Consider the following 107,416-nt stretch of genomic DNA (forward strand, 5'->3'; position numbering starts at 1 on the left):
GTTTGTAATTGCAAAGCTTTCGATATGTTTTATAAGTAAATTTGTAATTTCTTTCTTATCTTTATTTTTTTTATAAAGAAATTGATATCCATTTACAGGACTATAAGGACTCATTCCAATTAATTTAGGGTAATAATTTAAATTAAGATCTTGAGCCAATCTTGCAAATGATTGATCAAAAATGAATTCTCCATAGCTATGATTTTTTAAAAAAAGTGGAGCAATTCCTAATATTTCTTCATTTTTATAAGCAACAAAATATAGAGGCTGCCAACCAGTTTCTCTTGAAACACTTTTTGATATTTCAAGGTTTTTAAGCCAGGTCCATTCATAAAATGGATTATTGATTTCATTTGCTAATTCATTCCATCTCTCCTTGGAGATTTCCTTAATTGACAATCTGACTTCAACTTTATGTATTTTTTGGTTCATTTATTATTGAATCTATTTCAAATTTTTTTGTAATGAACGTGGATTTCATTATTCATTAAATTTTTAATTGATTTAATTTCCCATAGTCTTTTGAGATTAAAAATCTCATTTGTTTTTTCTGGAGGGATCCATGTATATCTACCTCCAATAATTCGTGGAATTATTGTAATTTTTATATCTGTTATTAGATCCTCTTTTATAAATGAATTTATAAGTTTTGCACCTCCTAAAAGAGCTAGATCATTTATCCCTTTTTTTTTGAGTGAAATTAAAGTTTTCCCCCATGAATCTTCGAAAAAGAGTTGTTTCTCGAAGTCATTATTTGAAGAATTATCAACTTTACTTGAGCTGATTAGCCATCTTCTAATTGGTTGACGAAAGTATTTCCAATTACTGTTAAATTTTTTGCTATTTGAAGCAACTATAGAAATTGGTTGACTTTTTGATATATTTACTTCGTCATTATCATTGATATTTTTAATTAGGTAAGTTGACTGATGAGCTATTAAAGTACCTAAACCAAAAATGGTAGCATCTACCGTTGATAAGTTTTGATTTAACATTTTCTTATCTTCTTCGCTTCCAAGATGCGTTTCTCCACCTCCAGGAAATGCAATTCTCCCATCAAGACTAGATGCTATAACAATTATTACTCTTGGGATGCTCAAGTTTGTGTTACTAAACTATTTTCAAATTTCAACTTCAATGAATTGGTTAACTTTTGGTCAACATAAATTTCTGCAGCATTATTTGGGCTCTCTTGGAGTCTTATTTTGTGTAATTGTGCTCCTAGTTTGTGTATTGGTTTTTTAAGAATATCAGAAATATATAAAGCTATATTTTCAGCAGTTGGAACACAATTATGGAAAAATTCGATGTCTTTATTTAAAAACGTATGATCTAGTTTTTCAACAACCAAATCATTAATTATCTCTTGGAGGGCAGATAAGTCGCAAACCATTCCTGTTCTTTTATCAATGTCTCCTTTTACAGTTATATCGACAAGATAGTTATGACCATGTCCATTAACTCTGGCACATTTCCCATAGATTTTTTTATTTTCATCAAAGGATATCTCTTCTTTTGCAAGTCTATGAGCGGCTGCAAAATGAGTTTGAACTGTTAAAAATGCTTCCATGTTTTTTCCAAAATAATCTGCCCATAAATTTGGGTTTTCATAAAGCCTTAGACTTGTAAGAGGTAAATCATCCTTTAGACGACTCCAAATGACCTTTACTATTGCTTCAGTTGTGGGAAGTATCCCCTCTTGATTATTAACATTAAATTCAGGCCAGACATCATTCAAAAAACGAAAATCTAATTGTCCAGTAACCTTATTTTTAATAGAGTGTTTTACATCAGAGAGATTAAGTACCATTCCATCAGAGTCTAGTTCTCCCCCCATTGAAACAATAAGTTCATAATTATGACCATGCCCTGGAGCAATACTGCACTTTCCAAAAAGAGATAAATTTTCTTCTGGACTTTTTTCAGGAAGCCAATAACGGTGACTAGAACTAAAGCAAGCACGTCGAGTTATGACGCATTCACGTCCTTTTCCATGTAATGGTTTGGATTGTGTAGAAGTCATACCTGTCTGCGATAATACTATCTTAAGGTTTTAAATACGCTTTTGTCTTTATGGAAAAATCCATTATCGAAAAAACAGTTCATACTATCAAGGGCAGAAGCATATTTTTAATAGGAATGATGGGTTCTGGTAAGTCACAAACTGGTTTGAAGCTGGCTGAATTATTGAATTATAAATACATTGATTTAGATTCATTAATAGAGAAGTTGGCAAAAAAATCTATCAATCAAATTTTTAATGATGAAGGAGAAGATAATTTCCGTGAATTAGAAGCAAACTGCCTCAAAGAAACTATCAAAATTCCTTCATTAGTAATCTCAACTGGGGGAGGAATAGTTACCAAATCGCAAAACTGGGGAATCTTAAGACAGGGAATTATTGCTTGGATAGATCTCGACAAAGATATAGCAATTGAAAGATTGAAAAATGAAATTGAAAATAGGCCACTACTTCAGGGAAAGAATCTAAATGATTTATATATGAGCATTTTTCAATCTAGAGAAAATTTGTATTCTCAAGCAGATTTAAGAATTCAGGTAAAAAGAGAAAATATTGAAGAAGTTGCTATGAAAATAATCAATGCAATTCATAAAGAAATAATTAGTTAATCTGGTTCAATTCTTACTGCAAACCATTTGATAACGTATCCTGATTTTATTTCTAATTCATAAGTGCTTTCCAATAATTCTTCAAAAAATTCCTGATCAGGATCTTCTATATTTTGATATATTGTTTGTGTTTCTGTCTTACTAAGCCAATTCTTCAACCATAAAATTGCTTCTTGCTTTGATACAATTTTTTCTTTTGAATCTGGCTCTAATAATACATAATGATCTGATGCTCTTATTAGTGGATTTGACATAATGAAAATTATTCTTGGATTAATTCTTTGCTTGACTTTTCAAGGAATTTTTTTAGAAAGTTCTTTTGCTCTAGTAGATTCTAACGTACGAGAGTTTTTGGAAAATCGTGTAAATCAATGGCCAGAATTATATTTACCAAAATTTAAATTATCTGATACTTCTAAGGATTTAATTTATCCCAAATGGTTCGAGGGGTATTGGCTTGTTACCTCTCAAGATATAATTAATGATTCAGAAGAGCCAGTTATTTATAAAGTAAATTTCTTTAAGAATGATTCAGATTTAATTGTTGGTGATCGTGCAAAAAATTCTGAATCTATTGGAAAAGCAATATTTGGGGATACCTTAATAAAGGTTGTAAATGATCCTACATCTATTAATAATCAAATTACTTATTTAAAAGATGATTTTTATATTGATTCAAGAATTCAAGGGAGAAATCAGATCCAAGATGATGATATTTTTTTCGCAGATGAGCTAGTTATACAAACAGCGCATAAGCCAGGTGCTTCAAGGATTAATCAGGTAGAGACAATTAGTAAATTTCAAAAATGTTCCGAAGAAATATTGGAAGTTAATAATACAATCAAACCATCAATTTGTGGAGTGCAATATGTTGCTTCTTATGGTTCAAAAGTTGGTGATCCCTCTATTCGTGCTATTAAAACAAATAAATATAAATTGACTTTTGAATTTATTGAGAGTTAGCACTAAAAAGATATTCTTCTAAGTTGTTCCTCCACATGAAAAGATTTTCTAGATAAGGGTTATTGATGTATTCTTGACTCCCCTCTCCTGAAAGAATTGGCCCTGCAGAATTTGGGAATTTAAGAAGGGATAATTGAGCTGCAATTGAAATATCTGCAATTGATAAACTATCTCCAACTAAATATTTTTTGTTGATCAAGGATTTTGATAAAGCTTCCAGTAATTTTTGCAGTTCTAAATTATCTTTAGAAGATAAAACTACATTGGAGATTTTACTAAGATTTTCAAAAGGTAATTTATCAACAATACTTTTAACTGAAGAAGGTATTTCATCTGGAAGTAATGCAGTTCTTAGCTGTGGATTTTCTATTGCAGATTTTATTAAAGCTTTTCTACAAGTTGTAGCCATTGTAGTATCTGCCCAGTCTTCAATTAGTTTGGATTGTGCGAATAATACTGGGTCCTCAGGAAAAAGTGGATTATTATCATTTTTTTTATCTATATATTCGCAAATTGTTGATGAGTCATGAATAATTTGATCATTAACATCGACTATTACAGGGACTTGTTTTTGACCTGATAATTTAAAGATTTCAAATTGACCTATTCCAGGCGTTACTTCTTCAACTCGATATTGTAGTTTTTTTGCATGGAGAGCCATTCTTGTTTTTAAACAAAAAGCACTGTGCCTAAATTGATATAATGTAATCATGCTGATTAATGTTTGTTAAAACTTAGCTAAAAAAGTAATCTATTTGTGGAGCTAATGGGCGAATTTTTCTCTAATGTTGCAAGATATCCCAAGTATTTAATATCTATTATTATTGGGGGACTTGTTGCATTACTTGAACCTTTATTCAAGAATCGATCAAATCCACTAACAATAATAGGTTTAATATCTTCTGTTTTAAGTGCTTTCATAACTGTTTATTTTGTCTTGCAGGCGATGACAAATCCATTAAATTCATAATCATAATGCCAAATAATTATCGTCTTGCAAAAGTTTCTTCTCTTTTAAAAAAAGAAATAACCCTTATCTTGCAAAATGATTTGGAAAGTGATCTTATTAGAGATCATTTCGTCAATATTTCCAAGATTGATTTATCAGGTGATTTGCAATACTGTAAGATTTATATCACTTCTACTGCTCAAGAGAAAGTAAAGAAAGAAATTGTGGAAAATTTGAATAGCGCTAAAAGCTCTATTAGGCATAATTTAGGAAAAAGAATAGAGATGAGACGAGTACCAGAGATAATTTTTAAAGACGATATAGTTATTGATAAAGGATTAGCAGTCTTGAAACTTCTTGATGAAATAAAAAATAGCAACGAAGAAAATAATAATGTTGAGGATAAGGATGCCAATAGTTGATTTACCTATTTATCAAAGAAATATAATTATCACTCGATCAAGAGAGGGGATAAAGGATATTAAAAAAATATTCACAAGCAAGGGTGCCAATATATTTGAATTCCCTGCAATAAGTATTGGGGATCCTGATGATTTAAATCCTCTTGACGAAGCATTAAATCAAATAAATGATTTTCATTGGATTATCTTTTCCAGTAGTAATGGGATCAAATTTGTAGATAAAAGACTTAGATATTTTAATAGTTCGTTAAAAGAGTGTTCTAAAACAACAAAAATTGCCGTAGTCGGAGAAAAAACTGCAATAACTCTTGATGATTTTGGGATCAAGGCTGATTTCATACCTCCAGAATTTGTTGCCGAAAGTTTAATTGATAATTTCCCAATATCTGGATATGGACTTAGAGTCTTTGTGCCAAGAGTCCAAACAGGTGGTAGGGATCTAATTTCAGATCAATTTAGAAAGGCTGGTTCGCGCGTATTTGAGGTTGCTGCATATGAAACTAGATGTCCTGATTCAATTCCTGCAGATACAATTGATCTTATTTCTAATAAAAAAGTGGATGCAATTATTTTCTCAAGCGGCAAAACCGTATTAAATTCTGCTTTTTTACTAGAAAAAGCACTTGGTAAGGAATGGGTCAAATATTTTGATCAAACTAAATTTTTAACTATTGGACCTCAAACAACAAAAATATGCAAAAAGATTTTTGGAAGAGTTGATGGTCAGGCACAAAAATATACTTTTGAAGGACTGCTAGATGTGGCAATTAATATTTTTAGTTAGAAAAATCATTTTTATAATTTTTTTCAACCAAATCTCTAAACCTATCAATATTGGCCTGTAATTCGTTTGTGACCATTTTACCTAAAATATTTTCTTCCATAAATCGAGCAATCATTTTAGGCAGCTCATATGTTATTGCTAAATTTACTGATGTAATTTGATCACTTTTGCTTTCGAAAACTACTGATCCTTCAGTTGGTAAACCCCCTATAGATTTCCATTTAAGTTTACTTTTTTCGATCCTTTCCGTTATTTGAGCTTTCCATTTAAACCTAAAACCATTTGCAGCTAAAGTCCATTCTGTTAAATCTGGTAATGTTGTAGTTTCTTCATCAACTGTTTTTACAGATTCTATCCAGCTCATCCAAAGTGACATTGAGTCTAAATCACTCCATGTATTCCAAACATTTTCAAGAGGCGCATTAACAACTGTTATTACGTCATGTTTTAGCCAAGTACCCATAAGTTAACTAACTGCAAGATTTTTTGCTAATTCGGCTTTCTTCTCTAAAATTGCGGCCGCAGCTAAATGACCACTCATTGTAGCTCCCTCCATAGAGTCTATATAATCTTGTTTAGTGTAACTACCAGCCATAAAGAAATTAGATATAGATGTTTTTTGATCGGGTCTAAAAGGTTCCATCCCTGGAGATTCTCTATAGAGGGATTGTGGAATTTGTACTACGTTACTCCAAAGCAATTTAAGGTTTTCTGAAGATGGGAATAGACGGCGGACTTCTTTATCTATTTCTTTGGTAATTCTTTCTGTAGATCTTCCCATCCATCTATCACCGGGAGTTAAAACACATTGGAGTAGTGATCCCATATCTTTTTTTCTATAGTCTGCTGGACTTGCTAGTGCTAAATCAGCAAAACAACTGAAAGAAGCATCAGCAGAATATAGAAGGTTATCGAGTCCAGTGGGCGAGTTTCCAGTATTATCTTTTTGTAATTCGGTAACCCAACCGTCGTATCTTAATTGGATTGTAGCTACTGCAACAGCTCTAAGTTTTTTTAAACCTGCAAATTCTTTAAATTGATACCATTCTTTTGGAATTATTTTTTTTATTCCAGGAACATCACAGGCAGCTAGAAATTTATCTGCAAACACTGTTTTAGGCCCTTCAGGAGAAGATATTTTTAACTGATTAACGGAATAAGAGGAAGATTCCTTTTCATAAATAATTTCTTCCACCTTATGGTTTAGATTGATCTTGGCCCCTTTGTTTGTGATGTAGTCGACAATAGGCTGTGTTAACCACTTATGAGGAGAACCTTTTAAAAGATTAAGTTTTGAGGCTTCTGTTTTTGAGGCAAACATCATGAAGATAGTTAGCATACATCTTGCTGAAATATCTTTGCAGTTGATAAAACCCAAAGCATATGCGATAGGATCCCACATTCTTTCTAAACTTTTTTCACTCCCACCATGATTTAAAAACCATTCTTTAAAACTAATCCTATCTAGATCTCTAATTATTTCCATTGCACCTTCATAGTCTATCAATCCTCTAACTATTGGGCTTGTTCCTAAAGCTAAGGCATTTCTGAACTTGTCTACCCAAGTAAGTTGTTCAGTTGTAAAAAATGCTTTGAGTCCATTAAATGGAGCACCTAAGGGGAATCTGAAATCTAAAGATTTCAAATTGCCACCATTATTTATGAACAGATGAGTATGATCTTTAGGGAGTAAATTATCCAAAGCACCCACTTTTTTCATTAATTTAAATAGATTTGCATAATTATAAAAAAATACATGTAATCCCATTTCTATGTGATTGCCATCCTTATCTTCCCAACTTCCTACTTTACCCCCCCAAAAAGACCTACTTTCATAAATTTCTACTTCGTGACCGTCATCAACTAAATTGACCGCAGCTGTAAGACCAGCTAATCCAGAACCAACTATTGCAATTTTCACTTTTTTCTTAAGATTATAACAAATCAAGTTTGGATATTGTTCGTTCTATGCAACCTATCGATTAAGTTTTACTATTATAAATAATAGGAAATCTTTGTTTATGGAAAATGTAGTATTTAAACAGGAAATTAAGAATTCTGATGATGGTAAAGGTATCTTAATAACTAATGATGCTATAGAGCAAATTGCAAATTTATTAAAAGGACAAATTGATAAGAAAGCTCTCAGGGTTGGGGTAAGATCAGGAGGCTGCAGTGGGATGAGTTATACAATGGACTTTATAGGAAGTAATGAAATTAATCCTGATGATAAAGTTTATGATTATTCATTGAATTCTGATCAAAGCTTTCAGGTAGTCTGCGATCCTAAAAGTCTTTTATATATATATGGAATGCAATTAGATTTTAGTAAGGAATTAATTGGCGGTGGGTTTAATTTTGTAAACCCTAATGCTTCTCAAACTTGCGGCTGTGGAAGCTCCTTTGCAGTTTAAAGAATAATGAATAACGAAATTAATCCCATCGAAGAGGATTTCAATGCAGCTCTATCAAGATATAAAGCTGGACAAGATTTAATTCCTATCGTTCAAGATTTTCAAAGTATTATCCAGCAAATACCAAATCATTTTGCTGCATGGACTTGTCTATCATGGCTTCAATTACTCTTGAAAAATAATGAGGAAGCTTTAGCAGCTGCCAGACAAGCTGTTCGATTAAACCAGCAAGATCCACAAGCAAGAATGAATTTGTCTTTAGCCCTTTTGGCTACCAATAATAAAGGGGTTAGGGATCATATTGAGTTAATAAAAAAAATGTCTATGATGATGCCAGATGTTAAAAGTGAGTTAAAAGAATCTGTTGAAGACGGATTTATTAGATATCCAGATTGGCCTGAATTAACCAAAGTCAAAAAATGGTTGGATTTTTAAATTGTCCAGAATTTTATTATTAAGTAATGGGCATGGAGAAGATCTATCTGGGAGCTTGATAGCTAAGGAATTGGCAAATAGTGGTTATTCTGTAGAGGCTTTGCCAATTGTTGGTAAAGGAATTCATTACGAGAAAGAAAAAATTAAGATTATTGGAAAAACTAAAGAATTTACTACTGGAGGTATTGGCTATAATTCTTTTAAGGGAAGATTAAAAGAGATATTTGGAGGAGAAATAATTTATGTCCTAAAAAGATTATATTTAACTTATAAAATAAGAAAAAAATATAATTATTTTTTTGTAGTTGGTGATATTGTGCCAGTATTTTTTGCATGGGTATGTAAAAAAGAATTTTTTACATATCTAGTTGCTTATTCAAGTCATTATGAAGGGAAGTTAAAATTACCATGGCCCTCTAAATTTTTTTTGAATTCAAAAAAGGCAAAAAAAATATATACAAGAGATTTTCTTACGGCTAATGATTTAACTTCCCAATTAAAAAAGACAGTATCTTTTTTTGGTAATCCATTTATGGATAAGTATTTTTTTAGAGGTAAAGAATTAAAGAAATCTGACTTTAGTATTGGACTATTTCCAGGTAGTAGATTTCCCGAGATTTTAAATAATTTTGTTTTGATTTTAGAAGTTTTAGAGGCTCTTTCAGATTTAAGTTATTTTCAAAAAATTGAATTTAATTTTGCAATAGTTAATGCTCTATCTTCATCCAAAATAATGGAGATCTTTGAAAATAGAAAATGGTTATACCTAGAGAAAATAAATGAGAAGAATCTCTTGAAATTTCAATATAAATCTTTAACGGTGAATTTATATTGGAATACTTTTGACGAAATATTATTGAAAAGTAGATTATGTATCAGCATGGCAGGCACAGCAGCAGAGCAGGCGATTGGATTAGGTAAACCTGTTATTCAGATTGAAGGGAAAGGCCCACAATTTACAAAATCTTTTGCAGAAGCGCAAAGACGTTTGCTTGGAAAATATGTTTTTTGTGCAACTAATTATAAAAATAAGAATGATCAAATAAATCAAACAATAAGATTGATTATACAAGTAATATACCTAATTAAGCTAAATAAGAAGTTTTTGATTTCATGTCATGAAAATGCAAAAAAAAGACTAGGTGAAAACAAAGCTTGTATTAAGATGGTTGATGATATGAATTTTGTTATTAAATATGACTAACGAAGATAATCAAAATAACTTAAAACAAATAATCGATAATTTATTGTTAATAAATTTATTTATAGTAATTTTTTTTGCAATATTTTTTGGTTTTGCCATAATTATGCAATTAAATGGAATATTCATTTTTATTAATTTTATTCAGATAGTTTGGAATCCTCTTATAGTTCCACTAATAACAATTCTAATTATTGGTGCTTTAGTAAATGGTTTTAATTCTTGGTGGAGGCGGAAATTGCTTTCTCAAGAAGAGGATATTTAAAATTAAAATTTCTGAGTTTTTTGCTTATTACCTTTTGTCCTTCTAATACAACTTTTGATCCATCTCCTAACAAAATTTTTAGAACTGCTCCTGGTACTGGTAGTAAATTAGGTCTATTAAGGCATTTACCTAAAGTCTTAGAAAAATCCTTCATTAATACTGGGTTTGGTGCAACAGCGTTAAATACGCCTGAATACTTTTTATCAACTAATGATTTAGTTATTAAGGCACATAAATCCCTTCGATGAATCCAACTCATCCATTGCATACCATCTCCAATTGGCCCACCTAATCCAATTTTAAATACAGGAAGCATTTTTCCTAAGGCACCTCCATCTGCTTCCAGAACAATTCCAATTCTAAAAATAACTAACCTTGAGAAAAATGGTTTTTCAGCAGCAACTGCTTCCCATCGTTTGCAAAGATTAGCTAAAAAGTCTTTCCCTCCAATACTATTTTCAGTGAATTCATCCGACAAACTTGTCCCGTAATAACCAATTGCTGATCCATTTATAATAACTTTTGGATTGATTTTGAAATTTTTAAGTGTCTCCATCATAAATTGCGTGGTATTAATTCTACTATTTTCAATTTCCTGTTTTTGTGAATAAGTCCATTTCTTTTCGGCTATGGGCTCTCCCATTAAGTTAATAATTCCATCTGTCTCTCTTAAAATACTTAGAAGATTTTCATTATTCCAGTTTTGTTTTTTTGATAAATCTATTTGAACAAATTTAAATTTATTGAAATCTAAATCAAGCTTTAATTTATTTATAGGTTTTCTACTTACAATGTATATCTCGTGATTTTCATTAAGTAATGTTGGGACTAATTCTTTACCAACAAATCCAGTACAGCCAAGTAGTAAAAGACGCATATTTTATAGATGTTTACCATTTAAGGCTATTAAATTTTTTAGAGGTTTGTAATTATTATTCCATAATCAGTTTTTTTAAATATTTTTCAAACAAGATTTTGTATAATAAATTTCAAATAACTGCATAGATTTATTATGACAGATTCTATTCCACAGAAACCTCTCAAGAAGGGAAGCTTAGTTTTTGTCGATAGAGTAAATTATATCAAAAGTATTGAGTCCCTTGCCAGTGATGATGATTTACCTAATTATATTTTTGAAGGTCCTGGGGAGATTCTTGCCGTCAAAGAAGAATATGCTCAAGTTCGATGGCGAAGACCTGTGCCAGATGTTTGGTTGAAATTAGATCAACTTAAAGAATATATTCAATGAAATTTTATTTTTAAAAATTTTTATTTTTTTTCTCTATTACCATCTTTGATTGAATTCTTTTTGCTTCTTTAATCATTTCTTTACCATCAAATAAGTAATCATCTACGTATCCTTGTGTATATCTATCAAACTCTAATAGTGCATCTTTAACTTGTGAAAAACAATGATAAAGATCTAAACCTAAAGCTGAAATAGATTTTGGTACTAACTTTTTATTATAAATTTTTTCAACTTTTTCTATTTTCTTTTGGGAAAGGCGGATATAAATGCAAAAATTTTCCATTAATTGGTCATCATAAGTATCCGCAGATAGTGCTTTTATTTCATTATTCAAAGGTTTAATTATTTGGCTAATTAATCTATTTATCGGCAGGTAAATCTCTTTTATCCATGTTTCAACTTCTTTGTCTTTAATTGATGAATTATATTTTTTTGAATTAAATTTCTCTTCCCAATTTTCCTTTAATGAGTCAAATGAGCCCTTGGAAGGAAACATTTTTCTATCATATTCAGCTTTTTTTATAGGGTCATTTAGATTCTCCCAGGCATTTTGTATTGCAAAAAATCGTTCTTTGTCTCCGCCTGCATCAGGATGATGCTTCTTAACTAAAGAACGATATGAAGATTTAATTTCACTTTTGGTTGCATTTTTTTCAAGACCTAATTCTTCATAAAAGTTTTTTCCCATTTTTTCAAGATGTACTAAAGATAACCATCTTGTCGAGCTTGAACTGAAGTATTAGATTCAAACATTGCGGTTGATAAATATCTTTCACCAAAACTTGGAAGAATCACTATCAATCTTTTATTTATTAGGTCTTTCCTTTCTCCGATTTTTATTGTTGCAGCTAATGCTGCACCGCTGCTTATGCCCGATAACAGACCTTCTAATCGAGCTAATAAACGTCCATAATAAAACGCTTCATCATCATCTATTTGTATAATTTCGTCTATTAATTTAGTATTCAGAACTTTCGGTACGAAACCAGCTCCTATCCCTTGAATAGAATGAGATCCTGCTTGTTCTCCAGAAATAACAGCACTTTTTTTGGGCTCAACGGCATAAATTTTGCAACTTGGATTCACTTTTTTTAAAAAACGTGCGCAACCTGTTATTGTTCCTCCTGTCCCTACTCCTATAACGAGTCCATCTAAATTATTGTTAGATTGAGCCCATATTTCTGGCCCAGTTGTTCTTTCGTGAATATCAGGATTAGCGAAGTTTTCAAATTGATTAAATTGATAGCTATTAGTGATGCTTGAAGACAACTCATTAGCTAAATTTAAAGCTCCTGTCATTCCTTCATTCCCTGGAGTTAGCTGTAATTCTGCACCATAAGCTCTCAACATTGCCCTTCTCTCAATACTCATCGTGTCTGGCATAGTTAATATCAATTTGTAGCCTTTAGCTGCAGCAACCATTGCTAATGCAATTCCAGTATTACCACTCGTCGCTTCAATTAATGTTGTTTTATCTGGTGTAATCAATCCTTCTTCTTCAGCTTTACATAACATTGAATAAGCAATGCGATCTTTAACAGACGCTGATGGATTAAAACTTTCAAGCTTGGCTATTATTTCTGGATAACTATTAAAGTACTTTCTGATTCGATTTAATTTCACTAATGGGGTATCGCCAACCAGAGAAGTAATATCATTTGCTATTTCCATGAAATCATTATTTAAATTGCAAAATTAAATCTCCTTCTTACATAATAAATGTATTGAAAGATCTTTTATATAATTTTCGCAAAAGAATTTAATCTAAAATAACTTTCTTAGTAAGAATATTGATTATTATAAAAGGGAGTTTTGATAATTATTATGTATTCGCTTGAACTAAGTCTTAGATATTCACCTTTTCCGATTTCAATTCAGAAGAAAGAATTAGAGGATGTTAAAAGAATTTATGATGACATAAAAAATTCGATGAATGAAACTGTAGAAACTTCAAATTTGATTGAATTAAGGTGTGACAAAGTTCAAGATAAATTAATTGCTGTCAGAGCTCAAGAAATTATTGCTGTTCAGATATATGAAAAATCATCAGTAGCAGGAGGCGCTAAAAGACCAGGATTTTCTCTCAACATAGACTAATAAAAGTAATGAGATATTCTTTTGACAATGAAATACCTCATATACATTTTAAAGATGTCTCTTTTTCATATCCTGAAAAAAAAGAAAATTTAATTTTTAAATGTAATTTCTCAATTAAAAAACCTGGATTTTGGATGGTTGTTGGTAAAAATGGCAGTGGAAAAAGTACTCTTTTAAAATTAATAAATGGAATAATTAAACCTCAAAATGGAATCGTTAAATGTAAAGCAAATGTTGGTATGGTATTTCAAAATCCTGATCATCAAATATTGATGCCAAATTGCAGGAGCGAACTTCTTCTTAATATTAATCAAAATTTAAGTGATAATGAAATTACTAAAAAAATTGACTATGTGCTCGATCAGGTGGGATTAATTGGTTTTGAAAAGAGACCAGTACACACTTTAAGTGGTGGACAAAAACAACGCTTAACTATTGCATGCGCTCTTATTAGTAATAAAAATTTTATTCTTTTGGATGAGCCTACATCTTTACTTGATCAAAGCAGCCAATTAAAAGTTATAAGAACTCTGAAAAATCTTACAAATGATCATAAAAAACCTTTATCTGCTTTATGGATTACTCACCGTTATGAAGAATTAACTTATGCTGATGCAGTAGCAGAGTTGAAAAATGGTTTTTTATCTAGCTGGCAAGAACCATCAAAATTTCAATATAATTAATTCTTTTACTTGTCATATGGCACTTTAAAGAGCTAAATTCATTTTATATTCCTCGGTAGCTCAGCGGTAGAGCGATCGACTGTTAATCGATTGGTCGCAGGTTCGAATCCCGCCCGGGGAGTTCAATTTTAAGATTTAACTTTCAGGAGACTTCAATAGAAGTCTTTTTTTATTGATTGGAGGTTTGATGGTGGGGAAATGGTGGGGAAATATATCAAAATCGCAAAATTCTTATCTCATATTCAGTCATACACCTTCAGGAAACATCACCCCGACTACCGCCCGGGGAGTTTACTTTCTTAATTTAACTTTTTAAAGACTCATTTAAGAGTCTTTTTTTATGAATCAATTTTGATGAAAACTTGAATCAAAAAAACTATCTAAAAAAATCTAAAGTTTATTATAAGTAAATATAAGAGTAGTTTAATCTAATATTATATTTAGAACAGTAGTGAGAGCATTTACAAACTATAATAAAATACTGTATATATATTAATTTAATAGCTAAATATCAGTAGTTTTAACTACAGTTTATAGAACACAATGTCTATTCTTATTAATAAAAGATCTCAGTAATAAAAACTTTAGTTCTTTGTTTGATTTATCAGGTCCAATGGTCAATTGATGTTTTTTTGAATATGTTTTGAATCACTCTTTTCATGAAGTTCTAGTCATTCCACATATCCTTTTTCTCTTTATCTAAATTATTCCTTTCAAGTAATTCTAACCTTTGTTTTTGCGGATCTATTTCAGTGTCAATTAAGTTTTTATCGTCACTATATTTTGTTTGTATTTCTAAAATAATTATTTCAAATTGCTCTCCAAAAAATTCTGACATTTCTCTCCATGCTTCCATTTCTTCTTCTTTATCGATAGTATCGTTTATCTGATGAGAAATAATTTCTAGTACATATTGTTTAAGTTCTTCATGACTCATCGATTCAACTTTTTTTTGAATATAAAATTCTTTAAGATTTTCTAGTTGTTTTTTTGATAAATCAGAATAGATAAATGACTTCTTTTTCATAAATACTGAGATTTTTTTTAATATAGACAACATTCCCAACTTAAACACTCAGAAAAAATATAAAACTAAAAAATATCAATTTAGACCTCATTGAGAACTGAGATTTATCATTGAATTACATTTTTAGACCATTTAACTGGACACTTTGGATTTAGATATTCCTTAAATTTGGATCACTATTTATGCCGAATATTCTTCTAATTATTAAGAAATAGTTAACAAAATCGAAAGAAATTGTAAAATTTAAACTCTTTTAAAATTTGAAATTTCTCTCTAATACCATGCCATTATTGATTTGGTTGATAAATTTAATTGATAAAATTGTTTACATTAATTCAGCAATCTTTCTAAATTCTTGAGAGAATTGTATTACAAAAAATTAATTTTAATTTAATAGTCTATAAAATATGAAAATTTCAATCCTTTTAATTGAAGATGATCTTGATATGCGTGATTTGGTAGCTAGGCATCTAGAACATTCTGGATTCGATGTTCAAAGAGCTGAAGATGGCATTAAAGGGCAAGCATTAGCTCTTCAATACACACCAGATTTAATACTTTTAGATTTAATGTTGCCAAGTGTTGATGGGTTAACTTTATGTCAGCGCCTTAGAAGGGATGAAAGAACATCAAATATTCCAATTTTGATGATAACAGCATTGGGTGGCCTTAAAGATAAAGTTACCGGTTTTAATTCTGGAGCTGATGACTACATTACTAAACCATTTGATTTAGAAGAATTACATGTACGAATAAAAGCATTATTAAGGAGAACCAATAGAGCACAATTGAATTCTAGTAACCAGCAAGAAATTTTAAATTATGGACCTCTCACTCTTGTTCCAGAAAGATTTGAAGCTATCTGGTTTGAATCTCCTGTTAGATTAACGCATCTTGAATTTGAATTACTTCATTGCCTTTTACAGAGGCATGGTCAAACTGTATCACCAGCATTAATTCTCAAAGAAGTTTGGGGATATGAACCTGACGATGATATTGAGACAATAAGAGTACATATTAGACACTTACGTACTAAGCTAGAACCTGATCCACGTAAGCCTACATATATAAAAACTGTATATGGAGCGGGATATTGTCTTGAGTTACCTATTGGTGCTCAAGTTGAAACTGCCAAGCAAGAGTTTATTCAAGCAAGAAATCCTGATTTAATAAATGCTGCGATAGATTAAATTTCACATATCCTCCATTGAAATTTTTAAAAAAGTAATTTCCCATGCCAACCTGGGTTGAATATTTTTTCTTAAGTGGAATTTTAAATTTTCAAGTTTTTTTACTACATCAACATTGTTTGTCTTTCTCCACCAAATAATTTGAATTAAATTGGCTAAACTAATCTGTTGATAAATCTCTAATTGTTCAGATATTAATTTAGATACTTTTAAAATTTCAAGACTATTTTTTAATGGAGAATCTAATTTACTTATAATTTCATCTGATAATTCATTCCAAATTTCAATATTCTTTAATAGGTGCCTTGGCGATCCATTTGCAGAGTTTATCAAGTCTTGAAGTTTAAAATTTTTATTAATATTGAATTTAGAAGGATCTAAATAATCTTTTAAGATAGAATTTATTTGTTTACCAGAAAAGGATCGAAACCTGACTATTTGACATCGTGAAATTACTGTATCTAAAAGAAGATTTAATTTTGATGTTAATAAAATAAAAATGCCATTACTAGGTTCTTCTAAGGTTTTTAATAGGCAATTTGAGGCTGCTTCGTTTAAAAGATGTGCATCAATAATTAAAATAACTTTTTTTTCTGAGTTTATTGATTTTTGACCAAGAAAAAATTTTATATTACGTATTTGAGAAATCTTAATAACCTCAGATCCACTTTTTGTTCTTTGTTCAAGATCCGAACTTTTTAATCTTTTAGCTTCCAAAAGAGCACTGGGTTCGATAATTAGAAAATCAGGATGGTTATTGTTGTTAATTCTCTCTTCAATATTCCTGCTCGGGGAAGATTGTTTGAAAATCTCTTTTATAAATTGAAAAGCAGTTTGTTTTTTTCCTACGCCTTCTGGACCATAAAATATATAACCATTAGCAAATGATTTGTTTTTAATTATGCTTTTAAGCCATTTATTGTGTTCTTCATTAAATAAAAAATTATGTTTTTTAACCTCAATCATTTTTTATTAGAAAAATTCTTTAATAAAGTCTCTTTAATTTGATTAGAAATGGTTTTAATATTTTGTGAAGCAGATATTACTGTCCAGTTTTTTTCTTTAGCAATTACTTTGAAGCCTTCATTTACTTTTTCCAAAAATCTAATACCTTCTGATTCCATTCTATCTGGGATTTGATTTTTCCTTCGCAAGATACTTTCTTCCGGAGAAATTTCTAAGAAGAAAGTTATGTCAGGATATTTTCCTTGACACACAATAGATTCAATATTTTTAATTATTTCTATATTTATGTTTCTACCATAACCTTGATAAGCCAAAGTGGAGTCGGAAAATCTATCACTAATTACCCAATCATTATTATTTAAAGCAGGTGAAATAATTTTTGAAACGTGCTCAGCTCTATCAGCTGAATAAAGCAATAATTCGGCAAGTGATGATGGCATATTATTTTCATTGTTATCAAGAATCAGTCCTCTTATTTTTTCCCCTAACAGGCTGCCTCCTGGCTCTCTGGTTGTGATTAATTTAGAATCTTTCTTTATTAGACCACTATTTGGAAGCCATTTAGATAGTTCATCTATTTGGGTAGTCTTGCCACATCCATCAATACCTTCAATAACAATAAATTTTCCTTTCATTTAATCCAAAGATAAAGCATTAATTACAACTGTAATAGAGCTAGTTGCCATTAATAATGCTGCGATTGAGGGCGTAAGAAGAATGCCGTACTTGGGGAATAAAATGCCGGCGGCTATCGGTATTGCTATTAAGTTGTAACCAAAAGCCCATATTAGATTCTGCTTTATTTTTCTTATAGTTTTTTTTGCAAGATTTAATGAATAGGGTAATCCATTGAGTTGATCTCCCATCAATACTACATCTGCATTTGCCTTCGCTATTTGAGTTCCTGATCCCACTGCAATTCCTAAGTCTGAGGCTGCTAAGGCTGGTACATCATTAATTCCATCGCCAATCATCGCTACTTTATGATTGATTTTTAAATTTTCTATAATCTTAAGTTTCATGTGAGGCAGAAGATCCCATTTTACTTCCTTTTCTTTACAACCAATTGTTTTTGCTAAAGCTAAAACTGTTTGTTTTCTATCTCCACTTAAAATATTAATTTTAAATTTGTTTTCTCTCAAATTTTGAACTGTTTTAATTGAATCCTCCCTGAGTAAATCCCCTAACAAAATAAAGCCAAATAACTTATTTTTCATACTCACTCCAATAATTGTATTCGTTTGTGTCTCTTCATTTTCAATGACCTTTTTAGCATTACTATCAATAATTATTCCTTTGCTCTGCAGCCATTCAACATTTCCAATATTGATAAGTCCATCAATCGAATCAAGTTCTCCAGAAATCCCTCGACCTGATTCGGTGAAAATTTTTTTAATTGGAAATAAAATTAAGTTTTGTTTTTGGGCCTCTTGAATTAAGGCGTTAGCAATTGGATGTCTGCTTTCCTTTTCTAAACTGGCAGCTAATCTTAATAAGAATTTATGATCATTATTATTTTTATAGTCAACAATAAAAGGCTTTCCTTTTGTTAAGGTACCTGTCTTATCAAAAATAATATGATTAATTTTTGAAGCCATCTCTATTTTGTCACCTCCTTTAAATAAAACCCCTTTTTTTGCTGCTTTACCTGATGCAACAGTGATTACTGTTGGTGTAGCTAAACCTAGTGCACAAGGACAAGCTATTACTAAAACAGCAATTGACAATTGAATTGCTAAGCTCAGGAAATTTTCAGCATTACTACCAAGCGAACTATGAAGCGTGTGGCTTGAGTCTGTTATGAATTGATGATGATTATGATTTAATAAATCAGGCCAAATTTGTTTTGCCCCCTTCCACCAAAAAAAGAAACTTAAAGTCGCAAATATTAGTACAAAGTAAGTAAATTTGCCTGCAATATTATCAGCAATTCTTTGAATAGGAGGCTTATTAGCGTTTACAGACTCAATAAGACTTACTAGTTTTGCAAGAGAAGAATCTCCTCCGACCTTTTGCACTTTTAGTCTAAGAGTTGAATTTAGATTTAAAGATCCACTGGATAAATTGTCGCCTTCTTTTACTTCTATAGGTTTCGATTCTCCAGTAATATGTGAGACATCAACATATGAATTGCCTTGAGTAACAATGCAGTCAGCAGGTACTCTGTCACCTGCTAAAACTTGAATCTCTTGATAAGGTTTTAAAGTGTTTACTCTTATAGACTTTATTTGATTATCTTCTGTGTAGATATTTGCCATTTCAGGTTGAAGCTCTAATAACTCTCCAATGGATGAACCAGTTTGATATCTAGCTCTTTCTTCTAAGAAACGCCCAATCAGAATAAATCCTAATAGCATAACTGGTTCATTAAAAAAACAAGGAAAACCAGTAGCAGGGAATATTAAGGATAGAAGACTTGTTATGTAGGCGCTAGTTACTCCAAGAGCTACTAAAGAATCCATATCCGGGCGGTTCTTTATAAATGATTTAAATCCATTAATAATTATTTCTCTTCCAGGCAATAGTAAAGCTACTGTTGCTAATAAGGCGTGAAAAAATATATTACCTAATATTGGAAAATTTATATATCTTCCTTCTGCAAGATGACCTAAACCTGAAAATAGTAAAAGTAAAAGAGCAAAAGTTAATTTCTGCCATTGATTATTCCATTTCTTTTTTTTTTCTAATTCTGCTTTATTTATTTTTTTTGAGAAATCATTTATGTAAATCTTTGATGGGAAACCATTTGCTTTAAGATTTTCGAGAACTTTTTCTATTTCTATATGTTTCTGGCTACTTTCAAAATATGCACTTTCAGTAAGTAAGTTAACAGAAACATTTTCAATACCATCAGAATTATTCAATATTTTTTCAACAGTACTAACACAACCACCACATTTCATTCCTTTAATGCTTAACTGAATGCTCTCCAAATTTTTCACGATAGAAGCAAATTAATGGTTGATTTCATTTTTAACTATAATAATAAATGTTATAGACTATTTAAATAGTTATTTTTTAAATTATTATATTACTTCTATTAGATTTAAAGCAGTGCCGAGTAATCAAAACAGAGACAATTTTATTGATAAAGCTTTTACTGTAATTGCCGAATCTATAGTAAAAATAATGCCTATTGCAGACAAGGAAAAAAAAGCTTATATCTATTATAGAGATGGCCTTGCTGCCCAAAATAATGGCGATTATTCGGAAGCATTAGAATATTATAAAGAGAGTTTATTGCTTGAAGAAAATAAAATTGATAGGGGTGAGACTCTAAAAAATATGGCAATAATATATATGAGTAACGGTGATGAGGATTTGTCAATTGAAACTTATCAAAAAGCATTAGTAGAAAATCCTAAACAACCATCATGTCTAAAAAATATAGGTTTAATTTATGAGAAAAGAGGAAGATTTGCGGAACAGAATGGTGATTTAGATCAGAGAGATATTTGGTTTGATAAAGCTGCTGAAGTCTGGTCTAAAGCAGTGAGATTATATCCTGGTGGGTATCTTGATATTGAGAATTGGCTGAAAAACTCAGGAAGAAGTTCAATTGATATGTACCTCTAATATTTTTATTTTGATAAAGAATAATCAACTGCTTCTTTAATATTAGAAATCTCTTTGATATTGATTAAATTTTTAAAATTATTATTTAGATCCTCCTCTAATTTTGGCACCACGATATTTTTGATACCTAATCTTGCAGCCTCTTCTATCTTTGGTCTAAGGTTATTAGATTGTCTAACTTGACCGCTTAAGCCCAATTCTCCAATAAATGAGCTACTTGCCAAAGGAGGAATATTTTTCAAACTTGATAAAATTGATATTGCTACTCCCAAGTCAGATGACGGATCATTTATCTCGAAACCACCCCCAGTAGCTACATAACAATCAAATTCAGATAATTTAATGCCTACATGTTTTTCAATAACAGCTAAAATTTGATGTAATCTGTTAATGCTAATTCCAGTTGTAGTACGTCTTGGATTACTGTAAAAAGTTTTATTTACTAGTGCTTGGATGTCAACAGCGAATGGTCGAGTACCTTCATTAGTTATCGTAGTTGTTACACCTGCAATATTTTCTTTATTTGTAAAAATTGAACTTGGGTTTTTTATCTCTCGTAAGCCTTCTTCAAGCATTTCAAAAATTCCAATTTCAAAGGTGGATCCAAATCGATTTTTTATACTTCTTAGTAATCTATATGAAGAAATATTATCTCCTTCAAAGTTTATTACTACATCAACTAAATGCTCCAGAGTTTTTGGACCAGCTAAAGCCCCATCTTTTGTCACATGACCAATTATTAGAAGTGCAATATTATTTTCTTTGGCAAGATTTTGTAATTCAGATGAACATGCTCTAACTTGTGAAACTGATCCTGGCGAACTTTCCATCTCATGATTATGGATAGCTTGAATACTATCAATAATTGCAAAACTTGGACTTACTCTTTTGATCTCATCAATAATTAGGGATAAATTGGTTTCTGCAAAAATTTGTAAATCAATACTGTTTTGATTTAATCTTTCCCATCTGATTTTTACTTGTTCTAAAGATTCTTCTGCAGTAACGTATAAAACTTTCTCATTGAGAGATATTTTTCCTGCTGATTGAAGAACTATTGTACTTTTCCCTATACCTGGCTCTCCTCCTAGTAAAACAACAGATCCAGGGACTATCCCACCTCCAAGAACTCGATCAAATTCCCTAAAACCACTCGTCAATCTTGATATTTTTTTAGATGAAATTTCATTAAACGATACAGCTTTCTTACTATTTTTTATATCTTGATATTTAGATCTTTTGCTTTTAATTTCTTCAACAATTGAATTCCATGAGTTGCAATTAAGGCATTTCCCAAAGTATTGAGAAGTTTCAGTTCCGCAATTTTGACAAATAAAAGTCGACAATTTGCTAGACATTTAGTTTTTGAATAAAGTAATGGAACTAGAATGTTTGGGATTTTGCCCCTCTACAAGTTAGATTAGGTTAATAATAAATTCTCTTACTGATTAGCTAATAGAAACAAATGGCTCTATCTAGTCAAACTAAAGAAACAATTCTTGTCGCAGATGACGAGGCAAGTATTAGAAGAATTCTGGAGACGCGTCTCTCCATGATTGGCTACAAAGTTGTAACTGCTAGTGATGGTAAAGAAGCACTAAAGTTATTTAAAGATTTTGAGCCTGATTTAGTAGTACTTGACGTCATGATGCCAAAGTTAGATGGTTATGGAGTGTGTCAAGAATTAAGGAAAGATTCTGATGTCCCAATTGTTATGCTAACTGCACTAGGAGATGTTGCAGATAGGATAACAGGTTTAGAATTAGGGGCTGATGATTATGTGGTAAAACCATTTAGTCCTAAGGAATTAGAAGCTAGAATTAGATGCGTTCTAAGAAGAATTGACAAAGAACAAATACCTGGAATGCCTAATTCAGGATTAATTTTGGTTACTGATATAAAAATTGATACAAATCGAAGACAGGTTTTTAAAAGCGATGAGAGAATCAGATTGACTGGGATGGAATTTAGTCTCCTAGAGCTTTTGGTAAGTAGGTCAGGAGAACCATTTAGTAGGGGAGAGATTTTAAAAGAGGTTTGGGGATATACGCCTGAGAGACATGTAGATACAAGAGTAGTCGATGTTCATATATCAAGACTAAGATCAAAACTGGAGGCTGATCCGGCAAACCCTGAATTGATATTAACAGCAAGAGGCACAGGATATCTTTTCCAAAGGATTGTCGATATTGCTCCTTTTGATGGTAAATAAATGAGGAAAGAAAATGTACATAAAATTAATAAATCCAGAGCTATCAGAAGATTAGTTATTTGGTATAAAAGAAATTCGGCTGTAACGTCAATAGTTGATACTGCTGCTAATTCTGCAGTAACGGCTAGCAATGTCGCTGGTAACGTAGTTTCCGGTGCTGGATCTGTCGTAAGCACAGCTAGTAATGTTGCTAGTAATGTTGCAGGTAATGTTGCAGGTAATGTGGTTTCAAGCGCTGAATCTGTTGTGAATACTGCTAGCAGTGTAGTCTCAAATGCTAGTTCATTGGCTAAAAATACATTACAGCCATTAGTTTTTGACCCATTAAAAAGATTACAAAATAGCGATAATATTTTAGATAAGGTGGAGGATGCGAAATCTAATAGAATTTGGATCGCAGTTGATGGCATGGGTGGAGATTATGCTCCTGGGCCAATTCTCCAGGGTTGCCTTGAAGCGATAAGCAGATTTCCAATAAATATAAAGTTTGTTGGCAAAATTGAAACAGTTAAAAATGAGGCAGAAAAAATTGGTTTACTAGAATTACTTGAAAAAGAAATAGACAATAATCGTCTTGAATTAATTGATAGTGGAGATCCTATAGGAATGAATGAAGAAGCTACTGCAGTCAGAAAAAAGAAAAACGCAAGTATAAATGTTGCAATGGATTTAGTAAGGAATAATAAAGCACAAGCTGTTTACTCAGCTGGCAATTCAGGAGCGATGATGGCTTCTGCGATATTTAGAATTGGTAGATTGAAAGGGATTGATAGACCCGCTATAGGCGCATTATTTCCTACAAGGGATCAAACTCGCCCTGTATTAGTTTTAGATGTTGGAGCAAATACTGATTGTAAACCATCTTATCTTCATCAGTTTGCTCTTCTAGGTAATATTTATGCAAAAGATGTCTTGCAAGTAAAAAAACCAAGAATTGGCCTTTTAAATATCGGAGAAGAAGAATGCAAAGGTAATGATTTATCTCTAAAAACATTTGAATTACTGTCTACTGAAAAAAGTTTTGATTTTGCAGGTAATTGTGAAGGTCGAGATGTATTATCAGGTAGTTTTGATGTAGTAGTCTGTGATGGGTTTACCGGTAATATATTATTAAAATTTCTTGAGTCTGTGGGAGGCGTTTTATTAGATATTTTGAGAGCTGAGCTTCCAAGAGGGAGGCGGGGAAAAGTTGGTTCAGCTTTTTTAAAAAGTAATCTAATCAGAATAAAGAAAAGGTTAGATCATGCTGAACATGGTGGTGCCTTATTACTTGGGGTAAACGGTATTTGCGTGATCGGCCATGGAAGTAGTAAGTCTTTATCAGTCGTTAGTGCTCTGCGCTTAGCTCACTCGGCGGTGAATCATAACGTAATGGAAAATTTAAATCAACTTCAAAAGCTTCAAGTTTTAAATTCTTAAAACATATTTCGTCAAATTTATGTTTGACTTATATAAGTAACTAAAAAACTCTTTTGGAAGGAATAAAGTTTAATCAGATTGGTATCTCATTTAAAGGAAGTGGAAGTTATGTACCTGATCAAATACTAACCAATCAAACAATTAGTCAAAAGGTAGATACGAGTGATGAATGGATCAAATCTAGAACTGGTATTTCTGAGAGAAGGATTTCTAGCTTAGGAGATAATGTCACTCAGATGGGTTATGAGGCGGCAATAACTGCGATTGAAATGGCTAATTGGGATATTAAAACTATTGATTTGATTGTCTTAGCTACTTCTACTCCGCATGATTTATTTGGTTCAGCACCATCTATTCAAGCTAAATTGGGGGCCAGTAATGCTGTAGCTTTCGATTTAACGGCGGCATGCAGTGGTTTTTTATTCGCCTTAATAACAGCCTCACAATTTTTAAAAGGGGGAAGTTTTAAAAGGGCTATTGTTATAGGGGCAGATCAATTATCAAGCTTTGTTGATTGGAATGATAGAAGAAGTTGTATTCTTTTTGGAGATGGTGCGGGTGCATTGGCAATTGAAGCCACAAATGAATTTGATAATTTTCTTGGTTTTGATATGAGAACTGATGGGGAGAGGGGTTCTTTTCTTAATCTTCCATCAAAAAATAATAAGGATTCAATAATTGATACCATTGATTTTTTAAGTGGCGGTTTTTCTCCTATTCAAATGAATGGTCAGGAAGTTTATAAATTTGCAGTTAGAGAAGTTCCGATAATTCTTGAAAAGTTGTTTAGAAAAATCAATTTTAGTTCTGATGAAGTTGATTGGCTTGTATTGCATCAAGCTAATCAAAGAATATTGGATTCTGTAGGGGAAAGGTTAAAAATTCCTAGAGAAAAAGTTCTAAGCAATTTAGAAAAATATGGCAATACCTCAGCAGCAACAATTCCACTAATGATGGATGAGGCTATTAAAAATAATATAATAAAACAAAATGATATTATTGCCACAAGTGGTTTTGGCGCTGGGCTAAGTTGGGGTGCAGCCCTCATTAAATGGGGTTAAAACAAAATAGGAACACTATGACAGTTGCATGGGTATTCCCTGGACAGGGATCGCAAAAAATTGGAATGGCAAAACAAATTGAAAATTTGCCCAACACAAAGGAGAGGTTTAGTTATGCTTCTAAGATATTTGAGAGAAATTTATATGAAATTTGTGAATTTAATTCTGAACCAACTAATCCTCTGAGTGATTTGAATGACACAAGAAATACACAAATTTGTCTTTTTTTAGTTGAATCGATTTTATTAGATGCCTTAAAGGCAAATGGTTTCAAACCAACTTATGTAGCTGGGCATAGTCTAGGAGAAATTTCGGCACTATACTGTGCGGATGTTTTTTCATTCGAAGATTGTGTATCACTAATAAAAGTAAGGTCTCAATTAATGGTAAATGCTGGGAAAGGATCTATGGCAGCTGTAATTGGTTTTGATAGAAATCAACTTGATTTATTAGTAAAAAAAATTGATGATATTGTAATTGCTAATGATAATAGCTCCTCCCAAGTTGTCTTATCAGGATCTAATGAAGCGTTAGATAATTTATCTAGAGAAATCTCTTGTAAAAGATTCCTGAAATTGAATGTTTCTGGTGCATTTCATTCGCCATTCATGGATGAGCCTTCAGCAAAATTTGCTGAGTATTTAAAACAGATTAAATTTAAAAATCCTTCTTTCCCAGTCATAAGTAATTATGAACCTTCACTTTGCAGCGATCCAAATGAGCTTAAGATGAGATTGGAAAATCAAATGTGTAATGGAGTGAGGTGGCGAGAAACTATGGATTTAATGGCAAAAGATAGTGATCTTCATATTGTTGAAATTGGCCCTTCAAATGTACTTAGCGGTTTAGGAAAAAGACATCTGAAGGAGGTGAAAATTTCTCAAGTTTCATCTTCTGATCAAATAAATTATTAATTCGTATGAAAAATGATATTTTTCAAAAATTAATTTATCAATTAGTTAGCAAACTTTTTGTATTACCTATTTATAAATGTGTATTTCAAGGTCATTTAATAGGTAGAGAAAATATTCCGCAAAAAGATTCTTTTATAATGGTTTCTAATCATGGTTCTTTACTTGATCCTCCATTGTTAGGTCATGCTCTTGGACGCAATATATCCTTTATGGCTAAGGCAGAGCTTTTTAAAATACCTTTTCTTGGCTTCGTCATTAAGGCTTGTGGAGCGTATCCTGTAAAGAGGGGAATTGCTGATAAAAATACCATTAAAACAGCATGTAAAAAATTATCAAATAACAATTCTATTGGAATTTTTATTGATGGCACTCGTCAAACAAATGGGCGTGTTAATAAGCCAAAACAAGGTGCCGCATTATTAGCCTTTAAAAATCAAAAATTATTATTGCCTGTTGCAATAGTTAATTCACATAGACTCATAAGATTTAAATTTTGTATTCCTTTCTTCTCAAAAATAGTTATTAAAGTGGGAAAACCTATTCAACCTCCACAAAGCTCATCAAGAGATCATTTAAATTCTGTAACCATGAACCTTCAAGCTAATATTAATAATTTGATTGGATAAATACTTAGTTAATTGGGGAAATAGGGTAAAGTGGCAAAACTTGTTGCCATGAATTTATATTTGCATTTAAGAAATTGTTATTGGATAAATTTAATAATTCTGTTAAATCTTCATCATCCTCATAATTAGCCTCAAAAAAAAGTTCTTTACTATTCAATTCTTTAATAACTTTTGGTAAAACTATTTCTCGAATGACTAGATCCCCATTCTTTTGTTTGTTCTGATAAATTTCATATTTACCTGCAATGAATCCCTTTCGTTTTAATTGTTTATAAATCCAGAATGATTGTTTGTTTATAAAAATATTATTTTTTGAGGCTATTCTTTTTGCCATTATTTCAAATGCACTAAAACTGTTTAAGGGACAATTTATTTGTTGTGCAATAGTTCTTGCTAAAACTACAATAAGTCTTGAAGCATTAAAATTTGCTGGCCCTATGCTGACAGATATCTTGTTTACTTTTTTTAAATTATCTTTAGAAATAAATTTGTTCAAATCAATAATCAAGTTGTTACATAAGTCATTATCGAATTTTTTGATAAATAATTCATCTGATTCTAAATGATTATTTTTTCTATATCCAAAGCCAAAAGAATTGTCTGTGCTATGTATCACTAATTGAGGGTAGTTTAGTCTTTGTTTGATATTATGTTTCATCTATTACCTTTAAACAGGTAATTCTAAACCTGGATTACATTTAGACCATTTACCAAATTCATTAGTAAAACTTTCACAAGATTGAACATCCCAATCAGTTTTATAACCACCATTCTTATCTTTAACTATACTGACATGAATAAAAGGTTTTTTTGCTTTAAAATCAGGTACATCACAAATATTATCAACTCCATGATTTTTCTCGACATCATGATAAGTGATACATCTGTCAACCCATTTACAGTTGATGCAAATGCACATAATTAATAAATCAGATGAAAAGTAATAACATACTCACTGATCATACACTAATAATTGATGAATTAGAAAGAAGTATAAAATTTTATAATTGGAATTCTATCTTATCTTTTTTACCTAAAGGATCATATTTAGTTGGTGGTTACATTAGGGATATTATTTTGGGCAGATTAACTAAAGAGATAGATGTCGATATTGTGGTGCCTTTAAATGCTATTGAAATTGGAAAAAAGATTTCAGAAAATATTGAATCTAAATTTATTATTTTAGATAAGAAAAGAGAAGTAGTAAGAATTATTCTTAATCATATTTCAATTGATATTGCTAGCCAGATTTCCTCCACGATTGAAGGAGATTTGAGTAGTAGGGACTTTTCAATTAATTCAATTGCTTTTTTATTTGATAAGAAGTGTTTGTTTGATCCATTTAATGGCTTAAAAGATTTAGAATATTCATTGCTAAGAACTTATTCAGAAATAAATCTACTAAATGATCCATTAAGAATATTAAGATGTTTGCGATTTGTTGCAGAATTGAATTTTGACATTGATTTGAAATTAGTTACTTTCATAAGAAAAAATAAAAAGAAATTATCTCTTGTTGCCAAAGAGAGGATTAATTATGAAGTGCAAAAAATCGTTAATGGGAAAAATGCCCTTGAGGCTGTAATTTTGGTGAAAAAATTTAATATATTTGGATCTGATGATTTTTATAAAAATTCTTTTTTTTTGGATTTACAGAAAATTAATTATTCAGAACTTAACCAGCATGAAAAGGAAAAATTTCTACCATTTTTTTTTATTAGCCAAATTTTAGATGAGTTATCTCTAGAAAAATTTAAATTTAGTAGAGCTGAAATTTCAAAAATTAAGTTATTGCGAAAATGGCACTTTTTGTTGGAGAAAAAAAATATTGATCAATTAAATGAATTTGATAGATTCCTATTGCATCAAGAATTAGAGATGTTTCTTCCAACTTTTATTTTTAATTTACCTCAGAATATACGATTAGATTGGCTAAATAGATGGCGTGACAAGGATGATAAATTATTTCATCCCTCAAATTTACTTAATGGTGATGTAATCAAAAAGAATTTAAGAATAGAGGATGGGCCTATCTTAGGAGAGCTTTTAAAGTATCTTTCAAAGGAGCTTGCATTTAAAAGGTTGAATAATTTTGATGAAGCTATTTATAAAGCAAAGCAATGGATTGAACAAAATGCGCCAAAATGTGATTAAATACACATAGCTTAGTTTTGTTTAGAAGTTCAGACTTCAAAATCATTTTTAAAATTTATGAGCATTCGCATTTACATTGGCAACTTACCACAAGGATTTAACCAAAAAGAATTTGATACGATTTTAAAATCAGTTTCTGATTCGATTAGATTTAAAGCAGTTTTAGATAAGGAAACTAAGGAATGCAGGGGCTTTGGTTTCGCGACAACAAATAATGAGGAGAATGCTAATCTAGTAATTCAAAAATTAAACGGTTTTGAATTTAATGGTTCCAAATTAAGAGTAGAGTTATCAGAAAAGAAAGATTCTGGTTCAAATAAAAGAAATAGTGGACACTTAAATAAGAATAAGAAGAGGAAAAATTTTAAGAAAATTGTACATAGTGATGCTCCTAATCTTGAAGCACCTGATCCAAGATGGGCTGGAGAACTATCAAAATTAAAAGATCTGTTGGCTAATCAGAAAACTCCTGCTTAATTATTTAATTCGAGAAATTAAAAAAGATATAGGAATCTCAAAAGCTTTTACTGAATTTTTTACAAAAGCTCTATTATTAAAAACATCATAGTCTAATCTTTCAATAGAATCTAATATTCCTCTATAGAGTCTCAGAGATGTCCAAACAGGCCATCTTGCGTCTGACGATAGCCACTTAATTCCATCTTCAGACTTTTGAAACCAATCTCGAGCCCTAGTTAATTCAAAGTTCATAAGCTCCTTCCACTGATTGTTGATTTCGCCTTTTAAAAGTTCTTCTTCAGAATAATTAAATTTTTCAATATCTTCTTGTGGGAGATAAATTCTACCCCTTTGCCTATCTTCACCTACATCTCTCAATATATTCGTTAATTGATTGGCTATGCCCAAAGCTATAGCTGATTCTGAGGGGTCAGGCTTCGAACTCCATGGTGCCGTTGTATAAGCGCTATCAATTCCCATGACATTCTGCGTCATTAAACCAACAGTCCCTGCGACTCTATAACAATAGAGTTTTAATTCTTCAAAATCTTTGTATCTAAATTTATTAAGATCCATTCTCTGACCATCTATCATATCTAGATAAGGTTGAATATTTTGTGGATATTTTTCGATGGTATCTAATAGAACTGCATCTAATTCAGATTTAATATTGCCATTAAATACATTCTTTGTATTTTCTTCCCATGCATCTAAATTATCTGAAAGTTCATCTCGCGATTTAGATGAAGCTTCAACGCTATCCATTATTTCATCTGTTCTTCTACACCATACATAAATAGCCCATATAGCTTTCCTTTTTTTTAGTGGTAGTAGAAGAGTACCCAAGTAAAAGGTTTTAGCCCATTTTTGAGTTTCTTTACGGCATATTTCATATGCTTGATCTAGTTGAGAAATTGAATTTTTCAAAAAGTTTTAGCTGAATTTTTAAATTAATTTAAATGTTTTCAAGAAACATTTTGAGAGGTTTTGGAATACTCTTTATTGATTGATTCCGCGCACAATTTACCACTTAAAACAGCTCCTTCCATAGATGCTAAATATTTTTGCATTGTATAGTCACCAGCTAAGAAGAAATTCTTTATGGGGGATTTTTGGCTAGGTCTCAACTCTTGGCATCCAGGAACTGCCTTGTAAACAGATCTTGGGGTTTTGACTACTTTATATTTTCTTAATTTTGTCTGATTATCACCCATGAAATGAGTTGGGAATAATTTTTTGAGTTCTTCCATAGTTGCATCTACGATGTCTTGATCACTCCTATTTATCCAATCTTTTGCTGGTGCGAAAACTAATTCGAGCATTGATCTATTGGGATCTTCATATTCTTTGCATGTAATACTCATATCTGCATAAACACTTAGAAGAGGTGATCTGCTAAATAGTAAATGGTCAATATTTGTTAATTTTTTGTCAAACCATAAGTGAATATTAATAACTGGTACACCATTTAAACCATCTAATTTAGAAAAAGCGTCTAGACCTTTCCATTGTTTAGGTATTATTAATTTAAAGAGATCTACAGGCATTGCACTAACATACGCGTCGGCAGTTAGCTCTTTATTTTCGTTTTCATTTAAAGAGGCAATAGTAAAACTTTTAACAGTGCTGTCTTCATTAAGGTTGATTTGCCTTAATGGACTATTCATGTGAACTTCTCCACCACGAGAAGTTATATAATCAACCATTGGTTGGCAAAGTCTTTCGGGAGGAGCTCCGTCAAGGAATGCCATTTTTGAACCATTTTTTTCTTGTAAAAATCTGTTTAATGCTGTTAACAAAACTGTAGATGATATTTCATCAGGCCCAATGAAATTTAAAGCTTTACTCATGGCTATAAAAACTTCGTCATTAACTCTTTCTGGAATATTGTGTTCTTTGAGCCAATCTGTCCATGATTTAGAATCACATTTATCTAAGTACTTTTGACCTCGCAACATTGCAGGCACTAAACCTAATCCAAAAAGAATCTTTTCATTCCATGAAAGCATATCGTTATTACTAAGTATGGCTGAAACTCCATTTATCGGAGCTGGTATATCTGGAAAGTCAAATCTACTGTAAGTTCCTGGCTCGGATGGCTGATTAAAAATCATTGAATGACTTTTCCATTGGAGTCTGTCTTCAATATCTAATTCCTTAAAAAGTTGCAACATATTAGGGTAAGCTCCAAAAAATATATGCAAGCCAGTTTCATACCAGTCTCCATCTTCATCTTTCCATGCTGCAACTTTCCCCCCTAAAACATCTCTAGCTTCGAGTAAAATTGGAACGTGACCATTATCAACTAGATATTTAGCACAAGATAAACCAGCTAAACCTGCACCAGCAATTACAACACGCATTATTAAATCAAGAAATAAATTAACACTTACTAATAAGCTACATTAAAGTTATAACATTATAGATTTTTTCGTTGATTATTTCGTAAAATTATGGAAAAAATGCTTTTAAAATCAACTACTCGACATGTAAGAATTTTTACTGCTGAAGTTGTTGATAAAGAATTACAGTTTCATCCCAAGAAACTTACTCTTGATTTAGATCCCGATAACGAGTTTATCTGGAACGAAGATTCTATGAACAAAATCAATGAGAAATTTAATGCATTATTAAAAGAGAGAGCAGGAAAGAATTTAGATGATTATGAACTTCGGAAAATAGGATCAGAAATCGAATGTTTAATTAAATTTTTGCTTCAAAATGGGCAATTAAGTTATAACCCTGATTGTAGAGTATTGAACTATTCAATGGGTTTACCAAAGACAAATGAAGTACTGTGAATAGATCACCATCAAGTAGAAGGCCGAGGAGAGGCTCAAATAGAAATTACTACTCTTCAAATCCAAGAGATATTGATCCTTATGGACAAAGAAATAGTAGATTACCTGCTTCTTCGTCTGAACAAAAGATTAACTTTAGTACAGGAACCATAGCTGTTCTTGCGGGAGTATTAATTCTAGGAGTTGGTATTGGGAGTGCAATTACCAGTACAACTGATGGAGGACAGGGAAATATAGCTAGTCAACAACAATTAGATATGGCTGTTCCAGATCCTGAATTTTGCAGGCAATGGGGTGCAAGCGCATTTGTCATTGATGTTGAAATGTATACGACTTTGAATCCATCAACGAGCTTCGTAACGCAACCAGCGCTCCAGCCAGGTTGTGTAATTCGAAGAGAGAATTGGACGGTTTTACAAAAACAAGGAGCGATCAGTAATGAAGATGTCAGAGAATGTAAGCAAAGAATGAATACTTTTGCTTATATTGGATCCATACGAGATAAACCAATTGTTAAGTGTGTTTATCAAACTGATGTTAATGAAAATAAATTTATAATTAAGGGAGATGGACAAGCCGAAGATGGAGGAGTGGGAATTAATAAAGAAGCAATTCAGTTCTAATTAAATTAATATTTGCCTTAATGGACTTTCTAAACTAGCAAATTGAGGCAGAATATTTTTCTTAAATACTTCTGATGCTCTTGAAGTATACCTTGATGGATTAGTAATTAACTTTAGTTCTCTTTTGACCTCTAAGTCAGCAACAAATGCTTTGTGGATTGATCCAGCCGCTAATTCTCTTTCAATTGAAACTACAGGTAAAAATGAAGCTCCTAGTCCTGATTGAACTGCATTCTTGATTGCTTCAAGAGAGTTAAGTTCCATCTCAATTTTTAATCTTTGAACGTCAAGTCCAGAATCTTGAAGAAGTTTGTCAACAACTTTTCTTGTCGTAGATTGAGAATCTAATGTTACGAAATTTAATTTGTATAAGTCTTCTTTTAAAAGCTCTTTTTTGTTAGAGAGTACATGTTTAGACGGTATAACTAAAGCTAATTCATCTGTGGCATATGGAATTACTTGCAGCAAATTGTCTAAATCGCCAGGTAATTGTCCTCCAATAATGGCTAGGTCAATTTGTCCATTTGCAACACTCCAGCCAGTTCTTCTAGTACTATGAACTTGAAGCTGAACAGATACATCAGGATATTTTTGTCTGAAAAGTCCTATCATTCTTGGCATCAAATAAGTTCCTGTTGTTTGACTGGCTCCAATGACAAGAGTCCCACCTTTTAAACTATTTAAATCTTCGATAGCTTTACAAGCTTCGTCGCATTGATTCAAAATTCGATCGCAATATTCCAGTAGAAGTCTTCCTGCTTCAGTTAGCAGAGCTTTTCTACCACCTCTATCGAAAATTGTAATTTCAAGTTGTTTTTCTAGATTTTGTATTTGTAAACTCACGGCAGGTTGAGTTACGTACAATAGATCAGCAGCTTTTTTAAAACTTCCTTGAGCTGCTATAGCTTTTAATATTCTTAATTGATCGAGAGTAAATGGCAATTCGGGCATCTATTGTGCCAACAATTATTTATAATTCTAATACTTAAAAGTATTCTTGTTAAGAACTAAATTATTTGACTAATCTCAATTTATGGATACTCATAAAACTTCTCTGGTAATCTTATTTTTAATTTTGATTTTTGCAGTTATTCATAGTGGAGGAGCTGCTTTAAGAATTCAAGCAGAATCTATTATTGGACCAAGATTATGGCGGTTATGTTTTGTTTCTTTAAGTTTGCCATCGGCAATTATTTTGATTAGTTATTTTTTGGCGCACAGATATGACGGAATAAGATTATGGAATCTCCAGGGTAATCATTTTGTTTTTTTAATAGTTTGGGTTTTAACTGCAATAAGTTTTTTATTTTTATATCCCGCCACTTACAATTTGTTGGAAATTCCATCAGTTTTAAAACCTACAGTGCGAATTTACGGAACCGGGATAATGCGAATTACAAGACATCCACAAGCATTTGGTCAGATAATTTGGTGTTTTGCGCATACTTTATGGATTGGTACATCATTCACATTAATAACGTCTGTTGGGTTAATTTTGCACCATCTTTTTGCTATTTGGCATGGGGATAAAAGATTAGCCAAAAGATTTGGAGAGGAATTTGAAAAGTTTAAAAAAAATACTTCCATTATCCCCTTTATGGCAATTCTTGAAGGAAGGCAAGAATTTATAATTAAAGAATTTTTTAGGTTATCTCAACTTGGCATATTGGTTGCAATAGGTTTACTTTGGTGGTCCCACCGGTATATAAATATTGCTGTTAAAACATTTAATTCATCATTTTTGTCGGAATTTTTCAATTGACAGTTTAAAATCTAAATATAAGTTTTTATAAAGATGCCTCAAGCTTCAGAAATTGCCTGGATAATTCCTGTTTTCCCACTTATTGGAGCAGTGCTTTCTGGTTTAGGACTAATAAGTATTAACAAGAAAATTAACAATTCTAGAGAAATAGTTTCTATAGGTCTTATCTCTTTCGTTGGTATTTCTGCAGTGATTAGTTATAAATCTCTGATTGAACAAATTAATGGTTATCATTCTGTAGAGAAATTATTTGTATGGGCTAGTGCTGGGGATTTCACAATCCCAATGGGATTTGTTCTTGATCCTCTGGGTAGTGTAATGCTTGCTTTAGTAACCACCATAACTTTGCTGGTAATGATTTACTCTCATGGTTATATGGCGCATGACAAGGGTTATGTCAGATTTTTTACATATTTAGCCTTATTTAGTAGTTCAATGATGGGATTAATAATTAGTCCAAATTTGTTGGAAATTTACGTTTTTTGGGAATTAGTTGGAATGTGTTCTTACTTATTGGTTGGTTTTTGGTACGACAGAGATGGTGCTGCCCACGCTGCTCAAAAAGCATTTGTTGTTAATAGAGTGGGAGACTTTGGCTTATTACTAGGAATTCTTGGTCTATTTTGGGCAACCAATAGTTTTGATTTTAATGAGATAGCTTCTGGTATTTCTCAATCAGTATCTGACAATTCAATACCTATTTGGGCTGCTTTACTCCTTTGTTTTTTAGTTTTTTTAGGGCCAATGGCAAAATCTGCGCAGTTTCCTCTTCATGTATGGTTACCTGATGCGATGGAGGGTCCGACACCGATTTCAGCACTTATCCATGCAGCCACAATGGTTGCAGCAGGCATTTTTCTAGTAGCTAGACTCCAACCTCTTTATTCAATATTCCCCTCCATCCAGTTTATTATTGCTTTAGTTGGGACCATTACTTGTTTTTTAGGCGCCTCTATAGCCTTAACCCAAATGGATTTAAAAAAGGGGTTAGCATACAGTACTGTTTCTCAGCTTGGTTATATGATGCTTGCAATGGGTTGTGGAGCTCCAATAGCAGGAATTTTCCATTTGGTTACTCATGCTTGCTTTAAGGCAATGCTATTTTTAGGATCTGGTTCTGTAATACATGCTATGGAAGAAGTAGTAGGTCATCAGCCTGTGTTGGCTCAAGATATGAGATTGATGGGTGGTTTAAGGAAGAAAATGCCATATACATCTGCAACATTTTTAATAGGTTGTGTAGCAATTAGTGGTATTCCTCCATTGGCAGGTTTTTGGAGTAAAGACGAAATACTCGGAAATGCATTTATATCATTTCCAGCTTTTTGGTTTATAGGACTTTTAACAGCTGGTATGACTGCTTTTTACATGTTTAGGCTTTATTTCTTGACATTTGAAGGTGATTTCAGAGGGGAGAATAAAGAATTACAAAAAGAGCTTTTAATCTCTTCCAAAGTCAATCTAGATGAAGAAATTGAAGAAGATCATGAAGAACATGGCTATATTCATGAGTCTCCTTGGTCAATGACATTTCCCTTGGTATTTTTAGCTGTACCCTCTGTAGTTATTGGCTTTATGGGACTCCCATGGGATAGTAAATTTGCAAATTTACTGGATCCTGAAGAAGCAGAGATTTCTGCAAAAGCTTTCGAATTAAAAGAATTTTTACCTTTAGGGATAGCCTCTGTTCTTATTGCATCAGCTGGAATAATTATTGCTTATCAAGCATATTTTCTGAAGAAAATTAATTTGTCAATTTTATTTGCAGAAAAGTTTCCTACTATTAATCGATTTTTTTCAAATAAATGGTACCTAGATGATATTAATGAAAAACTTTTTGTTAAAGGTAGTAGAAGACTAGCTAAAGAAGTGTTGGAAGTTGATTCTAAGGTTGTTGATGGCGTGGTCAATCTTACTGGACTTGTAACTTTAGGAAGTGGAGAAGGTTTGAAATACTTTGAGACTGGTAGAGCTCAATTTTACGCTCTTATTGTTTTTGGAGGAGTAATTTTATTAGTTGCTATATTTGGCTTTCAATCTCCTTAAGTAACTTAATTACAATTGTGTGTCTTCACTGTCCATTGGGGTGAAAAAATACAGATAATTTCTAGACTTTGTTTGAGATAAATTTCTTATTAAATTGAGCACTTATTTTTTTACACATTTTGCGACACAAATGTTAGGAACTTTGGGAGCTGGAATGTCTAGTTTCCCTTGGCTATCTGCTGCAATTTTGTTCCCAATTGGTAGTGCGTTTGTGATACCTTTTTTCCCAGATAAAGGAGATGGCAAAGAGGTTAGATGGTTTGCTTTATCTATTGCATTAATAACTTTTTTAATAACTGTAGGTTCATATATAAATGGCTTTGATATTAATAATGAAAATGTTCAACTTAAAGAAAATATTAGTTGGCTCCCTAATTTAGGACTTACTTGGTCTGTTGGTGCTGACGGTATTTCGATGCCTTTAATATTATTAACTAGTTTTATAACTGCCTTAGCAGTTTTAGCTGCATGGCCAGTTAAGTATAAACCAAAGTTATTTTTCTTTTTAATATTGGTGATGGATGGGGGGCAAATCGCTGTATTTGCAGTTCAAGATATGCTTTTATTCTTTTTAACTTGGGAACTTGAATTAATTCCCGTATATTTATTATTGGCTATATGGGGTGGCAAAAATAGACAATATGCAGCCACGAAATTTATTATTTATACAGCAGGCAGTTCAATATTTATCCTCCTAGCAGCTTTGGCAATGGGCTTCTACGGTACAGAAATTCCTAACTTTGAGTTTTCTTACTTGGCTGCTCAAGATTTTAGTCAAAAATTCCAAATACTCTGTTATGTGGGTCTCTTAATTGCATTTGGAGTGAAACTGCCAATAGTACCTCTTCATACTTGGCTCCCAGACGCTCATGGAGAGGCTACAGCTCCTGTTCATATGCTTCTAGCTGGAATTTTATTGAAGATGGGAGGATATGCTCTTTTAAGATTTAATGCACAATTATTACCCGTTGCTCATGCTCAATTTGCTCCATTATTAATAGTTCTTGGAGTAGTAAATATAATTTATGCTGCATTAACTTCTTTTGCACAAAGAAATCTTAAAAGAAAAATTGCATATAGTTCTATAAGTCATATGGGTTTCGTTCTTATTGGAATAGGTAGTTTTAGTAGCCTCGGAACAAGCGGAGCAATGCTACAAATGGTTAGTCATGGATTAATTGGGGCTAGTTTATTTTTTCTTGTTGGAGCTACTTATGACAGAACAAAGACTCTTAAGCTTGATGAAATGAGTGGTGTAGGACAAAAAATGAGAATCATGTTTGCTCTTTGGACTGCTTGCTCTCTCGCTTCACTCGCTTTGCCAGGCATGAGTGGATTTGTGTCTGAATTAATGGTATTTACAGGATTTGTTACTGATGAAGTCTATACACTCCCGTTTCGGATAGTTATGGCCTCTTTAGCTGCTATAGGTGTAATACTTACTCCTATTTATCTACTCTCAATGTTAAGAGAAATTTTCTTTGGTAAAGAGAATCCGAAATTAACCGAAGAACGAAAACTTATCGATGCAGAGCCTAGAGAAGTTTATATTATTGCTTGTTTACTTTTGCCTATAATTGGAATAGGTTTATACCCAAGATTAGTTACTGAAACTTATCTTGCGTCTATTAATAATTTAGTTGATAGAGATTTAACGGCAGTGAAAAGTACTATGAAAAAAAATATTGTCTCAGGAATTCAGAAAAATAAGATTTTACAGGCTCCAAGAATATAGTTTCTTAAATTAATGCAATATTATTTGGCGTTAAATAAATAAGAAGATATCTTATGAGTAGTTATTAGCTAATTTAAAATATCTTATCTAAATTCTATTGATAGGCAACAATTAGGGCCTAGATTGTTGATTAAATTTCTTCAAGATGCCGCTGGGAAAGGTGATCTTGATCCATGGGATATTGATGTAATAAGTGTAATTGATAGTTTCTTAGAACAATATTCCAATAATTTCAAAAAAACTCCAAATGGTCAGAATTCATATCAAAAGGATTTATCTGAGACAAGCGAGGCATTTTATGCCGCTTCTGTACTAGTTAATCTAAAGGCTCAAGTTTTAGAATCTGATGTTTTCACAGAAAATTCGTCAGATTGTGAAGATGATTTTGATGTGGATGATCAAGATTGGATTGATCAAGAATTTGATATTCCAAAATACCCTGAAAAATATCTCAGGAGAAGATCAATAGCACAACCAATTCTTAAACGTACAACAACATTGGGAGAACTTGTAAGTCAATTAGAGTCTATTGCTGAAGTTATAGAAACCCAAGATCTTCTGCTAATGAAGAGAAAAAGAAATAAAAAATATTCTGATAGGGCCTTGATTTCTCAAGTGAAATCTTTAGCACATCGCGAGAAACTTCCAGAAACCACTAAAGAATTAGGGAAATTTATTGATGGGTGGGAAAAAGCATTACAGTGGACAGACTTTGAATATTTAGTTGAAATATGGAAAACAGTTGTAAAAAATGATTTAGATAAAGATCGTCTTGGAGTCTTTTGGGCGTTATTATTTTTATCATCTGAAAACAAAATTGAAATTAAACAAATTAATTCATTATATGGCCCAATTCAAATTAAAAGAATAATTCCTGATGGAGGCTTAGCTCAATTGCCTATAGAAAATCTTGAGGTAAAAAATACTTATCCCTCTGCTGTTTAGTAGCTTAATAGTAATAACGTATAATCTTTTAAAAGAGGTTTTGAATTCATGAAGGCAATGATACTTGCGGCAGGAAAAGGCACACGTGTTCAGCCTATAACTCATATCATCCCAAAACCAATGATACCCATTTTACAAAAACCTGTAATGGAGTTTCTTTTAGAACTCCTAAAAGAGCATGGCTTTAAAGAAATAATGGTTAATGTCTCTCATCTAGCTGAAGAAATTGAAAATTACTTTAGGGATGGTCAAAGATTCGGGGTGGAGATTGCATATAGTTTTGAAGGTAGAATTGAAGACGGGGAATTAATAGGAGATGCTTTAGGTTCAGCAGGAGGATTAAAAAAAATTCAAGATTTTCAAAAATTCTTTGATGAAACTTTTGTTGTGCTATGTGGTGATGCTTTAGTGGACTTAGATTTGACTGAAGCAGTTAAGAAACATAAGGAAAAGGGAGCAATTGCAAGTTTAATAACTAAACAAGTAACTAGAGATCAAGTTTCAAGTTATGGCGTAGTAGTCTCGGATGAAAATGGTCGAATAAAGGCGTTTCAAGAAAAGCCATCTGTCGATAAAGCTTTAGGCGACTCTATTAATACAGGTATTTATCTTTTTGAACCTGAAATTTTTAATTACATACCATCAGGTGAAAAGTTTGATATTGGTGCTGATCTATTCCCTAAACTTGTTGAAATGAATTTACCATTTTATGCACTACCAATGGATTTTGAATGGGTAGATATTGGAAAAGTTCCTGATTATTGGAGTGCTATTCGTAATGTATTACAAGGAAAGGTAAGACAAGTAGAGATACCTGGAAAAGAAATTAAACCTGGAGTTTTCACCGGATTAAATGTTGCTGCTAATTGGGACAAAGTTGATATTACTGGACCAGTATATATAGGTGGAATGACAAGAATAGAAGATGGTGCCACAATTATTGGACCTGCAATGATTGGCCCAAGTTGTTGTATTTGCGAAGGTGCAACAATTGATAATTCAATTATTTTTGATTATTCCAAAATAGGAAATGGTGTTCGACTAGTCGATAAATTAGTATTTGGCCGTTATTGTGTAGGCAAAAATGGAGATCACTTCGATTTGCAAGATGCATCTTTGGATTGGTTGATAACAGATTCTAGAAGATCTGATATGACTGAGCCATCTCCACAGCAGAAGGCAATGGCAGAATTGTTAGGTAATGATTTGATTAATATTCCAGATTAAGATCAGCCTTTTCAAGAATCTCAGGGATTAAATGTTCTGCCTTAACTGCCATTAAATGAATACCATTTGCAATATTTATAAAATCGTGAGCTTGTTCAGCTGCAATTTGGATCCCTTCTTGTAAAGGCTCTTTAGCATCTTTAAGACGATTTAAAATATTTGCAGGGATGTTTGCTCCTGGGACGTATTTGTTGATAAAGAGTGCATTTTTATAAGACTTTAATAGGAATACGCCTGCAATTACAGGTAGTTCGAGAGGGTTACTAATTTCGTTACAGAATTCGATCAAAAATTTTTTTTCCATAACCATTTGAGTTTGTATGAATCTAGCTCCAGCCTCTTTTTTCTTCCTCATTCTATTTTGTAAACTTCTTTGATTCTTACAACTTGGATCTGCTGCGGCTCCTGAAAATATAAATGTTTTTTTATCTGCAAGTTCTCCAAAAGTAGGATCAATTCCTTTATTGAAGTCCTGAATTTGTTGAAGCAATCTAACTGACTCTAACTCGTGAACAGCTTTGGCATCATTTTGATCCCCTGCTTTTACTGAATCACCAGTAATGCATAAGATGTTTTTAATTCCTAGAGCATTTGCCCCGAGAATGTCTGATTGTAAAGCAATTTTATTACGATCTCTGCAAGATATTTGCATTATTGGTTCTATCCCATTTTCCAGTAATAGTTTGGACATTGCCAAGCTACACATTCTCATTATCGCCCTGCTCCCGTCAGTAATGTTAACAGCATGTACCTTATCTTTCAAAAGTTGTGCTATCTTAAGAGATCTTATGGGGCTTGCACCTCTGGGCGGCATTAACTCTGCCGTTATTACTTTGGATTTTTTTTCTAAAGTCTGCTGAAGTTTTGATTTCAATTGCTTTTGTTTCCTACTTGGTTAACAAGTGTATTGAGATTGCTAAACTTAATTAATATATAAAAGGAACTGTTTAAATGCAAATGGTTGAAGAAGATGTGAACAACATTGATATTTCTGGTCTCTCAGCACGAGAGATGGAAATTATTGATCTTGTGGCTGATGGGCTCACAAATCAAGAAATTGCTGTAAAGCTTACTATTAGTAAAAGAACTGTTGATAATCATGTAAGTAATATGTTTACAAAAACAGGTTCTAAAAATAGAGTAGCACTTTTAAATTGGGCAATGGATAATGGAAAGATTTGTAGAGATGGATTTAATTGTTGTTCCCTACCAGACTCTGATTAATATTAGTCCCATTTACTTTTTTTGTATCGTTAGCTAAATCCATTAAACAATAATTTGTAGAACTTAATTCGAAAAGTTCAGCATAGGCTATGCAAGCATCTTTGTCTGAATCAACAAATCTTAATATTCCTTCCTTGTCGTAAAGACCATACATTTGAGAAAAAATATATTAGTAAAATATAAAGAAAATATAAAGGAAATGTGGCTGCTTTGACTAGTTATTTTTTTGAGTTGTTAAATAGAGTGATCCTTCCATTTTGAAAAAGGTTTGTTAGCAAGACTGAAATTGGAGTAATGTTTCAGCCCAGTAATTTCTTTGGATATGAAAGATGGAAGACTGAAATCTTCCTCTTCATTGGAAAGTTCAATTTCGGCAATTTCAAGTGGATAATTGTTTTCTTTAAAGCAATCTATAATCCAAGATTTGTTTTCAACTGTTAAAAAGAATCTTTCTTTTTTTATTGTATTTGAAAGATTTGACATTATTGTTTCACCATCTTTTCGTGGAATGGAGTATTCAAATTCAAAGTTGGTAAAGCTTTTAATATGTTTTTTGAGTGCAATTTTAAAGTCTTTGCCTGTAGACCTTATCCTAATAATCCAATCATCTAAACTTTTTGATAAGTATCCTTGTTCAATATAAATTTTATTTGTGATAAATTCTTTCCAGTTATCATTTTTTATAAGAAACCTTCTTTCTATTTCTAAGGCCATTTAATTTTTTGGATTTTTTAGAGATAAATCTCCTTTCCACTCTAGTTTTTTTATTAAAGTATTGTAATAGTTAGTGCTTTTTTTAAACTTTATTATTTTGCAGGGTGATTTTCCTTTTTTGATCTCACAATAATAATCTTCCTTAATTGTCATACATTTTGAACCGTCTCTCCATAATTTAATTTCACCTTTACTTTTTTTTACTGGTTTAATGATTACCTTACTGTTATTAGGTATAACTATTGGTCTACTAGCTAAACTCATTGGGCATATAGGATTTATTATCATTGCATCTATACTCGGATGTACTATTGGACCGCCTGCAGCCATTGAGTATGCTGTTGAACCAGTAGATGTAGATATAATCAATCCATCACCTTTATATGCATTCACCTTCTCGTTATCAATTTCAATTTGTATTTGGTTGGTAGGAGAAATATCCTCTTCAACGGATTTAAAATAAAAATCATTTAAGGCTTCGTAGCTTTCTATAATTTTTTTCTTAGGACTTGTCCCACTAATACAAACATTGCAATTTAATCTATTGCGTAAGTCAATTATATATTCTTCGTTTTCAAGGATTTCAATAAAAGATTTGTCAAATAAAAAATCTTTTTCTTGAGTAAGAAAACCTAAATTACCACCAATATTAATGCTCAATAAAGGGATATCATAATCCGCTAATGCATTAGCACATTTTAGGAAGGTTCCATCACCGCCAAGAATGATTCCAATATCTGGTTTTAATTTTGAATTACAAAGATATTTTTCAACTTCATGTTTGTGAAAATCACTTTCAATTATTTTTGATGTTATATTTTTAACTTTGAGGACTTCTTCGCAGAATTTAGATGCCTCTAGAGCGATAGAACTATCTGAACGATATACAATAAGCACTAATGAAAGTTTCATTTAATGCGTTTACCATTTTAATAAATTAAAACTTTCCATATCTACAGTCACCCTATTTCTGTAAAGAGATAACAATATAGCTAATCCAACGGCTGCTTCTGCGGCAGCAACAGTAATAACAAAAATTGTAAAAACTTGTCCTTGAATTAAATTATTATCAATATAAGAAGAAAAAGCCATCAAGTTTATATTTACCGCATTGAGCATTAATTCAATGCTCATAAGAACCCTAACAGCATTCCTACTATTTAATAATCCCCAAATACCAATACAAAATAGTACTGAAGATACTATCAAAAAAGCTTGAATAGGAATTGATTCTAAATTCATCATAAGAAAGTTGAAGAGTTAATTTTTATTAGTGAGTAATGGTTCTGATGATTTTTCAATTAACTCTTGATTAACAGGTAATCCAGTTGAAATATCTTTGTTCATTACATCTCTTCTAGCTAAAACAATAGCCCCAATCATCGCCATTAAAAGTAAAACTGAAGCTAATTCAAATGGGAGTAAATAATCACTAAATAGATGCTCTCCAATCCTAATAGTTGATTCTTCTCCTATAGAGTTTTGGGGGCTTGCTAGCTTCCATACGTTTGTCAAGTCAACTCTTATTAAAAGGCTAAGTAGGATTAAACATATAGATGTTGATAAGATTCTTCTGGATTTAATGTCATTGATGGGCTTTAAATCTTCTTTTTTATTGACTAACATTATTGCAAAAATTATTAATACATTTACTGCACCCACATAAACTAAAACTTGAGCTGCAGCAACAAAACTTGCATTTAAAAGTAGATATAATCCTGCCACACTCATGAATACTCCGCCAAGAAGAAATGCTGAATATACAATACTTTCTAGCAATACAACACCAATTGCTCCAATAAGAATAACTAAAGATAAAACTGTAAAACAAATAATTTGAGTTGTTATTGCAATGGACATAAATTAATAGAAATTAATTGTTTGGATTAGAAATTTTATCTTTATTTTCATTGGTTGTTGGTTTCATCCAATCATAGACTTCTTCAGGTAATTTACCAACTCTGATATCTGAAGCAGGGATTTCATGGGGATCCATTACTCCTTTAGGTAGATAAGCAAGTTCTCTTAGTGGTTTTACTGAAGGATCTGTTGTTACGTTTGTAGGGAGTCTCCCAAGTGCAATATTATCGAAATTTAGATTGTGTCTGTCGAAAGAAGCTAATTCATATTCTTCGGTCATTGATAGACAATTAGTTGGACAAAATTCAACGCAATTTCCGCAAAATATACATACTCCAAAATCTATTGAATAATTTCTAAGTTCCTTTTTTTTGGTTTCTTTATTCATTACCCAGTCAACTACTGGTAGATTTATTGGACATACTCTCACACAAACTTCACAAGCTATACATTTATCGAATTCATAATGTATTCTTCCTCGATATCTTTCAGAGGGTATTAGTTTTTCATATGGATATTGCACAGTAACAGGTCTTCTTCGAAGATGATCAAAAGTTACTGATAAGCCATTGTATAAATATTTGCCAGCACTAAAAGCCTCTTTAATATAGCTATTTACTTGTTGAAGGAAATTTTTCATTTTCGAAGAATTTACTTAGTTAATTCATTTTAGTGGATTAATTTTAAATTTAAGTATATTTACTTGAATTTAGCCACCAAAGAATTGCGGAAAAGCAAGTTTTAATCCTGCAGTTAATAAAAGATTAGCAAGAGAAATTGGAAGAAGAAACTTCCATCCTAGATCTAAAAGTTGATCTATTCTTACTCTAGGGGTTGTCCAACGCAATAATATTGCAACAAATACTAAGAGATATGCTTTCAAAACAGTCATTACAATTCCTATTGATGCAGTGAAAACTTGTATAAAGGGCGCATTAATCGGCAAATTAAGTACCTTAGCTATTAATTCAACTGGAATAGGAAAACCCCATCCTCCCAAATAAAGTATTGATACTAATAATGCTGAAAGAATTAAATTTATGTAGCTACCAAGGTAGAACAATGCGAATTTCATTCCCGCATATTCTGTTTGATATCCTGCAACTAATTCTTCTTCAGCTTCAGGTAAGTCAAATGGAAGTCGTTCACATTCTGCAAGAGCACAAATCCAAAAGATTATAAAGCCAACAGGTTGTCTCCAAATATTCCAACTGAGTATTCCAGCACCACTTTGTTGGTTAACAATGTCAATAGTACTTAGAGAATTTGTCATTAGCACAACAGCCAGTACAGATAAAGCTAAAGGTATTTCGTAACTTATAGATTGCGCAGCTGCTCTTAATCCGCCTAATAATGAATATTTATTATTTGATGCATATCCGCTCATAAGAAGTCCAATCGGCTGGATACTGCTTAAAGCAATCCATAGGAAAATTCCAATACCAACATTACTAATAAGAAGGTTTTGTCCAAAAGGAACAATCAGCCATGAAAGAATCACTGGGACTAGAACTAATATGGGTCCTGCAGTGAAGAGAATTCCATCTGCTTTAGCAGGAATAATATCCTCTTTGACTAGTAACTTAAGACCATCTGCAATTGGTTGGAGTATACCTAGAGCTCCTGCATATTCAGGACCTATTCTTTGTTGAGCAGCAGCGGATATCTTTCTTTCAAGCCAAACAGTTACTAAAACTCCAACAACTGCTGCGACTAAAACCAAAAGCATTGGTAGAGGTAGCCATATTACATGAGCAATCTCACTAGAAATGCCAAAACCTTTTAGGAATTCATTAAAACTATATTCAAGATCTATTCCGTATTCCAAATTTTTGATGTTATTTACTTAATACATTAACTCGTCACAAACAATATGTGTGTTTTTTATGAAAAGCTGCAAATATTATTCTCTATTTTCTAAGCTAATCCAATCCCTTGGAGCTGACCCAGTATAGATTTGCGATGGTCTAAAAATTCTATTTGCTCCAAGTTGCTCTCTCCAATGAGCTAGCCAACCAGCAACTCTGGATATAGCAAAAATTGGAGTAAATAAATCACGAGGAATACCAAGTTTCCTATAAACAAGACCAGAATAAAAGTCTACATTAGGAAAAATACCCTTTGGGCCAAGTCTTGGTATTGCTTCTACCTCTAATGATTTAGCAACGTCATACATTTCATCAGCTCCAAATCTAATAAAAAGCTCTTCTGCCAGTTTTTGAAGAATTATTGCTCTTGGATCTTTGACTTTATATTCCCTATGACCAAAGCCCATTATCTTACTTTTATTTTTTATTGCATTTTCTAAAAAAGAAGCTGCTTTGTCTGGAGTTTTGATTTCTTCCAACATCGCAATTACATCCTCATTCGCCCCTCCATGCAGCGGACCAGCCAAGGTTCCTACTGCAGAGGCGATTACAGCATATGGGTCTGTAAGAGTGCTTGCCGTCACTCTAGCGCTAAATGTACTGGCGTTTAAACTATGTTCGGCATGTAGAATTAAACACCTATCAAAAACTTTTGCAGCTATTGGATCTTGTTCTTTTTCAGTCAGCATGTAAAGAAAATTTGAGGAATATGTTAAATCATCTCGAGGTTGAATAGGGTCCTGTCCTTTTCTAATAAGTTGAAACGCAGCAATCATTGTGGGTATTTTTGCTATCAGTCTTATCACTGCGTTGTATATGTAATTAGGATCATCTATTGCTCTTCGTGAATAGAAAAGTCCCAAAGAAGCCGCACTTGATTGAAGAGCGTCCATAGGATGACCTGTCGCAGGGAAACATTTCATCATATCTCTTACTCTAAAACTTAACCTGCGATGCATTTGAACTTCTTGTTCAAAATCTCTAAGTTGTATAGCTGTAGGCAATTCACCCCAAATCAATAGATAAGCAGTTTCTAAAAAACTGCTTTTTTTGGATAGTTCCTCAATGGAGTAGCCTCTATATAATAATTTGCCTTTATTGCCGTCAATATCACAGATGGATGAATTTGTAACTGGGACACCCTCTAATCCTGGTTTTAAAATTAGTTTGTTGCTATCCAATTTATTTATTCAATATTAAATTACTTATAGATTAAAGATAGTCAAATAATTTTTAATTAACCACAAGTTTATTAACTTCACAAAAATTTAAATTGATTGTGATTGAAGCTTTTTGAATAACTTGATTAAAGTATTTTTAATATTGTTTTTGTATAAAGAATTGGATTTTTTTCAGGAATAGATTGTCTTATGATTTCTAGTGATTCTTCATTTGATATTTTTAAAATATTTCTAATGAGAAAATTAAGATCTTGCAAATCATAAAAATATTCAATTTTATTGGAATTTCTATCATTAACATCAACTTTTGCATAAAGAAAAGCAGATTTATCTTGATTACCTTTTAGGTTAAAAAATTTTTTTGAGATTGTTTCTAGTTTTTTACCATTAATTAAGTAATTACTTATGATTTGTAAACCTCCGGATTCTATTGAATAGATATTTTCATAAGTTACTTGTTTTATTACTTCGTCTTTTTCTTCCAGAATATCTTTGGAATATATCGAGTAAATATCTTTATTTTGTTTCAAAGTATATTTGTTGAAATCTTTTAGTTTTTTCAAAGCTCTGAAATCAAATTGATCTTCAGTATTTTTTTCAAATGTAATAAGCCAATCTTTATTGGAATTGAGAATTAAAATGTTTTGATTTGAATTTTGATTAAACTCATCAAGAAAACTGAGTTCAAAATCATTTAATAAAGGTTTTAGATAATTGTCTATATTTTTTATATCACTAAAAATTGCAACTTCAGGATTATCTTCATTAATATTCTCTTGATTAAATAGCTTATCGTAAGCAAGAATATCAAGATTTTTTTTATTGTTTAGTAAATATGATTTTAAAGTTAAATGTTTATTTTTTAAGTCAAATGTTGTAGCTATAATATCCTCATTATTTTCAGTAAAAATTTCTTTATTAAAAAATATACTTTCCAAAAATTTATTTGTAAATAATATATTTTTTTCGTTTTTTAGTCCATGCAGTTCTCCCTCATATTGAAATTTGTTTTCTTTAAAATCATTACTAGAGTTAATACTATTTTTGATTAATTTTTTATCTGATGAAGCAATTATGTAATTATCTTCTGTCCGATATATAAATTTAAGGAAATTTAATTTATTTTCTCTAAAAATAGGTATTATTTCATAAGTCTGATCAATTTTATTGGAAAGATGTAATATATCATCTAGGTTTTTTTCTGGTTTAATTTTAAATACGATTAAAATATCATCTTTCAGCTTTTGATCATTCTCAAAAGTTGAGATTATAAGTTCATTATTATAGATATCTTCTAATTTATTGTTGCCTAGATCTATACCTAAGTAATCTAAAATAGAATCTTTTATTAAAACAAAGTTATCTTGATTTTTTGGATTTTTATCTTTTTCATTATTATTAATAATATTAAAACTATCTAAATTTGAAATAAATAATAATTTGTTGTTTTCAGGTATGTATTTTAAGATATTTAGCTGCTCAATATTTGTACTTTGCTCCTTATTTTTATTAGCAGAAACTTTTTTAAAACCAAAAAAAAGTAATATAGATAATAATATTATTATTGCTACTACTCTAAGTTTCATTATCAATGTTTATTTTTATTTTTAACAATAAATTTCCTACTGCAACTTAATTTATTAAATTGTAAATAACACATAATTTATCCTATCAATTGGGAAATTATCCAAAATCTATAAATGCCTCTAATCTTAATGATTGGTTTAATTCTGAAAAAGAAGATCCAGTCTTGATTGATGTAAGAGAACATTCAGAGCTTGAAATAGCTCGTTTCTCAAAAGAATTTTTACATATACCAATTAGTAAAGTTACATCTGAATACGTTGAAGAAATATTTGCTGATTTATTAGACAGAGAAATTGTTGTTACCTGTCATGCAGGAATAAGAAGTTATAACTTTTGTCAATGGTGCTTAGATAATAATATTGTGAGCGAAATATGGAATTTGGAGGAGGGTATTGATGGATGGAGTAGATATATTGACCAATCAATTCCAAGGTATTGATTAAATATCTAATGAAGATGCAACAGTGTTAACATCTTTGTCGCCTCTCCCAGAGCAATTGATAACTATATGAGTATCTTTTTCAAGAGTAGGGCATAATTTATCTAACCAAGCAAAGGCATGGGAAGTTTCGAGTGCAGGTATAATTCCTTCTAGTTCACTAACAAGTCTCAAAGCATCTAAAGCTTCTTGATCTGTAACTGATCCATATTCTGCTCTACCTATATCTTTTAAATGGCTATGTTCAGGCCCTACCCCAGGGTAATCTAGGCCTGCACTTATGGAGTGGGCTTCTTGTACCTGACCATTATCATCTTGTAAAAGAAGACTCATTGAGCCATGCAAAATTCCTACTGAACCTTTCGTGATAGTGGCAGCATGCTTGTCAGTATCAACTCCGCTTCCTGCAGCTTCAACTCCAATTAGTCTTACTGACCTTTCTTTAAGGAAAGGATGGAAAAGGCCCATTGCATTTGATCCTCCACCTACACATGCAAGTAAAATATCGGGTAAAGATCCAAACGATTCCAGGCATTGCTTTTTGGCTTCTTCTCCAATAACTGCATGAAAATCTCTCACAATCTTTGGGAAAGGGTGAGGACCAGCAACAGATCCTAAAATGTAGTGTGTGGTTTCTACATTAGAAACCCAATCTCTAATAGCTTCACTAGTAGCATCCTTAAGTGTTGCAGTTCCAGAATTTACAACTTTAACTTCAGCCCCTAGCAATTTCATTCTAAAAACGTTGAGGGATTGTCTTTTTATGTCCTCAGCACCCATATAGATAATGCATTTCAAGCCAAATCTCGCACAAACAGTAGCTGTAGCAACTCCATGCTGACCTGCTCCAGTTTCTGCAATTATCCTTTGTTTACCCATTCTTATTGCTAATAAAGCTTGTCCAAGGGCATTATTGATTTTGTGAGCACCAGTATGATTTAAATCTTCTCTTTTAAGCCATATCCTTGCAGTGGCTTGTTTGGTTTTATAATGTTCAGTAAGTCTTTTAGCTTCATAAAGTGGAGTTTCTCTTCCCACATAAGTCTTAAGTAGATGATTTAATTCTTTTACGAAAAGTTTATCTTTCCATGCATTTGCAGCAGCAGTTTCAAGCTCAAAAAGAGCAGGCATTAGTGTTTCAGGAACATATTGACCACCATATTTCCCAAATCTTCCCTCTTTGGAGGGTTGATTCAAATCCTCATTTTGATAATCTTGATCTTGGCGAGAAAATGTACTTACCACTTTTAAATAGAAAAAGTATTAACTTACTATAGATTACATTTAAATTAATGGGAAAAAAGAATTGGATCGAATTTGATAATCAAGAAAATAAATCTGAAGAAAAAGCTAAAATAGAAAAATTTAATAAAGGATTAAAAATAAATATTTCTAAACAAAAAAAAGGTAAAAAGGGTAAGACGATCACCTTAATTAAAAATTTAGGAACTGAGGATGAAATCTTACTAAAAGAATTGCTTAAAAAAATTAAAGTTTTTTGTGGTACTGGAGGAACATTAATTGATAGTAATATCCAGTTACAGGGTGATATGGTATCGAAATCAATTGAGTTTCTTCGTAAAGAGGGATTTCAAAATTTATGAAGTAAGCGTTAGGATAAGTTTTTAATTTTGATGATTTAAAAAATGAAAGAACAAGATCAAACAAATTCAACGAATATAAAGTGGCACAATTTAACTATTGATAGAGATAAATTAGAAAAAATGAGAGGTCATAAAGGAATGGTTATTTGGTTTACAGGGTTATCAGGCTCTGGTAAGAGTACTTTGGCAAACGCTTTAAATGAAGTTTTACACTTAGATGGTTTTTCAACTTACGTGTTGGATGGAGATAATATAAGACACGGTTTATGCAAAGATCTTGGGTTTTCCGATGAAGATAGAGAAGAAAATATAAGAAGAATTGGAGAAGTTGCGAATTTATTTATGAATGCTGGGATAATAACTATTACAGCATTCGTTTCACCATTTATTAGTGATAGAGATAAAGTGAGAAAAATTATTGGATCTAAGGATTTTATTGAAGTTTATTGTGCTGCTGATATCAAAGTTTGCGAAAATAGGGATACTAAAGGTCTTTATAAGAAAGCTCGTTTGGGAGAAATTAAGGATTTTACTGGGATTTCTAGTCCATATGAAGCTCCTCATAATCCAGAAATTGTTGTTGATACAGGTTCGTTAGATTTAAATGATTCAGTTGAAAAAGTTATTAACTATCTAAAAAAAGAAAACTTTCTTAAAAAGGGCTAATAGAAAAATATTAGTTCATTTATTTTGAAGATAATTGTCAGCTCCAATAGTGGATAACTTACTATTTTTAGTTCGTACCTGTGTATGAAGATTTTTTCTGAATTCTTTTAAATTTTCCTTTATGGATTTATCAAATAAACTGATCATCTCTATTGCCAATAGTCCGGCATTTTGACCTCCATTAATTGCAACTGTTGCTACTGGTATCCCAGCGGGCATTTGAACAATTGATAAAAGAGAGTCAATCCCCTTAAGTGTCTTACTCTCTACTGGTACTCCAATTACAGGAATGCAAGTTATGGATGCCAACATTCCTGGAAGATGAGCAGCACCACCAGCACCGGCAATTATTACTTTTATATTTTCTGATTCTGCATTTTTTGCATATTCCATCATTTCAATAGGTGTTCGATGGGCAGAAAGTATACAAACTTCAGTTTTTATTCCAAATTCTCTTAAAATATCAATAGCAGGCTTCAATGTTTTTAGATCTGAATCACTTCCCATTACGACAGCGATTTTATATATATCTTTAGAATTAAATTCTGACAAAATAACAAATCAATTCTTTCCTATAATGGCGTGCAATTAATTTAGCGCCAGTTAGTTAATATAAAAAGAATAAATTTTCATGAATATTATGTCGTCAAATAAGATTATCGAGAAAAGTGAAGTTAGGGAGTATTTTAATGGCACTGGCTTTGATAGATGGAACAAAATTTATAGCAAATCTGATGAAATTAATGCAGTTCAGAAAAATATTAGAAAAGGACATCAAAAGACTGTAGATGATGTAGTTTCATACATCAAAAATTATCCTGAACTAACAAAAAAAAGTTATTGTGATGCAGGATGTGGTGTAGGAAGTCTATCAATACCCTTACTTAGACTTGGTATAAAAGAATTACAGGTAAGCGATATTTCTTCTGAAATGATTAAAGAAACAAAACAACGCATAAAAGATTTAGGTTTGAACCAAGGTAAAATCAAATATGAAGTCTGTGATCTAGAAAAATTAAAAGGATTATTTGATGTTGTAGTTTGTTTGGATGTATTTATTCATTATCCTCAACCGGTCGCAGAAGAAATGGTCCAACATCTATGTGATTTAAGTAAAGAAAAACTAATCGTTAGCTTTGCTCCGTATACTCCATTTCTTGCTGTTCTAAAAAATATAGGTAAATTATTTCCTGGGCCAAGTAAAACTACAAGAGCTTATACATTAAAAGAAAAGGGTATTATTAATGCCGCTAAACAAAGAGGATTTAGCGTAGTCAAAACGAAATTAAATCAAGCTCCTTTTTATTTTTCAAAACTAATTGAATTCGAAAAAATTAACTAGTTCATTTAACTAAATGATTTTCAAGTGCATAACGAACTAATTCGGTTCGGCTAGATGTACCTGTCTTGATAAAAAGTCTACTTACATATTTTTCAACATTTCTAATAGATGTTTCAAGCTGTCTTGCAATTTCCTTGTTCATCAGCCCCTCTGCTACTAGTTGAAGTACACTCGCTTCTCTTGGAGTAAAACTAGGAAGATTTATTTTATTTTCTGAATTAGTCGGATTTTGGTCTGTGAGCATAGATTTTATTTCAGTAATTTGCTTCGCCATTTTGCTTACGTCTATATCTGCGAATCGTGCTGCTTCTTTTAGTAAACGTTCTTGTCTGTTGATTACATTTTTAACTCTCGCAGCTAATTCATCGGGGTCGAAAGGTTTTGAAATATAATCATCAACGCCTGCAAGATAACCTTCTGTTCTGTCTAGGGTCATTCCTTTTGCAGTTAGAAAAATAACTGGAGTTCCTCCTAATTTTTCATCTTCTCTAATTTTTTCTAATAAAGCATAACCGTTAGCTCGGGGCATCATAATATCACTAATGATCAAATCGGGAAAAATTGTTTGAGCTTTTTCCCAACCATCCTCTCCATCAACTGCAATAAATATTTCAAAGCCTTCATCTTCTAGAAATGTTTTAACAGCTGTTCTTAAACCAGGCTCATCATCAACTAATAAAATTCTTGATTTTCTTACTGGTTCATTATTTATTTGATTAATTTCATTCATTTTTTAAATTCTTGAATTTGATTTTCTAGTAATAATGAGAATTTTATATACTAAATACAATGCTATCAACTCCCATACTACTAGACTATCAATCTTCAACTCCTTGCTCTAAAGATGTTGTTGATTCTATGAAACCTTTTTGGAGTGAGATATTTTCTAATCCTTCAAGTAAATCTAATTTGGCGGGTATCAAAGCAAGCGCTATATTGGAAGCCTCAAGAGAAAAAATAGAACAAAATTTATTTCTTAAAAATAAAAAGGTTATTTTTACCAGTGGGGCAACAGAATCTAATAACCTAGCTTTATTAGGTTTTGCAAGAAATTTCCACAAAAAAACAGGCAATTATGGACATATTATTACCTTGAAAACGGAGCATAAAGCTGTACTTGAACCCCTAAACCAACTAAAAAAAGAGGGATTTATGGTTACAGAAATTACTCCGGAAAGAGATGGCATAATTTCAGAAGAACAGTTCAAAAAGAATATTAGAAAAGATACATTTATGGTTAGTGTCATGATGGCAAATAACGAAATAGGAGTTATTCAGCCCATAGAAAATATTGCAAAGATATGTAAATCAAAAGGAATAACTTTTCACTCTGATTTTGCGCAATGTTTAGGTTATGTCGAATTAGACAATCTTCTATCAGATGTAAATATGATAACGATGAGTTCTCATAAAATTTATGGTCCCAAAGGGATAGGACTTCTTTTGATTGATCAAGAAATTACTCTTGAGCCTTTAATTGTTGGAGGAGGGCAGGAATATGGTCTTAGATCTGGTACCTTACCTCTTCCTTTAGTAGTAGGCTTTGCTAAAGCAATAGAGATGGCAGTTTTTAATCAAAAAAATAATGCTGAGAAATTACTTTTGTATAGAAATAACCTTTTAGAGGGTTTGTTAGAAAATAATTCAGGTTTATTAATTAATGGCTCCATAAAAAATAGGTTACCTCATAATTTAAATTTGACTGTATTGGATTTAAACGGAGCAAAGTTTCATAAACTTATAAAATCTAAAATAATTTGTTCTAGTGGATCGACATGCAGTAATGGTGAACCATCTCATGTTTTACTCGCCTTAGGTAGATCTTTTAAAGAAGCAGAATCTTCAATAAGGTTAAGTATAGGATTAAGCACTAATTCAAATGATATAAAACAAGCAATTCATATTCTTACAAATTCGATCAAATCATTACGTTAGCAATTAATGGCGCTTTACTTTAATTGAGCAATTCTTAATTTTCCACTTCTAGCTCTTTTATTGACTTCGACTTCTTGTTCGGAAGGAGTTATTGGCTTTTTTGTCAGGTTTCTTAGTCTTTGATCATTCTTAAAAGCATTTTTAACTAATCTATCCTCCAAGGAATGAAAACTAATAATAGAAATAATTCCACCTGGAAGTAGCCAACCAGGGACAACTTGCAAAAATTTTTCTAATACTTCAATTTCTTTATTAACGGCAATTCTTAGTGCTTGGAATGTTCTAGTTGCTGGGTGTATTTTTTTATATCTTTGTTTTGGTGGGAAGCATCCTGCAATAGAATAAGCCAAATCTTTTGTACCAGAATATTTCCCGTTTACCTTTAAATCCATTTTTATTTTTCTAGCAATCTTTCGTGATAATCTCTCATCTCCATATTTATAAATTAGATTAGCTAGATCTTTTTCATTTAAAGTCTCAATTAATTTTTCTGCATTAACCTCAAGCAAAGGATTCATGCGCATATCAAGGGGACCATCTTTTTGAAAACTAAATCCTCTGTTTGGGGTATCAATTTGGTTACTATTTACTCCAAGATCTGCAATCACAAAAGAAACTTTTGCATTTGGTTCAAAATCCGCAAAATTTGCAGCCCTTATATCAATCCTATTTTTAAATTCATCAAGTTTTTTTGATGCTGATTTTCTTGCGAATGGATCTTGATCAAGTCCAATTATATTTAAATCCGAATATTTTCTCAATAAATGATAAGAGTGCCCGCCTCCGCCTAAAGTTGCGTCTATTCCTTTAAGTTGGGTTGTATTTATTAATGGGTAATGCTCTAATGATGCCATAATCTCATCTGTCATAACTGATTTATGATTGAAAAAAGATGAATCAGATAGGTCAGTTTGCATAACTTTCGACTAAGATTTATTTAGAAGTTAAATTTCGAATGGCTCAGCTAGAGACAAGAACCGAACCAATGGTGGTTAATTTTGGCCCTCACCATCCATCAATGCATGGGGTTTTAAGGTTAGTTGTAACTCTTGATGGTGAGAATGTCATTGATTGTGAGCCGGTAATTGGATATTTGCATAGAGGAATGGAAAAGATAGCTGAAAATAGAACAAATGTTATGTATGTCCCTTATGTAAGCAGAATGGATTATGCAGCAGGAATGTTTTATGAAGCTATTGTAGTAAATGCTCCTGAAAGATTAGCTAATATTCCAGTTCCTAAAAGAGCTAGTTACATCAGAGTTCTTATGTTGGAACTTAATCGTATTGCTAATCATCTTTTATGGCTTGGTCCCTTTTTAGCAGACGTAGGAGCTCAAACTCCATTTTTCTATATCTTTCGAGAAAGAGAAATGATTTATGATCTATGGGAAGCTGCCACTGGACAAAGGCTAATAAATAATAATTTCTTTAGGATAGGTGGTGTCGCATGTGATCTTCCATACGGATGGTTAGAAAAATGTATGGACTTTTGCGATTGGTTCGGTCCTAAAATAGATGAATACGAAAAATTAATCACAAATAATCCGATTTTTAGAAAAAGAATTGAAGGTCTTGGAACAATACAAAGAGATCAGGCAATTAATTGGTCTTTATCTGGGCCAATGCTTAGAGCATCTGGTGTTTCCTGGGATTTAAGGAAAGTGGATAGTTATGAATGTTATGACGATTTTGATTGGCAGATCGCTTCAGAAAAAGAAGGAGATTGTTATGCGAGATATCGAGTAAGAGTTGAAGAGATGAGACAATCACTGAGCATTATTCGCCAAGCCTGCAAAATGATTCCAGGAGGTCCAACAGAAAATTTAGAAGCTCAAAGAATGGCGACTGAAGATAAGAAGAGTGAAATATTTGGTATTGACTATCAATATGTAGCTAAGAAGGTTGCTCCAACTTTTAAAATTCCTAATGGAGAATTGTATACAAGATTAGAGTCCGGAAAAGGAGAAATAGGTGTATTTATTCAAGGTAATAATGAAGTTACCCCATGGAGATTTAAAATCAGAGCAGCTGATTTAAACAATCTGCAAATATTGCCTCATATTCTTAAAGGTGCCAAAATCGCTGATATTATGGCAATCCTTGGTTCAATAGATGTCATTATGGGCTCCGTTGATAGATAAGTTCTTTAAATGAAACCCTCTGATTGGTTAATACTGCAGAAAAAAGTACGATTTGGTGACTGTGATTCTGCAGGTGTAATTCATTTTCATAACTTATTAAAATGGTCACACGAAGCTTGGGAAGAAAGTATTGAAATTTATGGGATTCCTTATCAAGATATTTTTCCAGATTTTTCTTTACGTAAAAATCAGATTATTTTTCCCATAGTAAATTGCGAAGCGAACTTCCGTGCTCCTATTAAAATTGGAGATTTCTTAAAAGTAAAAATTTCCCCTCATAAAATTAATACTCATTTGTTCCAAGTAAATAGCCTTTTTATAAAAAATGGAAATAAAGTAGCAGAAGGAAAAATAATACATTGTTCTTTAGATGTTGATTCAAGAAATAAAATAGAACTTCCCGATCATCTAGAAAGATGGATAGAGGCTTCAAATGTAAGTACAAATTTAAAAGAGTGCTAATTATTATTTATTATTTTTGAAATTTATAATTTATTTCTTCTGTACTTGTATTTTTGTTTTTAATAATCCATTTCTCGGGTTTTTCATGTTTAGGCCAACTTTGAGAAAAGTTTTTTAATAAATTTAATGAATTTTCAATATTTTTATGATTTGTAAGTTTTTTAAATTCAATAATTATTTTAATTTTATTTCCCCATAATTTGTCGGGCACTTTTGAAATATTGAATTTATTAATTGGGATATTTTCTTTCATAATGAAATTATTTAATCGAGATTCAATTACTTCTGGAAAAACGAGTTCTCCGCCTGAATTAAAAGCGTTATCAATTCTTCCGATAAACTTTAAATATAAAGAATTATTGATTTGATTGATTTCACCTAAATCACCTGTTTGCAACCAACCATTTTTATTTTTGAAATCTTCAGTTTTTGAAGAGTCTATTATTTCGATTCCAATTCTAGCTGATTTTATCTCGATTAATCCTCGTTCGTTAATTCTTATTTTTGTATCAGGTAGTATTTCTCCAACGTTTTCATAACCCATTAAGAATTCTTTTGGTTTTAAACTCGTAACCATTGCTGCTGTTTCAGTTGAGCCGTAACAAGGTGCTAATTTTATTTGTTCTTGTATACATTTTTCTGCAGTTTCGCGGGTAATTGAAGCTCCACCTACCCAAATTAAATCAAAAATTTTTAGCCAATTAATACCCTCTTTTTCAGCTAAAAGTCTTATTAATTGGGTAGGTACTAATGAAGTAATCAAGTGTTTTTTGTTTTTTTTAGATTTAATTGTAAAAAGTAAAAGTTCTCGAGTTTTTTTTATTAAATTTGGAGCAATATTAATACAATCACATCCCCAAGTTTGGCTTCTAAAAATTGGCATTAAGCCACTTATATGGTTGAGGGGTAAAGTGTTAAAAATTATACAGTTGTGTAATTCAAATCCTTGATCTTTTAGCCATTGTCCTGAAGTAGCGGCAGATAATTTCAGATTATTTAAATTGTGAATACATTTTCTAGGTTTACCACTGCTACCACTGCTGTTTAAGATAATCGCTGGTCCATTTTTATGTATCGAATCAAGTACCTCTTCGTTTTTATGAAATTTGTTTTTTATATAAATTATTTTGTTTTCTCTAATTTTCTGAATAATTTTCTCCATAGATTGAATTTCATTATTTTCAACTTCAATAATATGAATTTTACTTTTCATAGTTGATCCCATATCTTTTTTGCTTCATCTGAAAATAGGAAAGAGTTAGGGAACTTTTTCATTGCTAAACCAGGAACTTTTGGTGTTGGTCCTTGTAACTGTAGCGATGATAAATGATAAAGCCATCTCCTTCCTATTCCAGTTTCAAATGAAGTACTTATAGATATTAAAGCTTTTTTATTTTCTAAGTCTCTTAAAAGCTTATCTGGATTCTTTTCTTGAGAAGGTCTTCGAATTTGCCAACCCTTCCACTCATCAATCAAAGTTGGAAATTTTAAAAGTGATTCGTCTAAAGCTATTGGAATTTTTTTGTTGAGTTCTTTAAGTCCATCAATATCATCAACAGAAAGAGGTTGTTCCAACCAATCTATATTTTTGTTATCTTTCAAAATATCAGCCCATCTGTTAGCCATTTTCCTTCCCCAAGAACCATTAGCATCTATCCTCAACTTAATATTATTATCTATTTGGCTTAAAATTTCTGCTAAAATTGCTTCTTCCTCATTATTATTTTTTAAAGCTACTTTCCATTTTATGGTTATTGATTTGCCAATATTAGATTGACTTTTTTTAATTTTATTTAAATCTGATATTACATTATTAGTATCTAAAAGTATGGCTGTTTTATCAATTTCATCAAAAAAATAGTTTTCTTTAAAAATTATTTTCCCATTTATTTCTGCTAAAGCTGAATTTATTGCAGACTGAATGCATGGGTGAAAAATATTTATTTGTTCAGATAAATTTAGTACTTCTAAATTATCAGGAATCATATTTAATTGTTCTTCACATTTTTTTAAGTCTTCTTTTAGTAGAGGTGAAACCTCTCCAAATCCAATTTTTTTATCTTTATTTTTTAATTTAATTATCCAACCCGATTTTGTAAGGTAAGTGGTTTTAGAATTTTCTACTTTTGTGGAAAACTTAAAGCAATAAGATTTTTTTTTAAATATTAAGTTCATTTATTAATCAAGTAATTAAAAATTAATCCTGTGATTAAGCCAACTCCATTAAGAGTTTGAAATTTTATTGCGATGAATTTGCAATTTTTTATTGCTGCAGGTTTGTTATATGAAGAGTGTAATAAATTTATTAGTCTTATTGCTTGAGGAAAACTAATCAAATAAAGGATACAAAAAACTGGAATAAATCCATTAACTATAGTGAAAAGTTGAAAAATATATATTGTGAAAATTATCCAAGGCACAAATTGAGAACCTTTTTTAGCTCCTAAGCGAACTAAAGGTGAATTTTTACCATGCTTTTTATCTTCAATAATTTGATGAAAATGAGAACAAAATAATACTAGAGTTGTTGCTAAGGAAGGCCCTGAACCAAGTAATAAAGAAACTTTCCAAGGAATATCTTCGAAATAAATATTAGACGGATTTAACGCAATTAAGATTGCAGAGTAAGCAAAAGGTCCAAATGCAAGCCAGCATAATGGTTCTCCTAAACCTTGATAGCCAAATCTAAAAGGAGGTCCCTGATATAAATATCCTAAGAAGCAGCAAGCTGCTACCAAAATCAAAATATTTATGCTTGTTGATGCTGAAATAATTGAAATTATTAATAAACCAAGAACTAAAGATGTATATGCAATAAATGAAATTATTTTTTTATTTTTTATAAGATTTACAATAGAATGGAATTTAAATTCATCGATTCCTGTTTCTGCGTCGAATAAATCATTAGTTAGATTTTCCCAAAGTAATATCAATATTGCAGCTAACGTAAATGCGATTAAATTATATATTTTTAATTTTTCATATAGATTTAGTAAATAAGCCCCTGTAATAAATACCGGAAGTATTGCAACAGAATAAAGAGGCCATTTTATTGCTTGTTTCCATAATTTTTTTTTATTTTCATCCATTTTTAATTAACACATAAAATTCCATGATTATTAAATGTAGTTTATAAATTGAGTTACATTTTTTACTTTATTGCATGATTTTTAGTTATTTTCAATAAGTAATGAAAAATGATTTAAACTTTACAGATTTTTTAAAAGATGTATTTTCTACTTTCGATAAGAAAGTGGAAAATTCTGGATTAGTAAGTATTTGTGTTGAGATTCCTTGTATTGATTTATTTCACTTATATGAATTGTTTATAAATAAATATCAGTTTTCTTCATTTTGGGAAGAATCTGATGGCATTTCATATATTGCTCTCGAGAAATGTAAATATGTTACTTTGGATGGTCCAAAAAGATTTGAGGTAGCAAAAGACTTTAATTCTGAGAATTTTAAAAGTTTAATTAACTTAACAAATCAATCACATATTTCCTCACTTTCAAAAATAATTTATTTATTTTCTTTTTCTGAAAATTTGAATAATAAGTATTTATCTTTAGATGTTCCTAGTTTGGAAGCTATCTTACCAAAAATATTAATTATTAAAAGCGATAATAATTGCTGGTTAAGAATCAATGGTCATGTTGAAGGTAAGTCATCATTAAGAACATTAATTGAAGAAATATGGGCAATTAGAAATCAGGTTATTAATTCTGACTCAGAATTAGAAAAATTATCTAGCTTAAAAAATAGTTTTGATTTTCTTATTATTGATGATTTCTTAAACTCCTTAGAAACTTCTAAAATCAATTTGAAACAGGTAATAAATAGAGGGATTCAATTAGTAGAGAAAGGTATCCTAGATAAGATAGTTTTAGCTAACAGGGTTAAAATAAAACTTAAAAATAAATTAGATTTATTAGGAATTTTAAAAAGATTAAAAAATAATCAACCAAATACATGCAGATACGTTTGGAAAAGGAATAGTAAGGATATTTTGTTTGGAGCATCTCCAGAAAAATTATTTTCTTTTACTAAACCTAATTTAATTTTGGAGGCTCTTGCTGGAACCATCTCAACTGATTCAAATTTTGATAAACTCCTTAGAAGTTCTAAAGACTTAAAGGAACATAATTATGTAATAAAGTATTTAATAAAATGTTTAGAAGTTTCAAAAATAACAAACTATAAAAAAAGTGATATCAAGGTTAATTCCTTTGGAGATATTTCTCATTTGCAAACACACATTTTCTCTACAGTTGAAAACATATGTCCTTTTGAATTGCTTAAAAATTTGCATCCATCTCCGGCTGTTTGTGGATACCCAAAAAATGAAGCGTTGGATTGGATCAACACTCTTGAGTCTTTTCCTAGAGGAAATTATGCTTCTCCAATGGGTTGGGTTGATGCATCAGGAAATGCTTCATTTCTTGTGGCAATAAGAGGCGCTAGATATATTGAAGAAAATATTGAATTTACTGCCGGTTCAGGTATTGTTTCAGGCTCTGTTTTAGAGAAAGAAATAGATGAGATTAAATTAAAATTTGAATCTATAGTAAAACAAATATTTTCCGCTAAAAATCCTAGATAATTTCCACTAATTTTGCAATAACTTCCTCTGAAACATTCTTGTTAGATAAATTTTCTATTTCTCTTAAACCTGTTGGACTGGTTACATTAATCTCGCTAAGCATTCCATTTATTACATCAATACCCACAAAAAACAAACCTTCATCTTTGAAGTGATGAGATAACTCTGAGCATATACTTTTTTCTTTTTCTGTTAATTTTGTTGGTTCAGCCTTCCCTCCCATCGCTAAATTACTCCTAAAATCACCTCCTTGAGGAATCCTATTTATAGCTCCAATTGCTTCACCATTTACGATAATTATTCTTTTATCACCCTCTATGACTTCAGGAATAAATTTTTGCATCATTACGGGTAATTCTTCTTGAGAAGTTATTAATTCAAGGATTGATTTAATCCCTGGGGAATTTTTATTTATCCTGATAACACCTTGACCACCTTTCCCTCCAAGAGGTTTTATGACTACTTCATTATTTATATTTGCAAAATTAATAAGATCTTTTACCTTACTCGCAACTATTGTTGGTGCCATTAAGTGGCTGTATCTCAATGCACCTAACTTTTCATTCCATGCCCTTAATGATGAAGGTTTATTAATTACTTTTACTCCTTTTCTTTCGGCAACTTCTAAGAGATGTGTCGCATATAAATATGCTTCATTTACAGGAGGATCTTTTCTCATCCAAATGCAATTAAATTCGGCGAGAGGTATGCAATCATTAGCTTTAAAAGAAATCCATGGATTTACTTCAATTTTTACAGAAGATGCCCATACTTCATCACCTCTAGCTTCAAGATCTTGAGGAGTACAACTCCAGATTTCAATATTTTTTTTTGATGATGCTTGCATTAAAGCCGCAGATGAATCTTTTAAGGGATTTATATTTTTTATTGGATCTATTACGAATAGAAATTTCATAAGATCTAGTTTAATAATGAGTCTAGTTTATTTTCATTTTCTAGTATGTAGAGATCATCGCAGCCTCCGATACCCTCATTATCTATAAATATTTGAGGTAATGTTCTTCTACCATCAGCTCTTTCAGTCATCAATGCTCTGGCATTTTCATCGCCATCTATTTTATATTCTGTAAAATTTATATTTTTTTTCTTGAGTAGAGATTTTGCTCGAATACAGAATGGGCAATATTGCCAAGTATAAATTTCAACTTTGGACATTTTTATAAAATAATACTTAGTTTATACTATTAAACAAAACTGCTTGTTAGATTATAAATAATGATTTAATTCTATTTTGATAGATATTACAGAGTTTAAAAAAGATCTTTCGGAACTAACAAAGCGCCTGGGTAAAGCTCAGGATTGTCTTTGACGTTCCAAGCTTAAAAGCGAAAAGGAGAGAGTTAGAGCAAATTTCTTCTCAGCCCGAATTTTGGGAGAATCAAGAAGAAGCGAAAAAACAAATGTTAATCCTTGATGATGTCAAAGTTCAACTAGAATTGTTAGATGAATGGAGATCGTTTATTTCTGATGCTAATGCCTCTCTTGAGCTTTATTCTTTAGAACCGGAAGAGGAAATGATTTTGGAATCCCAGCAGGGCTTAAAGAAGTTAAGAGAGAATTTAGATAAATGGGAATTTGAAAGATTGTTATGTGGGGAATACGATGAGGAAGGAGCAGTAGTTTCTATTAACGCTGGTGCGGGTGGAACAGATGCACAGGATTGGGTAGAGATATTATTGAGAATGTATTCAAGATGGGCCGATAATAATCAAATGAGCCTTGTAATCAATGAATTATCTCAAGGAGAAGAAGCAGGTATTAAAAGTGTAACGTTCGAAATTGATGGAAAATATGCATACGGCTATCTGCAACATGAAAAAGGAACTCATAGATTAGTAAGAATTTCTCCTTTCAATGCTAATGGAAAAAGACAAACCAGCTTTGCTGGGGTAGAGGTTATGCCAAAATTAGATGATAATATTTCACTTGATATACCTGAAAAAGATTTAGAAATTACAACGAGTAGATCCGGTGGAGCTGGAGGACAAAATGTTAATAAAGTAGAAACAGCAGTAAGAATTGTTCATTTGCCTTCAGGGATTTCAGTAAGATGTACCCAAGAAAGATCTCAATTACAAAATAAAGAAAAAGCTATGTTACTTCTTAAGTCTAAACTACTAGTGATTGCTAAAGAACAACGAGCTGCTGAAGTCGCTGATATTAAAGGTGATATTGTGGAAGCTGCATGGGGCAATCAAATAAGAAATTATGTTTTCCATCCCTATCAAATGGTAAAAGATCTTAGGACTATGCAGGAGACTAACGACTTAGATAGTGTGTTAGATGGTGGACTTGAACCGTTTATTCATGAATTATTACGCATGAATATTTCTTCTAACGAATCTATTGAATAACTAATGGAAAATAAAAACGAAAATTTAGAAAAAAAAGTTGCTCCTGCAAGCTTTATAAAGCTTGCTATGAGAAATATGGTCAGGAAGGGTTCAAAAAGTATTTCTCATTTTTCAATAACTTTTCTAGTCTTAATTGGGATATTAATACTTGTGGCCACAATAGGTAAGCCCAATGTTCCTGTATAAGAATGTATGAAAGAAAAAATTATTTCTGAAATAAATTTAGATTTGGTTTTCCAATGTAATGATTTTTCTCAACTTTCAAATAAGTTAAAAGATATTAAAAGTAAGTTTATTTTGGAATCTATTTTTTGGGAGAAAGTTTTTTTATCTTGGATAAATACAATATTAAAAAAAGATGATTATGAATTGCCAAAATTTATTTTTGAAAAAAAATCTTTTTCATTAGGCTTTCAGATAATATCTAATCAAGAAATGGCTTCTATGAATAAGAAGTGGATGCAAAAAAATGGTCCAACTGATGTCCTATCTTTCCCAATCATTTCTGATGAATCTTTCAATAATTTAGATCACATAGAGTTGGGAGATATCTTTATATCATTAGAGATGGCACTTGAGCAATCTTATGAATATAAACATTCAATCTATAGAGAGATGCTCTGGTTGGCTAGTCATGGATTTTTACATCTTTTGGGATGGGAACATAATAATGCTCTAGATTTAGAAAATATGTTAAATTTTCAGGAATATTTAATTACTCGATTAGATTAAAAATCTATGGAAAAAAAAATAAAGTCTTTAGAAAATAGAAAAGAATCATACAAAACGTCTAGGAATGTATTAATAAGTTTTAAGTATGCTTTCAGTGGAATTAGTTACGTAATAAAAACTTCAAGAAATTTTAAAATTCAATTAATTTTTGCAATTACAAGTTTAATGATTGGTTTTTTACTGCAAATTAGTCTAAGCAATTATGTAATTTTGATTGCCACCATTATGTCTGTTTTAATATTAGAAATATTAAACACATCTATTGAATCGATAGTTGATTTATTAGTGAAAAAAGAATTTAGTAGTTTAGCTAAAATTTCAAAAGATACTTCTGCAGGAGCTGTATTATTAGCTTCCATTAATTCTGTTATTATTGCTGTATATATCTTTGTTCCTAAAATAAAGTTGTTATTTTAAATCCATATAAATATGTTTCTTGTTATTGATAATTACGATAGTTTTACTTATAACCTTGTCCAATATTTAGGAGAACTTTCAGATGAGCATGAAATAACTAAAGAATTATTAGTGAAAAGAAATGATGAAATTACTTTAGAAGAAATTATCAAACTCAATCCTAGCGGCATCCTATTATCTCCAGGTCCTGGTAATCCAGATCAATCTGGAATTTGTCTGCCAATACTAAAAAAATTATCTAAAAATATTCCGACATTGGGAGTTTGTTTAGGTCATCAAGCTTTGGCCCAAGCTTTTGGAGGTAAGGTTGTAGTTGGGAGAGAACTTATGCATGGAAAGACATCCAAAATATTTCATAATCAAAAAGGATTGTTTAAAGATATCGAGACTCCATTTGTGGCGACTAGATACCATAGTCTTATAGTTGATTCAAGTTCTTTGCCATCTTGTTTCGAGATAACTGCCACTTTAGAAGACTCAACTATTATGGCTATCTCGCACAAAGAATATAAACATTTACATGGGGTACAGTTTCATCCTGAAAGTGTATTGACACAATTTGGTCATAAAGTAATTAGTAATTTTCTAAAAATGGCTGAACAAAAGTAAAATACAAAAAAGTTAATATTATGATTTCTCAAATTAAAAACATTTTCTTCTTTATATTATTTAGCTCTTTTTTACCTACCTCATTATTGGCAAGGAATTTAGTAATAAAAAGTTTGGGACATAGTAGTTTTTTAATTAATAGTGAAGAAAAATCTATTCTTATAAATCCCTTTAAATCAATAGGTTGTGCAAGTAATTTAAAGGAGCCAAAAGAAGTCAACGTAGATTTTATTTTGGCTAGTTCTAGGCTTCCAGATGAAGGATATAACCATAATGATCAATTAATGTTTGTTGAGCCTGGAATCTATCAATTTGAGGATATTTTATTAAATGGAATTTCTGTACCACATGACAGAGTAGATGGAAGAAGATTTGGTATGGCAACTGTTTGGACTTGGGAGCAGAATGATCTTAAAATTGTTCATATGGGAGGAGCTGCTGGTGATATTGATATTAATAGTCAAATTATTTTGTCTCGCCCAGATATCTTATTTATTTCAATTGGCGGAGGAAAAAAATCTTACGATGGGGAAGAAGCATCAAGAATAGTTAAGATCTTAAAACCTAATGTAGTTATTCCTGTTCACTTTGAACGTGACAAACAAATTAATAAAGAATGTGATTTCTCCAATGCTGATTTATTTATAGAAAATATGAAAGATTTTAAAGTAAAATATGTTGGAAAAGATTATCAAATAAAACCTAAAAGAATCGATCAAAATACAATTTATATTTTCAGTAATTAATGTATTAAATCTAACACCTTGTAATTGTTCCAGAAAAAAATCATTTGTTCTCTAGTTCCAATACTAACCCTTATTGACTGACCGATATCTTTTTTGTTTTCCATACTTCTAATAAGAACACCTTTTTCTCGCATCTGTTGTATTAAGATTTTAGGATCTTTTTTTGGCCAAATTAAGAAATAATTACCTCCACTAAAGTGGGTCCTGATTTTTGTTGATTTAAATTTATTTAAAATCCATTCCTTCGCTTTTTTTACTTCTAAAACATAATTATCAATATATGATTTGTCTTTAAGTGCTGCTAATGCTGCTGTTATAGCAAAGCTATTTACATCATATGGTCCTGTAACTTTATTAATGTACTGAATTAAACTTTTATTGCCAAAAGTAAAACCTATTCTTAAACCAGCTAAACCAGCAGTTTTTGAAAGAGATTGGATTATTAGTATATTTTTATTCTTTTCAAAATTTATCGATTCAAGAAGACTATCTCCACTAAATTTTTCATATAGTTCATCTACAATTATTAGTGAATCGTGATTGATATTAGCTAAATTAATTATTTCTTGAGAGCTTAAAACCGTTCCTGTTGGATTATTTGGATTGCAAATAAATATTAACTTTGGATTATGACTTATTATTTTTTCCCTAAATTCTTTGATAGGGAATATAAAGTTTTCTCCAACGTAAGAACAACTTATTTTCTTCATTCCTCTCATTTCTGCACAAGGAGAATAGTAACCAAAAGTTGGATTTGTGGTTAGAAATATTTGATCTTTTTCTCCAAAGCAATTGAAAATTGCATTTATTGCTGCATCTGCTCCATTGAAAATCCCTATTTCATCATTACCAAATTTTCTTGAATCAAGATATTGATCACATAAAAATTTTTTTAAAAAATTATATTCTGGATAAATTGAAATCTCATCTAATTTTATCGCTTGTAATGCCTCTATAACCTTAGGACTTGGACCTAAAGTATTTTCATTAAAGTCTAAGCGGAGTAAATTTCTTCTATTTTCTAAAGGTGCAGAGTAAGACTGCATTTTTATTATTTCTTCTCTTGGTTTTGGGAAAAGATTATTTAATGGATCAAAATCATTCATTACATTCTTTCTAAAGTTTCAATTCCTAAAAGCTCTAAGCTTAATTTTAGTGTTTTTGCAGTTAGGTCACATAAATTAAGTCTAGAAATTTTTATATTTTTTTCTTCTTTTAGGATTGGAACTTGATCATAGAATCTATTAAAAGTCTGACATAGCTCGAATAGATAATTGCATAGTCTATTTGGCATTAAGTCTTTTTCAATAGAGATTATGACTTCATCGAACTTAAGTAATTTTCTGATAAGTTTCCACTCAGATTTATGTTCATAATTTATGTATTGAAAATCTTTAGAGTCATAAACAAAATCATTTTTTCTTTTAATTCCTGAAATTCTTACAAGTGTATATAACAAATAAGGAGCAGTATTTCCATTAAGGGAAAGCATTTTATCAAAACTAAATTGATAATTAGTTATCCTATTTTGACTTAAATCTGCATACTTAACAGCTCCTAATCCAATAATTCTTGAAGTATTTGTAATAAATTCTTCGGTCTCGTAACGATCTTCATCTTCTAATCTTTTTAATAAATCTTCTTTTGCTCTTCTAACCGCTTCTTTTAATAAATCTTTTAGACGTATTGTTTCACCTTCTCTTGTTTTTAGTTTTTTGCCATCAATTCCTTGAACTAACCCAAAAGGGACGTGGTCTACTTGACACTTATCTGGGATCCATTTTGCTTTTTTTGCAACTTGAAAAACTCCAGCAAAATGATTCGCTTGTCCATGATCAGTTACATAAATAATTCTTGAAGCTTCATCCCCATTAGGAGCTTTGTTGAATCGGTATCTTATAGCAGCAAGATCTGTGGTGGCATAATTAAAACCGCCATCTTTTTTTTGAATAATTAGCGGTAAAGGTTTGCCTTCTTTATTAGTCATCCCATCTAAAAATACACATTTTGCTCCTTGATCTTCTATGAGTATTTTTTTAAAATTCAAATCATCAATAACTGACTTTAAGAATGGGTTATAGAAAGATTCACCTCTTTCTTTAATTTTTATTTTTAAATTTTTATAGATTTCATCAAATTCCTTTCTCGATTGATCACATAACAATTTCCAGGCTTGAATCGATTTAGTATCTCCACTTTGTAACTTTACTACTTCCTCCCTAGATCTTTTTTGGAATTCAGATTCATTATCAAACCTTTTTTTTGATGCTTTATAAAATTCAACTAAATCACTTATCTTGATCTTACCTATTTCTTCTAGATCATTTGAATATAAATCTTTGAGCTGAGTAATAAGCATTCCAAATTGTGTTCCCCAATCACCAACATGATTGAGTCTTAATACTTCATAACCTCTTAACTCGAAAATTCTGGATATTGAGTCACCTATTATTGTTGATCTTAAATGCCCAACATGCATTTCTTTAGCAATATTAGGACTAGAAAAATCTACAATAACTTTATTATAGAAACCATTATCTAAATCTTTTTTAATTAGAGGTACTCCAGACCTTTGGCATTGAATATTTGATTTGATTTCATTTATTAGAACTTCATCTTTTAATTTTATATTTATAAATCCAGGTCCTGCTATTTCTAGACTCTTGCATAATTTTGATATGCTTTTATTTTTATTTAAAAGATTAACAAAATCATCAGAGATATCTCTTGGTTTCTTTTTATATATTTTAGATAAACTTAGACAAATATTACATTGATAATCACCAAACTCTTCTTTTGATGCTTGTGTAATTAAATTTTTTCTAAGATTTTCGAATTCTCCTTTTTTATCATTTTTTTCAAGACTATCTAAAAGAGATTGTTCAAAGTTTTTTGTTAGTTCTTTAAAAATGATTAGCATTAATTATTCAATTATTTATCTATATAGTTAATTAATATAACGCATACTTAAATCAATCCAATTACTTTTGGTAATTGAAGAACTTGTTGAAATCAAATCAATACCTTTTATTAGATATTTACTAATTTCTTTAGGGTTGATTCCAGAAACTTCTATTATCAAATTTTTATTGACTTCTTTTTTTAAGCTATTCATTGATAAATCTCTTAATTCTTGAACGTTTTTTTGGATTATTTCAGGGCTAAGTTCATCTAATAAGACACTATCTGCTCCTGCTAATACTGCTTCTTTTGCCTGTTTGATATTCTCAGCTTCAATTATGATATGAGTTGTAAAAGGTGAATTTAGTCGAATTTTTTTTACTGCATTATGCAGATTATCTGTCCATGCGATGTGATTCTCTTTTATCATAGCTGCATCGTATAATCCCATTCTATGATTCACTCCACCTCCGCATTGGAATGCATATTTTTCAAATATTCTTAAGCCAGGAGTCGTTTTTCTAGTATCTGCTAATTTTATATTTGTGCCTTCTAACTTATTTACAAGATTATTTGTATATGTTGATATTCCAGATAAATGCATCGCTATATTTAAGCTGATCCTTTCACTAGCTAGCAAACTTTTTGAAGGTCCATATATTTCCAGGATTTTTTGATCTTTAAAAAATTTATCTCCATCAGAAATATTAAATTTTGAACTGATATTTGAATCAATTTTTTTAAAAATTTTTTTTATAATTTCAACACCACAAAATATACCATCTTCTTTTGCAATCCAATATGCATTACCATTCTCTTCTGTAATAGAAGGACTTGTTAGATCTCCCCTTCCTATATCTTCATCGATCCAATTATCAATGATCTTACTTATTATTCGAGTATTTAAATCCACTAAACTAAAAAATAATTAATTAATAAAAATTCAACTGAAGTTAGAGAATCAACTATATATCACTATGTAATTTAACTCAAATTTATTTACCAATACAAAACTTAGAAAAAATATTATCTAGAAGTTCCTCTGTTAATGCTTGGCCAGTTATTTTAGATAAGTTTTGAATTCCATCTCTCAGTTCTATTGATAACAAATCAAATGGCAATTTATTTTTAATTATTTCATCAGTATCATTTAAATTAGATAGGCAAGCAGATAAATTCATTAAATGTCTTTCGTTTAAAAATATATTGATATTTTCTACTTGTTTTAATCCGCATTTTTTTATGATTGTGTCGATTAATAATTTTTCACCATCATTATTTTTAATGCTCATAAGAATTGTGTTTTTTAACTCATTTGAATTAATACTTTTAGAATTAATTAAATCTTTTTTATTGCCTAAAATAGTAATTAATTTATCTTTGGGGATTTCTTTTATTATTTTTTTATCTTCTTCATTAAATCCTTCTTCAAGACTATAAATATAAATTATAAAATCTGACTCTTTAATTTTCCCAAAACTTTTTTTTATTCCAATACTTTCAATTTGTTCATGAGTTTCTCTTATGCCAGCAGTATCAATTATTTTCATTGGAATGTCATTAATAGTTAAATTAACTTCAATAACATCTCTAGTTGTTCCAGGAATATTAGTTACGATTGCCTTCTCTTTTTTTGCAAGCAAATTTAGTAAAGAGCTTTTACCAACATTTGTTTTACCAATAAGCGCAATAGATATTCCATTGTGAATATATGAATTTCTTTTTGCATTTTCTATTAGTAATTCTATTTTTTCTTTTACTTTTTTAATGTTATTTAGATATTTGGTGTAATCAAAATCTGTGAAGTCTTCTTCAAAATCAACTCTCGCTTCTATCTCGCAAAGTTCATTTATAAGGTGATTTTTAATATCATCAATTTTTTTCTTTATTTCTCCTTGAACCCCGCTAAAAGCTAACTCTGCAGATTTGATATTGCTTGCGTTAATTAATTGATTAATTGACTCGGCTTGAGTAAGGTCTATTTTTCCATTGAGAAAAGCTCTTTGACTGAATTCTCCTGGATTTGCAAGTCTAACTCTAGAATTACTAGATAATAATATCTTTAGAACTTTATTTACTAAGATGATTCCTCCATGGCAATGTATTTCGACAACATCCTCTCCCGTGAAGCTATTTGGTGATTTCATTACTAAAATTAAAACCTCATCTATAAATTTAGTTTGTGTATTTTCCTGAATAAAACCGTGAAAAACTCTATGGGATTCCCATGCATATTTAGATTTAGTTTGAACAATCTTTTTACAAGAATTTATTGAGTCTTTCCCTGATACTCTTATTATCGCAACGCCTCCTTTCCCTATACTGATAGCTGAAGCAATTGCGGCTATCGTATCTTCTGTAGTAACTATCGAATCCATCTCTCGCTTTGTTATAGATAATTAAGTAAGATTATCAAGAATTTAATTTTGAATTTTTCTTTCTGAATGAGATCTAAAAGAGATATTACCTATAAGAAAATTCTATCATTATTTAGGAATCAGAATGGGAGTCCTTTCTTTAATGCTAAAGGTTTAGCTATAGGTGTATTTAGTGGCTGCTTTCCTTTCTTTGGGTTTCAGACTTTAATAGGGGTATTTTTTGCGAAAATAGCTAAGGGGAATATTGTCCTAGCTGCAATTGGTACCTGGATAAGTAACCCCTTTACTTATGTTCCACTTTATTATTTTAACTATAAAGTTGGATCGCTTTTTTTTAATTCTTCTTCCAATAACATTATTGAAAAAAGTTTGGTTATTGATGACTTATGGAAACAAGGTAGAATTGTTTCACTAAAATTAATCTTGGGTTCATCTTGTGTTGGTTTACTATTGGCTTTGATTTGCGGAAGTATTGTTTTCTTTATCTACAAGGTAAAAATTAAAAAATAAATATTTCTGATTTTTAAAATTAACTTTGTCCAACTCTGGCAATATCTAAAACATCTGCCATGGATTTAATTTGATCAATTGTTTTGTGAAGTTGATTATAACTTTCTAGACCTACGCAGAGATTGATAATAGCTGGTTTGCCATAAGCAGTTTTAACATTGGCATCGCTAACGTTTATACCTTTATCAGATAACCGCATAAGAATATCTTTAAGAACTCCCACTCTATCAATTACTTCTATTCGGAGCTGAATTGGAAACTTATTATCGCCAGTTTTATTATCTTGATTCCATCCAACAGGTAATCTTCTTTCTATTGGAATTGGCATGACATTTTCACAATCTGCCTTATGAATGGTTATCCCATGGTTACCAAGCGATACGGTCCCGATTATATCCTCGCCCGGAAGTGGAGTACAGCATTTACCTATTCTGTAATCAAGACCTTCTATTCCTGAAATTGGTGATTTAGCCGCCGAATGAGATTTATTAGTAGATAAATTACTATTACTTTTAAGAGATTGCGCTATCTCAGAATCAGAATCAGTTTTTATATCTTCTGTCTGTAATTTTATTTCTTCTCGTAGTCTGTTTAATACTTGATGTAAAGTTAAACCCCCAAAACCAAGCGATGCCAAAAGATCTTCCGTACTTTTTAAATTGCATCGATTAGCAACTTTTTTCATAGCATCACTAGAAAGCAATGTATCAAAACCGTTTCGACCTACTTCTTTTTCGAGTAATTCTCTGCCTCTTTTAATCGTTTCATCCCGATGGCTTTTCTTATACCACTGCCGAATTCTATTTTTAGCAGTTGGCGTAACTACAAAGTTCAGCCAATCCAAGCTTGGAGTGGCATTATTATTTGTCAAAATTTCTATGAAGTCCCCATTTTGTAGTGATGTAGATAATGGAGAAAGCTTTTCATTAATTCTTATTCCATTACAGTGATTTCCAACTTCAGAATGAATTCTGTAGGCAAAATCTATTGCGGTAGATCCTTTTCTTAAACCAACAACATCTCCTTTAGGAGTGATTACAAATACTTCTTCATCAAATAAATCTTCTTTAATTGAAGCTAAATAATCATTATGGTCACCTTCATTACCTTCTTGTTGCCATTCAACTAGTTGTCTTAGCCAATTAAATCTTTCGGCATTGCTTTTAGCAGGAGAACCACCCTCTTTATATTGCCAATGCGCGGCAATACCATATTCTGCAATTTGATGCATGGAAGTAGTTCTAATTTGAACTTCAATAGGTCGATGTCTTCCAATAACTGAAGTATGTAGGGACTGATATCCGTTGGGCTTTGGTAATCCTATATAGTCTTTAAATCTGCCTGGAATTGGTTTAAAAGTATCATGTACAACCGCTAAAGCTCTATAACAACTATCTGAATTATCAACGATAATTCTTAGAGCAGCAACATCATAAATTTCGTGAAACTGTTTTTGCTGTCTTTCCATTTTGCTCCAGATGCCATAAAGATGCTTTGGTCTTCCAGTTATTTCAAAGTTCTTTAAACCCGCTGAGACTAAGTTTTCTTTCATAAGATTCAAGGTTACTTTTAATCTTTTTTCTCTATCACTCCTTTTAACAGAGATTTGATCTTTTAAATCTTGATATTGTTTAGGCTCAAGAAATTTAAACGCTAAATCTTCTAATTCCCATTTAAATCTATTTATTCCTAATCGATTAGCTAAAGGTGCATAAATCTCTCTTGTTTCTCTCGCTATTCTTTGTTTCCTCTCATCATTGAGCCATTCAATTGTTCTCATGTTATGAAGTCGATCTGCAAGTTTTACTAGAACTACTCTGATATCGCTAGCCATAGCCAAAAACATTTTTCTAAGATTTTCAGCTTGTGCTTCAGTCCTGTTATTAAAGTGAATCCCTCCTAATTTTGTTACACCCTCCACAAGTATTTTTACTTCCAATCCGAAATTTGCTTCTATTTCAGATAAATCAATGCCTGTATCTTCAACAACATCATGTAAAAGTCCTGCAGCAATGACAGATGAACTTGCACCTATTTCTTTTAAAAGATTTGCAACAGCAACTGGGTGGATAATATATGGCTCGCCACTCGCGCGGAGTTGTCCATCATGAGCGTTATAAGCAAGTTTAAAAGCCTTTACGATAAGGTTTTGATTATCATCATTGTCTTTATTTGATTTTTCATAATTATTGATGTCTCTAAGAAGCCAATCGGGAATTTTTATCTCATAATTCAAAGATTCACTTTCATATTTTTTATTTTCAGGCAAAATAGTTTTGGAAACTTCAATTTCGTTTTTTTCTTTTGAATTTGCAGCTGCCTCAGACATTTTATATTGCTTTAGATGTATTTTATTTAGGACTAGAAAAATTTGCTATAAAATCATGAAAATAAAAAAAGAAAAAATTCTTACAGTTAAAAATCTTACTGTTAAATATGGTTTAAAACAGCCGCCTATTATCAATAATTTTAATCTTGAAATAGATAGAGGAGAGCATTTGGCAATTATAGGTCCCTCTGGATGTGGAAAGACTACTTTCGCAAAAACATTAGTAAATATGTTGCCTGAAACGGCAACTTCTAAAGGTTATTTATCGATTGCTAGTGTAGATCCTAGAAAAATAAATAATAGACAGGCGCAATTATTTAGAAGAAGAAATTTTGGATTTATCTATCAAGATTCCATTAAAAAACTTAATCCACTAATGAAAGTTAGGGATCACTTATATGAATTATTTAAAACTCATGATCAAAATAAATCATCTTTTTTGATTGATAAATTAGTAATGGAAGTTTTTCGAAAAGTAGGGATTGAAGAAAGTAGATTGGATTCTTTTCCTCATCAATTTAGCGGTGGTATGAGACAGCGAGTTTCTATAGCAATGGCTCTTGCTTTAAAACCAAAATTATTAATAGCCGATGAACCTACAACAAGCCTAGATACCAAAACAAGTTTTGAAATTATGAACGAAATACTTTACTTATGCAATAAATTTGACACTACTTTAATTTTAATTAGTCATGATATTAATCTTGCGGCAAAGTGGTGTAAAAAAGTTGCAATCCTTGAAAAAGGTTCAATTGTTGAAAAAGGAAATATATTAGATATTTTTCAATCGCCAAAGTCAGATATCGGAATAAAATTAGTAAATGCTTCGAAAATAGTTTTAGAACCAAAAATTAAAAATAATATTCGAAATGAGGTTCTTTTAGAGGTTAATAACTTAAGACATTGGTATAAATTAAATTCTACAATTTTTCAGCATAAATGGAATAAGGCTTTAAATGAAGTCAGTTTCAAATTATATAAAAATGAGACTCTTGGAATAGTTGGTTCTTCAGGAAGTGGTAAAAGTACCTTATGTAGGGCTTTAATTGGACTTCTGAAAGTAAGAGGTGGGGAAATAAAAATTTATAATAAAGATTATGAATCGACAAAAAATAAATCTTATAAAAAGCATAAAAATATGCAAATTATATTTCAAGATCCTTTTTCAAGTTTGAATCCAAAAATGACAATTAAAAATATTGTGGAAGATATTTTTTTTATTCAGAAAATTTCAGATAAAAGAAAAATAGAAAAGGAAATAAAATTAATTTTTAGAAATTTAAATCTTCCCTTAAATAATGATTTTTTTAATTCTTACCCTAGTCAATTATCTGGTGGTCAATTGCAAAGAATTTCATTAGCTAGAGCGTTATTATTGAAACCAAAAATTTTGATTTGTGATGAAAGTGTAAATATGCTAGATGCTGCAGTAAAAATAGAGATTCTTGAATTACTGAGAGTTTTGCAAGAAAAAATGAATTTAACGATTATTTTTATTACTCATGATTTAGGTATTGCAAAAAGATTTTGTGATAGGTTGCTAGTAATGAATCAAGGAAGGATAGTTGATGAAGGAGAAAGTTCTACAATATTTACTAAAACTAAAAACACGTATACAAAATCTCTTATCAATTCTTCTTTAAATCTTATTTAACTTTAAGAACGTTTAGTAATTTCCTAAAATCTAATGGCAATTCAGCTTCAAAAATCATTTCTTTACCATTCATTGGATGTATAAGACCAAGCTTAATAGCGTGTAACGCTTGGCCCTCCAATTTACATGGAAGTTTTTTACATCTTCCATACAATGGATCACCGACAATTGGATGATTAATGTGGGCGCAATGAACTCTTATTTGATGCGTTCGCCCCGTATCTAATTTGAAACTCATTAATGAGTAATTGCCCAATCTTTCTTTTAACTTCCAATAGGTACATGCATACCTTCCTGAAGTTTCTTCAACTACTGTATATTTCAATCTATTTAATCTATCTCTGCCAATGTTCCCTACTATTTGACCTTCTTCAGAATTAGGCGCTCCATGAATTACTGCAATATACTCTCGGGAAGCTATCTTTTCTTTTATTTGTTTTTGGAGATTTACTAGTGCCTCTTGGCTTTTTGCTACGACCATACATCCAGAGGTATCTTTATCTAATCTGTGTACAATACCTGGTCGTAGTTTCCCATTAATTCCAGGTAGATCATTACAGTGAAAAAGTAATCCATTAACTAAAGTTCCTGATTTGTGTCCCGGTGCTGGATGAACAATTAATCCTGATTGCTTATTGATTACTATGATGTGCTCGTCTTCAAAAAGGATTTTTAAATCCATTTTTTCAGGTTTTAAGTATATAAGAGGTTCGGGAGGTGGCATCCAGATTTGAACATTGTCGCCATTTTTTAGTGGGGTTTTGGCTTTCGCAGTCTTGTAGTTTACAAGTACTAAACCTGAATTTATAAAATTTTGAATTCTTGCTCTACTTTGTTCTGGCCTTTTACTTACCAACCATCGGTCTAGTCTCATAGGAAGAGGTAGCTCATAAATAATTTCTATAAGTTCACCTTCTCCAATTCCGAAAGAATCTTTATTATTTAATTCCATTTTGGGACTTCTAAAGCAATTTTACCAAGCATTTGATTTCGATAATCTTCCAATAATTTATGAGACATCCTTCTTTTATCGCCTGAGGTATGTTTTGAAGCTGCTTCATTGATCCAATTAGATGGACTTTCAAAGCCTTTTGTAATATCAACTCCGTATCTATTAGATATTTTTTTTACTGAGATGTTTGCATCCTTATCTTTGTTGAGAGTGGATATAATTTTGATAAATTCAATTGCGACACTTTCAATTTCATAAGCAGCTTCTCCAATATCGTCACAGAGTGCAAGATTAAGTGCTGATTTTTGATCTTCTAAATTAGGAGGTATAACACCAGGAGCATCTAGCAGATCTATCCCAATATCTAATTTTATCCATCTTAAATTGCGAGTCACTCCGGCTTTCCTAGCACTATCGACAACTCTTTTTTTTGCAATTCTATTTATTAATGCTGACTTGCCTACGTTTGGAAAACCAAGAGTAAGGGCTCTAATTGGCCTAATTCGCATTCCTCTAGAAAGTCTTCTATCGTCAATTGATGACCTGGATTCTATGGCGGATTTGCAAATTTCTTTAATACCTATACCTCTTTTAGCATCACACCAATGCGGATATTGATCTTTAGAATTAAACCATTTATTCCAATTATTGATGCTATTAGGAGAGATCATGTCTGATCTATTAATAACAAGAATATGTTTTTTATTATTGATCCATTTATTTAAATGTGGATGCCCTGTTGACAAAGGAATTCTTGCATCTCTAACTTCTATAACTAAATCTACTTTATTGATAACATCAGATAATTTCTTTTCTGCTTTCGCTATATGGCCTGGATACCATTGAATTTTGGCTATGTCCACTTAAATAAATCAAATAAAATTTTTGTATTCCTTTTAATTTGTATTAGTTTCAAAAGTATTTACTTCTAAATTTTAGTATAAATTTTATAACTAAGAAATTTTTATAATAGTTAATTCTTAAAATTTATTAAGGCATAGGTAACAGTTACTACTTTTTAACCCAATAAGCTCAAATTAACGTTAGGGTCTTAAGATTAAAAATTAAGTTGTTTAATGTCAAAATTATCTCTTTCCAGTCTTGATAAGACAAATTTAGAAGGAAAAAAAGTTCTAGTCAGAGTAGATTTTAATGTTCCATTAAATGAAGGTGGTCAGATAACTGACGATACGCGTATTAGAGCAGCGATTCCAACTATTGAATATCTTATCAATAACTCTGCAAAAGTTATCCTAGCTGCCCATTTTGGAAGACCAAAGGGTCAGGTAAATGAAAAAATGAGATTAACTCCAGTAGCAGCGAGATTAAGTGAATTGTTGGGAAAAAACGTTGCTCTTACTAACAGTTGTATAGGTGATAAATCAATTGCAGAATCAAATAGCTTAAATAATGGAGATGTTCTTTTACTTGAAAATGTTCGTTTTTTTGGTGAAGAGGAAAAGAATGACTTGGATTTTGCTAAAAACTTAGCATCACATGCAGATATGTTTGTAAATGATGCTTTTGGTGCTGCTCATAGAGCTCATGCTTCTACTCAGGGAGTTACTAATTATTTAAGTCCATCAGTAGCTGGATTCCTTTTAGAAAAAGAATTGAAATACTTACAAGGGGCAATAGATGCTCCAAAACGTCCATTGGCAGCAATAGTTGGAGGATCAAAGGTTAGTAGCAAAATAGGAGTGCTTGATTCTTTATTAGATAAGTGTGACAAAATTATGATTGGTGGAGGTATGATTTTTACTTTTTATAAAGCTAGAGGTTTAGATGTTGGAAAGAGCCTTGTAGAGGAAGATAAACTTGAGCTTGCCAAAGATTTAGAAGCAAAAGCAAAAGCAAAAGGAGTCGAGTTACTTTTACCAACTGATGTTGTTTTAGCTAATAAATTTTCTCCTGACGCTGAAAGTAAAATATCTCAAATTGATTCAATTAGTGGGGATTGGATGGGTCTCGATATTGGTCCAGATTCTATTAAAGTTTTTCAGAATGCTCTTGCAGAATGTAAGACAATAATTTGGAATGGCCCAATGGGTGTTTTTGAATTTGATAAATTTGCAGAAGGTACAAACGCAATAGCTACTACCCTTGCGGACTTAAGTGCTTTTTCTGAAGTTTGTACAATAATTGGTGGTGGAGATTCAGTTGCAGCAGTAGAGAAAGCAGGATTAGCTGAGAAAATGTCTCATATATCTACTGGAGGAGGTGCTAGTTTGGAACTTTTAGAAGGTAAAACTTTACCTGGTGTAGCTGCTTTAAACGACGTTTAGGCTATATCTCAGCAACAATATCTATACTCTTTGTGAAAGTTATCATTCCTTTTGGGTGAGCTATAATCCCTGACCATATTTGTATTCCTGGTTTTGAAGGAGCTCGTGTTATTTTAAAAATTCCTCCAGCCGCTAATGGCTCCAATAATATTTCTTGTTCAAAAAATGAATTTACTTGATGAGGTTTTATAGCTCCAGCAATAATCACTTCTTCAAGAGGCTTATTTATAATAATATCGATATCATATGTTGAACCAGTAAGTACTCTATCAGGAATTTTAAAACTAATATCTATCTTCTCATCATCATTTCTTATTGTTGTGAATAAATTTTTGATAATCCCTTCATCTATTTTTCCATTTACTATTGAAAATAAATAATCAAAATTGGATTCGAGGATATGTATTTCTCCATTAACTATTTTTTCCCCAGAAACTTTTATTTTCAAAATATCTTTATTTGGAATATTAGATTTAAATCTTTTGATCTTCCATTTGCTATCAGGGAAATCATTAATAATCTTTGAAAATTGTTTTGCTATGTTTTGGCTTTCATCATTTCTAAAATTATTTCTAATAAATTCTAAATCTCTAGCATTTAAAGAGTTTTCTAGATTTCTTATAAAATCAACTTTTAAAGTTTGCGTTATTGCTGAATAGGGAATAATGAGATAAATAAGTAAGTAGAGAGGAACTCCTATATTTTTGAATAAGTTTAAATTAAACATATTTATCATTTTTTATTTTCATTCTACTAATTAAATTTTTTATGTCTAAAAAAAATAATTTATTAATTGCAGCTAGTGGAACAGGAGGTCATATTTTTCCAGCTTTAGCAGTTTCTAAAGAGGTAGAAGATGAATGGAATATTCATTGGTTGGGGATTAATCAAAGACATGATGGGAATTTTATTCCTAAAAAATATAATTTGAGAACTTTGAATATAAAGACACCAAGAAAAAATATTTTTTTATTTTATCAATATATAGAAATTTTAATGTCAACTTTCCAAATAATTAGGATTTTAAAAGAAAAAAAAATTAACTTAGTATTTACGACTGGAGGTTATATTTCAGCACCTACTATTGTTGCTTCAAAACTTCTCCGGATACCTGTAATTATTCATGAATCAAATTTAATTCCAGGAATGGTCACGAAATATTTTGGTTTTTTATGTAACTATGTTTTCTTAGGATTTAAGAAAACAAATTCTTATTTAAAAAATTGTAAAACTATTTTCACTGGTACCCCTTTAAGAGAGCAATTCTATCAATCTAATCTTTTGCCAGAATGGGTTCCAAAAGGAAAAGGACCTCTTTTGATTGTTATGGGAGGTAGTCAAGGAGCAAAAGCTATAAATCAAATTCTTTACGCATCTCTAGAATTTTTAATGAAAAAACAGTTTCGGATAGTTCATATTATTGGTGGATATAATCAAGAATCCTTTCATGTAAAAAATTTCAAAAATTATGTTCAAAAGAAATTTACTAATGAAATCGCAGCTTTAATTCAGAACTGTGATCTTGTAATATCTAGATCTGGTTCAGGAACAATAAATGAACTAATAGAGACTCAAAAACCTTCAATTTTAATTCCATTTCCTTATTCTAAAAATAATCACCAGGAGAAAAATGCAATGATTCTTGCTGAAATTGGAGGCTCAGTTTTAATGAATCAAAATAAAATTTCTAAAGAAGTTTTTGAAGGAACTCTAGAAAGAATTTTTAAAATAAAATCAAAAAATGGAGAAAATCAATATAAAATATTAGATCTTATGAGGAAGAATATGGAAAATAATAATAAAATCAAATCTAAAATTGAGATTAAAAAATTTATTAATTATTTTTTGAAGGAGTTTTGAATTTCTTTACATAAAAGAGTGTTTTTTTTATTACTCTGCAAACTTATTCTTGCCCACTTTTCATCAAGAAATCTAAATGAAGTACATTCTCTAAGCAATATTCCCTTATTTTCTAAATATTTTATATTCGGCGATAAGGATGTTTTACTTTCTATTAAAAAAAAGTTGGTTGAAGATTTATGAACTTTAAGGTTTTCAATTTTTGATAGTTTTTTATATACTCTTTCTCTTTCAATGTTGATCCAGCTGTGAATCTGCCTTGTCCATTGTTCATAGAATTGGTTATTACTTAGTAGGTCAATTCCCGCTTTAATGGCAAAGGAATTTAATGGCCAGGGATCTCTCTTGATTTTCCATTGTTTAAGTTTTTTATATGAGCCAATAACGTAACCTAATCTAAGACCAGGGATATTGAAGATTTTGGTCAAGCTTCTCAAGACTAATAAATTATCATATTTTTTGGTTAGTGGTATTAAAGATTCTTTCTCTCCATTAGGTGTCATCGATAAGAAAGCCTCATCACAGATAACTAATTTATATTTTTTTATAATTTCCTCTAATGAATTTTTCTCCCACAATTGGCCGGTGGGGTTATGAGGATTTGTTATCCAAATAACATCACCTTTAGGATGAAGTGGAAATGATTGAGGAAAATTATTATTCCAGTTTTTTGGTAATTCGCAATGTATAAAATTACTATTCCAACAATTTAAAGATCTTTCATAATCAATAAAGCATGGAGATGGAATACAACTGGTTCCAAATTTGGATGCTTCATAACCTGCCCAGGTTATTAGCTCAGAAGCTCCATTTCCAGGCAATATATTGTCTGGATGTATGCCATGAAATTGACTAATGATTTCTTTCAAATCACTTAAGTTTCTCTCAGGATAATATTTAAATCCAAGATTCTTAATTTCTTTATTTAATGAATCTATTACTATTTGAGGGGGATCAAAGGGTACTAATGAGGCACTTGCATCAATGATTTCTGAGGGTAATAAATTTAATTTTTTTGCATATGCATATACATTTCCTCCATGCTTTAAGTTTGATATTTGCATGGCTTCTGTTGAGTAATTATTAGGTTCGGATTTATTCATTATTACTTATTCATTTTCTAATTTTATTCAACCCATTTTAAATCTGATCCAATGGCCTCTTTTATATTAGATAATTGATGGTTATTGAGTTGCTTTATAATTCCTTGAAGTATGTCGGGTACTAATTGTGGACCCTTATATATCCATCCTGTATAAACTTGAATTAATGATGCTCCAGAACAAATTCTTTCCCAAGCTGACTCAGGACTATCGATCCCACCAACGCCAATTAAAATAATCTTTTTATCAATATTATGAATATGTTTTATTATTTGAGTTGCTTTTTTTTGTAGAGGCCTTCCACTTAATCCTCCATTCTCTTCAGAAAGTAATAATCCGGTTTGCCTGATCTTTCTATCTTCAAGACCTAATCTATCAATGCTGGTGTTAGTAGCAATTATTCCATCGATGTTTTCCTCGATTATTAATTGGCAAATATCTTCTATATCTTGAAGGCTTAAATCTGGCGCAATTTTTACAAATAATGGAGGACAATTAGGTAAGTTTTTAATTTCTTTAAGAAGTTCTTTTAGAAGAATTGGATCTTGCAACTTTCTTAGTCCTTCAGTATTCGGAGAACTTACGTTTATTGCTGCGTAATCACAATATGGAATTAATAATTTTAGAGAAGTTAAATAATCATCTTTTGCTTGAGATAAAACTGTAATTTTAGATTTGCCGAAATTTATTCCCAAACAAATATTCTTCCTGTTTTTTTTCAACTCAATACCTTGTTCAAGAAAGTTTTTAACTAGATTTTCAGCCCCATTATTATTGAAACCCATCCTATTTAATGCTGCCTCTTCTTCCGCTAATCTAAATAACCTTGGTTTGGGATTGCCCTCTTGAGCAAATTTAGTTACGGTACCAAGTTCAGCAAATCCAAAACCAAAATCTCTCCATATATTTGCAGCATTGCCATTTTTATCAAAACCTGCAGCTAAACCAATAGGATTACAAAAATTTATTCCACATATGTTCTGACTTAACCTATTATCAACTATGGAAAATTCTTGATTTAGATTTTTTAGGATTGATGAAACTATAGGCCAATTATGTTTTCTTGAACTGAATGATAGAAGGCTAAGAGATAAATTTGTTAAATATTCTGCATCTATTCCAGTGTCTTTTTTTAGTATGGGGTTCATTAAGCTTTTATAAAGATTTTTAAATACCCCCTTCTGTTCATTCATAAAAAATTAGGATTCTTTTTTTTCTATTATCCAATATTTTTTATCTTTAGGAATCAATCTCCAATTACGCCATTCAAAAAATAAATATTGTTTTATCTCTAAGTGGTTTTCTTTACCCAATAATTTACTTAGTTCTAGTGAACTTAACAAGTACTTTTTTTCTGCAAATTTTTGGATTAATTCATTCCTTGAAAATAATTCCTGAATTTCTGCGGGTGCATTTTTTTTTAAAAAGTCAACTGAGGATTCTGCTTCTTTTAAGTTACTTACTATAGATATGCCTTTGCTGTAATTAGTTGCGATTTTATCAACCCTATCATTTTGTCTATCCCCGCTATGACCTTTGACATATTCCATTATTAGGCCATTAATTCTTAATTGATCTATTTTTTGCCATAAATCAAGATTTTGAACTGATTTTCCTGCGCTTGTTTTCCATCCATTTCTCTTCCAATTAAGAATCCATTTTGTATACCCTTCTATGACATATTTACTGTCAGTTCTTAATTTAAAGTTCTCTTTTAATTTATAGTTTTTTAATTTCTCAAGAGTTTTTATAGCCGCTGTCAGTTCCATTCTATTATTAGTGGTATTTTCTTCGGAACCACCTATTTCTAATTCACTGTTATCATCAAAAATTATTAAACCACCCCAACCACCTGGGCCTGGATTACCACTGCAGGCTCCATCTGTTGCAGCTTCAATTGCAATACTATCACTATTCATAATTTTTGAAGCCGATATTAAGGTTATCGGCTTGAAAAAATCTACTTTTACTTAAGTGTAACTTTACCGCCAGCTTCTTCAATCTCTTTCTTTAAAGATTCAGCGTCTGCTTTAGCGATTCCTTCTTTTACTGTCTTTGGTGCTGATTCAACAAGCGCTTTTGCATCACCAAGACCTAGACCAGTTGCATTTCTTACAACCTTAAGGACTTTGATTTTTGCAGCTGCATCAAAGCTTTCGAGAACTACATCAAATTCAGTTTTTTCTTCAGCAGCGCCACCATCTCCATCGCTGCCAGCTGCTCCTGGAGCTGCCATTACTACACCTGCAGAAGCTGCAGCAGATACACCAAAAGCCTCTTCAATTTGCTTTACAAGCTCAGAAGCTTCTAAAAGTGAGAGAGATTTTAATGATTCAAGAATTTCTTCAGTTTTTGCGGACATTTTCTTAAAAATTAATTAGGTTTTGAATTTAAGATTCTGATTTTTCAGAATGTTGTTTAAGTGATCTAGCAAGTCCAGAAGGCACTTCATTGATAGAGATTGCAATTTTTGATGCAACGCCATTTAGAGCGCCAGCAATTTTTGCCATCAATACTTCTTTAGATGGAAGACTTGCAATTTCTTTAATTTCAGAATCGCTAAGAAGTCTGCCTTCAAATAAAGCTCCTTTGGTTTCGGATTTTTTGGTGTCTTTTTGAAAAGATCGGATTGCTTTTACAGCACCACCAACATCTTCTTTGATTAAGACAAAAGCATTTGTTCCGGTCAGTAAAGATTCAAGATCGTTCCAATTACTATCTCCATCAATAGCTTTACGCATTAATGAATTTTTAGTAACTTTGCAAATGCCGTTAGTTGTTTGCAATCTAGATCGCAAATCTGACATCTCTTTGATAGTTAAACCTTTATAGTCAAGAACTACAGCCATTTCCGAGTCGTTTAAAAGAGATTTAATCTCAGTAACGATTTGTTGCTTATTCTCTAGTGTTCGGCCCATTGTGTTTTTTTGGATCGTAATTTAGGGAGAGCAGGAAATGCGGCAAAGTTCTTTTAAAAGAGGCCGCTTTTATTAGATCCAAAAAGAAATAATTAAGACGAGTCCTCGGTAGGAATTAAAAATTTAGAATAACTAAATAAACCTACTTTCTTTGGCCGTATTATTGCACTTTAAATTATACTACAAAGGGTTAACCTTCAGGTTGGTAATCTTGTATGGCATTTATGTCTACTTGAACAGAAGGTCCCATAGTTGAAGTTATATAAAAACTTTTCCAATACTTTCCTTTAGCTCCACTTGGTTTGTTTTTATCAATTGATTCTTGTAAGGTTTTTAAGTTGTCAAATAGCGCCTCTTTTGTAAAACTGGCTTTTCCAAAGCGGACATGAACAATACCTGCTTTGTCTGCTCTAAATTCGAGCTTACCAGCTTTGAATTCTTTTATTGCATTAGCAATATCATTAGTCACTGTACCAGCTTTAGGGTTAGGCATTAAACCTCTAGGTCCTAAAACTCGTCCTAATTTTGCAACCTTTGGCATCATATCTGGAGTTGCAATAAGTAGATCAAAATCCATATTTCCTTTGTTGATGCTTTCCACAAGATCTTCCTCTCCAAATAAATCTGCACCAGCAGACTTAGCTTTCGATACATTCTCACCGCTTGTGATTACTGCAATTCTGATGCTTTGGCCAGTACCATTTGGTAAAGCGACTGTGGTCCTTAATTGTTGATCAGTATATTTTGGATCAATACCTAAACGTATATGGGCTTCAATAGTTTCATCAAATTTAGCGTTGGCATTCTCCTTGATAATACTAAGGGCTTCAAGTGGGGCGTAAATACGATCTTCTATCTTTGTTGATAGAGCCGCCATTCTTTTTGATAGTTTTTTCATAGTAATTTTGGGTACAAACGGTTATTAACTAACCTCCCCTAAATAGTGAGTAATTTTGTTTTGAACTTAATCAGTAATAGAGACGCCCATATTACGAGCAGTACCCTCTATTACTTTCATTGCTGATTCAACACTAGAACAGTTTAGATCAGGAAGCTTAGTTTTGGCTATTTCTTCTAATTGAGCTTTACTTATATTCCCAACGGAACCTTTCGCGGATTCACCTGATCCTTTCTCTATACCCGCTGCTTTTGTTATTAAGACAGAAGCAGGTGGTGTTTTTGTAATAAAAGTAAAGCTTCTATCTTCAAAAACAGAAATCTCAACTGGAATTACAAAACCTGCTTTATCTTGTGTTCTTGCATTGTATTCTTTACAAAATGCCATGATATTTACACCATGTTGTCCTAAAGCTGGCCCTACAGGGGGAGCAGGATTTGCTTTGCCTGCTTGCAGAGCAAGCTTAATAACTGCAACAATTTTTTTTGCCATTAGATTAGAGAATTTAAGCTGAGGTAGAAAATCATTATTTTACTCGATAAACAAGAACAATTAGAAATTAATTTTGTTTATTGATTTGGGAGAATTCTAATTCTACAGGAGTCTCGCGCCCAAATATTGAAAGTAATGCTTTTAATTTATTTCTTTCCCCAGAAACTTCTATAACTTCTCCCTGGAAATCCTTGAATGGACCACTAGTTACTATGATTCTATCTTTTTCTTCAATATCTAACTTGATGACAGCTTTTTTCTCTGATGCGCGCTTGAATATTCTATTAACTTCTTGTCTGGATAATGGTCGAGGTTTAATATGACCTCGTGATCTCCCGCTAGCTCTACCGTCTTCAGCACCAACAAAGTTAATTACATTTGGAGTGCTTTTTACAGCCATCATTGTATCTTCATCCAAAATCATTCTTACGAGGACATAACCTGGAAAAACTTTTTCTTCAGTAGTTTGTCTACTGCCATCTTTTTTTAATTTAATCCCAGGAGTTTGGGGGATTTCAATTTCAATGATTCGATTATTAACTCCTAAAGTTACTGATCTCTGCTCAAGAGTTGCTTTTACTTTTTTCTCGCAGCTTGATGCAACTTGAACTGCATACCATCTTGCGATGCTAGTATTTGCCTTTGAAGAAGCAAGGTTTGTAGTCAATTCATTACTCATTTTTTTTCTTGAAACTTAATTAAGGTCTTTAATAAAAATAATATTTAGGGATATTCAACCAAAAATTTGCGAGGCTGCCCATCCATAGAATCTGCTGACAGATGCTATTGCTGCCGCAGAGAAGGATACCATAATTATAACCGCAACCGATTCGCTAAAAAGTTGTTGTTTGTTTGGCCACACGACAAGTTTAAGCTCATCGTAGGTAGATCTTAAAAAATTATTCTTTTTTTTAGGCTCTTCCAATTGAGGGGACTCTTTTTTAAGAGGTTCTTGATTAGTAGTAGGAATTGTCACAATATTTTTTAGAATTAAGCTTTACGCTTTAATTTTTATTTTAACTTATTGATTTACTCCTCAGCTAGGGCTGAAAACAATCTCATCCTTTTTGGCAGGGTTAAGTTTAATTATGATATTCTTTTTGTTTTTAAAGTTATCTTCTAACAGTTTTGCAGCTAAGGGATTTTCTATCTGTCTTCTAAGTTCCCTGCTAAGTGGTCTAGCACCATATTCAGGTTCGTAGGAATCGTTTGCGATTTTTTGGATAACTTTTTTGTCTATTGTGATATTTATTCTCTGTTCAAGAAGTAGGTTTTTTAAATCTTCTGTTTGAATAATAATTATTTTTTGAAGTTCATCAATAGATAATGGATCAAACTTTACTACTTCATCAATCCTATTCAAAAATTCAGGTCTAAAAATTGAAGACAATGTATTGCGAATCGAATTGTCTAGAGTTTGTTGATCTTTTACTAACTTTTCTGCATTTTTAGAAATCTTTTTTGAATACTCCAGTATAACTTTCCCAGCTAGGTTACTTGTCATAATGATTACGGTATTTTTGAAGTCCACGGTTCTACCTTGAGAGTCCGTTAATCTTCCTTCATCTAAGACTTGTAAAAGGATATTAAAAACTTCTGTATGTGCTTTTTCTATCTCATCAAGAAGTATTACTGAATAGGGTTTGCGTCTTACGGCTTCAGTTAATTGCCCTCCCTCTTCATAACCAACATAACCTGGAGGAGCTCCCAAAAGTCTTGCTACTGCATTTTTCTCCATATATTCACTCATATCTAATCTTAAAAGTGCTCCTTCTTCATCAAATAATGCTGATGCAAGAGATTTTGCTAATTCCGTTTTACCAACACCTGTAGGACCCATAAATAAAAAAGAACCAACAGGTCTTTTGGGACTTTTCATGCCAACGCGAGCCCTTCTAATTGCAGAAGAAACAGCTTCTATAGCTTTTTCTTGGCCAATAACTTTTTCACTTAATTCTTTTTCTAAATTAACTAACTTCTTTCGTTCATTTGAAACTACTTTAGAAATTGGAATACCTGTGATTTTTGAGATAACATCAGCAATGTCATCAGGTTCAACTTGATATTTGAACGGGAAATTTCTATTTTTCTTTATTTTTTTAAAGTTTCCTTTAACTTTTTGTATTTCATTCTCTATTTCACTTAACTCTTCTTCAAGCCTTTCTAAAAAATCAAAATCATTTACAATCTCATAATTAGAGTTGTCTTTAATTTTTTTTGTTAGCTTATCTTCTGCTTTCATTAAAATAGATAATTTCACCATTTCTTCGCGTAAATTATTCCAATTATCGAAAAGAACATTCAATTTTGCCTCTGCTTGTTGACTCATATTTAATAGTTTTTCTTTCTCTTCGATATTTCCATCTATCAAATTATTCAGTTTTTCATCAATAGTATGAATTTTGTTTTCTTGTTGGAGAATAATTTGAGGCTTGTTATTAGACTCGATTTTTAATTGTGCAGCTGCTTCATCAATTAAATCTATTGCTTTATCAGGGAGACATTTATCGCTAATATATCTGTCGGCTAATTTTGCAGAATAATTCACAGCGTCTTCAGAAATACTTATGCCATGATGTAATTCATATTTCTTTTTGATGCCTTGCAGTATTTTTGCGCTCAATTCTACTGAAGGTTCATTAACAACTATCTTTTGAAAGCAATTATTCAATGCCTGATCTTTTTCAATAGTTTCACGAAATTTTTCAGGTGTTGTTGTACCAATACATCTAAGTTCTCCTTCTGCTAGTAAAGGTTTTAAGATATTACTAATATCGGCAGTAGATCTGTCAGAACTCAATATTGAGTGGATTTCATCAATAAATAAAATCATTCCTTGGCTTGGATCGTTTAATTCCTGCAGTATTAAACTTAGTCGTTCCTCTAGTTGGCCTCTAAATTTTGTCCCAGAAACTAATGCTCCTAAGTCAAGTGAAATAATCTTAAAGTCTTTTAGAGAATCCGGTACTTTTTTTTCTAAGATTAATTGTGCAAGTAGTTTCGCAATTGAGGTTTTACCCACTCCAGGATTACCGATAAGTATTGGATTATTTTTGTTTCTTCTGCATAGTACCCTCATTAAATTGTTGATCTCATTTTCTCTTCCAATAACAGGATCTAGTAAACCTTTTTTAGCTGATTCTGTTAAATCCTTTCCATAAAGTGAAAGGGCATTTTCATCTTTGTCAACTTGTTTTTTGGTTTCGCTTTGAAGTTCACTTTTTGATAATGGAACTATAGCTTTTTCTGATTTTTCTTCTTTGACTTCAGTTTCTTTATTTGATTCGAAATTAGATTGATTATTTATCTCAATTACATTCTTATAATCAACAGAATTTTTCGATTGATTAATATTTGGAAAAAACTTTAATTCTTCCTCTAATTTTTCAATTGAAAGATTGCCTTCTTGAAAAACATAATTACCAATTCTTAAATCTCTTCCAAGAGCAATGAGTAAATGTGGGATTTCTATTAATCTTGATCCCCATTGAATTTTAATCTGATTTGCATTATCTAAAAGAATTTCTAAATCTTCCCCGATAGTAAAAATTTCTGACTCATTTGTTGGGCTCTCTTCTAAAAATTCTTCTGTTATATCTAAAACTGTATCTTGGTCTATTGATAATTTTTCAATGAAAGCAAAAAATTCACTTGATGAAAACAATGTATGAATTATGTGTTCAATATTAAATTCGCTATGGTCCCATTTTTTTGCTGTTTCTTCGCCTAATAGAAGAAGATTCCAACTTATATCGCTAAAAAGTTCAGGACTTGATGTAAGGGTTTCTCTCATAAACTATAAAACTATAGTTGATTATTATTTAATATTCTAAATAGGATCTGCATTAATAATCATCCAATAATTTTCAAATTGTAAGATGAAATTTAAAAATATGCTTATGAAAGCCATTGTGTAGGGTTAGGCATTAACAAAAATCTTATTTTTATCTAAGTTGTTCTGAAACCAAAAATTATATTTGGATAAACATTTATATTTCAGATATTAGCCAAATAGTTCAGCTATTAATAGGATTTAAATAGTAATAATTAAATTGTGAAAGAAACTATTGATTTTCTTATTGACACTATTGAAGCAAGGCAAGTCCTTGATTCAAGAGGCAATCCGACTGTCGAGGCAGAAGTCTTTTTGGAATGTGGTGCAAGGGGTATAGCAATTGTTCCTAGCGGAGCCAGTACTGGTGCTCATGAGGCACATGAATTAAGAGATGGCGGTTCAAATTATATGGGTAAAGGTGTATTAAATGCTGTTAATAAAATTCATGAAACAATATCGCCGGCTTTATGTGGCTTGTCAGCTTTAGATCAAACGGCGGTAGATAAGTTAATGATTGAAATTGATGGAACTCCTAATAAGTCCAACCTTGGAGCTAATTCAATCCTTGCAGTAAGTCTTGCAACTGCCAGAGCGTCAGCAAATGCTTTAGACATCCCCCTTTATAGATATCTTGGAGATCCATTATCTAATCTTCTTCCCGTACCATTGATGAATGTAATAAATGGCGGTGCTCATGCGCCAAATAGACTTGATTTTCAGGAATTTATGCTTGTCCCACATGGAGTTCAGAATTTCAGTGAATCACTAAGAATGGGTACTGAAATTTTTCACTCATTAAAATCATTACTGGATAAAAAAGGTCTATCTACCGCTGTAGGCGATGAGGGTGGATTTGCACCTGATTTATCATCGAGTGAAGAGGCAGGTGACTTACTGTTAGAAGCAATTCAAAAAGCTGGATTTATTCCTGGTGAGCAAGTTTCTTTAGCTTTAGATGCTGCCAGTACTGAATTTTATAACAATGGCATTTATAAATATGAAGGAAAAAATTTAAATAGTTCTGAAATGATTTCATATCTTTCAAGATTAGTTTCTAATTATCCAATAGTTTCAATAGAGGACGGTTTAGCAGAAGATGATTGGGAGGGTTGGTCAGAATTAAATAAAGAACTGGGAAATAAAGTTCAACTTGTAGGCGATGATTTATTCGTTACTAATACAGAAAGGTTAAGGAAAGGGATTATGGAAAAATCTGCTAATTCAATCCTAATAAAAGTGAATCAAATTGGAACATTAACTGAAACATTAGAAGCTATTGAGTTAGCTAAGACTTCCGGTTTTACAAGTGTTATAAGTCATAGAAGTGGTGAGACGGAAGATACAACAATTGCTGACTTATCTGTCGCCACAAGATCTGGTCAGATCAAGACCGGCTCTTTGAGTAGAAGTGAAAGAATTGCAAAATATAATAGGCTTTTGAAAATTGAAGAGGAACTGGGAAGTCAAGCAAGATTTGCTGGAGCTTTAGGTTTGGGTCCTAAAAATATATAGTTTCTCTAGCGCTTAAGTTTTTCTAAACGTGAGCCTTTACTCATACTTAATTGGCATTTTATCCAATCAATACTTATGGGTAGTGCAAAAAATAATGGCAACAATGCAAAATTATTTTGTTTATTGGTTACAAGTAAAGCAGATGCAATGGATAAGCTTCCAATAAGAATTGAATGGCCTAATGTTTTTTGAGCAGTAAACATTTTTTTAAATTGTCTATCAGACTCTCCCATCCTTATTTGTAATTGTAAATCGCCCTGCTCTAATCTTTCTAAACTTTCATCTATTCTTTTGGGAATTCCTACAGCTTTGGATCCTAGTTCACCTACTTGCCTTCCAAATTGGTTGATTAAATCATTAGGAGTTTGATTATTAGAAGTCATAAGTTCTATTAAATAAGGCTTAGTCACTGATACAAGATTAAACCCTGGGTCAAGCATTCTGCCAACTCCTTCAAAAGTTGATAAAGCTCTCATTACAAATATTAAATCCACTGGAAGTTGAAATGGGGTTTCATAAACAAGTTCGTATAAATCGCCAGATAATTTCTCAATTATATTTGGACTAAATGGTGGAGTTAAGGCTTCTTTAAGCATTAATCTGACTAATCTTCTGACTGGTCCTATATCAATATCTTTTGAAATTAGACCAGCTTGTTGTAATTGACTTACAAGTGATGAGGCGTCTCTTAAAGCGGCAGCCTGAACCATTCCCCCTAGCCTTGTTTGAAGGTTATTTGAGATATTGCCCATCATTCCAAAATCATAAAAAATTAATTTACCTTTATTTGAAACTGCTAGATTACCTGGATGAGGATCTGCATGAAAAAAACCGTAATTCACTAATTGTTTCAGGTAGCTGATGGCACCTACTTCTGCAATTTTTGATAAATTAATTTCTTGGGATTGTAATTTTTCTAAATCGCTTATTTTTGTTCCTTCTAGATAACTTAAACAAAGCACTTTTTCACTACTCATATCCCAAATTACTTCAGGAACTTCAACATTTTCATCATCAAGAAATTGCTGTCTAAATCTTGCTGCATATTGTGCTTCACAATTAAAATCAAGTTCCTTCATAAGAACTTTCCTGCATTCTTTCGCAATCGCAACCCAGTTTCTTCCGCGACTCCAATTTTTATTTTTCTGCAACAATCCTGCTATTTGCTGCATTATGCCCAAATCAATAATAAATAATTCTTTTAAATTGGGTCTTTGAACTTTAAATACTACTTCCTTACCATCTTTTAAAGTCCCCCTATGAACCTGAGCTAGTGATGCTGATCCAACCGGATCGCATATTATTTGATCTATTTCATTAAACTTTGAACCTAGTTCTTCTAGGATAGTTTCTTCAACTTGCTTAAATGAAAAATTAGGAACTTGATCCTGCAATTTAGATAATTCCTGTATCCAGGTATTAGGAATTAAATCAGGTCTTGCAGATAATAATTGTCCAATTTTAATAAATGCTGAACCAAGGTTAATTAATTGATTAGTAAACCACTTAGCTCGTTTAATTTGGATTCTACTTTTTTTATGGCTCTTAGTTTGGAAAATTGTAAATCTAAGATTATCTAGCCACAAAATTATTAAAAGCGAAATCAGGGTTATCCATATAAGAAAGCCCCTCTTCAATTTTTTAAAAAGATCATGAAGAATGTAATAACTCATTTAATTTGATTATTGATTTTTTTATTAAATAGATCAATTTGGTTATTAATAATTTCAATTTCATTTAAAGCTATTTTTATTTTGGAATTTTGATAAGTATTGGCGGTTTCATTTTCTTGAACATTGTCTGCTTTTTCCATTCTTGAGGCTTCTTCCATGATGGATTCTTTCAAAATATCAAATTCTTTTTTGAGGATTTCTGGAGCATCCTGAGCAATATTTGTTGCTTCTTCAATTTTTTCAACCACTATCTCGTTTAATTTTTCGGTTACTTTCTTAATAGCAGCTTTTAAAAGGTAATCAGAGTTGGTCATGAAAAATATAATGTTTCTATGGCAATTAATCTACCCGATATGATCTAATAATAGATCAATACAGAACATTTCACGTAATAGATAATTGTGACAATAAATATTTTTTATTTTTCCTATGTAAGTTTGTTTCTATATTATGCTTTTTTCTATTTTTTCTTTTAAGTTATATCTAGATAAAGGTTAGGTATTAACATTAAAGATATCTTCTAACCAAAAACTCATCTAATTAACTACTAAAAGGAGTTTTATTAAATTGGAAATCATTGAGGCAGATGTAGTTATTATCGGTGGAGGTCCGGCCGGATGTACTTGCGCACTTTATACATCTCGTTCAAACTTAAAGACTGTAATTTTAGATAAAAATCCATCTGTTGGCGCCTTAGCTATAACTCATCAGATAGCTAATTATCCAGGTGTTCCTGTAGATATAAGTGGTGAGAAATTACTTACTCTAATGAGAGAACAGGCTGTGCAATATGGTACAGACTATAGAAGAGCACAAGTGTTTGGGATAGACTCTAGTGGAGAATGGAAAACGGTTTATACACCTGAAGGAACCTTCAAGGCTAAAGCACTTGTTCTTGCAAGTGGAGCTATGGGTAGGCCTGCATCATTCAAGGGAGAAGCGGATTTTCTTGGTAAAGGAGTAAGTTATTGTGCTACATGTGATGGAGCTTTTTATAAAAATAGAGAAGTTGCCGTGGTTGGAGTGAACAAGGAGGCAATTGAAGAGGCAACTGTTCTTACTAAGTTTGCTTCTACTGTCCATTGGATTACATCAAGTGATCCTAAATCAGATAATGAAGAAGCTATGGAATTGATGGATAATTCAAATATAAAACATTGGAGTAGAACAAGATTATTAGAAATATTGGGTGATGATATGGGTGTGAACGGAGTTGTTGTAAAAAATAAGCAAGAGGAAAATCCTATTAATTTAAATTTAGATGGAGTCTTTGTCTATATGAGTGGTTCAAAGCCAATTACTGATTTTTTAGGGGATCAAATTGCTTTAAAAGAAGACGGAGGAGTTATTGTGGATGACTTTATGTCTACAAACTCTGATGGAGTGTGGGCTATTGGAGATATAAGAAATACACCATTTAAGCAAGCCGTTGTTGCAGCTTCTGATGGATGTATTGCCGCAATGTCAATTGATAGATATTTAAATAGTAGAAAAAATATAAGAGTTGATTGGATTCATTCGTGAAAACTAAATATTAGAGGGGGGTTGCTTCAGAAATATAAGCGACTCCTCCGTAATAGCTTAAATCATCCCTAATGTTATCTCTCATTTTATCTATTAATTCTTGCTCACAAAAAACAATTACATGAGCATTGGATCCATACCCTGTAAATTCCATATCTTCTGTAACAACTCTTTCAGGCCCCCTGCCTGTGGCGTGTTTCATAACTGTATATCCAGGAACATTAGCTTTTTCTAGTGTTTTAATGATTGCATTTAGTTCTCTTTCACTAAATATTAAGTCTAATCTTTTCATTTTTATAAAGGAGAAAGTGGGATAATGGTATTTACTAAACTCATGTATATTGGAATGCCAAGAACTATATTGAATGGGAAAGTTAGACCTAGTGTTGTTGAAATATAATAACTTGATTTTGCTTCTGGAACTGTCATCCTCATAGCTGCAGGAACTGCTAAATATGAGGCGCTTGCACATAAAACCACAAATAAAAGTGCGTTGCCAGGTCCTAAAGATAAAAATCTCGCAACGAAAACACCAATAAATGCATTAAATAGCGGCATGAAAATTGCAAAGCCAATTAAAAATGAACCTGCATTTTTCAACCTCGGCAATCTTTGAGCTGCGACTATTCCCATATCTAACAAGAAGAAGCATTCTGCTCCATAGAATAATTGTCCAGTAAATGGTTCCATTTTTGTAATCCCTGAGGGATTACTAGAAGCAGTTAGAAATCCCACAATTAAGCTTGAAAGCAATAAATACACTGATCCATTTAAAAGTGATTCATGTAATATTCCGCTTAGATGCATTTTTCTTGATTTTGGTCTATTTTGGGGAGCTGCAAATTTCACAAGTAATAATCCAACAATTATTGCAGGAGATTCCATTAAAGCTAAGGCGCCAACCATAAACCCATCAAAAGCTATTTTTTGACTTTCTAAAAAACTTTCTGCGGAAATAAATGTAACAGCACTAATTGAACCGTATGCTGCTGCTATTGCTGCTGAATTAAAGACATCAAACTTATATCTTAGAATTAAAAATCCAATTAGAGGGATTACTAGTGACATTAGTATCGCGGCACTTAAAGTCGGCAATACTTGATCAGTAAACCCACTTTTCTGTATCTCTATACCTCCTTTAAAACCAATAGCTAATAGTAGATATAAGGAAAAGAGTTTAGGTAATGGAGCTGGAATTTCTAAATCAGATTTAAAGAGTACTGATATTGCTCCAATCAAAAAGAAAAGAACTGGAGGTGCTAATACATTTTGCAGAATTGGATTTATTTCCATAAATTATTAGGCTATTTCATTTAGTGCAGTTTCTAACGCTTCTTTTCTAGTTTCAATGATGCCTTCAACTCCAAACTTAGCTAATCTTTCCTTTACTTTTTGATTAGCCCCAGCAACAAATGCTTTTCTAGAGTTATTTTTTGCTTCTTGCATCATATCCTCTATAGCAAGGGTTGCTGTTACCCCAAGTCTTGGTACATCAGTTATGTCTAATATCAGAATTTTGTAATTTCTTACAAGATTCATCCTGTCAGAGATGCCTTTTGCCGCACCAAAACTAAGTGGCCCTTTGAGTCTAAATAGCATTACTTCTCCAGAACATCTATCAAGTAGAGCTTTTTCATCCGCGGGCAATGTATTTTGACCTTGAGTATTACCTGTTAATGAAGGATTATCCTCTTCCATACCTTCTAGTTGAGTTTCAGTAATTGAATCAATAGTGAGCATGTTTGCAATAAATACACCAACTAATACTGCCCAAATTAAATCCCAAAAAACAGTCATTAGGAGTACTCCATACATAACAACTGAAGTTTTTAGAGATAGTTTATGGGCCCTGCGCAAGAATCCCCAGTCAATAATATCCAATCCAACCTTGATAAGAATACCGGCTAAAAGAGCTGTAGGTATTTTTTCTGCTAATGGTCCTGCACCAACTAAAACTATTAACAAAACTATTGAGTGAACCATTCCAGATAAAGGAGTAGATCCGCCAGATTTTACATTTATAACAGTTCTCATTGTTGCGCCTGCACCAGGTAAGCCTGAAAAAAGACCTGCCACAGCATTTCCTATCCCCTGTCCAATAAGTTCTCTATCAGAATTGTGCTTCGTTTGAGAAATATTGTCTGCGACTAAGGATGTCAGTAAAGAATCAATTGCTCCAAGTACGGCTAATACAAGACCTGCCTTGAAAATAATAGGAAAATACTGGTTGAAACTAGGAAAATCTAAAGATGGAACTCCTCTAGGAATTTCTCCAATTCTGTCTATTGTTCCGCCAAAAAACATTGATATTGGAGTTACTATTAATAAGGCTAAAAGTGGAGAAGGAACCCACTGAGTTATTTTTCTAGGTGTTAGAAATACTATCCCTAAAGTCATGATTGCTACTCCAATTGCAGCACCATTTGGTTGGAAATTTGAAAAAACAGTAGTTAAAGAGTCGACTACCCCTCCTCTTGTGCTTATTCCAAGTAATGGCCCAATTTGAAGTGCAATGATTATGACACCAATACCAGACATGAATCCTGATACAACAGAATATGGTACTAAAGTAATGTATTTACCTAGTTTTAGAATTCCGAATAATATTTGAAGTAACCCCCCAATTACCACTGCTGCCATTACTAAAGGTAAAATTTGTTTTGCAGATAGATCTGTTGGAACTCCTACTGCTGCTAAACCTGCCACTACACCAGCAACAGTGACACTCATAGGACCGGTAGGCCCACTAACTTGAGCAGGCGTTCCGCCAAATAAAGCTGCTAAAAAACCAACTACAACTGCCCCATATAGTCCATAAATTGCCCCACCAGGGCCTAACGCAGCGTTACCAAAAGCAAGAGCAAGTGGCAAAGCTACAACTGCCGCGGTGATTCCTCCAAGAATATCGCCTCTAATATTGTTTAGATGAAATCCATTAATTATTTTCAAAGATACTCTCCTTAAATAAATTCATTAACTCAAAGATTTTATCTCTTTATGTAGTAAATTTGTAAAAAATTAAGTTTCTAAAGAAAATCTTTGTAACTTTTCAATTCTCCTCTATTCAGAGTAATTAAGTTAATTTTCCTGAACAAAAGGAGACTCTGATTGATTTATATGCGATGTAAGCGATTAATGTATTAGATAAATATTTTCAACTTAAATAATATTCAAATGAATTCGATTATTCGCCCAAGAAGATTAAGAAGGACTGAGGCAATTAGAGAAATGGTAAGAGAAAACCATTTAATGCCTTCGGACTTTATATATCCATTATTTATTCATGAAAAAGATTTTAAAGAGGAAATTTCGGCAATGCCAGGAACTTTTAGATGGGATATGAATGGTTTAATAAAGGAGGTTACTAGGGCATGGGAATTGGGAATAAGGTGTGTGGTTCTTTTTCCAAAAATAAATGATAGCTTAAAGACTGAAGATGGAGCAGAGTGTTTTAACGAAGACGGTTTAATACCTAAAGTTATTCGAATATTAAAAAAAGAGATTCCAGAAATGGCAATAATGACAGATGTTGCCTTGGACCCATACTCTTGTGATGGACATGATGGATTAGTTGATGAAACTGGAAAAATATTGAATGATGAAACAATCGAAATTTTAAAAAAACAAGCTTTAACACAAGCTAGAGCTGGAGCAGATTTTATTGGCCCTAGTGACATGATGGATGGGAGAGTTGGAGCAATTAGAACCGCTCTTGATAGTCAAGGATTTAGTGATGTAGGTATTATTAGTTATACAGCTAAATATTCATCTGCTTATTATGGTCCATTTAGAACTGCTTTAGATTCGGCTCCTAGAAAAAATAGTAAAAAAATAATTCCAGATAATAAGTCTACATATCAAATGGACCCTGCCAATTCAAAAGAGGCTTTAATTGAATCTGCATTGGATCAGTATGAAGGAGCTGATATTTTGATGGTAAAACCTGGAATTTCTTATTTGGATATTATTTATAGACTAAGCACCTTTTCAAATAAACCTATAGCTGCATACAACGTTAGTGGGGAGTACTCTATGGTAAAGTCGGCTGCTATGAAAAACTGGATTAATGAAAAAGATATTGTTTTAGAAACGTTGCTTAGTTTTAAAAGAGCAGGAGCAAAATTAATACTCACTTATCATGCCTGTGATGCATCTCAATGGTTGCAGGATACTTAAAAACTCATTATTAACAAAAATTTGGTTTATTCTTAGATTAATAATAAATTCAGCGCTTTGTTTTGAAGTTTTCACAAGGAGTTAATAGAATTGGTCACATCGCACTTAGAGTAGAGAATCTCGAAAGGGCTAAATCTTTTTATATTAAATTGGGTATGAATTTGGTTTGGGATGACAAAGATTGGTGTTATTTGGAAGCTGGTAAAGGGAAAGATGGACTTGCGTTGTTAGGGCCTAGTTATAAAGCTGCAGGACCTCACTTTGCTTTTCATTTTGAAAATAAAAAAGAAGTAGTAAATATTCAAAAAGATTTAAAAAATTCTGGTGTAACGGTTGGTCCTTTACATGAACATAGAGATGGAACAGCATCTTTTTATATGAAGGATACTGAAGGAAATTGGCTCGAGATGCTTTATGTTCCTCCTGAAGGGATTCAATCGAATGTTTGATTCTTTTTTTGTATGCAAGAGAAAAGTCATTCTAAAAAATCATATTTAGAGAAGACCATAGAAGATCAATCTATAAGTCTTTTGGAGTGGGATTCATTAAAAACGCATTTATCCTCATTTGCCTCAACAGAAATGGGTAAACGAGCAATCTTAAGTTTTGAAATCCCTTCAGAATACGAAGTTGCTAAAAGACTTTTGAATGAAACCGTTGAAATAACTGAGCTAGAAAATAATTTAGAAAAATCAATTAGTTTTTCTGGTGTTTGTGACATTAGCAGAAATATTGAGATTTGCTCAAAGGGAGGTGTAATTTTATCTTCTGACTTGTTGGAAATTGCGAAAACAATTTCTGCGGCAAGAAATTTAAAAAAAGTTTTATTAGATTTTGAAAAAATGCCCTATATTTCATCAGTTACAAAAAATTTAATTGATCATCAAAATATCGAAACGATTTTAAAAAATAGTATCGAATCTAATGGAAGGATTTCAGATTATGCTAGTAGTAAATTATCTATTCTCAGAAAAGAATTATTATCTAAGAAACTGGAAAGAAAAATATTAGTTGATAAATTTATTCAAACGAACTTAGCTTATTTGCAAGATACTATTATTGGAGATCGATATGGTAGACCAGTTGTAGCAGTAAAGGTTAATTATATAGATAAATTCAAGGGCATAATTCATGACTCTTCATCTTCAGGAAATACGGTATATTTTGAACCTGATAGTGTCGTCACTAAAGGTAATAAGATTGCATCTTTAGAGGCAAGGGTAACTGCAGAAGAATTTAAATTACTTCAGAAATGGTCTCAAGTTATTAGTGCTAATTCAGAAAATCTCATTGCAATGGCATCTATTTTATTAAGATTAGAAAATGCTTTTACCCGTTCAAGATATTCGAAATGGATTGGAGGTAAAATTCCTATTTTTGAGAAAAATCCCATTATTTCCTTAATTGGTTTTTCTCATCCTTTATTGATTTGGGAAAATAAGAAAAAAGGAGCCCCTCCCCCAGTGGCTATTGATTTTCATATAAATAGAAGTATTAAAGTTGTAGCTATTACAGGACCAAATACTGGAGGTAAAACGGCAGCTTTAAAAGGTTTGGGCTTGTCGTTATTAATGGCTAGAGCAGGATTGTTGATACCCTCAACGAATAATCCAACGATTCCTTTTTGTCCAAATATATATGTTGATATAGGAGATAATCAATCATTAGAAGAAAATTTATCTACCTTCAGTGGGCATATATTACGGATAAAAGAGATTTTAGAATCACTTAATAATAGGAGAGGATTATCAGTTGTTTTGTTAGATGAGATTGGATCTGGTACAGATCCTATTGAAGGTAGTGCTCTTGCGATGGCTTTGTTAAAAGAATTTGCAAAGAAATCTGATATCACTTTAGCAACTACACATTATGGAGATATTAAGGCATTAAAATATAATGATTCCAGATTCGAAAACGTTTCAGTTGCTTTTGATGAGGATTCTTTGAAGCCAAAATATATACTCAACTGGGGTATTCCTGGGAGAAGTAATGCTTTGTCAATCTCGAAGAGAATTGGTCTCGATGAAAGCATAATCAATGAAGCTGCAAATTATTTAAAGCCAAAAGAAGTTGATAATATTAACAGTATTATTAAAGGACTTGAGGAAGAGAGGATCAAACAACAGAATTCTGCAGAAGCGGCTGCAGAACTTATTGCTAGGACTGAAATTTTGCATGATGAACTTAAGAGGAATTATGAATTTCAAAAAATAAATGCTGAAAAAATCCAGGAGATTGAAAGGTATAAATTATCAAAACATATTGTATCTGCTAAAAAAGAGGTAATAGATTTGATTAAAAAATTAAGAGATCAAAATGTTAACGGAGAGGACACGAGAATTATTGGAAAAAGATTAAAGGAAATTGAGACAGAACATTTAACCCAAAAAGTTGAAAAGTCAATATCATGGAATCCTAAAGTAGGCGATTTTGTAAAAATTAAAAGTCTAAATAGTACGGGACAAATTGTAGCTTTAGATAAAAAAGGTGGTTTTTACGAAGTTAAATGTGGTTCATTCAGGAGCACATTGTCTGTAAATGACTTTGAAGGACTTAATGGGCAAAAGCCTAATTTCAAATTGTCAAAAATTGAGATCAAGTCTTCTAGACAAGATTTTTCTTTTTCTAAAATTAGAACTAGTAAAAATACAATTGATGTAAGAGGACTAAGAGTTCACGAAGCTGAAATAATTATTGAGGAGAAGATCAGAAAATTTCATGGACCACTATGGATTGTTCATGGAATTGGAACTGGGAAATTAAAACAAGGCTTAAGAAAATGGTTATCAGCTTTAAATTATGTTGATAAGATTGAAGATGCTGCTATCAATGAGGGTGGACCTGGTTGCAGTATTGCGTGGATAAAATAAAATTTAAAATATTTAAAACCATTTAATTAAGTGTATTAAGTGCAATTTATTGATCAAGCAAACATTATTCTTAAAGCTGGAAAAGGTGGTAATGGAATAGTTTCATTTAGAAGAGAAAAATTCGTTCCTGCTGGAGGACCATCGGGGGGCAATGGTGGCAGAGGGGGGTCAATAATATTGGTGGCTGATAATAATCTTCAAACATTATTAGATTTTAAATTCAAAAGAGAAATAATTGCCGAAGATGGATGCAAAGGTGGTCCCAATAAAAGATCTGGTGCTTCAGGCGAGGATACAATCCTTAAAGTTCCTTGCGGTACAGAAATAAGGGATTTTCAAACCGGCATTATTTTAGGAGACTTAACTAACAACAAACAGACTTTAACTATTGCTATTGGAGGAAGAGGTGGACATGGTAATGCTTATTATTTAAGTAATCAAAATAGAGCCCCAGAATTATTCACTGAAGGTAAAGATGGTGAGATATGGGAGGTTAAATTAGAACTTAAACTCCTCGCAGAGGTAGGGATTATAGGCCTTCCAAATGCAGGGAAAAGTACTTTAATTTCCGTTCTATCATCTGCTCGTCCAAAAATTGCAAACTATCCCTTCACAACTTTAATACCTAACTTAGGTGTAGTTAGAAAAGCAGATGGTAATGGTTGCCTTTTTGCCGATATACCTGGATTAATATCAGGGGCAGCTGATGGAGTAGGTTTAGGGCATGATTTTTTAAGGCATATTCAAAGAACGAAGATACTTTTGCACTTAATTGATTCATTTGCAGAAAATCCTATTCATGATTTTGAGATAATTGAGCAGGAATTAAAAAAATATGGGAAAGGCCTTTTAGATAAAGAGAGGATAATAGTATTAAATAAAATAGAACTTATAGATGATGATTATTTGAAAATAATCACAAAAAAGTTAGAAGATGTATCGAAAAAAAAAGTTTTAGTAATTTCTTCATCTTTAAAAAAAGGTTTATCTTCACTGCTTTCTGAGGTATGGAAAAGGATCTAACTTAAATTAAAATTTTTTTTGTAAATAATATACTTGATTTAATAATGAAAATTAGCCATAAATAAGATACTGCTTTTACAAAACATGAATTTCTACAGTTGCTTTGATCAACAAGGAAAAATAATAGCCAGATGTCAAACTATTCAGGATATTGAAGTTCTTAAGAAAATGGGAAGACCAATTGTAGAAGTTAAGGAAATGAAAAATGAGGAGTCGGTTGTATGTTCGCTAACAGGTAGCCCATCCGATTTTAATCGGGATTACTAAGAAAATTTAAGAAATAAAAAAGGGCTCTACAGGCCCTTTTCATTATCTATTGATTAAGACAACTTAATCATCATAAACAAGACATTCTGGTTCATCTGGGTTGGCATCACAAAATAATTCCAAAGCATTTGGATCATGTTTATCCTCTGGATGATGATCCTTATACTCTTCGAGTTCTTTTAGTTCTTCAGTTAAATGTCTGACCTTTGGAAGATTGCCCTCTGCTTTAGCAGATTCGATTTCCGATTGATCTTTTTGGATGTGTTCGTCAATGGATTTCATTTGAAGCTTTTTCGTACTTTAGTAGACATATATAAGATAGTTAATTTCTAATAAAATTGCATTATCTATGAACAAAATAAGTGTTCATTACAACATCATTTTTTTATCGAAATTGTTTTTTATATGTTTTAAGATTCTAATCTAATTATTTCTTTTAGTGATGGTAATACTGGGATTACTTGATTTGGGTTTAAAGGGAATAAAGCTTTGTAGTAATCGTTTTTCCATTCATTTTCGTAGCAAGTCTTATCTACATTAGATATTTTAAAAAATTTTATTCTCCATTCAATAATTTTCTCGAAAAAAGATAGTTCTTTTTCAGTACATTTAAAAAGTTTGCTATATATTAATTCCCATCTTATAAGAGTAGGAAAAAGGTAAATATCTGCGTAAGTTAACTCTTCTCCAAATATCCAATCCCCTTTACTCCGGCTCATTATATCTTCAATCTCGTTTAAAGCTGCAAAAAGATTTTTACTAGCTTTTTCATATGATGACTGGTTTCTGGCGAATCCGCACCTATATACACCATCATTTATGTTGTTATGAATTAAATCTAAAAGATCTTGATCACAGTCTTTGATTCTCAAAGTTTTTTCTTTCGACGTACTTTGTATTGAGTTAAGTAATCTTATGATTTGAGAACTTTCATTAGATAGGATATTTATTTCATCTTTCACGAAACTAATTAAAAGAGGTAAAGTCGCTCTGAAAATTATTTTTTTATTAGCTTTTTTGTAAAGGTCAGAAAGCCTTGCATACCCTTTAATTCTTTTATTGAAAATCCATTCGCAATGCTCAACATCTGCTTTTAAAAAAACAACTTTAACTTCTTTAGATAGTTGTTTTATTTTATGGACGAGTAAAGTTCTTTGACACCAAGGACAAGAATTACCTACTAATAAAAAAATTTGTCCATTTTCATTATTAATTTCATATTCATTATTAATTGTTATTCCTTCAGGCCTCTTATAATTGCCTTGTATATCTGATGGTGCGAAACCATTCATTAATTGTTTCCAAAACCAAAACCAAAATTTCTTCGAGGCTTTAACAAGGTATTTATTTTGCATAAGATTTTATTTTTAAAGAAAAAATGACTGTTCAAAGAATACTTATCGTTTCAGGCACTCATGGGAATGAAATTAATCCTATTTGGGCTGTTAAGCAATTTAATAGAGAGGAGAATAGTTTAAAATATGGCATTGAGTACGAGTACATCATAGGCAATCCTATTGCCTATGAAAAAGGCTGTAGATATATAGATGCAGATTTAAATAGATCTTTTAGAAAAAGTAAGAATTATGATCAGCTCAATAATAGTATTTATGAAATTAATAGAGCCAATTTTTTAGTGGATCAATTTGGAATTAATGGATCTAAACCCTGTCAAATTGCAATCGATCTGCATACTACTACTGCAAATATGGGAACAAGTATTGTTATGTATGGGAGGAGATTTAAAGATTTTTGTTTAGCTGCATTACTGCAGAATAAATTTGGATTGCCTATTTATTTACACGAAAAAGATGAAGCCCAAACTGGTTTTCTTGTAGAAGCTTGGCCATGTGGTTTAGTTATTGAAATAGGAGCTGTCGCACAAAATTTTTACGATCCAAAAATCATAAATAGATTTTTAATAATAATTGGCTCTTTAAGGGAAGAGATAGATAAATTGAAAAACAACCTTATAGAATTACCAAAGGAATTGGTTGTTCACGTTCATCAAGATAGTATAGATTATCCAAGAGATGAGAAAGGAGATATTGATGGCTTAATTCATCCTGAGAGAACAAACCAAGATTGGAAAATGATTAAAAAAGGAGATCCATTATTTCTTGATAGCCAAGGGATGATTCATAAATATGATGGCGATCAGTTGATTTGGCCTGTTTTTATTGGCGAAGTTGCTTATAAAGAAAAAAAAATTGCGATGAGCTATACCAAGAAAGAAGTAATTTGTTCCAAGAAAGAATGGTTTCAAGAGTTTGAAAGCTTTTAAATTAAGAAACTAGAACAATAAAACGCTGATAGATAATAAGGATTTTTTATTTAAAAGATAAGTTTATTTAATATTTTTTGCGTTTATTTTTTTTGCTACTTTTATAAGTTTTTCAATCTAAATTCTCTCGCTCCAATAAATAACAGCTCCAAAAGCCTCTAATTGCAGTCTTCTATGCTTAGCCTCTTTTATTGGCACCACCTCTTTCGATCTTTGTCCGTTAAGAAGCCATTCGATTATGACCAAATTAAATCCTTAATGTTAAAGAAAATATTAAGACATGGAGTTTCCTCTCTTCTATTTTGCAAAAAATAACTTTACTTAAAGAAAAATAATTTACACATTTTTAGCGATTTTGGTCTAAGATCTTTTAGCGGACTTATATTCCGTTTTATTTACACGTCTCACTTTAGAGACATACTTTACGAACTCATGACAACTATTCAGCAGCAGCGTTCTTCGCTGTTAAAAGGTTGGCCACAGTTTTGTGAGTGGGTAACATCAACTAACAACAGAATTTATGTTGGTTGGTTTGGCGTCTTAATGATCCCATGCCTACTTACAGCAGCGGCTTGCTTCATCGTTGCATTCATCGCAGCACCACCAGTAGACATCGACGGAATTAGAGA

At 31.5% G+C, this 107,416-nt stretch carries 120 protein-coding genes, 1 tRNA gene and 1 pseudogene (1 of these 122 only partly in view); 57 read left to right on the plus strand and 65 right to left on the minus strand.

The annotated features are described in order from the left end of the window. The 3 genes in view from HA146_RS00595 to HA146_RS00605 are tightly spaced (at most 17 nt apart) and all read right to left on the minus strand, a layout consistent with a single transcriptional unit that may run on beyond the window. On the minus strand, positions 1–432 hold the 5' portion of the coding sequence (locus HA146_RS00595) for a peptidogalycan biosysnthesis protein (RefSeq protein WP_209107669.1). It extends 723 nt beyond the left edge of the window; only the first 432 of its 1,155 coding nucleotides appear in the window; it begins with the start codon at positions 430–432; its stop codon lies off the left edge, out of view. Between the two features lie 17 nt (positions 433–449). Continuing rightward, positions 450–1,100, minus strand: coding sequence for a dihydrofolate reductase family protein (locus HA146_RS00600; protein WP_209107670.1), 651 nt, complete (start codon positions 1,098–1,100; stop codon positions 450–452). Then, positions 1,097–2,023: a 6-pyruvoyl trahydropterin synthase family protein gene (locus HA146_RS00605; protein ID WP_209107671.1), complete on the minus strand. Its 927-nt coding sequence runs from the start codon at positions 2,021–2,023 to the stop codon at positions 1,097–1,099. The genes HA146_RS00600 and HA146_RS00605 overlap by 4 nt, the downstream gene beginning before the upstream one ends. Positions 2,024–2,073: 50 nt before the next feature. Here HA146_RS00605 and HA146_RS00610 point away from each other — a divergent pair, with 50 nt between their 5' ends. Further along, positions 2,074–2,631 (plus strand): shikimate kinase, encoded by a 558-nt coding sequence (locus HA146_RS00610; RefSeq protein ID WP_209107672.1) that lies wholly within the window; start codon positions 2,074–2,076, stop codon positions 2,629–2,631. Here the strand turns inward: HA146_RS00610 and HA146_RS00615 are convergent. After that, a complete protein-coding gene (locus tag HA146_RS00615; protein ID WP_209107673.1) occupies positions 2,628–2,885 on the minus strand; it encodes a chlororespiratory reduction protein 7 in 258 nt (85 codons plus the stop codon). The genes HA146_RS00610 and HA146_RS00615 overlap by 4 nt on opposite strands. 1 nt (position 2,886) lies before the next feature. On the opposite strand from HA146_RS00615, the gene HA146_RS00620 reads away from it, so the two are divergent. Next, positions 2,887–3,594, plus strand: coding sequence for a DUF6816 family protein (locus HA146_RS00620; protein WP_209107674.1), 708 nt, complete (start codon positions 2,887–2,889; stop codon positions 3,592–3,594). On the opposite strand, the gene HA146_RS00625 is transcribed toward HA146_RS00620, so the two are convergent. After that, a complete protein-coding gene (locus HA146_RS00625; protein WP_209107675.1) occupies positions 3,581–4,306 on the minus strand; it encodes a glutathione S-transferase family protein in 726 nt (241 codons plus the stop codon). The two genes, HA146_RS00620 and HA146_RS00625, sit on opposite strands and share 14 nt — an antisense overlap. Positions 4,307–4,360: 54 nt before the next feature. On the opposite strand from HA146_RS00625, the gene HA146_RS00630 reads away from it, so the two are divergent. From HA146_RS00630 to HA146_RS00640, 3 genes are read left to right on the plus strand one after another with little or no spacing between them, the layout of a single operon-like run. Beyond that, positions 4,361–4,564 carry a DUF751 family protein gene (locus HA146_RS00630; protein WP_209107676.1) on the plus strand — a complete coding sequence of 68 codons (204 nt, stop codon included), beginning with the start codon at positions 4,361–4,363 and terminating at the stop codon, positions 4,562–4,564. A gap of 5 nt (positions 4,565–4,569) precedes the next feature. Next, positions 4,570–4,965: a 30S ribosome-binding factor RbfA gene (gene rbfA, locus HA146_RS00635; protein WP_209107677.1), complete on the plus strand. Its 396-nt coding sequence runs from the start codon at positions 4,570–4,572 to the stop codon at positions 4,963–4,965. After that, positions 4,952–5,749, plus strand: coding sequence for a uroporphyrinogen-III synthase (locus HA146_RS00640; RefSeq protein WP_209107678.1), 798 nt, complete (start codon positions 4,952–4,954; stop codon positions 5,747–5,749). The genes rbfA and HA146_RS00640 overlap by 14 nt, the downstream gene beginning before the upstream one ends. Here the strand turns inward: HA146_RS00640 and HA146_RS00645 are convergent. Further along, positions 5,742–6,212, minus strand: coding sequence for an SRPBCC family protein (locus tag HA146_RS00645; protein WP_209107679.1), 471 nt, complete (start codon positions 6,210–6,212; stop codon positions 5,742–5,744). The genes HA146_RS00640 and HA146_RS00645 overlap by 8 nt on opposite strands. 3 nt (positions 6,213–6,215) lie before the next feature. Beyond that, positions 6,216–7,670: a 9,9'-di-cis-zeta-carotene desaturase gene (gene zds / locus HA146_RS00650; RefSeq protein WP_209107680.1), complete on the minus strand. Its 1,455-nt coding sequence runs from the start codon at positions 7,668–7,670 to the stop codon at positions 6,216–6,218. A gap of 100 nt (positions 7,671–7,770) precedes the next feature. Between zds and HA146_RS00655 the strand changes: the two genes are divergently transcribed. Genes HA146_RS00655 through HA146_RS00670 form a run of 4 tightly spaced genes read left to right on the plus strand, consistent with a single transcriptional unit; the run spans position 7,771 to position 10,064 of the window. Then, entirely contained in the window at positions 7,771–8,163 is a 393-nt protein-coding gene (locus HA146_RS00655; protein WP_209107681.1) for a HesB/IscA family protein, read from the plus strand. 6 nt (positions 8,164–8,169) lie between these two features. Beyond that, a complete protein-coding gene (locus HA146_RS00660) occupies positions 8,170–8,598 on the plus strand; it encodes a tetratricopeptide repeat protein (RefSeq protein WP_209107682.1) in 429 nt (142 codons plus the stop codon). 1 nt (position 8,599) lies between these two features. Next, the gene (locus HA146_RS00665) at positions 8,600–9,802 is read left to right on the plus strand and encodes a lipid-A-disaccharide synthase-related protein (protein ID WP_209107683.1); all 1,203 of its coding nucleotides are present in this window, start codon (positions 8,600–8,602) and stop codon (positions 9,800–9,802) included. Then, positions 9,795–10,064: a hypothetical protein gene (locus HA146_RS00670; protein ID WP_209107684.1), complete on the plus strand. Its 270-nt coding sequence runs from the start codon at positions 9,795–9,797 to the stop codon at positions 10,062–10,064. Before HA146_RS00665 ends, HA146_RS00670 begins: the two co-directional genes overlap by 8 nt. Here the strand turns inward: HA146_RS00670 and HA146_RS00675 are convergent. Continuing rightward, positions 10,015–10,941, minus strand: a complete 927-nt coding sequence (locus HA146_RS00675) for a TIGR01777 family oxidoreductase (protein ID WP_209107685.1) — start codon at positions 10,939–10,941, stop codon at positions 10,015–10,017. The two genes, HA146_RS00670 and HA146_RS00675, sit on opposite strands and share 50 nt — an antisense overlap. A 135-nt stretch (positions 10,942–11,076) precedes the next feature. Between HA146_RS00675 and HA146_RS00680 the strand changes: the two genes are divergently transcribed. Further along, on the plus strand, positions 11,077–11,313 hold the full coding sequence (locus tag HA146_RS00680) for an NAD(P)H-quinone oxidoreductase subunit O (protein ID WP_209107686.1): 237 nt from the start codon (positions 11,077–11,079) through the stop codon (positions 11,311–11,313). Between the two features lie 10 nt (positions 11,314–11,323). Here the strand turns inward: HA146_RS00680 and HA146_RS00685 are convergent, their stop codons facing one another. Further along, entirely contained in the window at positions 11,324–12,001 is a 678-nt protein-coding gene (locus HA146_RS00685; RefSeq protein WP_209107687.1) for a DnaJ domain-containing protein, read from the minus strand. Between the two features lie 14 nt (positions 12,002–12,015). Then, the gene (gene cysK / locus HA146_RS00690; protein WP_209107688.1) at positions 12,016–12,984 is read right to left on the minus strand and encodes a cysteine synthase A; all 969 of its coding nucleotides are present in this window, start codon (positions 12,982–12,984) and stop codon (positions 12,016–12,018) included. Positions 12,985–13,137: 153 nt separating this feature from the next. Between cysK and HA146_RS00695 the strand changes: the two genes are divergently transcribed. The 3 genes from HA146_RS00695 to HA146_RS00705 all read left to right on the plus strand — a co-directional run bounded on the left by HA146_RS00695 (position 13,138) and on the right by HA146_RS00705 (position 14,214). Continuing rightward, positions 13,138–13,410: a hypothetical protein gene (locus HA146_RS00695; RefSeq protein WP_209107689.1), complete on the plus strand. Its 273-nt coding sequence runs from the start codon at positions 13,138–13,140 to the stop codon at positions 13,408–13,410. Positions 13,411–13,418: 8 nt separating this feature from the next. Next, on the plus strand, positions 13,419–14,093 hold the full coding sequence (locus HA146_RS00700; protein ID WP_209107690.1) for an ABC transporter ATP-binding protein: 675 nt from the start codon (positions 13,419–13,421) through the stop codon (positions 14,091–14,093). Positions 14,094–14,142: 49 nt separating this feature from the next. Continuing rightward, positions 14,143–14,214 (plus strand) — tRNA-Asn (locus tag HA146_RS00705). 546 nt (positions 14,215–14,760) lie between these two features. Here HA146_RS00705 and HA146_RS00710 read toward each other — a convergent pair. Further along, entirely contained in the window at positions 14,761–15,120 is a 360-nt protein-coding gene (locus HA146_RS00710; protein WP_209107691.1) for a DUF7326 family protein, read from the minus strand. A 407-nt stretch (positions 15,121–15,527) separates the two neighbouring features. On the opposite strand from HA146_RS00710, the gene HA146_RS00715 reads away from it, so the two are divergent. Further along, positions 15,528–16,310 carry a response regulator transcription factor gene (locus HA146_RS00715; protein WP_209107692.1) on the plus strand — a complete coding sequence of 261 codons (783 nt, stop codon included), beginning with the start codon at positions 15,528–15,530 and terminating at the stop codon, positions 16,308–16,310. Positions 16,311–16,313: 3 nt separating this feature from the next. Here HA146_RS00715 and HA146_RS00720 read toward each other — a convergent pair whose 3' ends face one another. Genes HA146_RS00720 through HA146_RS00730 form a run of 3 tightly spaced genes read right to left on the minus strand, consistent with a single transcriptional unit; the run spans position 16,314 to position 20,209 of the window. Continuing rightward, positions 16,314–17,276, minus strand: a complete 963-nt coding sequence (locus HA146_RS00720) for a DNA polymerase III subunit delta' (RefSeq protein WP_209107693.1) — start codon at positions 17,274–17,276, stop codon at positions 16,314–16,316. Continuing rightward, positions 17,273–17,911 (minus strand): dTMP kinase, encoded by a 639-nt coding sequence (gene tmk, locus HA146_RS00725; protein WP_209107694.1) that lies wholly within the window; start codon positions 17,909–17,911, stop codon positions 17,273–17,275. The genes HA146_RS00720 and tmk overlap by 4 nt, the downstream gene beginning before the upstream one ends. Further along, a complete protein-coding gene (locus HA146_RS00730) occupies positions 17,912–20,209 on the minus strand; it encodes a heavy metal translocating P-type ATPase (protein WP_209107786.1) in 2,298 nt (765 codons plus the stop codon). It abuts the gene before it with no gap. A gap of 121 nt (positions 20,210–20,330) precedes the next feature. Here HA146_RS00730 and HA146_RS00735 point away from each other — a divergent pair, with 121 nt between their 5' ends. Further along, a complete protein-coding gene (locus HA146_RS00735; RefSeq protein WP_209107695.1) occupies positions 20,331–20,852 on the plus strand; it encodes a photosystem I assembly protein Ycf3 in 522 nt (173 codons plus the stop codon). A gap of 5 nt (positions 20,853–20,857) precedes the next feature. Here the strand turns inward: HA146_RS00735 and radA are convergent, their stop codons facing one another. Beyond that, positions 20,858–22,210: a DNA repair protein RadA gene (gene radA, locus HA146_RS00740; RefSeq protein WP_209107696.1), complete on the minus strand. Its 1,353-nt coding sequence runs from the start codon at positions 22,208–22,210 to the stop codon at positions 20,858–20,860. 107 nt (positions 22,211–22,317) lie between these two features. Here radA and rpaB point away from each other — a divergent pair, with 107 nt between their 5' ends. From rpaB to HA146_RS00765, 5 genes are read left to right on the plus strand one after another with little or no spacing between them, the layout of a single operon-like run. Next, positions 22,318–23,064, plus strand: coding sequence for a response regulator transcription factor RpaB (gene rpaB, locus HA146_RS00745; RefSeq protein ID WP_209107697.1), 747 nt, complete (start codon positions 22,318–22,320; stop codon positions 23,062–23,064). Next, positions 23,065–24,483 (plus strand): phosphate acyltransferase PlsX, encoded by a 1,419-nt coding sequence (gene plsX / locus HA146_RS00750; RefSeq protein WP_209107698.1) that lies wholly within the window; start codon positions 23,065–23,067, stop codon positions 24,481–24,483. A gap of 53 nt (positions 24,484–24,536) precedes the next feature. Then, the gene (locus tag HA146_RS00755; RefSeq protein ID WP_209107699.1) at positions 24,537–25,544 is read left to right on the plus strand and encodes a beta-ketoacyl-ACP synthase III; all 1,008 of its coding nucleotides are present in this window, start codon (positions 24,537–24,539) and stop codon (positions 25,542–25,544) included. A gap of 17 nt (positions 25,545–25,561) precedes the next feature. Beyond that, complete coding sequence (gene fabD / locus HA146_RS00760; protein ID WP_209107787.1) at positions 25,562–26,458, plus strand: ACP S-malonyltransferase; 897 nt, start codon at positions 25,562–25,564, stop codon at positions 26,456–26,458. Between the two features lie 5 nt (positions 26,459–26,463). After that, positions 26,464–27,084, plus strand: coding sequence for a lysophospholipid acyltransferase family protein (locus HA146_RS00765; protein ID WP_209107700.1), 621 nt, complete (start codon positions 26,464–26,466; stop codon positions 27,082–27,084). Positions 27,085–27,088: 4 nt separating this feature from the next. Here the strand turns inward: HA146_RS00765 and HA146_RS00770 are convergent, their stop codons facing one another. Both HA146_RS00770 and HA146_RS00775 read right to left on the minus strand, forming a co-directional pair. Beyond that, a complete protein-coding gene (locus HA146_RS00770) occupies positions 27,089–27,742 on the minus strand; it encodes a molecular chaperone (RefSeq protein ID WP_209107701.1) in 654 nt (217 codons plus the stop codon). A 9-nt stretch (positions 27,743–27,751) separates the two neighbouring features. Continuing rightward, positions 27,752–28,003 (minus strand): Ycf34 family protein, encoded by a 252-nt coding sequence (locus HA146_RS00775; protein ID WP_209107702.1) that lies wholly within the window; start codon positions 28,001–28,003, stop codon positions 27,752–27,754. A 14-nt stretch (positions 28,004–28,017) separates the two neighbouring features. Here HA146_RS00775 and HA146_RS00780 point away from each other — a divergent pair, with 14 nt between their 5' ends. Together HA146_RS00780 and HA146_RS00785 are read left to right on the plus strand one after the other, a co-directional pair. Next, entirely contained in the window at positions 28,018–29,238 is a 1,221-nt protein-coding gene (locus tag HA146_RS00780) for a CCA tRNA nucleotidyltransferase (RefSeq protein WP_209107703.1), read from the plus strand. A gap of 57 nt (positions 29,239–29,295) precedes the next feature. Next, positions 29,296–29,715: an RNA recognition motif domain-containing protein gene (locus tag HA146_RS00785; RefSeq protein ID WP_209107704.1), complete on the plus strand. Its 420-nt coding sequence runs from the start codon at positions 29,296–29,298 to the stop codon at positions 29,713–29,715. Here HA146_RS00785 and HA146_RS00790 read toward each other — a convergent pair whose 3' ends face one another. Continuing rightward, complete coding sequence (locus tag HA146_RS00790; protein WP_209107705.1) at positions 29,716–30,624, minus strand: phytoene synthase; 909 nt, start codon at positions 30,622–30,624, stop codon at positions 29,716–29,718. A 38-nt stretch (positions 30,625–30,662) separates the two neighbouring features. Further along, positions 30,663–32,060, minus strand: coding sequence for a 15-cis-phytoene desaturase (gene pds, locus HA146_RS00795; RefSeq protein ID WP_209107706.1), 1,398 nt, complete (start codon positions 32,058–32,060; stop codon positions 30,663–30,665). 90 nt (positions 32,061–32,150) lie between these two features. Between pds and ndhM the strand changes: the two genes are divergently transcribed. Then, positions 32,151–32,498, plus strand: a complete 348-nt coding sequence (gene ndhM, locus HA146_RS00800) for an NAD(P)H-quinone oxidoreductase subunit M (RefSeq protein ID WP_209107707.1) — start codon at positions 32,151–32,153, stop codon at positions 32,496–32,498. After that, complete coding sequence (locus HA146_RS00805) at positions 32,495–33,121, plus strand: DUF3172 domain-containing protein (RefSeq protein ID WP_209107708.1); 627 nt, start codon at positions 32,495–32,497, stop codon at positions 33,119–33,121. The genes ndhM and HA146_RS00805 overlap by 4 nt, the downstream gene beginning before the upstream one ends. Here HA146_RS00805 and HA146_RS00810 read toward each other — a convergent pair whose 3' ends face one another. Beyond that, positions 33,122–34,072: a LysR family transcriptional regulator gene (locus HA146_RS00810; RefSeq protein WP_209107709.1), complete on the minus strand. Its 951-nt coding sequence runs from the start codon at positions 34,070–34,072 to the stop codon at positions 33,122–33,124. An 82-nt stretch (positions 34,073–34,154) separates the two neighbouring features. Between HA146_RS00810 and HA146_RS00815 the strand changes: the two genes are divergently transcribed. From HA146_RS00815 to HA146_RS00835, 5 genes are all read left to right on the plus strand, one after another. Beyond that, a complete protein-coding gene (locus tag HA146_RS00815; protein ID WP_209107710.1) occupies positions 34,155–34,883 on the plus strand; it encodes an NnrU family protein in 729 nt (242 codons plus the stop codon). A gap of 33 nt (positions 34,884–34,916) precedes the next feature. Beyond that, positions 34,917–36,929, plus strand: coding sequence for an NAD(P)H-quinone oxidoreductase subunit 5 (locus tag HA146_RS00820; RefSeq protein WP_209107711.1), 2,013 nt, complete (start codon positions 34,917–34,919; stop codon positions 36,927–36,929). A 130-nt stretch (positions 36,930–37,059) separates the two neighbouring features. Next, the gene (locus tag HA146_RS00825) at positions 37,060–38,664 is read left to right on the plus strand and encodes an NAD(P)H-quinone oxidoreductase subunit 4 (RefSeq protein WP_209107788.1); all 1,605 of its coding nucleotides are present in this window, start codon (positions 37,060–37,062) and stop codon (positions 38,662–38,664) included. Positions 38,665–38,787: 123 nt separating this feature from the next. Next, a complete protein-coding gene (locus tag HA146_RS00830) occupies positions 38,788–39,609 on the plus strand; it encodes a segregation/condensation protein A (RefSeq protein ID WP_209107712.1) in 822 nt (273 codons plus the stop codon). Between the two features lie 48 nt (positions 39,610–39,657). Further along, positions 39,658–40,836, plus strand: a complete 1,179-nt coding sequence (locus HA146_RS00835) for a nucleotidyltransferase family protein (RefSeq protein ID WP_209107713.1) — start codon at positions 39,658–39,660, stop codon at positions 40,834–40,836. Here the strand turns inward: HA146_RS00835 and HA146_RS00840 are convergent. Next, positions 40,820–41,710: a methylenetetrahydrofolate reductase gene (locus HA146_RS00840; RefSeq protein ID WP_209107714.1), complete on the minus strand. Its 891-nt coding sequence runs from the start codon at positions 41,708–41,710 to the stop codon at positions 40,820–40,822. The two genes, HA146_RS00835 and HA146_RS00840, sit on opposite strands and share 17 nt — an antisense overlap. Before the next feature lie 77 nt (positions 41,711–41,787). Here HA146_RS00840 and HA146_RS00845 point away from each other — a divergent pair, with 77 nt between their 5' ends. Continuing rightward, positions 41,788–42,060: a helix-turn-helix domain-containing protein gene (locus HA146_RS00845; RefSeq protein WP_209107715.1), complete on the plus strand. Its 273-nt coding sequence runs from the start codon at positions 41,788–41,790 to the stop codon at positions 42,058–42,060. Here the strand turns inward: HA146_RS00845 and HA146_RS00850 are convergent. The 9 genes from HA146_RS00850 to HA146_RS00890 all read right to left on the minus strand — a co-directional run bounded on the left by HA146_RS00850 (position 42,029) and on the right by HA146_RS00890 (position 49,269). Then, the gene (locus HA146_RS00850; RefSeq protein ID WP_209107716.1) at positions 42,029–42,214 is read right to left on the minus strand and encodes a hypothetical protein; all 186 of its coding nucleotides are present in this window, start codon (positions 42,212–42,214) and stop codon (positions 42,029–42,031) included. The genes HA146_RS00845 and HA146_RS00850 overlap by 32 nt on opposite strands. Before the next feature lie 80 nt (positions 42,215–42,294). Continuing rightward, positions 42,295–42,774, minus strand: coding sequence for a CYTH domain-containing protein (locus HA146_RS00855; protein ID WP_209107717.1), 480 nt, complete (start codon positions 42,772–42,774; stop codon positions 42,295–42,297). Further along, positions 42,775–43,686 (minus strand): NAD(+) kinase, encoded by a 912-nt coding sequence (locus HA146_RS00860; RefSeq protein WP_209107718.1) that lies wholly within the window; start codon positions 43,684–43,686, stop codon positions 42,775–42,777. Between the two features lie 9 nt (positions 43,687–43,695). Then, on the minus strand, positions 43,696–44,016 hold the full coding sequence (nuoK, locus tag HA146_RS00865; protein ID WP_209107789.1) for an NADH-quinone oxidoreductase subunit NuoK: 321 nt from the start codon (positions 44,014–44,016) through the stop codon (positions 43,696–43,698). An 18-nt stretch (positions 44,017–44,034) separates the two neighbouring features. Further along, a complete protein-coding gene (locus tag HA146_RS00870; RefSeq protein WP_209107719.1) occupies positions 44,035–44,634 on the minus strand; it encodes an NADH-quinone oxidoreductase subunit J in 600 nt (199 codons plus the stop codon). Between the two features lie 13 nt (positions 44,635–44,647). Continuing rightward, complete coding sequence (gene ndhI, locus HA146_RS00875; protein WP_209107720.1) at positions 44,648–45,274, minus strand: NAD(P)H-quinone oxidoreductase subunit I; 627 nt, start codon at positions 45,272–45,274, stop codon at positions 44,648–44,650. A gap of 69 nt (positions 45,275–45,343) precedes the next feature. Continuing rightward, entirely contained in the window at positions 45,344–46,462 is a 1,119-nt protein-coding gene (gene nuoH, locus HA146_RS00880; RefSeq protein ID WP_209107721.1) for an NADH-quinone oxidoreductase subunit NuoH, read from the minus strand. Between the two features lie 75 nt (positions 46,463–46,537). Next, on the minus strand, positions 46,538–47,683 hold the full coding sequence (locus tag HA146_RS00885; RefSeq protein WP_209107722.1) for a citrate synthase: 1,146 nt from the start codon (positions 47,681–47,683) through the stop codon (positions 46,538–46,540). A gap of 125 nt (positions 47,684–47,808) precedes the next feature. Beyond that, the gene (locus HA146_RS00890; RefSeq protein ID WP_209107723.1) at positions 47,809–49,269 is read right to left on the minus strand and encodes a hypothetical protein; all 1,461 of its coding nucleotides are present in this window, start codon (positions 49,267–49,269) and stop codon (positions 47,809–47,811) included. A gap of 89 nt (positions 49,270–49,358) precedes the next feature. Between HA146_RS00890 and HA146_RS00895 the strand changes: the two genes are divergently transcribed. Further along, positions 49,359–49,709: a rhodanese-like domain-containing protein gene (locus tag HA146_RS00895; RefSeq protein ID WP_209107724.1), complete on the plus strand. Its 351-nt coding sequence runs from the start codon at positions 49,359–49,361 to the stop codon at positions 49,707–49,709. Here HA146_RS00895 and trpB read toward each other — a convergent pair whose 3' ends face one another. Then, positions 49,710–50,954: a tryptophan synthase subunit beta gene (gene trpB, locus HA146_RS00900; RefSeq protein ID WP_209107725.1), complete on the minus strand. Its 1,245-nt coding sequence runs from the start codon at positions 50,952–50,954 to the stop codon at positions 49,710–49,712. A gap of 47 nt (positions 50,955–51,001) precedes the next feature. Between trpB and HA146_RS00905 the strand changes: the two genes are divergently transcribed. Together HA146_RS00905 and cysC are read left to right on the plus strand one after the other, a co-directional pair. Then, entirely contained in the window at positions 51,002–51,313 is a 312-nt protein-coding gene (locus tag HA146_RS00905; RefSeq protein ID WP_209107726.1) for a translation initiation factor SUI1, read from the plus strand. 42 nt (positions 51,314–51,355) lie between these two features. Then, entirely contained in the window at positions 51,356–51,979 is a 624-nt protein-coding gene (gene cysC, locus HA146_RS00910; protein WP_209107727.1) for an adenylyl-sulfate kinase, read from the plus strand. Positions 51,980–51,994: 15 nt separating this feature from the next. Here cysC and purE read toward each other — a convergent pair whose 3' ends face one another. Further along, on the minus strand, positions 51,995–52,531 hold the full coding sequence (purE, locus tag HA146_RS00915) for a 5-(carboxyamino)imidazole ribonucleotide mutase (RefSeq protein ID WP_257469880.1): 537 nt from the start codon (positions 52,529–52,531) through the stop codon (positions 51,995–51,997). 88 nt (positions 52,532–52,619) lie between these two features. Here purE and bchM point away from each other — a divergent pair, with 88 nt between their 5' ends. After that, positions 52,620–53,321 carry a magnesium protoporphyrin IX methyltransferase gene (gene bchM / locus HA146_RS00920; RefSeq protein ID WP_209107791.1) on the plus strand — a complete coding sequence of 234 codons (702 nt, stop codon included), beginning with the start codon at positions 52,620–52,622 and terminating at the stop codon, positions 53,319–53,321. Position 53,322: 1 nt separating this feature from the next. Here bchM and HA146_RS00925 read toward each other — a convergent pair whose 3' ends face one another. Next, the gene (locus HA146_RS00925; RefSeq protein WP_209107728.1) at positions 53,323–54,051 is read right to left on the minus strand and encodes a response regulator transcription factor; all 729 of its coding nucleotides are present in this window, start codon (positions 54,049–54,051) and stop codon (positions 53,323–53,325) included. 59 nt (positions 54,052–54,110) lie between these two features. On the opposite strand from HA146_RS00925, the gene HA146_RS00930 reads away from it, so the two are divergent. Next, the gene (locus HA146_RS00930; protein ID WP_209107729.1) at positions 54,111–55,256 is read left to right on the plus strand and encodes a cysteine desulfurase family protein; all 1,146 of its coding nucleotides are present in this window, start codon (positions 54,111–54,113) and stop codon (positions 55,254–55,256) included. Positions 55,257–55,270: 14 nt separating this feature from the next. Here the strand turns inward: HA146_RS00930 and rsmH are convergent, their stop codons facing one another. After that, on the minus strand, positions 55,271–56,173 hold the full coding sequence (gene rsmH / locus HA146_RS00935; protein WP_209107730.1) for a 16S rRNA (cytosine(1402)-N(4))-methyltransferase RsmH: 903 nt from the start codon (positions 56,171–56,173) through the stop codon (positions 55,271–55,273). Between the two features lie 38 nt (positions 56,174–56,211). On the opposite strand from rsmH, the gene HA146_RS00940 reads away from it, so the two are divergent. Beyond that, entirely contained in the window at positions 56,212–57,399 is a 1,188-nt protein-coding gene (locus HA146_RS00940) for an NAD(P)H-quinone oxidoreductase subunit H (RefSeq protein ID WP_209107731.1), read from the plus strand. Positions 57,400–57,408: 9 nt separating this feature from the next. Next, entirely contained in the window at positions 57,409–57,861 is a 453-nt protein-coding gene (locus tag HA146_RS00945) for an acyl-CoA thioesterase (RefSeq protein WP_209107732.1), read from the plus strand. A 10-nt stretch (positions 57,862–57,871) separates the two neighbouring features. Here the strand turns inward: HA146_RS00945 and HA146_RS00950 are convergent, their stop codons facing one another. From HA146_RS00950 to menA, 3 genes are read right to left on the minus strand one after another with little or no spacing between them, the layout of a single operon-like run. Then, on the minus strand, positions 57,872–59,086 hold the full coding sequence (locus tag HA146_RS00950) for an AMP-binding protein (protein ID WP_209107733.1): 1,215 nt from the start codon (positions 59,084–59,086) through the stop codon (positions 57,872–57,874). Continuing rightward, positions 59,071–60,036 (minus strand): o-succinylbenzoate synthase, encoded by a 966-nt coding sequence (locus HA146_RS00955; protein WP_209107734.1) that lies wholly within the window; start codon positions 60,034–60,036, stop codon positions 59,071–59,073. Before HA146_RS00955 ends, HA146_RS00950 begins: the two co-directional genes overlap by 16 nt. Next, on the minus strand, positions 60,033–60,950 hold the full coding sequence (gene menA / locus HA146_RS00960) for a 2-carboxy-1,4-naphthoquinone phytyltransferase (RefSeq protein WP_209107735.1): 918 nt from the start codon (positions 60,948–60,950) through the stop codon (positions 60,033–60,035). The genes HA146_RS00955 and menA overlap by 4 nt, the downstream gene beginning before the upstream one ends. Positions 60,951–61,051: 101 nt before the next feature. On the opposite strand from menA, the gene HA146_RS00965 reads away from it, so the two are divergent. Further along, on the plus strand, positions 61,052–62,464 hold the full coding sequence (locus tag HA146_RS00965; RefSeq protein ID WP_209107736.1) for a chorismate-binding protein: 1,413 nt from the start codon (positions 61,052–61,054) through the stop codon (positions 62,462–62,464). On the opposite strand, the gene gshB is transcribed toward HA146_RS00965, so the two are convergent. Beyond that, the gene (gene gshB, locus HA146_RS00970) at positions 62,457–63,380 is read right to left on the minus strand and encodes a glutathione synthase (protein ID WP_209107737.1); all 924 of its coding nucleotides are present in this window, start codon (positions 63,378–63,380) and stop codon (positions 62,457–62,459) included. The genes HA146_RS00965 and gshB overlap by 8 nt on opposite strands. Before the next feature lie 5 nt (positions 63,381–63,385). Then, positions 63,386–63,640 carry a glutaredoxin 3 gene (grxC, locus tag HA146_RS00975; RefSeq protein ID WP_209107738.1) on the minus strand — a complete coding sequence of 85 codons (255 nt, stop codon included), beginning with the start codon at positions 63,638–63,640 and terminating at the stop codon, positions 63,386–63,388. 76 nt (positions 63,641–63,716) lie between these two features. Here grxC and prfB point away from each other — a divergent pair. The 6 genes from prfB (at position 63,717) to HA146_RS01005 (ending at position 67,343) form a co-directional block, all read left to right on the plus strand. Next, a protein-coding gene (gene prfB, locus HA146_RS00980; RefSeq protein WP_209107739.1) for a peptide chain release factor 2 occupies positions 63,717–64,839 on the plus strand; the annotation gives its coding sequence in 2 pieces (ribosomal slippage) (positions 63,717–63,791 and positions 63,793–64,839; 1,122 coding nt in all). 3 nt (positions 64,840–64,842) lie between these two features. Next, on the plus strand, positions 64,843–65,025 hold the full coding sequence (locus HA146_RS00985; protein WP_209107740.1) for a DUF3285 domain-containing protein: 183 nt from the start codon (positions 64,843–64,845) through the stop codon (positions 65,023–65,025). 6 nt (positions 65,026–65,031) lie between these two features. Continuing rightward, positions 65,032–65,571: an rRNA maturation RNase YbeY gene (gene ybeY / locus HA146_RS00990; RefSeq protein WP_209107741.1), complete on the plus strand. Its 540-nt coding sequence runs from the start codon at positions 65,032–65,034 to the stop codon at positions 65,569–65,571. Positions 65,572–65,577: 6 nt separating this feature from the next. Continuing rightward, positions 65,578–65,988 carry a diacylglycerol kinase family protein gene (locus HA146_RS00995; RefSeq protein WP_209107742.1) on the plus strand — a complete coding sequence of 137 codons (411 nt, stop codon included), beginning with the start codon at positions 65,578–65,580 and terminating at the stop codon, positions 65,986–65,988. Positions 65,989–66,000: 12 nt separating this feature from the next. Then, a complete protein-coding gene (locus HA146_RS01000; RefSeq protein WP_209107743.1) occupies positions 66,001–66,597 on the plus strand; it encodes an anthranilate synthase component II in 597 nt (198 codons plus the stop codon). 20 nt (positions 66,598–66,617) lie between these two features. Next, a complete protein-coding gene (locus HA146_RS01005; protein ID WP_209107744.1) occupies positions 66,618–67,343 on the plus strand; it encodes an MBL fold metallo-hydrolase in 726 nt (241 codons plus the stop codon). Here HA146_RS01005 and HA146_RS01010 read toward each other — a convergent pair. The 4 genes from HA146_RS01010 to mnmE form a co-directional block, all read right to left on the minus strand. After that, positions 67,340–68,449: a pyridoxal phosphate-dependent aminotransferase gene (locus HA146_RS01010; protein ID WP_209107745.1), complete on the minus strand. Its 1,110-nt coding sequence runs from the start codon at positions 68,447–68,449 to the stop codon at positions 67,340–67,342. The genes HA146_RS01005 and HA146_RS01010 overlap by 4 nt on opposite strands. Next, complete coding sequence (gene argS / locus HA146_RS01015) at positions 68,449–70,263, minus strand: arginine--tRNA ligase (RefSeq protein WP_209107746.1); 1,815 nt, start codon at positions 70,261–70,263, stop codon at positions 68,449–68,451. The genes HA146_RS01010 and argS overlap by 1 nt, the downstream gene beginning before the upstream one ends. Positions 70,264–70,290: 27 nt before the next feature. After that, the gene (nadC, locus tag HA146_RS01020; protein ID WP_209107747.1) at positions 70,291–71,157 is read right to left on the minus strand and encodes a carboxylating nicotinate-nucleotide diphosphorylase; all 867 of its coding nucleotides are present in this window, start codon (positions 71,155–71,157) and stop codon (positions 70,291–70,293) included. Between the two features lie 82 nt (positions 71,158–71,239). Continuing rightward, a complete protein-coding gene (gene mnmE / locus HA146_RS01025) occupies positions 71,240–72,622 on the minus strand; it encodes a tRNA uridine-5-carboxymethylaminomethyl(34) synthesis GTPase MnmE (RefSeq protein WP_209107748.1) in 1,383 nt (460 codons plus the stop codon). Between the two features lie 66 nt (positions 72,623–72,688). Between mnmE and HA146_RS01030 the strand changes: the two genes are divergently transcribed. Beyond that, positions 72,689–73,132 carry a DUF2062 domain-containing protein gene (locus HA146_RS01030; RefSeq protein ID WP_209107749.1) on the plus strand — a complete coding sequence of 148 codons (444 nt, stop codon included), beginning with the start codon at positions 72,689–72,691 and terminating at the stop codon, positions 73,130–73,132. 19 nt (positions 73,133–73,151) lie between these two features. Here HA146_RS01030 and HA146_RS01035 read toward each other — a convergent pair whose 3' ends face one another. After that, a complete protein-coding gene (locus tag HA146_RS01035; RefSeq protein WP_209107750.1) occupies positions 73,152–75,461 on the minus strand; it encodes a RelA/SpoT family protein in 2,310 nt (769 codons plus the stop codon). Positions 75,462–75,516: 55 nt separating this feature from the next. Here HA146_RS01035 and HA146_RS01040 point away from each other — a divergent pair, with 55 nt between their 5' ends. Further along, positions 75,517–77,115: an ABC transporter ATP-binding protein gene (locus HA146_RS01040; protein WP_209107751.1), complete on the plus strand. Its 1,599-nt coding sequence runs from the start codon at positions 75,517–75,519 to the stop codon at positions 77,113–77,115. Here HA146_RS01040 and HA146_RS01045 read toward each other — a convergent pair. Together HA146_RS01045 and ylqF are read right to left on the minus strand one after the other, a co-directional pair. Further along, positions 77,108–78,067 carry an RluA family pseudouridine synthase gene (locus HA146_RS01045; RefSeq protein WP_209107752.1) on the minus strand — a complete coding sequence of 320 codons (960 nt, stop codon included), beginning with the start codon at positions 78,065–78,067 and terminating at the stop codon, positions 77,108–77,110. The genes HA146_RS01040 and HA146_RS01045 overlap by 8 nt on opposite strands. After that, positions 78,058–78,930 carry a ribosome biogenesis GTPase YlqF gene (gene ylqF, locus HA146_RS01050; RefSeq protein ID WP_209107753.1) on the minus strand — a complete coding sequence of 291 codons (873 nt, stop codon included), beginning with the start codon at positions 78,928–78,930 and terminating at the stop codon, positions 78,058–78,060. The genes HA146_RS01045 and ylqF overlap by 10 nt, the downstream gene beginning before the upstream one ends. Positions 78,931–79,143: 213 nt before the next feature. On the opposite strand from ylqF, the gene HA146_RS01055 reads away from it, so the two are divergent. Further along, positions 79,144–80,352, plus strand: coding sequence for a phosphoglycerate kinase (locus tag HA146_RS01055; protein WP_209107754.1), 1,209 nt, complete (start codon positions 79,144–79,146; stop codon positions 80,350–80,352). Between the two features lies 1 nt (position 80,353). On the opposite strand, the gene HA146_RS01060 is transcribed toward HA146_RS01055, so the two are convergent. Continuing rightward, positions 80,354–81,079 (minus strand): hypothetical protein, encoded by a 726-nt coding sequence (locus tag HA146_RS01060; protein WP_209107755.1) that lies wholly within the window; start codon positions 81,077–81,079, stop codon positions 80,354–80,356. A gap of 41 nt (positions 81,080–81,120) precedes the next feature. On the opposite strand from HA146_RS01060, the gene HA146_RS01065 reads away from it, so the two are divergent. Next, positions 81,121–82,212 (plus strand): UDP-N-acetylglucosamine--N-acetylmuramyl-(pentapeptide) pyrophosphoryl-undecaprenol N-acetylglucosamine transferase, encoded by a 1,092-nt coding sequence (locus HA146_RS01065; RefSeq protein WP_209107756.1) that lies wholly within the window; start codon positions 81,121–81,123, stop codon positions 82,210–82,212. On the opposite strand, the gene HA146_RS01070 is transcribed toward HA146_RS01065, so the two are convergent. The 10 genes from HA146_RS01070 to HA146_RS01115 form a co-directional block, all read right to left on the minus strand. Continuing rightward, positions 82,191–83,315: a pyridoxal phosphate-dependent aminotransferase gene (locus tag HA146_RS01070; protein ID WP_209107757.1), complete on the minus strand. Its 1,125-nt coding sequence runs from the start codon at positions 83,313–83,315 to the stop codon at positions 82,191–82,193. The genes HA146_RS01065 and HA146_RS01070 overlap by 22 nt on opposite strands. A 23-nt stretch (positions 83,316–83,338) precedes the next feature. Continuing rightward, complete coding sequence (locus HA146_RS01075; RefSeq protein ID WP_209107758.1) at positions 83,339–84,508, minus strand: quinone-dependent dihydroorotate dehydrogenase; 1,170 nt, start codon at positions 84,506–84,508, stop codon at positions 83,339–83,341. 6 nt (positions 84,509–84,514) lie between these two features. After that, the gene (locus HA146_RS01080) at positions 84,515–85,234 is read right to left on the minus strand and encodes a ribonuclease H family protein (protein ID WP_209107759.1); all 720 of its coding nucleotides are present in this window, start codon (positions 85,232–85,234) and stop codon (positions 84,515–84,517) included. Positions 85,235–85,281: 47 nt separating this feature from the next. After that, entirely contained in the window at positions 85,282–85,677 is a 396-nt protein-coding gene (gene rplL, locus HA146_RS01085) for a 50S ribosomal protein L7/L12 (RefSeq protein WP_209107760.1), read from the minus strand. A 28-nt stretch (positions 85,678–85,705) separates the two neighbouring features. Then, positions 85,706–86,233, minus strand: coding sequence for a 50S ribosomal protein L10 (rplJ, locus tag HA146_RS01090; protein ID WP_209107761.1), 528 nt, complete (start codon positions 86,231–86,233; stop codon positions 85,706–85,708). 190 nt (positions 86,234–86,423) lie between these two features. Then, complete coding sequence (gene rplA / locus HA146_RS01095; protein WP_209107762.1) at positions 86,424–87,131, minus strand: 50S ribosomal protein L1; 708 nt, start codon at positions 87,129–87,131, stop codon at positions 86,424–86,426. A gap of 66 nt (positions 87,132–87,197) precedes the next feature. Continuing rightward, positions 87,198–87,623 carry a 50S ribosomal protein L11 gene (gene rplK / locus HA146_RS01100; protein ID WP_002805232.1) on the minus strand — a complete coding sequence of 142 codons (426 nt, stop codon included), beginning with the start codon at positions 87,621–87,623 and terminating at the stop codon, positions 87,198–87,200. A gap of 67 nt (positions 87,624–87,690) precedes the next feature. Then, on the minus strand, positions 87,691–88,302 hold the full coding sequence (nusG, locus tag HA146_RS01105) for a transcription termination/antitermination protein NusG (RefSeq protein WP_209107763.1): 612 nt from the start codon (positions 88,300–88,302) through the stop codon (positions 87,691–87,693). A gap of 54 nt (positions 88,303–88,356) precedes the next feature. Further along, positions 88,357–88,599 (minus strand): preprotein translocase subunit SecE, encoded by a 243-nt coding sequence (gene secE, locus HA146_RS01110; protein WP_209107764.1) that lies wholly within the window; start codon positions 88,597–88,599, stop codon positions 88,357–88,359. Positions 88,600–88,659: 60 nt separating this feature from the next. Then, positions 88,660–91,416 carry an ATP-dependent Clp protease ATP-binding subunit gene (locus tag HA146_RS01115; protein ID WP_209107765.1) on the minus strand — a complete coding sequence of 919 codons (2,757 nt, stop codon included), beginning with the start codon at positions 91,414–91,416 and terminating at the stop codon, positions 88,660–88,662. A gap of 261 nt (positions 91,417–91,677) precedes the next feature. On the opposite strand from HA146_RS01115, the gene eno reads away from it, so the two are divergent. After that, positions 91,678–92,970 carry a phosphopyruvate hydratase gene (eno, locus tag HA146_RS01120; protein ID WP_209107766.1) on the plus strand — a complete coding sequence of 431 codons (1,293 nt, stop codon included), beginning with the start codon at positions 91,678–91,680 and terminating at the stop codon, positions 92,968–92,970. A 5-nt stretch (positions 92,971–92,975) separates the two neighbouring features. On the opposite strand, the gene HA146_RS01125 is transcribed toward eno, so the two are convergent. Together HA146_RS01125 and HA146_RS01130 are read right to left on the minus strand one after the other, a co-directional pair. After that, on the minus strand, positions 92,976–94,643 hold the full coding sequence (locus HA146_RS01125) for an ABC1 kinase family protein (RefSeq protein ID WP_209107767.1): 1,668 nt from the start codon (positions 94,641–94,643) through the stop codon (positions 92,976–92,978). Beyond that, complete coding sequence (locus HA146_RS01130) at positions 94,640–94,957, minus strand: hypothetical protein (RefSeq protein ID WP_209107768.1); 318 nt, start codon at positions 94,955–94,957, stop codon at positions 94,640–94,642. Before HA146_RS01130 ends, HA146_RS01125 begins: the two co-directional genes overlap by 4 nt. A 253-nt stretch (positions 94,958–95,210) precedes the next feature. Here HA146_RS01130 and HA146_RS01135 point away from each other — a divergent pair, with 253 nt between their 5' ends. Beyond that, positions 95,211–96,167: an NAD(P)/FAD-dependent oxidoreductase gene (locus HA146_RS01135; RefSeq protein ID WP_209107769.1), complete on the plus strand. Its 957-nt coding sequence runs from the start codon at positions 95,211–95,213 to the stop codon at positions 96,165–96,167. A gap of 10 nt (positions 96,168–96,177) precedes the next feature. On the opposite strand, the gene HA146_RS01140 is transcribed toward HA146_RS01135, so the two are convergent. The 3 genes from HA146_RS01140 to HA146_RS01150 are packed head-to-tail and all read right to left on the minus strand — an operon-like array spanning position 96,178 to position 99,116. Next, a complete protein-coding gene (locus HA146_RS01140) occupies positions 96,178–96,459 on the minus strand; it encodes a P-II family nitrogen regulator (RefSeq protein WP_209107770.1) in 282 nt (93 codons plus the stop codon). Between the two features lie 2 nt (positions 96,460–96,461). Beyond that, positions 96,462–97,460, minus strand: coding sequence for a sodium-dependent bicarbonate transport family permease (locus tag HA146_RS01145; protein ID WP_209107771.1), 999 nt, complete (start codon positions 97,458–97,460; stop codon positions 96,462–96,464). A gap of 6 nt (positions 97,461–97,466) precedes the next feature. Further along, positions 97,467–99,116 (minus strand): SulP family inorganic anion transporter, encoded by a 1,650-nt coding sequence (locus HA146_RS01150; protein WP_209107772.1) that lies wholly within the window; start codon positions 99,114–99,116, stop codon positions 97,467–97,469. Between the two features lie 225 nt (positions 99,117–99,341). Here HA146_RS01150 and hemB point away from each other — a divergent pair, with 225 nt between their 5' ends. The 5 genes from hemB (at position 99,342) to HA146_RS01175 (ending at position 104,503) form a co-directional block, all read left to right on the plus strand. Beyond that, positions 99,342–100,343, plus strand: a complete 1,002-nt coding sequence (gene hemB, locus HA146_RS01155) for a porphobilinogen synthase (protein WP_209107773.1) — start codon at positions 99,342–99,344, stop codon at positions 100,341–100,343. Positions 100,344–100,405: 62 nt separating this feature from the next. Further along, entirely contained in the window at positions 100,406–100,792 is a 387-nt protein-coding gene (locus HA146_RS01160; protein WP_209107774.1) for a VOC family protein, read from the plus strand. Positions 100,793–100,804: 12 nt separating this feature from the next. Further along, positions 100,805–103,213, plus strand: a complete 2,409-nt coding sequence (locus HA146_RS01165) for an endonuclease MutS2 (RefSeq protein WP_209107775.1) — start codon at positions 100,805–100,807, stop codon at positions 103,211–103,213. 39 nt (positions 103,214–103,252) lie between these two features. Next, positions 103,253–104,236, plus strand: a complete 984-nt coding sequence (cgtA, locus tag HA146_RS01170; protein ID WP_209107776.1) for an Obg family GTPase CgtA — start codon at positions 103,253–103,255, stop codon at positions 104,234–104,236. An 84-nt stretch (positions 104,237–104,320) separates the two neighbouring features. Beyond that, on the plus strand, positions 104,321–104,503 hold the full coding sequence (locus HA146_RS01175; protein WP_011375787.1) for a hypothetical protein: 183 nt from the start codon (positions 104,321–104,323) through the stop codon (positions 104,501–104,503). Positions 104,504–104,566: 63 nt separating this feature from the next. On the opposite strand, the gene HA146_RS01180 is transcribed toward HA146_RS01175, so the two are convergent. Both HA146_RS01180 and HA146_RS01185 read right to left on the minus strand, forming a co-directional pair. Next, a complete protein-coding gene (locus tag HA146_RS01180; RefSeq protein WP_011817713.1) occupies positions 104,567–104,785 on the minus strand; it encodes a CP12 domain-containing protein in 219 nt (72 codons plus the stop codon). Between the two features lie 128 nt (positions 104,786–104,913). After that, the gene (locus tag HA146_RS01185; protein WP_209107777.1) at positions 104,914–105,858 is read right to left on the minus strand and encodes a glutathione S-transferase family protein; all 945 of its coding nucleotides are present in this window, start codon (positions 105,856–105,858) and stop codon (positions 104,914–104,916) included. Positions 105,859–105,881: 23 nt separating this feature from the next. On the opposite strand from HA146_RS01185, the gene HA146_RS01190 reads away from it, so the two are divergent. Then, entirely contained in the window at positions 105,882–106,787 is a 906-nt protein-coding gene (locus HA146_RS01190; protein ID WP_209107778.1) for an aspartoacylase, read from the plus strand. A gap of 117 nt (positions 106,788–106,904) precedes the next feature. Here the strand turns inward: HA146_RS01190 and HA146_RS09605 are convergent, their stop codons facing one another. After that, the gene (locus tag HA146_RS09605; RefSeq protein WP_257469882.1) at positions 106,905–107,033 is read right to left on the minus strand and encodes a hypothetical protein; all 129 of its coding nucleotides are present in this window, start codon (positions 107,031–107,033) and stop codon (positions 106,905–106,907) included. 186 nt (positions 107,034–107,219) lie between these two features. On the opposite strand from HA146_RS09605, the pseudogene HA146_RS01195 reads away from it, so the two are divergent. Continuing rightward, positions 107,220–107,416, plus strand: a pseudogene (locus tag HA146_RS01195) (photosystem II q(b) protein); the annotation flags it as partial.

It is taken from the genome of Prochlorococcus marinus CUG1416 (assembly GCF_017695965.1).
Taxonomy (GTDB): domain Bacteria; phylum Cyanobacteriota; class Cyanobacteriia; order PCC-6307; family Cyanobiaceae; genus Prochlorococcus_A.

Bases quoted from the DNA above. Each gene is read 5' to 3' on its own strand.
- HA146_RS01055 (WP_209107754.1), top strand. From the start codon at position 79,144: ATGTCAAAATTATCTCTTTCCAGTCTTGATAAGACAAATTTAGAAGGA.
- HA146_RS00845 (WP_209107715.1), top strand. From the start codon at position 41,788: ATGCAAATGGTTGAAGAAGATGTGAACAACATTGATATTTCTGGTCTC.
- HA146_RS00685 (WP_209107687.1), bottom strand. From the start codon at position 12,001: ATGGGAAAAAACTTTTATGAAGAATTAGGTCTTGAAAAAAATGCAACC.
- HA146_RS01165 (WP_209107775.1), top strand. From the start codon at position 100,805: ATGCAAGAGAAAAGTCATTCTAAAAAATCATATTTAGAGAAGACCATA.
- rplJ (WP_209107761.1), bottom strand. From the start codon at position 86,233: ATGGGCCGAACACTAGAGAATAAGCAACAAATCGTTACTGAGATTAAA.
- HA146_RS01130 (WP_209107768.1), bottom strand. From the start codon at position 94,957: ATGACCAACTCTGATTACCTTTTAAAAGCTGCTATTAAGAAAGTAACC.
- HA146_RS01040 (WP_209107751.1), top strand. From the start codon at position 75,517: ATGAAAATAAAAAAAGAAAAAATTCTTACAGTTAAAAATCTTACTGTT.
- bchM (WP_209107791.1), top strand. From the start codon at position 52,620: ATGTCGTCAAATAAGATTATCGAGAAAAGTGAAGTTAGGGAGTATTTT.
- HA146_RS01145 (WP_209107771.1), bottom strand. From the start codon at position 97,460: ATGGAAATAAATCCAATTCTGCAAAATGTATTAGCACCTCCAGTTCTT.
- HA146_RS01115 (WP_209107765.1), bottom strand. From the start codon at position 91,416: ATGAGAGAAACCCTTACATCAAGTCCTGAACTTTTTAGCGATATAAGT.
- HA146_RS00820 (WP_209107711.1), top strand. From the start codon at position 34,917: ATGCCTCAAGCTTCAGAAATTGCCTGGATAATTCCTGTTTTCCCACTT.
- HA146_RS00765 (WP_209107700.1), top strand. From the start codon at position 26,464: ATGAAAAATGATATTTTTCAAAAATTAATTTATCAATTAGTTAGCAAA.
- HA146_RS01180 (WP_011817713.1), bottom strand. From the start codon at position 104,785: ATGAAATCCATTGACGAACACATCCAAAAAGATCAATCGGAAATCGAA.
- HA146_RS01065 (WP_209107756.1), top strand. From the start codon at position 81,121: ATGTCTAAAAAAAATAATTTATTAATTGCAGCTAGTGGAACAGGAGGT.
- HA146_RS01045 (WP_209107752.1), bottom strand. From the start codon at position 78,067: ATGGAATTAAATAATAAAGATTCTTTCGGAATTGGAGAAGGTGAACTT.
- HA146_RS00825 (WP_209107788.1), top strand. From the start codon at position 37,060: ATGTTAGGAACTTTGGGAGCTGGAATGTCTAGTTTCCCTTGGCTATCT.
- rplL (WP_209107760.1), bottom strand. From the start codon at position 85,677: ATGTCCGCAAAAACTGAAGAAATTCTTGAATCATTAAAATCTCTCTCA.
- HA146_RS00615 (WP_209107673.1), bottom strand. From the start codon at position 2,885: ATGTCAAATCCACTAATAAGAGCATCAGATCATTATGTATTATTAGAG.
- rbfA (WP_209107677.1), top strand. From the start codon at position 4,570: ATGCCAAATAATTATCGTCTTGCAAAAGTTTCTTCTCTTTTAAAAAAA.
- HA146_RS01185 (WP_209107777.1), bottom strand. From the start codon at position 105,858: ATGCAAAATAAATACCTTGTTAAAGCCTCGAAGAAATTTTGGTTTTGG.
- HA146_RS00670 (WP_209107684.1), top strand. From the start codon at position 9,795: ATGACTAACGAAGATAATCAAAATAACTTAAAACAAATAATCGATAAT.
- HA146_RS00710 (WP_209107691.1), bottom strand. From the start codon at position 15,120: ATGAAAAAGAAGTCATTTATCTATTCTGATTTATCAAAAAAACAACTA.
- HA146_RS00675 (WP_209107685.1), bottom strand. From the start codon at position 10,941: ATGCGTCTTTTACTACTTGGCTGTACTGGATTTGTTGGTAAAGAATTA.
- HA146_RS00985 (WP_209107740.1), top strand. From the start codon at position 64,843: ATGGAAAATAAAAACGAAAATTTAGAAAAAAAAGTTGCTCCTGCAAGC.
- grxC (WP_209107738.1), bottom strand. From the start codon at position 63,640: ATGTCCAAAGTTGAAATTTATACTTGGCAATATTGCCCATTCTGTATT.
- HA146_RS00655 (WP_209107681.1), top strand. From the start codon at position 7,771: ATGGAAAATGTAGTATTTAAACAGGAAATTAAGAATTCTGATGATGGT.
- gshB (WP_209107737.1), bottom strand. From the start codon at position 63,380: ATGAAATTTCTATTCGTAATAGATCCAATAAAAAATATAAATCCCTTA.
- HA146_RS00720 (WP_209107693.1), bottom strand. From the start codon at position 17,276: ATGATTGAGGTTAAAAAACATAATTTTTTATTTAATGAAGAACACAAT.
- HA146_RS00620 (WP_209107674.1), top strand. From the start codon at position 2,887: ATGAAAATTATTCTTGGATTAATTCTTTGCTTGACTTTTCAAGGAATT.
- HA146_RS01005 (WP_209107744.1), top strand. From the start codon at position 66,618: ATGATTTCTCAAATTAAAAACATTTTCTTCTTTATATTATTTAGCTCT.
- HA146_RS01175 (WP_011375787.1), top strand. From the start codon at position 104,321: ATGAATTTCTACAGTTGCTTTGATCAACAAGGAAAAATAATAGCCAGA.
- HA146_RS00815 (WP_209107710.1), top strand. From the start codon at position 34,155: ATGGATACTCATAAAACTTCTCTGGTAATCTTATTTTTAATTTTGATT.
- HA146_RS00680 (WP_209107686.1), top strand. From the start codon at position 11,077: ATGACAGATTCTATTCCACAGAAACCTCTCAAGAAGGGAAGCTTAGTT.
- menA (WP_209107735.1), bottom strand. From the start codon at position 60,950: ATGGATGAAAATAAAAAAAAATTATGGAAACAAGCAATAAAATGGCCT.
- HA146_RS00860 (WP_209107718.1), bottom strand. From the start codon at position 43,686: ATGAAACTTTCATTAGTGCTTATTGTATATCGTTCAGATAGTTCTATC.
- ndhI (WP_209107720.1), bottom strand. From the start codon at position 45,274: ATGAAAAATTTCCTTCAACAAGTAAATAGCTATATTAAAGAGGCTTTT.
- HA146_RS01030 (WP_209107749.1), top strand. From the start codon at position 72,689: ATGAGATCTAAAAGAGATATTACCTATAAGAAAATTCTATCATTATTT.
- mnmE (WP_209107748.1), bottom strand. From the start codon at position 72,622: ATGGATTCGATAGTTACTACAGAAGATACGATAGCCGCAATTGCTTCA.
- ybeY (WP_209107741.1), top strand. From the start codon at position 65,032: ATGAAAGAAAAAATTATTTCTGAAATAAATTTAGATTTGGTTTTCCAA.
- fabD (WP_209107787.1), top strand. From the start codon at position 25,562: ATGACAGTTGCATGGGTATTCCCTGGACAGGGATCGCAAAAAATTGGA.
- HA146_RS00855 (WP_209107717.1), bottom strand. From the start codon at position 42,774: ATGGCCTTAGAAATAGAAAGAAGGTTTCTTATAAAAAATGATAACTGG.
- rplA (WP_209107762.1), bottom strand. From the start codon at position 87,131: ATGAAAAAACTATCAAAAAGAATGGCGGCTCTATCAACAAAGATAGAA.
- HA146_RS00770 (WP_209107701.1), bottom strand. From the start codon at position 27,742: ATGAAACATAATATCAAACAAAGACTAAACTACCCTCAATTAGTGATA.
- HA146_RS00995 (WP_209107742.1), top strand. From the start codon at position 65,578: ATGGAAAAAAAAATAAAGTCTTTAGAAAATAGAAAAGAATCATACAAA.
- HA146_RS00890 (WP_209107723.1), bottom strand. From the start codon at position 49,269: ATGAAACTTAGAGTAGTAGCAATAATAATATTATTATCTATATTACTT.
- rplK (WP_002805232.1), bottom strand. From the start codon at position 87,623: ATGGCAAAAAAAATTGTTGCAGTTATTAAGCTTGCTCTGCAAGCAGGC.
- rsmH (WP_209107730.1), bottom strand. From the start codon at position 56,173: ATGCAAACTGACCTATCTGATTCATCTTTTTTCAATCATAAATCAGTT.
- HA146_RS00785 (WP_209107704.1), top strand. From the start codon at position 29,296: ATGAGCATTCGCATTTACATTGGCAACTTACCACAAGGATTTAACCAA.
- cysC (WP_209107727.1), top strand. From the start codon at position 51,356: ATGAAAGAACAAGATCAAACAAATTCAACGAATATAAAGTGGCACAAT.
- HA146_RS00945 (WP_209107732.1), top strand. From the start codon at position 57,409: ATGAAACCCTCTGATTGGTTAATACTGCAGAAAAAAGTACGATTTGGT.
- argS (WP_209107746.1), bottom strand. From the start codon at position 70,263: ATGCTAATCATTTTTAAAGAACTAACAAAAAACTTTGAACAATCTCTT.
- cysK (WP_209107688.1), bottom strand. From the start codon at position 12,984: ATGGAAATAGCAAATGATATTACTTCTCTGGTTGGCGATACCCCATTA.
- HA146_RS00810 (WP_209107709.1), bottom strand. From the start codon at position 34,072: ATGCCCGAATTGCCATTTACTCTCGATCAATTAAGAATATTAAAAGCT.
- HA146_RS00645 (WP_209107679.1), bottom strand. From the start codon at position 6,212: ATGGGTACTTGGCTAAAACATGACGTAATAACAGTTGTTAATGCGCCT.
- HA146_RS01075 (WP_209107758.1), bottom strand. From the start codon at position 84,508: ATGAATGAACAGAAGGGGGTATTTAAAAATCTTTATAAAAGCTTAATG.
- ndhM (WP_209107707.1), top strand. From the start codon at position 32,151: ATGGAAAAAATGCTTTTAAAATCAACTACTCGACATGTAAGAATTTTT.
- pds (WP_209107706.1), bottom strand. From the start codon at position 32,060: ATGCGTGTTGTAATTGCTGGTGCAGGTTTAGCTGGTTTATCTTGTGCT.
- HA146_RS00780 (WP_209107703.1), top strand. From the start codon at position 28,018: ATGAAAAGTAATAACATACTCACTGATCATACACTAATAATTGATGAA.
- HA146_RS00925 (WP_209107728.1), bottom strand. From the start codon at position 54,051: ATGAATGAAATTAATCAAATAAATAATGAACCAGTAAGAAAATCAAGA.
- HA146_RS00965 (WP_209107736.1), top strand. From the start codon at position 61,052: ATGAAAAATGATTTAAACTTTACAGATTTTTTAAAAGATGTATTTTCT.
- HA146_RS00955 (WP_209107734.1), bottom strand. From the start codon at position 60,036: ATGAACTTAATATTTAAAAAAAAATCTTATTGCTTTAAGTTTTCCACA.
- plsX (WP_209107698.1), top strand. From the start codon at position 23,065: ATGAGGAAAGAAAATGTACATAAAATTAATAAATCCAGAGCTATCAGA.
- HA146_RS01035 (WP_209107750.1), bottom strand. From the start codon at position 75,461: ATGTCTGAGGCAGCTGCAAATTCAAAAGAAAAAAACGAAATTGAAGTT.
- nusG (WP_209107763.1), bottom strand. From the start codon at position 88,302: ATGAGTAATGAATTGACTACAAACCTTGCTTCTTCAAAGGCAAATACT.
- HA146_RS00695 (WP_209107689.1), top strand. From the start codon at position 13,138: ATGTATTCGCTTGAACTAAGTCTTAGATATTCACCTTTTCCGATTTCA.
- HA146_RS01010 (WP_209107745.1), bottom strand. From the start codon at position 68,449: ATGAATGATTTTGATCCATTAAATAATCTTTTCCCAAAACCAAGAGAA.
- HA146_RS01080 (WP_209107759.1), bottom strand. From the start codon at position 85,234: ATGAATAGTGATAGTATTGCAATTGAAGCTGCAACAGATGGAGCCTGC.
- HA146_RS00610 (WP_209107672.1), top strand. From the start codon at position 2,074: ATGGAAAAATCCATTATCGAAAAAACAGTTCATACTATCAAGGGCAGA.
- HA146_RS00630 (WP_209107676.1), top strand. From the start codon at position 4,361: ATGGGCGAATTTTTCTCTAATGTTGCAAGATATCCCAAGTATTTAATA.
- rpaB (WP_209107697.1), top strand. From the start codon at position 22,318: ATGGCTCTATCTAGTCAAACTAAAGAAACAATTCTTGTCGCAGATGAC.
- HA146_RS00930 (WP_209107729.1), top strand. From the start codon at position 54,111: ATGCTATCAACTCCCATACTACTAGACTATCAATCTTCAACTCCTTGC.
- HA146_RS00625 (WP_209107675.1), bottom strand. From the start codon at position 4,306: ATGATTACATTATATCAATTTAGGCACAGTGCTTTTTGTTTAAAAACA.
- HA146_RS01140 (WP_209107770.1), bottom strand. From the start codon at position 96,459: ATGAAAAGATTAGACTTAATATTTAGTGAAAGAGAACTAAATGCAATC.
- hemB (WP_209107773.1), top strand. From the start codon at position 99,342: ATGAATTCGATTATTCGCCCAAGAAGATTAAGAAGGACTGAGGCAATT.
- HA146_RS01070 (WP_209107757.1), bottom strand. From the start codon at position 83,315: ATGAATAAATCCGAACCTAATAATTACTCAACAGAAGCCATGCAAATA.
- HA146_RS00870 (WP_209107719.1), bottom strand. From the start codon at position 44,634: ATGTCCATTGCAATAACAACTCAAATTATTTGTTTTACAGTTTTATCT.
- HA146_RS00835 (WP_209107713.1), top strand. From the start codon at position 39,658: ATGAAGGCAATGATACTTGCGGCAGGAAAAGGCACACGTGTTCAGCCT.
- HA146_RS00660 (WP_209107682.1), top strand. From the start codon at position 8,170: ATGAATAACGAAATTAATCCCATCGAAGAGGATTTCAATGCAGCTCTA.
- HA146_RS00715 (WP_209107692.1), top strand. From the start codon at position 15,528: ATGAAAATTTCAATCCTTTTAATTGAAGATGATCTTGATATGCGTGAT.
- HA146_RS01000 (WP_209107743.1), top strand. From the start codon at position 66,001: ATGTTTCTTGTTATTGATAATTACGATAGTTTTACTTATAACCTTGTC.
- HA146_RS00640 (WP_209107678.1), top strand. From the start codon at position 4,952: ATGCCAATAGTTGATTTACCTATTTATCAAAGAAATATAATTATCACT.
- radA (WP_209107696.1), bottom strand. From the start codon at position 22,210: ATGTCTAGCAAATTGTCGACTTTTATTTGTCAAAATTGCGGAACTGAA.
- HA146_RS00950 (WP_209107733.1), bottom strand. From the start codon at position 59,086: ATGGGATCAACTATGAAAAGTAAAATTCATATTATTGAAGTTGAAAAT.
- HA146_RS01190 (WP_209107778.1), top strand. From the start codon at position 105,882: ATGACTGTTCAAAGAATACTTATCGTTTCAGGCACTCATGGGAATGAA.
- HA146_RS00605 (WP_209107671.1), bottom strand. From the start codon at position 2,023: ATGACTTCTACACAATCCAAACCATTACATGGAAAAGGACGTGAATGC.
- HA146_RS00905 (WP_209107726.1), top strand. From the start codon at position 51,002: ATGGGAAAAAAGAATTGGATCGAATTTGATAATCAAGAAAATAAATCT.
- HA146_RS00700 (WP_209107690.1), top strand. From the start codon at position 13,419: ATGAGATATTCTTTTGACAATGAAATACCTCATATACATTTTAAAGAT.
- nuoK (WP_209107789.1), bottom strand. From the start codon at position 44,016: ATGAATTTAGAATCAATTCCTATTCAAGCTTTTTTGATAGTATCTTCA.
- HA146_RS00940 (WP_209107731.1), top strand. From the start codon at position 56,212: ATGGCTCAGCTAGAGACAAGAACCGAACCAATGGTGGTTAATTTTGGC.
- HA146_RS01125 (WP_209107767.1), bottom strand. From the start codon at position 94,643: ATGAGTTATTACATTCTTCATGATCTTTTTAAAAAATTGAAGAGGGGC.
- HA146_RS00850 (WP_209107716.1), bottom strand. From the start codon at position 42,214: ATGTATGGTCTTTACGACAAGGAAGGAATATTAAGATTTGTTGATTCA.
- tmk (WP_209107694.1), bottom strand. From the start codon at position 17,911: ATGAAAGGAAAATTTATTGTTATTGAAGGTATTGATGGATGTGGCAAG.
- HA146_RS01060 (WP_209107755.1), bottom strand. From the start codon at position 81,079: ATGTTTAATTTAAACTTATTCAAAAATATAGGAGTTCCTCTCTACTTA.
- HA146_RS00775 (WP_209107702.1), bottom strand. From the start codon at position 28,003: ATGTGCATTTGCATCAACTGTAAATGGGTTGACAGATGTATCACTTAT.